The sequence below is a fragment of the Gemella haemolysans genome, assembly GCF_012273215.1.
In the GTDB taxonomy this organism is placed as follows: Bacteria; Bacillota; Bacilli; order Staphylococcales; family Gemellaceae; genus Gemella; species Gemella haemolysans_A.
Genome location: NZ_CP050965.1, coordinates 227,577 through 342,919 on the forward strand (window position 1 = coordinate 227,577; position 115,343 = coordinate 342,919).

Sequence of the window (115,343 nt, forward strand, 5' to 3'; positions counted from 1 at the left end):
TTTGCAGTAATAAGTCCAGTAGCAAGGTTACTAACACCAGGTCCTGAAGTAACTAAAGCGACACCAGGTTTTCCCGTCAGACGTCCAACAGCTTGAGCCATAAATGCCGCATTTTGTTCGTGACGTACAACTACAAGTTCAGGTCCACGATCGACAAGTGCGTCGAACACAGCATCTATTTTTGCACCAGGTATAGCAAAAACGTGTTTAACTCCTTCATTTATTAATGTATCTACAACTAACTCCGCACCTCGGCGAGATTGTTGCTCTAAATGTTCACTCATTATTATTCCTCCTAAATCATGAGACTAAAAAATATATAATAATATTCTAACTCTATATTTTAATTTTTTCAAGAATAGAATACTAATATGTTTGCTATTGAAATTTTATTTTTAGTAAGAATTATTTACAAATATACCAAAGAATACTATTAGTTTTTCTAAAAAACTAGCATATTACTTATTATAAGGTAGTTAATAATTATTGTTAAAATACTCTTCACGCAATATTCCGTATTTTACAGAATCATAATAAACACCGTTGAAATATCTAACTTTTCTAATTCTAGCTTCACATATAAGACCAAGTTTTTCAGCTAATCTCATCATTCTTGTATTTCCACTCCAAGTAGTAAGTCCAATGTGTTGAATATCAGGAAATTTATTAAAACAGATTTTAATCCATTCATTTAGTGCTGTACAACCTATTCCTTTTGACCATGTATGCTGTTCATATATTACTATTCCAATTTCTAACCAGCGCGTTGCAAAGCATTCCCAATAGTAAGTAACAATTCCTATAGGTTTATCGTTTAAAAATATTCCTAGTACACGATCACTTAAATAATATTCATGATGATTTTTAAGTAGGAAGGTATCTAAATCAATTAACTTAAAATCATTAAAGTAGGGGGCGTTATATTTACTCCATTCTGGAGTTTCTGATGAGTAAATGACGTTATATAAGTCATTTAAATGTTTTTCTTTTATCTTTTTTAGTGTAATCATAAAAATCTCCTTTTTAATATTATAACATAAGAAAAATTGAAAAATATATAAATGAATTAACTTAAGCAGTCTTATTCCTATATTAAAGAGGATTATGATATAATATGTCATGTAGAAAATTAGAGAGGTGGAAAATGGAAAAATTTAGTAAGATTATATCTGATATTTTTCTTTGGATTATGAATATCGGATTGTTGATTATAGGGGTACTATTATCATTTGGTTTAATAATGGAAGCTAAGGAAATATTTTTTGAAGGTACGAAATTTTTATCAGATCAAGGTAATTATCAACGTTTTGTAGAAGGAATATTAGTATTTTTCTTATATTTTGAGTTTGTTGCTTTAATAGTTAAATACTTTAAAAATAATTATCATTTCCCACTTAGATATTTTATCTATATTGGAATCACCGCAATTATAAGATTGATTATTGTTCAACATGATGACCCTAAAAGTGTTTTAATCTGGGCTGCTGCGATATTACTGTTAGTAATTAGTTTAGCTATTGCTGAAAAATTTATAAAAAAAGATTAAGAAAAGACTTCGAACAGATTTTGTTCGAAGTCTTAGTTTTATTTCACAGTGTATTTTCCTGTTTTGTAGTCTATAGTTACTCCTTTTTGGAAGTTTGGTAAAAATACATTATATTTTACACTCTTACCGTTATCTTCAACAGACATTGCTTCCATTATTACCCCTTGTGCTACAAGATCATCACCTTTGAATACTGGAGTTACACGGTAACGAACATGTTTTTTGGACTTTTTAACGTAGTCAGCAACTTCATTTTCAAAAGGAATCATATTAAGATTCATAAATCTTGTACCAGTCATTAAGTTTTTATCATTATCATTTTCTCCAGCAAGTTGGAAAGCGATAAGATGTGATCTATCGTAAACGTGAGTTCCACGGTTACTTTGCCATCCGCTAGGACGAACGTGAGCAATCTCTTCACGTTTATCTGTCGGCATTAAATCAATACCGATAATTCCGTTTGCTTGGCCAACACGACCAAGTTTATCAAGTGGACTGTAATTTTCAAAAGATGTTGTAGAAAGATCTTCTTTAGCAAAATACGGATTATTGTTGTTTAATACCTTATATTTATTATTATCAGTTGCTTCACTTTCCTTTGGAGCAGATAAAGAGTTTAATACATCATCAGGTATTTTTGAAACACTTGTAAATGTTGTAGTATTTGAATTTTTATTTGATGATTTATTAGTATAGTAAGTTATAGCTAATGCAGCTAGAACAACTATAGCGATAGAAATAATTGAAAATAATGAAAATTGTTGTTTTTTTCTCTTTGCCATATGGCCTCCTTATTTTTATAGTATGTTAAATAACTAAGAGGGAGTGACTCAAAAATCGTGATTTCGTAGAAATCGATTTTGTCGAGTCACCCCCGCACAGTTTATTAGATATCTAAAAAGCTTTTATAAAGCGACTTTAGATATCAATAAACCACTGCGTCTATGAGTTCTCATAGACACTTTGTTAAATTTTATGATTTTTGGGTCAGCCCCAAAAATTAATTTTATTATTTGAAATAATTAATACCCATTGCATCTTTTACTTCATCTAAAGTAGCAGCTGCAACTCTTTCAGCCTTTTCACTTCCAGCTTTAAGCATTCTATAAACTTCTGCTTTGTCTTTTGCAAATTCTTCACGACGTTCTCTGATAGGACGTAGGTAATCTTGCATTACATCATTTAAACGACGTTTAAGTTTCATATCACCAAGTCCACCACGAGAGTAGTGTTCTTTAAGCTCTACAACTTCATCAGTACGAGAATCAAAAATATCAAGGTATGTAAATACTACATTTCCTTCTACTTGACCTGGATCTTCAATCTTGATGTGATTTGGATCAGTGTACATCTTCATGATTTTAGCTTTAATGTTTTCTTCACTGTCACCTAAGTAAATACCATTATTTAAACTTTTACTCATCTTACCTTGTCCATCGATACCAACAAGTCGAGCATGATTTTTTGGTGGTAAAACAATTTCTGGTAATACAAGAACTTCTTTGTTGTAAGTTCTATTAAAATCACGTACAATTTCACGAGTTTGTTCAAGCATTGGTTTTTGATCTTCTCCTACAGGTACGTGAGTTGCTTTGAACGCTGTAATATCAGCAGCTTGACTTACAGGATATGTGAAGAATCCGGCAGGGATACTTTCACCAAATTTCTTATCATTAATTTCTTGTTTAACAGTAGGGTTACGGTGTAATCTTGAAACTGAAACTAGATTCATATAATACATGTATAATTCAGCAAGTTGAGGAATTTGTGATTGAATGAAAATAGTTGTCTTACTAGGATCAATTCCTACAGCAAGGTAATCAAGTGCAACTTCTGTTATATTTTCAATAACTTTCCCAGGATTATCAGCATTGTCAGTAAGTGCTTGTTGATCGGCGATCATTATAAATACTTCAGTATCATCTTCATTTTGTAAAGCTATACGATTTTTTAAAGAGCCAACATAGTGCCCTAAGTGAAGTTTACCAGTAGGTCTATCTCCAGTTAAAATAATTTTTGTCATAAAATGGTAACTCCTTTAAAATAATTTTAATAGTTGTTTATAATTATACCATAATCTAGAGAAAGTTTGTTTGAATTAGTATAAAAAATATTATTTTGAATAAAAATTTAGTGTTTTAGTTAGGAAAAGATGATATAATAAAAGATAAAGAAATAGTTAATTATTAAGGAGATTAATATGATATATATAGAATCAAAAAGTAATGATCCACGATACAATACAGCATTAGAGTTATATGCTTTTAATGAACTTGCAGAAAAAGATGATGTATTTATGTTATGGATTAATTCACCATGTATCGTTGTAGGTAAAAACCAAAACACAACTGAAGAAGTAAACCAAAAATTCTGTGATGATAATGGAATTAAAATTGTTCGTCGTGTAAGTGGTGGTGGTGCAGTTTATCACGATTTAAATAACTTAAACTATACAATTATCTCTAATGGAAGAAGCGGAGAAGAATTCGACTTCAAATCATTCTCACAACCTGTACTTGATGCGTTAGATTCATTAGGAGTTAAAGCAGAATTTACTGGACGTAATGACCTAGAAATCGATGGACAAAAATTCTGTGGTAACGCACAATATGTACGCAATGGTCGTATTATGCACCATGGTTGCTTAATGTTTGATGTTAATACTTCAGTTTTAGCAGATGCTTTAAAAGTTTCTAAAGATAAAATTGAATCAAAAGGTATTAAATCTGTACGTTCACGTGTTACAAACATTAAAGATCACCTTCCAAATCAAGATATGACAGTTCAAGATTTCGTTGCTGCACTTAAAAAATATATGAGTGAAAAATATGAAATGACTGATTTTGTTGCAACTGAAGAAGATGAAGCTGCAATCTTAGCTATCCAAGAAGAAAAAAATAACTCTTGGGACTGGGTATATGGTAAAAATCCTGACTTTAATATTAAACGTAATAGAAGACTTAAAACTGGTAAAATTGAAGCTAATATCATGGTAGAACAAGGGGTTATTACTAATATCAAATTCTACGGAGACTTCTTCGGAGTAATGGATGTTGAAGATATCGCTAAAAAATTAGTAGGTGTAAAATACCAAAAAGAAGATGTTCAAAAAGTTTTAGAACAAATTGATATTAATTCATACTTCTTAGGAGCTACATTAGAAGAAGTAGTAGATATCTTAGTAGACTAATAAATAATATAGGAGTGAAGTATTATGATAATTGCAACGACAAACTATATTCCAGGAATGGAAGTAGTAGAATATAAAGGTTTAACTACAGGTGAAGTAGTAGCTGGAATTAATGTTATCAAAGATATAGGAGCAGGAATTCGAAACCTTTTTGGTGGAAGAGTTAAAGGGTATGAAGATGAAATTATTCAAGCGAGAGCTGAAGCTTTAAAAGAGTTAGAAGCTCGTGCAGCTGCCATGGGAGCCAACGCTGTTATTGGAGTTAGAATTGATTTTGATGCCCTAGGAGGCGACGGTAATAATATGCTTTTAGTTACTGCTACAGGAACAGCAGTTGTAGTAAGATAAAATATATAAATATTAAAAATAAAATTAATAGCAATACTTTATAAGATATTGTATAATATTAAACAGTTATTAAAATTTCAATAGAGAGGAAAAATATAATGAAAAAAATATTTAATTTTAAAAAGATTTTCTCTATTTTACTTTTAACAATCGCTCTAGTAGCATCAGCTGTATTTGTAGCTGGATGTAGTAGTGATAAAAGTTCAAGTTCGAGTTCTAGTTCATCAGATTCGACTTATAAAGTAAGTAAAGAAGATAAAGATTATTTATCAAAACGTTTTGCAGATTTAACTAAAACAAATAATGAAACTGTAGCATATGTTTATGCACCAGGAACAGATTTAGATGAACCTGTAGTACAAACTAATGACAATGAAACATACTTAAATAAAACATTCGAAGGTGGGAATGTACCTTACCTTGGTACTGTATTTATGGATATGGACAACAAAAAAGATTTCCACGATAGATTAACTTGGTTATTCGGACACGCTCGTGGAAGTAAAGTTGGGGATCACCGTATGTTCAACGATGTTAACTACTATGATAAACAAGAATATATGGATAAACACAAATACGTAGTAATTGAAACTCCAGAGAGAAAATACTACTATGAAGCAGCATTCTTAACAATCGTACCAGAAACAACTTCATTCTATCGTTTAGATTTTGAAAGTGATGAAGATTTCTTAAATCAATTAACTAACGTTAAAAAAGATGCAACAACTAAGAATGATAGTGTTCAACTTAAAGCTACAGACAAATACTTAGTATTATCTACTTGCCGTGAGGAAGATGAAACAATCAGATCTAATCTGTACTTACGTCAAATTCCAGATAATGAGATGAGTGATTTTGAAGCTAAACATAAAGATGAATTAAAATATGTAGCTAAAAGATAATAAATAATAAAAAGCAATCCAGTGATTTTAATCACTAGATTGCTTTCTTCTATTTAGTAACATTATGTTTAGGCATCATTTTAAATTCTCTAATCAAAAAGAATAGTGAAACTGAAATTGCACAAAGGTCAGTTACTGGAGTAGCATAGATTACTCCCTCAATCCCAAAGAAATGTGAAAGAATAAATAACATTGGTATTAGCACTATAAGTTGCTTAGTTAAGGCAATAGTAACTCCAATTTTTGGTTTTCCTATTGCAGAGAAGAAAGTAGAGCTTGAAATATGAATACCATTGATAAATGTAAATAACAAGAAGAATCTCATATACTTAACTGCAAACTCAAAGTAAAGTTCATTACCATTACCAAATAGACTAATAATTTGTTTAGGAAAAATCTCGAAGATTAAGAAGAATGTAATTGAGATAATCATTGCATATTTCATGGTATATCTCATTGTAGTACGAACTCTTTCGTACTTTTTAGCTCCGTAATTATATCCAAAAATTGGTTGAGCTCCTTGAATTAATCCAATAATAATAGCTATAAATATTATATAAATTTTAGCTACGATTCCAGCTACAGCTATAGGAATATCATTCCCGTACACAGAATTAGTACCGTGAATATTTAATAAATTGTTTGTTACTATTTGAGCTATCATATTAGAACCTTGGAAAACAAATGAAGGCATTCCAAATCCTGCAGCGACTTTTAATAAAGGTATCTTAGGTATGAAGTCTTGCTTAGTAAATTTAACACTTTTGAATTTTGGAAAATATAAAACAAGAATCAAAGCAGATAAGAATTGACTTATAACTGTAGCCCAAGCTGATCCAGCAATTCCCCAACCAAATCCAAAGATAAAGATTGGATTAAGAATAGTATTAAGTACTGCACCAAAAATAATGGCAAACATTGAATATTTTGGACTATTATCCGAACGAACAATAGGATTAGTACTAATAGAAATTAGTAAGAATGGAATCCCTAAAGAAGTAATTCCAGCGAATGTCATTGCATATTCTAAAATTTCGTCTGTAGATCCAAATGCATACATAAGAGGTTTTAAAAATATATGTACTAGAATTGTGATAATAATACCTATAATAAATAATGAAGATACTGCAGTACCAACTACGGACTTAGCTTTTTCAGGATTTCCTCTTCCTAATTCAAGATTAAAATTAGATGCTGCACCAATTCCTATCATTAATCCTATAGCTAAGCAAATAGTAGTAAGAGGGAAAGCGACATTTGTTGCTGCGTTACCTAAGTAACCAACACCTTGCCCTATAAAAATCTGGTCAATTACACTATACATCGCATTAATAATATTCGCTGTAATAGCAGGCCATGCAAATGATATAAGTAATTTTTTAAGTGGTTTTGTTCCTAGTGGATTTTCTATATAATTTTGTGCTTTTTCCATATAATTTCCTCCTTAAGTTATTTTATTCAATAAAGAGAAGAAAATAGTAATTTCTTCTTCAGTTAAGTTTTTAAGAACTTCTTTTTCAGCTGTGTTTAACAGATGAGAGTACGTTGATAAAACTTCTTTTCCTACTTGTGTTAAATGTAAAGTATAAGAACGTCTATCTTTTACTCCACGTTTTCTAATAACAAAGTTCTGTTTTTCCAGTGCATCGATATTACGCCCAACAATATTTCTGTCTTTTCTATGTATTTCAGCAAGTTGAGCTTGAGTAACACCTTCATTTTCTGAAACGTAAATAAGAGTAATGAAATGTCCATGTGTAATACCAATCTCAGATAAAGGTTGTTTTGTATAATTTCTCATATTTTCTAAGAGTGTAATAAGTTTATAACCTAACGCATCTTTTAACATAAATTCACCACCTAAAATAATATAGCTAATATATTATATACCTAGTATACTATTTTGTCAATGTAAAAAAGAAAGGGAGTGACTCAAAAATCATGATTTCAAACAAGATTTTGTAGAGTCACCCCCGCACAGTTTATTAGATGTCTGAAAAGCTTTTTTAAAGCGAATTCAGATATTAATAAACCACTGCACCTATGAGGTTTCCTATAAATTTTGTTAAATTTTAGGACTTTTTGGTCATCACCTTTCTTTTCAGTGTTTTCTTATTATTGTTGAAAATTAGATTCTGTTTGAACTACTATAAATACATAGGGATAATTAATGCTCTAACCCCCCCGTTATTTTTGTATCTTCTTTATCAAAGTAATTTACAGAAGTTTTTATAATAATTTTTAAAGCTTGGATTATGTCTTCCTTTTTCATAAAAGGCATGTTGGGTTTATCTATAACCTGTTCTTTAATATATGGTATATGAATAAATCCAGCTTTAATATTTGGATATTTTTTTTTAGATAGGTATAAAGCCTCATACATAATATGATTACATACAAAAGTACCAGCAGTATTAGAAATTGCAGAAGGGATATTGTTTTTATTCAATTCATCAACAATTGCTTTTATTGGTAGTGTAGAAAAATATGCATTTTCTCCATCTTTTCGTATAGCTTCATCAATAGGACTATTTCCAATATTATCTGGAATTCTAGCATCATCAATATTAATAGCGATACGTTCAGGTGTAATTTTACTTCTTCCGCCAGCTTGACCAACACAGATAACTATATTAGGAGAAAATGAGTCTATATTTTCTTCTAAAATACGTGAGCTATCTTTGAAGACTGTAGGTAGGGTAATTTTTTTTATTTCTATATTATCTATTACATCTGGTAAGCTATTAACACATAAACTAGAAGGATTAATACTCTCGCCACCAAATTTATCAAAACCAGTTATTAATACTCTCATAAGGCACCTCGTAATATTTATAAAAAATATATTGTAATAATTAACTTAATAATATTCTAAGGTAAGTATTACATCTCAATTAATTAAATTTTTAAATTATACTAATTATAAAACAGTTTAGATAATTTGAAAATAGTATTTTTGTAATTTTAGGGGATAAATTGTAAATCGCAGTAAAATAAATCATCAATTCCTTAGATCCGATTTTTCAGATTTTTGAGGATTGAATTTACATTATTCTGAAAAAATGATATAATCTATTTATTATCTAAGATGTATTTTGTAAAAAGATAAGTTTTACTTTATTGTTAGCTAGTAAAACAAGGATATGTGAAGTAATGTGTAGCAAGTGGGGAGGAGAAGTTTATGTATCGTACAAAAAAATACTATGATAATAAGTTGTATATCGTTCAACTTATTACTATAATTTCTATATTACTAAGAACTATAGTAAATTTAACATCAATTTTTATTATTCAAGTTATCTTAGATAGTTTGATATCTAAAGATTTTGAGAGAGTTTATCATTTTGTTAAATACTTGATAGTAGTATTAGTATTTTATTTTTTATTGTTATTTCTTTCTCAATATTTTTTAAGAAAACTTTTCTTTCTTGGAAATTTTTCTGTTTTAGAGTATTTTTATGATAAGTTTTTAAAAAGTGAATATAATGATTTTAAAGAAGCAAAAAGTGGTGAAATATTATCTAAGTTAACGTCAGATAGTATAAAGATATCAGATTGGTATTCTCAAGGTAAAGTTATTTTAGTAACGCAGTCTTTTATTTTGTTTTCTATATTGATGTTTATGTGTAGGTATAATGTTTCGATAACACTTATATTATTCTCTGTAATATTGGTATGTTTTTTTATTATAAAACAAATAAGTAAGAAGCTTTCGAATTGTATGAAGAGTGAACAGAAATTATTAGGTGAAACTAATCAATATATACTTCAGTCAATATTAGGTTATTTTGATTTAAAACAATTAAACAAAGAACAGTACTTTATAGATTACCTTAAAGAGAACATTATAAATAAAAGAATAAAGGTCAATACTGATTTAGCAAAGTATTTTTCGCTATATGTAGGTATATCTGCTACTGTTGCATTTATACTACCTATTGTCTCTCTATTACTTTCAGTGTATTTTATAATATATAAAGATTTTTCCGTAGGTTCGGCTATTGCAATATTTTCTACAGTTAGAATGTTAGATGAACCTATTAATTCTATATCAGATAAAATAACTGTTAGGCAGACTGCTCATAAGATAGAAAGTGAGTTGTCTAAGACTTTCAATAATAAAAGCAATGAAGAGAAAGAGCTATTAAAATTAAGTGAATTTAACAGTGTAAATGTTAATATATCTAATTTTTATTTTAAAGATAATCTGATTTTATCTGATTTTAGATTAGAAATTAATAAGGGTGATTTTCTAGTTTTAAAAGGAAGAAGTGGTGTAGGAAAAACGACGGTATCTAATCTTATATTAAGAAACTTGCAAGAGGGTGCATATAAACTAGAGGGAGAAGTCTTAATTAATGAAAAAGATATATATAAGAATAATATACAAATTCTAGGAGAATTTTTAAAAGTAAATCAAGAACCATACATATATGAGGCTACAATAAGAGATAATATTCTCTTAGGTGATCCATATGAGGATAGACTTGATGAGATAGTTAGATTATTACATCTTCAAGAATTGATTGATAAACTAGGGTATAATTATTTATTGAAAGAAAATGGAAAAAACTTAAGTGGTGGAGAAAAGCAAAGATTAGAGTTGGCTAGAATATTAATAAGGAGACCTGAGTTCATTATTTTGGATGAACCAACAAGTGCTATGAATACGAATTTGAGTGAAGTAATAGTAGAAAATATTTTTACCTACTTAAAAGAACATAATATTACAAGTTTGATAATAACTCATAGTAAGGAATTTGATAAATTTGCTACAGACATTATAGAAATTAAATAGAATTAAGAATAATATTATAAAAAATTACCGCTGATAAGTAGTACTTATACATGAAGTTAGATACTAGTGACTTAGGATTTTGATTTTATAAAAATTAATTTTCCTAAGTCTTTCTTTGTTTTTTTATAAGATATATTTTGAAGATGCTGAATCAAAAGTTTAAAATTTTAGAAAGTTTATATGAGAATTTTAGATATAGTACTTTATTGATATCTAATTTCGATTTAAAAAAACTTTTTAGAAATTTAACAAACTTTGTTGTGGTTACTTGATAAAATCGATTTTTCAAAAATTAAGTTTTTCTAGTTACTTCTTTTAATAAGATAAATTGTAATTGATTGTTAAAAGTGATATTATTAAAACATAAGGGGTGAGGATTTTGTCTAGAGAAGAAAAATTAAGAACAATTATTAGTACGATAGATAATTCAGAATATAGAGCTACTAATAAAAATGTTACTAATAAGTGTATGATGAGAACATTTAAAGAGGCTGATGACACTTGGGTAGCTGAAGCATATTCTAAGAAAAAATATGCTGATTATAAACCATTTCAATTCGTTGATGGTGAGGGAGTAAGATGCTCTATATATTTAAGTGGTTGTCTATTCGCTTGCAAAGAGTGTTTTAATGAAAGTATCCAAAACTTTAATGCTGGACAATTATATACAAAAGAAATAGAAGATCAAATCATACAAGATCTAAGCAATTCATATGTACAAGGATTAACAATTTTGGGAGGAGAACCGTTTCTTAATACTCAAGTAGCTAAATCTTTAGCAAAAAGAGTTAGGGATGAATTTGGTTCAACAAAAGATATCTGGGTATATAGTGGTTACACATATGAACAACTTTTAAATGGTAGCGAGGACAAAAAAGAATTATTAAGTTTATGTGATGTCTTGGTAGATGGACCATTTATGATTTTTTTAAAAGACCTAAGCTTAAGATTTAGAGGAAGTAGTAACCAAAGAATTATAGATTTAAAAAATTCGAGTAAGGATAATGTAGTGTTATATTTAGAATAGTAATACTAGGAATGAAATTACTTTTAATAGAAAGTTTTTCGTGATATAATATTTAAGTTAATAATTAGGGATATATATAATATCTCTAATTATTTTTGTTAATTAATTTATAGAGAGGAGATTAAAAGTTGAAAAATATTATAGAGATTTTTCGAAAGGATATAAAAGAAGTATTTAGAAAAACTAATACGTGGATAATTATAGTGGGTTTAATATTTTTACCATCAATGTATGCATGGCCAAACATTTTATCTTCATGGGATCCATATGGTCATACAAATAATATTAAAGTTGCTGTTACATCTGAAGATGATGGGGCTACTGTCGATGGTAAAGAGCTAAACTTAGGTAATAGTTTAGTTGAGGGATTGAAAAACAATAAAAATCTTGATTGGCAGTTTGTATCTAATAAACAAGAAGCTGAGGACGGAGTAAGAATAGGTGACTATTATGCTAGTATAGTCGTTCCAAAAAATTTTAGTAAAGATATGACTTCTGTTAGTAGAACAGAACCTCAAAGGGCGACAATTGAGTACACGGTAAATGAGAAGATTAATGCTATTAGTCCAAAAATAACTAATAGTGGAGCTTCAGCAATTGCTAATAATATTAGCAAGAGTTTCGTTGAGACGGCAAATGGAGTAATTTTTGAAAAACTACATGAAGTCGGTATTAAATACGAAGAAAATTTACCATCAATAGAAAAAGCTAAACAAGAAATTTTAAAATTGAATGAAAACTTTTCTACATATGAATCTAGTTTAAATGAATTAATAGGAAAAGTAGAGCATGGTTATAATATATTAAATACAGTTCAAAACACACTACCTGAAATAGATAGAGCAGCAACTAATAGTATTATGCTAGCTGATAAAGCAGGTGTAACAATTAATAATATTCAAGGATTTAATGATAGAATGTTACCTATTATTAGCAATCACTTGACTGTAGTTGAAGAAGTATCAAAAGAAGCAAATATTATAGCAAAAGAAATTCAACAAAAACCAGATAGAACAGAAGAAATTAAAGCTAGACAAAAAGCTTTAGATAGTAGACTCCAAGCTAGTGGAGAAAGACTACAACTTGTAAAGAATATTTTCGAATATTTTAATAACCTATCTAATGAAAGATTATTTAATAATCAACTAGCCAAAGTGACAAATCTAGAAAATGATATTAATAAAGTGAAAGAGATAAATATAAATATTCATAATAAGATGGATCACTACGATGAAATTACAGATACTTTGAAAGAAGAGTTTGTAAATAAATCAGCTAGAATAAATGAACTTTCAACAGATATGAATACTAAGTTAAATGATGAAGTTTCTCCATTAATATCACAGGTTCTTAGTAGGGCAGATGTTAATATTGATAAAGTGAGTGGAATAATAGCACAGGCTCAAGGAGAACTTCCAGCTGTAGAAAGAAAATTATCAGAAACTGAAGCGAAAATAAGTAATGCACATGGTAAATTATTAACGTTACAAGCGCATATGCCAACAGCAAAAAGTAAGATACAAAAACTAACGGACGAAATAAAAAAAGCTGATGGAGAAGTAGATAAAAACCAATTGTTTAATTTATTGAAAGTCGATTATAAACAACAAGCAGAATTTTTCGCAAATCCAGTAAAACTTCAAGAGAATAAACTTTATCATATAGAAAATTACGGATCAGCAATGACTCCATTTTATACGGTTTTATCTATTTGGGTTGGATCATTATTAATGTCATCATTATTAACTACTAAGGTAGAAGATGAAGAAAATAAATATAAACCATATCAAAAATATTTTGGTAGAGGATTATTGTTTGTAATAATTTCTTTATTCCAGACATTAATTATAACTTTAGGTGATATGTATGTTCTAGGTACACAGGCGACATCACCATTTAGATTTGTTATATTTGCATTATTAATATCTTTACTATTCTCATCAATTATTTATACAATAGTATGTATATTAGGAAATGTAGGGAAAGCAGTTTGTATTGTATTATTAGTACTGCAATTAGGAAGTTCAGGAGGAACATTCCCAATTCAAATGACCTCAGAATTCTTCCAAACATTATATCCGAAAGTACCGTTCACATATTCAATAGGATTACTTCGTGAAGCGGTGGGTGGTGTATATGCTCCAGCTGTGCACCGTGACATAAAAATATTATTTATCTATCTAATTATCGTTCTTGTAGGTGGAGCGATTCTAGTTAGTCTAAAAGCACGTTCAGCTAAGTTAAGTAGAGAAAGAGAACGTTCTAAGTTATTCTTATAGAAAATAATTTACAGTAGAGATTAAGTAGTTACAATATAATGTAGTTTTGTAATATTACTTAATCTCTACTTTTTTCATAGGAAATGAAAAATAGTGTTTTTTGTGATATAATTAAAGGATAAAACCTTAAAATATAGAGGATAGATTATGGTTAGAACATTAGATAGAACAAAAGATATCTTTTTAGATACAATGCTTTTGGGAAATGAAATTTTAATAAAAAAAATAAAAACAACAAATAAAACGAAAATTACTGTAGTCTTAGCCGCTTATAGAAGTGTAAAAAGATTACAGGAAATAATTAATGATTTATTTAATCAAAGCTTCCAAGATTTTGAAGTGATAGTAGTCGATGATCTTTCTAGTTCAGAAATAGAAGAAGCGGCTGCTGTAGTCGACAGTAGTAAAATAAATTATATAAAAAAACAACTAGGCTCTAATTCATCAGCGAAAAACTGTGCATTAGATTATGCTAAAGGAGAATATGTAGTTTTTGTAGAAGAAAACTCTAAATTAAAACAAAATTACTTAGAGACTTTATATAATGAGATTTCTATAAATAATCTTGATATTGCTATGTTAACTAGAAATGGATATCCTAGTATATTAGATGAAAAAATTTCATCTGGTCAAGAATATTTAGTAGAAGAAATAAAAAGATTAAAAAGTGATTTAAACTATAATATTACTGCTTGCATGTTTAAAAGAAAGTTTTTAGATATCTATAATTTAAGATTTCAAGAAGACATGTTAGCTTTAGAGAACTTATATTTCAAACTAAAAACTTTTGACATAGCAGGAAAGGTTAGTCAAATTAGAAAAGTTGGATATAAGGACTTATTAGAAAAAAAATCAGTGAGAAACAATGCAATGATAGACGCTTCTACTAGAAGAATAATGATTGCAGTAAATAAAATAGAAGAGTTTAAACAAAACAAAAAATATGAAGAAAGTTTAAATCTTCTATGCGGATACTTACTTTTTGATGTGTTAAGAATGCATGAAAATATGTCCGAGGAAATAGAAATTTTAGAATTGATAAAATCAAGAAAAAATTATTTTGAAAGTGATACATTTGTTAACAAAACAATGATAGCAATGTCTCCGATTATGTTTGCTAATCATCTTAATAGAAAGGATAGGAGATAAATATGAGGCGAATACTTCATAATGTATTTTCATATGCGTTTATAGCGCTTTTCACAGTTGCTTTAACTTGGGCTTATGTAGCACCGTTTGTATATGAACGAATATTGAATCCACTTGCGCTACTCTTAGGAGTTCCTGTTGTATTCATATTATTTATTTATGCAGTAAAAAAAATTCTAGCAACTGATGAAGTAGGATTAAAAAAATATAATAGAATTATAATATTAGTATACTTAGTATTTCAGGCAATAATATTATCGATGGATACCTTAAATTTTTCAGACGGTGCAGAGATAGAAAATGAAGCACACTATATGTTAAACTATGGAAAGTTTTCTGGAGAAAGATACTTCTTAGTTTATCCTAATAATATTACACCTACTATTATTCTTTATTGGATATATCGTATAGCAGCATTTCTACATATTTCTGAAGTTTGGATGTTGCATATATTCTGTTTCTTAGTAACAACAGCTACTATATTCTTAACATATAAAACAGCTGGAAAATTATTAACAAAACAAAAACAAACAATAATTCTTGGCTTAATGATTTTATACATACCATTTCAAATGTACAGTTTATTCTACTATTCTGATACTTTGATGGTAATTATGGTAGCTTTAATAATATATGTTCTTATTCCATCAGATGGGAGTTTTATCTTTAGAACCAAGCATATTGTCGCTGTAGCGATATTGGTAGCATTTGCTTGGAATCTTAGATCTAACATTATTATTATCTTACCAGCATTAATTGTGTACTTACTATTTTTCAAATGGTACAAAAATTTAGTATTATTACTAGTAACCTTTGGAATTGCATTTGTTTTCTTTGGAAAAGGATTCGATATGCTTTGGGCACACTATGGATTCTGGAAAGATGATGGTTATAGATTTCCTATGTTACACTGGGTAATGATGGGAATGAGTATTCAAGGTGGAAGTTATAACTGGCAGGATTTCCAATTTACATATCTTAGTCAAAATAAAATGACAGATGATTTAGGTTTATTCTTTAATAGGCTAACTCATAGACCGATTTTCCTTAATCTTCTTATGGTAGTATTAAAAATAAGAGGTAATTGGAGTGATGGTACGATAAATTATACGAATGGTACACGTGCATTACGAGATGGTGATGGATTCTTATGGCAACTCTTCTATGGAAGTGACAATAGCTTCTTTATCTATATTTCTCAAATGATGTATGTAGTAATCTTATTCGGAATGGTTTATTACATTTATAAACGTAGAAAAGAGTATATAACATCTTGTTTCTTATTCCAAATTATTATTTTTGGAGTATTCATGTTCCATTTAATTTGGGAAGCAAAACCTAGATATGTATATGCATGGATGCCAATAATCTTTATTTTAGGAGCCAAAGGTTTAATTTTATTTGCTGAAAGATATGAGACTATAATATTTGATAAATACAAGAAAAAACTTTATATTGCTTTTGGAATAGTTTTTGCACTTCAAGTAGGTAGTGATAGTTTCTTAAGACCATCATATTCAATGAACTTAGACTATGACTCACGTGTAATTAATGGTATTAGTATATATGCAACAGATAATTATCTGCGTGATGGAATAGTTAGAGTTAATAAAGATACTGAAGTAGAACAAACGTTTAAAGCGAATCGAAGTTTTAATTATGTTCGTGGTTATATTTCATCATACGATGAGAAAAATAATTCAAAATATAAAGTAGAAATTATCGATAAAAAAGATAATAAAGTTGTAAGAGAACATGAATTTGTATATCGTGAATTGTATTGGGAAATTCCTTTACAAACTTACACTTTACGTTGGTATTTTGATGATCTTCCTGCAGGAGATTACAGTGTGAAATTCTCACAAATAGAAAGTGATAATAATGGTAGCATAGTAATTTCAAGTGTACCGAATGAGATGGTAGATATGTATGAAGCAGGGAAATTATATATTAATGGAGCAGATCAAAATAAAAAAGATCTATCACTACAAATAGGTCATAGATACCAAAAACTTTGGTGGTATTAATAATAATAGAGAACTCTTAAATTAATAATGGGGCTTATCTTCGGATAGGTCCTTTTTATTTTGTGTATTTTAATTCAAGTTTAGTTATAGTATAAGGTTAACATAAAGTATCTAATATATAATATAATTATAACAAATCTAAATTATAGGGGTTTGTTAAGAATAAAAGGACTGATCTAAAAGTCCTAAGCGGGGGTGCAAAATCGATTTCTCTGGAATCATGATTTTTAAGTCGCTCCTTATAACTCCATATAATATAGAAACCTTAATAAGTGTAAACGATTTATTGTCAAAGAAGGTAAAACTATGTTATAATAAAATTACAACATAAAAGGAGCAAATAACTATGGTAAATATTTATGATAAAGCAAATGAATTTGAAAGAGCATTAAGAGAATCTGATGAATACAAAGCATCATTAGCGGCATCTGAAGGATTATATTCTGATGAAGAAGCTAATGAACTTTACACACAATTCGTATTAAAACAAAAAGATTTAATGGAAGCAGCTCAATCAGGAAATGAGCCTTCAGAAGAAGATTTAACAGCATTAGAAGAAATCCAACAAAAATTAATGGAAAATGCTAAATTTTTAGATTTTGTACAAGCTCAACAAAAACTTCAATTTTTAATCGAAGATTTAAATAAAGTAATGTACAAACCATTAGATGAACTTTTTGAAAAATATGGAAACAAATAAAATAGAAGAAAAATAGTAAATCACGGTGTTAGAATGATTCTAACACCGTGATTTTTATATACACATTTAATTTTTATTTATCTTTATTTTCCTCAACATAATCTATTAATTCTAATGTTAGATCATATCTTAAAAATGGTGTGATTAAGTAAATTCCCTTGAAGTGTTTTAAAGCAACATCAAGTAGTTTTTTACTTTCTTCTAAAGCAACTTTTTGGCAAAGTTCTTTATCATCTTTTACTTCTTCTAACTTAGCTAAGAATTCTTCTGATAATTTAATTCCAGGTACCTCATTGTGTAGGAAGACAGCGTTGTTGTAGCTAGTAATTGGCATAATACCAACGAAGAATGGTGTATCTGGATAATCAGCGGCAAGTTCTGCTAATTGTTCAATTTTTTCAGCTTCAAAGACAGGTTGCGTAATAAAGTAGTCAGTACCTGCTTTTATTTTTTTCTCAACTAAACGTTTTGTTTTACTTAGGTCACGAACATTTGGATTATAAGCAGCGGCTACTGTAAAGTTTGTAGTCTTTTTCAGTGAAGCTCCGTTATATCCAAGTCCTTCATTAAGTTGTTTAATAAAAGGAATTAATTTAAGACTAGTCATATCATAGACACTAGTAGCCCCTGGGAAATCACCAAGTTTACTTGGATCTCCAGTAAGAGCAAGGACGTTATTAATTCCAAGAAGATCAAATCCCATTAAACGAGATTGTAGTCCGATAAGATTATGATCACGACATGTTAAATGAAGTAGTGTAGGGGTAGTAATATGTTCTTTAAGTAAAGTTGCAGCAGACAAGTTACAAATACGAGTACTAGCAAGAGAATTATCTGCTAGTGTAATAGCTTCAATGTTTTTCTTGTCTATTGCTTTAGCCCCTTCAATAAATTTATCAACATTTAAATGTTTTGGTGGATCTAATTCGGCAATTATAGTTACTTGTTTTTTGACTTTATCAACAATTGTTGGTTTATTATTTGCTACTCTGACTAGTTCTTCTTCTGCAGGTAGCGGTGTTATTACTTTTCTTTTAACTGGTTTAAGACCTTTTATTCCTTTTTTAATAGCACGAATATGTTCTGGAGTAGTACCACAGCATCCACCGATTAATCTTACACCTTCTTCAACAAGAAGTTTAGCACTCTGTTCAAAGTAAGATGAATTTTTTCTGAAACGATATTCATTACCATTAATTGTTTGTGTCAGTTGTAATAAACTGGCATTAGGATAAGCAGATAGGTAACTTTGTGCAAATAAAGGTACTTGCTTTAAACTTTTAATCATATGATAAGGACCTAGATGACAGTTTAAACCAACGATATCAGCACCTAGATTAACAAGTGCACTTAAAGCATCAGTTACTTTTTCTCCGTTTTGAGTAATACCTGCTTCTAATAATGAAATATTAGTGATAATAGGTAAGTCAGTTATTTTTCTTGCTTCAGTTAATACAGCGCGAATTTCTTCTTGATCATAATAAGTTTCAAATAGCAACGCATCTATTTTATTTGTTGATAGTAGAACTTTTACTTGATCAATTGTTTCTTTTACAATAGTTTCTAATGAAAGTTCACATTCACGAAGACCTCGAATAGCTCCGATTGTTCCGAAAACAATAGTATCTTCTCCAGCAGCCTTGCGTGCTATTTCAGCAGCACGAATGTTAATTTCTTCGAATTTATCGTCATAGCCATACGTCTTAAGTTGGCATTTTTTTGCCGCATAAGTGTTTGTTTGAATTATATCCGCTCCAGCTTCGATATAAGCTTTATGAATTTTCTCCACAGAATCTGGATTAGAGATATTATTATATTCATGACAACTTTCCAATCCATTACTATAGAGAGCTGTACCCATAGCTCCATCAGCTACGAGTACATTTTGTTCTAATCTCTCTAATAAATTTCTCATATGAACCTCCTATTTAGCGGCAAGTTCATTTCTGATTTCTTTAGTAACTTCAACTAAAACTTCTAAAGCTTCGATAGTTTCTTTTTCAGCACGTGTTTTTAATCCACAGTCAGGGTTAATCCAGAATTGTTCTGTAGATAGTTTTTGTAGTGGACGTAAGATGTTAGTACGTACTTCTTCTTTTGTTGGTACACGAGGAGAGTGGATATCGTAAACTCCAAGACCGATACCTAATGGGTAGATTGCAGTCTCGAAAGCAGAGATTAATTCTCCGTGACTTCTACTAGTTTCGATAGAAATAACGTCAGCATCTAATGCACGGATAGAATCGATAATTTCATCGAAGTTAGAATAACACATGTGTGTGTGGATTTGTGTATCATCTTGAACTGATGAAGTAGCTAAACGGAATGAGAATACTGCTTCTTCAAGATATTTTTCTTTTTTACTGTCTCTTAGAGGTAATCCTTCACGGATAGCTGGTTCATCAACTTGGATAATTGTAATTCCAGCTTTTTCTAAAAGTTCAATTTCATTTTTAAGTGCGATAGCGATTTGGTTGAAAATTTCTGCTTTAGAAATATCAGTTCTTTCGAATGACCAGTTTAGAATTGTAACTGGTCCAGTTAACATACCTTTAACAGGACGATTAGTTAAGCTTTGTGCATAAGCAGTTTCTTTAACTGTTACAGCTTCAACGTGTTTTACATCTCCGTAGATGATTGGTGGTTTAACCCCACGAGAACCGTATGATTGAACCCAACCGAATTTAGTTGATGCGAATCCAGCGAAACGTTGACCGAAGAATTCAACCATGTCTGTACGTTCAAATTCACCGTGAACTAATACATCGATATCAAGGTCTTCTTGAATTTTAATCCAACGAGCGATTTCCTCTTCGATGAATTTTTCATAAGCTTCATTAGATAATTCACCTTTTTTCCATAGTGCACGTTGTAAACGTACTTGTTTAGATTGAGGGAATGATCCGATTGTAGTAGTTGGTAATAATGGTAAATTATATTTTTTGTTTTGAATTTCACGACGAACTTTGTAGTCAGATGGACGAGTTGAACGAACATTTTCACTTGATTCTAATTCAAGATTTCTGAAGTCAGCATTTTGTAATTTGTTGAAGTCTTCTACGTGTTTTTGGTACGCAGCTTCTTCTTTGCCATCTAGTTTGTTAGCTAGTAAGTTAAGTTCTTCTAATTTTTGATCAGCGAATGCTAAACCATTAAGTAAAGTTTCTTCTAATTCAGTTTCATTTTTAGTTGTTACTGGTACGTGTAGTAATGAACAAGATGGTTGGATTACTAATTCAGCAACATTAGCTTTGATTTCCTCTAATAATGCAGAACTATCTTCGAAATCGTTGCTCCATACGTTACGTCCATCGACAACACCTGCGAATACTTCTTTATCTTTGAATAGACCAGCTTTTACATTAGCTAAGTTTTCTTCTCTACCGTGAACGAAGTCTAATCCGAATGCTACAGGTAAATCAGCAAGTTTTTCAGCTTCTACTAAAGCTTCGAAGTAAGTTTGGAAGATGAATTTAGCATCTACTTCGTTGTTGAAGTGGTTGTACACTTTGTGAGCTAATTCTACATAGTTTTTACCTTCATCAGTAACGAAAATTGGCTCATCTACTTGGATGTAAGAAGCACCAGCTTCAGCTAATTCTTTGAATACCTGAGTGTATAATGGTAATAATTTATCTACAGCTTTTTCAAATTCACCTTCAGCAAGACCGCTCGATAAAGCTACGTATGTGATTGGACCTGTGATAACTGGTTTAGCTTTATCTCCTACGATTTCTTTAGCTTCTTTGTATAAGTCTAATAGACGAGTGTTGTTTAATTTAGGGTTAACATTTTCCCATTCCGGTACGATGTAGTGGTAGTTAGTGTTAAACCATTTTTTAAGTGCAGATGCAACGTTATCTTTGTTACCACGAGCGATATCGAAGAATAAGTCTACATCAACTTCTCTTCCTTCAAAACGTTGTGGAATAACGTTGAATTGTACAGATAAATCTAAAATGTGGTCATATAGTGAGAAATCACCAACTGGGATGAAATCTAAACCAGCATTGAATTGTTTTTCGATATAAAGACGACGAAGTTTTCCTGCTTCTTCAAGTAATTCGTTTTGACGAACTGTACGAGCCCAATATCCTTCAATTAATTTTTTCCATTCTCTTTTTTCCCCTAAACGTGGGTATCCTAAACTTGAAATTTTTGTCATTATTTCTTTCCTCCTGAAATTTTCTCTTTTTTGTATATTGAATTATAAAAATAAAAACGCCCTTAAACAATATTAAAAATATTGTCTAAGGACGTGCGTTTCATACGTGGTACCACCTTATTTTATGGAAAATCTAAAATTGTGAATTGAATTTTTTAGTTTTCCACCTCATTAAAATTTTAACGCTATTTTATGCGTAATTATCTAACTACTGCTCGATAATTAAAACTCAAAGACCATCTTCAAAAAAATTCATTAATCTCTTTTCAGCTACCGAGATTCTCTGGTTTAACTCCTTTTTTCTACTCATCTTATCAATGTTATACTATATTAATTTATAAAAATAATTTTTACTCAGTCTTAAATACGACAAAAGGGTAGTAACACAAGGGACGAAATGACCGTGTTACCACCCAATTTTATAATCTTAAAATAAATTTAATCTTACCTCAATGATTATTAACGGTAATCAACCGGAACTAACTCATTAATAGTCATTAGTTCAGCTCTGTGACCATTTACAATACACCCAAATCCTTTTTTTCACCAACCAAAAGGTCTCTAATAAATAAGTAATATCGCTCTTCACTTCTTCGCTTTTAAAACTGTTAAAGAAATATTAACATAAGATTTTTTCTTTGTCAACACTTTTTATTAAAAAAATTAAAAACTTTTTTCGAAATTGTCAGAAATCTAAGATAGACCATATATATTAATATATTTTAAAGATAATATTTTAATAATAACTATTTAAGAAATATTTTAACTTTTACTAATAGTTAGTTAATATCTATAAGGTATACTGTATTCATCAAACAAAAAGTTTTGATAATAAAGTATTAAGGCAAGAGGAGAGAAATACAAATGAAAAACAACTTTATTAAATCAGAAAATTTTACGAAATGGGCAATAAGAAAAGTTAGTGTTGGAGTAGTATCAGCAGCAATTGCAAGTGGTATTTTTGTAATTGTAGGAGGTGGAGAAGCTCACGCAAGTGATTTACAAGATAAAGCTCCTGTAGTTCAAAATGATAATAAACAAACTGATACAGCTGTTGAATCTAAAGCAATTGAAAACAAAGAAAATACTGTAGAAAAAGAAACAAAACCAGTTGAAGCAAAAGATGTTGTAAGTGCTGAAAAGCAATCTGAAGTAAAAGCAGAAAAAGAAGTGAGTGTTGACTCTAAAGAAGCTGATGTGAATAATTTAATAAAACAGGCAAAAGATGTAGCAGAACCACAAACAACTCCAGTTGAAGTTAAAAAAGCAGTAATGGATAATACAAAAGATACAGTCGATGTACCAGCTAAATATTTAGATAAAGCAAACTTCCCAGGGCCATTCACAGCGGGAGTTAACCAAGTAATTCCTTACGAATTCTTCGGTGGAGATGGAATGTTAACAAGATTAATCTTGAAATCATCAGACAAAGCACCATGGTCAGACAACGGATCAGCGAAAAATCCAGCGTTATTACCATTAGAAAAACTAGGAAAAGGATTATACTTCTATGAAGTAGACCTAGAAGGAACAAAAGGAAAATCAGATAAAGAATTATTAGACTTATTAAAAGCAAATGGAACACAAAGTTACAAAGCAACAATCAAAGTATACGGTGAAAAAGACGGGAAAGCAGATTTAACAAACGTAGTAGCAACAAAAGATGTAAATGTAAATCTAAATGGATTAACAACTGTCAACGAAGTTAAAAAAGCAGTAATGGACAATACAAAAGATACAGTAGATGTACCAGCTAAATATTTAGATAAAGCGAACTTCCCAGGGCCATTCACAGCGGGAGTTAACCAAGTAATTCCTTACGAATTCTTCGGTGGAGATGGAATGTTAACAAGATTAATCTTGAAATCATCAGACAAAGCACCATGGTCAGACAACGGATCAGCGAAAAATCCAGCATTATTACCATTAGAAAAATTAGGAAAAGGATTATACTTCTATGAAGTAGACCTAGAAGGAACAAAAGGAAAATCAGATAAAGAATTATTAGACTTATTAAAAGCAAATGGAACACAAAGTTACAAAGCAACAATCAAAGTGTACGGTGAAAAAGACGGAAAAGCGGATTTAACAAACGTAGTAGCAACAAAAGAAGTGACTGTAAATCTACATAAAGAAACTATGCAAATGGATATGAAACCAGGTGAAGATATGATGCAAAATAATACAGCTACTGGTTCAATGGATTCAAATGTAAGTGGAAAAATAATGAATATGAGTAAATCTGACAATATGTCTATGAAATCTAGTATGAATAAAGATATGATGCAAGATAATATGACTATGGATTCTCATATGAATAAAGATATGATGCAAGATAATATGACTATGAATACTCATATGAGTAATGGCATGATGAAAAAAGGTATGCTACCAAAAACAAGTGCGGCACCTGAAGGAACAATGAGTTCAACAAATTCATCAAATACTGGAATACTAGCATTAGTCATCGCAAGCTTCTTAGGTCTATTAGGATTCAGAAGAAAAAATAATTAATAAATAAAATAAACTTGTAGATTTTATCGAAATAGTGCTATACTTTTATTGTATAGTACTATTTTGATAAGAGGAGTTAAATATGGTTAATAAAATTTTATTAGTAGATGATGAAATAGAAATAACGGAGATAAATAAACGATATTTAGAGCAAGGTGGATATGATGTTGATATCGCTAATGATGGTAAAGAAGCTTTAGAGAAATACAAGAAAAATAAATATTCTTTAATAATTACTGATATAATGATGCCAAATATGGATGGTTATGATTTAATTAGCGAAGTACAGTATTTAGATTCTGAGTAACCATTTTTATTTATAACAGCGAAAACAACAGAACCAGATAAAATTTACGCTTTAAGTTTGGGGGCGGATGACTATATAGTAAAACCATTTAGTCCAAGAGAATTAGTTTTAAGAGTTAGAAATATACTACGTAGAATTGAAAAAAATAGTAGTGAAAATATTTCAACTTTAGGTGATTTAAAAATTAACTATAATAGTAGAATTGCTATGGTAAATGATAGACAATTAGAACTGACCGTGAAATCTTTTGAATTATTATGGTTACTAGCTAATAATCCAGAGCATGTTTTTTCTAAGACAGAATTGTATGAAAAAATTTGGCAAGATGAATATGTAGAAGATGCAAACACGCTAAATGTGCATATACACTCATTAAGAAGAATCTTAACAAAATATTCAACAGAAAAAACACCGAGTATAAAAACGGTATGGGGTCTAGGATACAAAATGGAAAAACAAGTTTAAAAATGGAAAGGAAATATAGTATGAAATTAAGAGATTATATTATTGTTGGATATATTTTATCATTTTTAATAACTATTATGGCTGTTTTTTGGGCTTCAAATTTAATGTTAATTGAAAAAAAAGATACATATTTTATAGTTGTGATTACAATAATTGCAGGACTAATTGGAGCTACAATTAGTATTATATTACTAAAAGGTGTATTTAAGTCATTACGTGTACTAAAAAGACAAACGATTAGTATAAGTGAGAAAAATTTTGATATTAGCAATACTGTAGAAGGTCCTACTGAGTTTAGAGAATTATCGTTATCATTCAATGAAATGGCAAAACATTTAAAAGAAAGTTTTGAGTCATTAGAAGAAAGTGAAAAAGAAAAATCTCTTATGATAGCCCAGTTATCTCATGATATAAAAACTCCTATAACTTCAATTCAATCAACTGCAGAAGGAATGTTAGACGGAATAATAAAAGAAGAAGAATTTAAATATTATCTAGAAACGATTTGCCGACAAACAACAAGATTGAATAAACTTGTTGAAGAATTAAATTATTTAACATTAAGTGTAAAAGATACTAGTGAAGATGATAAAAATGAAACCATATTTTTAGATAAATTATTGATTGACTGTATGTCAGAGTTTAAGTTGCGAGCAGAAAAAGAAAAAAGAGATATCTATATTAAAGTTATTCCTGAGAATGCCAAAATAGTAAGTAATTACAATAAAATGCAAAGAATTATCGTGAATTTAATAGGTAATGCATTTAAATATTCACCAAGTGGGACAAAAATAGAAATAGTAACTGAAATAAAAAATCAAGAATTATCTATTTCTATAATTGATGAAGGTTGCGGTATAAAAGAAGAAGATATTGATAATATTTTCAAAAGATTATATCGTGTTGAAGCATCAAGAAATTTGAAAACTGGTGGTTATGGCTTAGGTTTGGCAATAGCGAAGCAATTAGCCTTACAAATTAATGGAGACATATTAGTAGAAAGTGAGTATGGAAAGGGTAGTAAATTTACCTTGAAAATTAATTGCTAATACACTGAGTATATAAGGAAATCTTAGAATCAGATTTATTATTTTGAAAGAATAATTGGAATTAGATTTTTAGGAATTTTCAATATAAAAACATACAAATTTTTTAAATTTTGACAAAATAAATTTTTCACGGTATAATGAAAAAAAATCTACTGAGGAAAATAAATATGGCAAAATCGAAGTATATTACGCGCCTTAAACGTTCTGAAGGACAACTTAGAGGGATTCAAAAAATGATAGAAGACGAGAGAGATTGCATTGATATAATAACTCAATTAAGTGCGGTTCGTTCAAGTGTTGATCGTGTTATTGAGTTACTAATAACAGAAAATCTTATGGAATGCATTAATAATCCTTTAGAAAATCCTGTAGAGCAGAAAGAAAAAATAGAGAAAGCTATAAAATATATAGTAAAAAATAAGTAGTTTAAAGAAATAATAAAAAGTCTTGTTCCTAAATAATCTTAGGTACAAGGCTTTTTTGATAATGTATTAATTTTATACTAATGAGAATTTAGTATAGAAAAAATTGGTTGTTTTTATTGTTTAATACTTAATTTTTTTCTCCAGGCCAACTATTCATACCACCTTCGATATTTGTTACATTGAATCCTTGAGCTTCTAAAAAATCATATGCTTTAGCTGAACGTCCACCCGCTTGACAAATCACATAGTATTTTTGACTTTTATCTAATTTTGTGAATTCTATACCTAGACTACTCAGAGGAAAATTTTGAGAAGAAGGGATATGTCCTGCTTCGTACTCGTGGCTTTCTCTTACATCGAGAATCGTAAGTTCCTCATTATTATACTTTTTATAAAAATCTTGCATTGAAATATTATTTTTCATATCTTGTTCCTTTCAATATTAGTAATTTTAGACTATTTTGCCTTTCCATGCATGCATACCGCCTCTAATATTTACAACATCGTAGCCTTTCTTTTTTAGTTTTTTTGCTGCAAGTTTGCTTCTAACTCCAGAGTGACAAATAACATATACTTTTTTATCTGTTATTGGTGTAAATTGACCAATTCCATTAAGTGGAACATTTTTTGCATTTTTTATATGTCCTCTTCGAAATTCTCCAGGTGTTCTTACATCTATTAATTGAATATTTTCTTTAAGTTTTTGTTCTAGCTCGATAGTAGAAATACTATCTACTTTTGTGAATAAGAAAAACATTATTATACCTCCTAATATACCCTTATGGGGTATATTAAACCATGAAATAAAGGATTTGTCAAAAAAATTGATTTGAATATATATATTAAGATTGATAAGTTACTAATAAAATACAAATTAAATTAAAATGAAAGTAATTTATTATAAATTAAAAATTTTATAATGATGATAAGATGAAAAGAAAAAGTTATTTCTGAAAATAAATTTTCAAATATTTGGGTGATATATACTTGACAAATAAGAAAAATAGGAGAATAATGGAAGAGGAAGTGACCTTCATTTTTATAAAAAACAACCAACAATTTAGGAGGAAATTAAATGAAAAAAATATCAAAGGTAGCTACTGCCAGTGTACTATTATTTACATTAGCGAATCCACTAGCTGTATTTGCTGAGAATAAAGTAGGTAATATTTCAGAAACAAGTAGTAATAAAACAACACAAGACCTTACTATTACTTCAGAAGAAGTCAACGGTGATATAGTATTTCATGTGACTGCACAGAGAGATACTTATGAAGCTATTGTATATGCAAAAATTAACGGAAAAAATTATACTTATAATTTGGGTAACTTAAAAAAAGGTCAAGTATCTAAGATAGTTCAACCAGATGTAAGTATAAATAACAATAATGCTTCTATTTCAAAAGAAAGTAATAAAGGAAGAGTACTACCAAATACAAGTGCTGTAAGAGAATTAGTACAAAAAACAGTTTTATACAATAATGAAATAAATGGAAATGTGATTGAAGCAAAAGTTGTATACAAAGTATATGAGCTAGTAGAAAAGAATTCAACTCAAAAAAACGAGAAACCAGAGGCTTCAGAACCAAAAGCACCAAAAGCGGAAGAGCCAGCTGTAGCACCGAAAGCAGAGGAGCCAGCAGCGTCATCACCAAAAGCCGAGAAACCAGTGGTTTCAGCACCAAAAGCAGAGGAAGCAGTGACACCAGCACCTAAGGTAGAGAAACCTGTGTTATCAACACCAAAAGCAGAGGAACCTGTGGTACCAGCACCAAAAGCGGAGGAACCAACGCCATCAGTGACAAAAGCAGAGAAACCAGCGACACCATCACCGAAAGCCGAGAAACCAGTGGTACCAGCACCAAAAGCGGAAGAGCCAGCAACGTCAGCACCGAAAGCAGAGAAACCAGCGTCTCCGGCGCCAAAAGCAGAGGAACCAGTAGCTCCAGCACCGAAAGCCGAGAAACCAGTGGTTCCAGCACCAAAAGCAGAAGAGCCAGCGACACCAGCGCCAAAAGCAGAGAAACCTGTGGTTTCATCACCAAAAGCAGAGGGACCAGCAGCTCCAGCACCAAAAGCGGAAAAACCAGTGGTACCAGCACCAAAAGCAGAGAAACCAGTGGTACCAGCACCAAAAGCAGAAGAGCCAACGACACCAGCACCAAAAGCGGAAGAGCCAGCAACGTCAGCACCGAAAGCAGAGAAACCAGCGTCTCCGGCGCCAAAAGCAGAGGAACCAGTAGCTCCAGCACCTAAGGTAGAGAAACCTGTGGTTTCAACACCAAAAGCGGAAGAGCCATCAGCTCCAGCACCAAAAGCAGAGGCACCAGCGGCACCAGCACCAAAAGCAGAAGAGCCAACGACACCAGCACCAAAAGCGGAAGAACCAACAGCTCCAGCACCAAAAGCAGAAGAACCAACGACTCCGACACCAAAAGCAGAGGCACCAGCGTCTTCAGCACCAAAAGTGGAAGAGCCAGCTGCAACACCAAAAGATGATACTCCGTCTGAAGAAGTAGCACCTAAAGATGAAAAACTTGAGGAAGCCAAAAAAGATGGAAAAGAAATTATTGAAAAAATTGCAGCTTCAAAACATAGTGAAATAGAAAAAGTTAAAGATGAAGCAGAAAAAGCTAAGTTAGAAGCTAAATTAAAAGAATTAAAAGAAGCAGGATTAGAAGCGATAAATAATGCTAAAAATCATGATGCAGCTGTAGATGCTACGGATGAATATCAAACTAAAATTGATGAAATTAATGTTCCAGGTGAAGAATTACCAGCACCAAACTATAATAAAGAAAATTTAACAAATGGCCGTAATGAAGGTACTACTATTGACAATGGAAGTACAGCAATAGGTCATGGGTCAGGTGAAGCTACATCAACAACTCCGACACAGCCTGCCACTGAAGAAAGACCAACTTCACCAGCAACTTCAACACAACCTGCTTCAACTTCAGAGGGAACTTCTAGTTTCAGAAATGCTCCTCAAGTTCAAGTTAGAGCAAGAAGAGTAGCACGTGCGGCAAATCAACCAGAAGGTACGGTAAACATAAGTTATAATTATGATGGAATGCCAGATATTAATGGATTTTTATCTGATCCAGGAGAAAATAATACAGTAGCTATTTCAAATTCAGCAACTGAAGATGAAGTGAAAGAATTAGTTAAAGCAAAAATTCAAGCTAAGGCTCAAGAATTAGCTAAACATGGATATAAAGTAAAAGAAGAAATAGTATTTGAGCAAGATACTAATGTGAAGAACTTTAATTATGTAGTTACTTTCACTAAAGAGAAAACAGGAACTACAGGCTTCAGAATCGCTCCAGAAGTTCAAGTTAGAACTAAAAAAGTTGTAAAAAGAGATTTATCTAATAAAACTAAAAAAATAAACATCTATTATAATCTAACAGCTCTTAAAGATATTGCGGGGGCATTAGGAGAATTAGGTGGAGAGAATATGCTTACTTTCCCTGGCAATACACCTAAAGAAGAATTAAAACGAGCTATTGAAGAAAAAACAAAAGCCCAAATTGAAAAATTGAAAAAACAAGGTTTTAAAGTTGTTTCAACTACTGACTTAGATCAAATCGTTGAAGGTGGAGATAGCTATGATTATGTTGTAGAATTCACAAAAGAATCTAAATCTGCATCAGCTAATAATTCAGGTTTTAGAAAAGCACCTGCAACACAAAGAAGGGCAAAAAGATCAACAGAAGCACAAGAAAATGTAAATATTAATATTTACTTTAACTTAAAAACTTTACCAGGAATAGCTGGAGCATTAGATGTAGATGGAGATACTACTATACAACTTTCAAAAGATGCTAGTAAAGAACAAGTAAAAGAAGCTATAAAAGAAAAAATTGCTAAAGTAGAAAAACGCGGTTATAAAGTTAGTGATTTCTACTTCGGAGCAAAAACAGAACAGGGTTATGATTTCGTTGTAGAATTTAAAAAATAACCTAAAATAATACTGACCTCATTTTAGATAATAAATCTAACTTGAGGTCAGCTTTTTTATATTTTATTCTTCTTCAGTTTCACGAGGGAAAATCATAGATTCGCTGAAGTTTAAGTCGCGAAGAGCGGTGTAAGAATCTTCTAGAGAAATATAATTCAATTTCCTCATCGTTAATATTCTGTATTTTAAAAGTCGAACTGCTTCCATTTGAAGTTCTTTAAGTTCTTCTTCAAAATCGATATCTTCTAAAAATACTTCAAACAAGGTGAATGAGTAGTATCTATATACATCTTTAACGAATTCTGCAGTATCTTCATCTGAACACTTTTCATCAATAACCTTATAAGCTATATCAAGAAGTGCGTTTCTTACTGTAGGAGAACAATCTATGATAGCTTGAATTTGACTAGAAGAAGCTTCAGCTCTTTGTTTAATTTCATCTAATTTATTGACGAAGTTTACTTTTCTTCTTTTTGGAACTTTTTCTTTAAGTTTCTCATAAAATTCTGGAGTTAAATCTTTAGCTACGAAATGACGAGTTAAACGACGTTTTAGACTAGATTCTTTTATATATATTCTCAAATTAAGAAGTAAACTTTTTGGTATTGAATAAGTAAATAGGAAAGATTTTCTAAGTTGCATAATTTTAGAAATTTCCAATATTTGCTCAATGTTAGGGTTGCCTTTAAGTATTTCAGGGAGAGCTTTATCTTGTGCTTTCATAATTTTTTTGTGTAATGACAATGCTTCATTTGTATTCTTGAACTTTCCAGTTTGCATGTTTCTGAAGTATGCTTTCATTTCGTGTAAACTTTTTATTTCAAAAGCATAAGCAACTTTTTCTTCGATAGAATTCTTAGAAATATCACGTTCTTTTAGTTCTTCAAGTGTTCCTTCTAGGATTTTTTCACGAAGAGAGTACTGAGTATATTCTTTTTCTTCATCTTCTCCTTTAACAACAAGTGGAAGAGCGAGTGTACCGATAACAATACTTAGTAACACGACATTACTCGCAATGAATAAGATGGTATTTCTAAGTGGGAAGCTTTCTCCAGTTGCTGTTATAACTGGAATCATAAGCGCAGTAGCAAGTGTTACTGTCCCATGAATACCACATAAACTAGCAATTAAAGAGTAACTAAATCTAGAGTAGTTATCTTTGTCGAATTTTCTATTTAATATTATTTTTGCTGTTTTTCTAGCAGTCGTAAAATGGTGAGGTTGGAATGATATGTAGTTGAAATATACAAAGACCAATCTGACTATCATTAGACCTAAAACAATAACTAATGAAATAATGAATCCATATACAATATCAATCTCCCTGTTGTTAAACATTGTATGATATATCTCTGGAAGCAAATATCCTAAAAATGTAAATACGAAGCCATTTAGTACATAACTTGCTATTTGTTGAGTACTATCTATAGTTACTGCAGCATCACTACTTACAACAGTAAGTAAGTGAAGTTTTCTTTGGTAGTTATAAACTAAAGCAGTAATAACAACAGCAACGATACCAGATACGCCGATATGTTCAGCAAAATAAAAGACAATTATTGGTGTTATTAATTGAAAAATAACTAAAATATTAGATTCATCAGCAAATTTTGTTGAGAATATAAACTTAATATAAGAGAATGCTATCCCAATAATAAGTCCAAAGACTGCTCCACCTCCTGCAACTACTAAAAATTTATAACTAGCATTTGTGACAGAAAATGTATTAGTAAGAACGGCTGCCAGAGCTATATTAAATGATACAAGACCAGAAGCATCATTCAGAAGCGACTCACCTTCTAATATAGCCATAAGGCCTTTAGGTAACTTCATTCCTTTAGTTATTGATTTAACAGCAACAGCATCTGTAGGTGATAGGATAGCGGCTAAAACAAAACATGCTGCCCATGGAATCATTGGAAGTAATAAATGAATTATGCTACCGACAATAATTACCGTCACAAGAACTAAAAATATTGCCATATATATAATTGGACGTTTGTATAGCCAGATATTCTTTAAGGACGAGTTGAAACCGTCAGTAAATAATAGGGGAGCGATAACTAACATCATAAACATTTCTGATTCAAACTCAAAATGAAGTGGGAGGTTAGGAATAAATGTTACCGCAGCACCAAGTATTATTTGGAATAAAGCTGCTGGAATACGTGGAAAAAGATTATTTAAAAATGAACCAAGTATTACAATTATGACAAATATACCTAGGGTAGTTAGTATTTCCATAGAAAACTCCTTTGTAATTATTTTATTATTTATTTGTACAAATATATTTTACAATTATTTAATATTAAAATCAACGATTATACAATCTGAAAGAAATTAATAATGAATATTGTAAAACAATAATTTTAATAGTTTTAGAAGATGTGTTATTTGTTATTTTTTAGAGTTTAAGTAAGGGCTTCAGTACACGTAAATAGACGTCAAAATATTGATTTTAAATGATTTTTGATTTTTTGAAACTCATTACATCGCGCTATAAATCAATAAAAATTCTACCTTTTTTAGATAAATATATCAGTTGAATATTGAAGTTAAGCCCTGCTATCATTTCGATGGCAGGACTTTTTAATATTTGGTACACTAACTCTTATCTATATTTTGGTGAAGTTGAAGTTGACATCTACAAAGTTTAATGTTAGAATATATTCAAAAATATATTTGAATGAGGTGTTTTATGATTCAAAATGTTGTTACTTCAATAATCCTGTATTCTGGGACAGCCGTAGACTTACTTATTATCCTAATGTTATTTTTTGCCAAAAGAAAAAGCAGAAAAGACATCATTAACATCTATTTAGGACAATTTCTAGGCTCTGTTAGTCTAATATTGCTAAGTTTGCTTTTTGCATCTGTCTTACATTATATTCCTAGTAAAGAGATTTTAGGTTTGCTCGGTTTGATTCCAATTTTCTTAGGTCTCAAAGTTTTGCTTTTAGGAGATTCTGATGGAGAAGCTATTGCCAAAGAAGGGTTGCGCAAAGATAATAAAAACCTGATTTTTCTAGTCGCGATGATTACTTTTGCAAGTTGCGGTGCCAACAATATTGGTATCTTTGTCCCATATTTTACTACATTAAATTTAGCGGATTTGATAGTGGCTTTACTTACATTTCTAGTCATGATTTATCTCTTGGTTTTTTCTGCCCAAAAGTTGGCACAACTCCCATCTGTTGGAGAAACTTTGGAAAAATATAGCAGATGGTTTATTGCCGTTGTTTATTTAGGATTGGGGATATATATCCTGATTGAAAATAACAGTTTTAACATGCTATGGACTATGTTAGGATAGGAGAAAATATTATGAAAAAAGATAGTATCTGCCAAGTGAATATTATAAATCAACAAAATGTTACAACTGCAATGAACTACCTTGAAAAGGAAAAAGTCCAAAAATCACTTCGTATTTTAACAAAGTTTACCGATAATAAACAGATAAATATCATCTTTTATCTTCTTGCTGTTGAAGAACTCTGTGTCTGTGATATAGCCTGTCTACTAGATCTAAGTATGGCATCTGCATCCCACCATCTTCGTAAACTAGCCAATGAAAACATCTTGGACACTAGAAGAGAGGGGAAAATTATATATTATTTTATAAAAGATGAGGAAATCAGAGATTTTTTTAATCAACTAGGATAACAACTATTTTTACTACTTTACCATGATTATATATAGGACTTATCTATGAAATTTTTTGATGAAATTTACTCACAAGAAATACCTACTCGTATCATGTTGATACTGTCAATAAGTATGTGTAAACACTCAAGTAGAGTTACGGAGTATTAATCAAATAAGCTTTCTAGTGTGTCATAATATTGGCCAAATCCTTTATGGATTCGTTGACTTTGCTTGAAATTATAATCTTCAAACAAAGTAACTAAGTAACGTTCTAGAGACTTCTCGTTAGGAAAAAAAACTTCTTTTTCGTTTGACGTTTGATAAGAGACTCAATTAGGTTTGTCGAATAAATGCTGTGCCAAATCTGGTAGTGAAACTGATAATATGCACTATTATAACCTATTTGTACATTTTTATTTTATCATTTTCAATTAGTAAGTCTAGGATCACCAGATTATGGTTTCCATTTGTTCCGACACACTCATGATTCAATGTTGCTTAATGCAGGCACAAATTGGAAAGAACTCCAAGTTAGAATGAGGCATAAGTCAATGTCAACTACTATGGATACTTACGCAGAGTTAGCACCTCAAAGAAAGCTAGAAACAGTCAGCATTTATTTAGATAAGATTGCTAAATTAACTTATTAACTACTCTAGTTTTCGCTCTACCTTTTGAAAGCTAAATTCTCATAAACGTTGATATAACAGTATTTAAAGGTTTCTGAAATAACATTAACAACCTTTACAGATATAAAATTATCGCTATATCAAAATATTAATATTCTGATATAGCGATTAATTTCAAATTTTTCATATTATTAACTTTATTAATTACCAACTAATTACTTTTCCATCTTCTATTTTAATATCAGCATCATAAAGTTTGTTTAGAAGCTCTTCATCAAAGAAGTTCTCAGCTTTATCATTCTTTATAACTTTTCCATCAAGAAGAGCAATAATATTATCACTGTATGCTAGTGCTTGATTTATATCATGTAGCACCATGATAATAGTAATTCCTAGAGATTTATTAAGATCTCTAACGAGTTGCATTATAGATTTTTGGTATTTTATATCAAGGAAAGTAGTAGGCTCGTCTAGTATAATAATATCCGTACTTTGTGCTAATGCCATTGCGATGTAAACACGTTGAAGTTGACCACCTGATAACTCATCTACACGTTTATCTCTATAGGCTTTTAGATTAGTTTTTTCAAGAGCAAATTCAATTTTTTCAACATCACTAGCGTTAGGTTTATAAAAGAAAATATTTTGATAAGGAAGTCGAGCGAAACTAACCATATCATAAACAGTAATTTCTCTTGGAGTTTCATTTTTTTGATAAACAATTGCAAGAATACTCGCAAGTTCTTTTAATGAATATGAATTCAGTTCCTTACCTTCAATTTTTATACTTCCAGAATTATAGTTTAAATTTTTTGCTAATATTTTTATAAGTGTACTTTTACCACAACCATTTTTACCAAGTAGGGTAGTAATTTTACCTTTTTCAATATCTACATTAAGATTTTCGAAAAGAGCATTTTTATTATTGTACTTAAACGTAAGGTTATTAATCTCTATAATATTTTCCATTAACTTACTCCTTTCTTAACCAAAATAATAAATGCAGGTCCACCGATAATCATCATTATTAAATCAGCAGGTATTTCAATTGGTGCGAAAATAACACGACCGATTGTATCGAATAATAGTAGAATAAATGCTCCAAGTAAAGCACTAAATGGAATAGTATAAATATGATTTCTTCCAATTATTATCTTAGCGATATGAGGTGTAATAAGAGCTAAGAAGACCATAACACCAGCTACCGCTGTAGAAACAGAAGCAAGAGCTACCGCAACAAATGAAATTAATAAACGAATCACATTAATATTAATTCCTAGTGAACTAATAATATTATCATCTAAGGCGAAGATATTACATAGTTTTGCTAAGAAGAAACTGATAATTAGTAATACAGGAATCCAACTTAGTAATAACGAAACATCATCCCAGTTTTTAGTTCCCAAACCAACAGTTTTGAATGTAGATGACGTAGTAGAGTTAGCTGCATTCAAGTACTGTATAGAACTCAGTATTCCTGTGAAGAAATAACTTATCGCAATACCGATTAAAATAATTTTAACATTGTTTTTTGTTCTACCAGCTAAGTAATAAATGATTAAGAAACCAAGGACACCACCGATGATAGAAAATACAGACTTAAATATCATAAATTGTGGAAATATTCCTAATCCTAAGTATAAAAATAGGTTGGCTCCACTAGAAACACCAATAATACTAGGATCGACAAGCGGGTTCTTTAATACTGTTTGTAATAATAAACCACTAACTCCAAGAGCAGCACCAACCAAAATAGTGATGATAATTCTTGGGAAACGAACGTCGATAATGGCATTAACATTAGCATATTCACCGGTAAAAATACCAACAGCTAATTGCCCGACACTAGCTTTTATACTACCACTGTTCGCTGCAAAAAATATTGTACTTAATAAGAGTAAAATAAGAACAGAAAAAGTGATTGCTTTTTTGTTTTTAAACATTAAGAACCTCCTTATATAGTTTATATGTTTAGTATATCATATGTTGTTTTTAATTTGAATTATATAAAAAGGGAGTGACTCAAAAATCGTGATTTCGTAGAAATCGATTTTGTCGAGTCACCCCCGCACAGTTTATTAGATATCTAAAAAGCTTTCATAAAGCGAATTTAGATATCAATAAACCACTGCGTCTATGAGTCCTCATATGAACCATGTTAAATTTTAGGACTTTTAAGTATTAGTTACTATAGAAAATACTGTATAGACTTTCTAATCCTTTTTGGTAATCGTATGTAGCTGTCATACCAAACATTGAGCTATCTAAATCGACAACTTTATTATTTTTTACCGCATCAAAGTGAGACCAACTCTTATTGTTTTCAAATTCTTTTTTAAACATTTCATTTACATTATCAGGCATAGCATGAGCAGTACGTAAAATAAAGTCTGGTTTATCATTTAAAGCAGTTTCTATGTTTAGATTTTTAAACTCTTCAGTACCTTTAATGATATTTTCACCACCGGCTAATTTTACAAGGTTACCAACATAAGATTTCTCTGTAGCAGCTAAGTAACTTCCCGGTAAGCCCATAAGAACAAGAACTTTTGGTTTCTTCTTATTAGCAATTTTTTCATTGAATTTAGCGAAGAACTCATCATGTTCTTTTTTTAATTCTTTGAATTTTTCTGTTTTACCAAATTCTTTTGCAAGATTTTCTGTTACTGTATATAATCCGTTAACACTACGAACATCTACAAATTTATAAGGTATTTTATTTTTTTCGAATCCTTCTTTTATCCAGTCTTGTAAACTATCTGGAGCATATACGATAGAAGGATTAATAGATTTGATAACTTCCATATTTGGATTCATAGGAAGCCCAATTTGAACAGTATTATCATATCTTTTAGGCATACGACCTAATTTTGTAGTAGGGACACCTGCTAATTTGATATCAAGAACATTAGCAATTTGAGCTAGAGCTACAGAGTCCATTACTACACGTTTTCCATTTTCTTCTTCAGATTTTTTGTCTTTATTTACACCAGTTAGGTCTATCGTTTCATTAAATGCTTTATCAGCTAAATTAGGATCAGTTCCAGTTGTGTTACCAGCTTTATTTTGTGATGAACAAGCAGTAAGTACTAAGATACTAGCCAGAAGTAGTGTAAATAGTAGGGATAGTTTTCTTTTCATGAATTATCTCCTAATTATTTTTTCTTTTTTTAAGAGCAAAGAAAGCTCCGGCAACTATTACAAGAACTCCGATACCTCCGCCAACATAGTAAGGTACGTAGTTTGTTTCTTTAATAGCTTCCATATCTAAACCATCATTTCCGTTTTTAATAGTATCAGTATTAACTTCTACGAAATAACGAACAGGACGATTCATAGGTTCTACATACATTTGTACCATAGCTAAGAAGTTTTCATTTGGTACTTCGAATCTATAGTCAACATAGCTATCTTTATATTGTTCAATGTTAACTTTTGTTTCAGTAGCAGCAACTTGTTTGAATTCTCCATCTTTTTGAAGAACTTTAATGAAAGGACCTTGTTCTTTACTACGTTGAACCCAATTCATTAGGTGAACACGCACAGTTGCGTATAATTTACCATCTTTTGTACGTTGAAGCATAGCTTTAGACCAACGTTTTTCACCATTAGATTTTTGATTTTTAAGAGCCTCATTAAGGTCTCCACCTGCGTTAATAGGTGAGATAACTCCTTGTACCATACCTTCACCGATAGCTGTATTTTTAGTACCACCATCAGCTGTAACTCCAGTAAGAGGGTTTAGATATGAACCTGTGATATCAAGGTTATAAAGACCAGGATTTTTTGTTTTTTGATCATCTTTGAAGTAATCTTCTAATTTTTTAGCAACAAATCCTTCTGGTGCTTTATTTTCATCTTTTTTATCTTTGTTTTCTTCTTCTTTTTTCTTATCTTCAGCTTTTTTCTCTTTGTCTTTAGAAGAATCTTCAGAACCAGATACTAGGTTAGCTGTTGACCAGTTAAATTTAATAATAGCATTTTGTGATGCATCTCCACCCATAATTTGGTTCATGGCATCAACGGCAACTCTAACACCGACTTTGTCAGGTTTAGCTTCACCAAAATTAAAGCTTAGAGTTCCTGGATATGTACTAGTACCACCATCTAAGTTAGTATCGTTATAAGTACTTGTTACTGAAGCTGCAGTTAGACTACCAGAAAAAATTGGAGATGAGTAGATGCTAAGTGATAATAAGTGACCGTGCATATTACTGAAATCCATCGGAGTGAATTGTATAGAAATAGTAGAGGTGTTATTATCATGAACATTTACAGTAGCATGTGTAGCTAGAGCATTATTTCCCATAGAAAGACGACCACTGTTTTCAGAGTGCCACAGCTCTACAGGAACGCTATATACTCTATCAGCCGCGTGTACAGTTTTAACGAAAGGTACATTACTAGATGTAATGATAAATGTTAATGTAGCAATAACTATCGTTAACAGTTTTAAAACTCGTTTCATTATAAAAACTCACTTTCTTTTATATTATTTAGTTTTTAATAAGAGGGAGTGACTCAAAAATCGTGATTTCGGAGAAATCGATTTTGTCGAGTCACCCCCGCACAGTTTATTAGATATCTAAAAAGCTTTTATAAAGTGAATTTAGATATCAATAAACCACTGCGTCTATGAGGTATCATATACACTTTTTTAAAATTTAGGACTTTTGGGTAAATTTTTACGGAATCGATAATAGTAAGCTAATTTAGCGGATATTATCTTATTACTTTTGTTTTCTTCTACCAACAAGAACTGCACTTATTAAAGTAAGAGCTCCTGCAAGGATTGATGAAGATGTTTCTAAACCAGTGTTAGAAAGTCTACCGTTGTTTAGACGTCCACCTTTTGGAGTTAGAGCAGGATTACCGTTAGCACTTGATCCTGGTTGACCACCATCAATAACTGCAGTACCTTGTCTTTCTGTGGCATTAGACCAGTTTAGGTTAAGAATAGCATCTTTCTTACCAGCACCCGGCATAATGCTTTCCATTGTTGGAACGAATACAGAAACAGGAATGTTAGTTAATTTTTCGTGTGATGTAAAGTGGACTTCCACTTGGTTCATAGCGCCACCTGTGCTATAAACAGGGTATTCAGTTCCATTAACCCAGAAACGAGTAATACCGTCTGTAAGAGTTCCTACTTTAATATTGTGGAAACGAACTTTGTAGTGATATGTATCACCATGTTTGAATACAGTGATTCCATCTAATGCTGCATTCCCCATAGATGCACGACCTGATTCATAAGCGTTTAATAGAGATGCAGTAACGTTATCGAAGTATGTAACTTGTGCTTCAGAACCTTGACCTTGAGGTGCAGCAGGAAGTGGTGTAGTTGGTGTAGAGATTGGTGAAGTAGGTTGATTTCCTGGTTTTCCACCTGGATTAGATGGCTTAGGAGTGTAGCCACTGTTACCTGGTTTTCCACCAGTTATTGGTTGTCCTTGTTGTTCAGTTACACTAGACCAGTCAAATGATAAAGTAGCATTTTGTGTACCACCACCTTGCATGATTTCTTCCATAGCTTGAACAAATACAGAAACAGGAACTGATGATAGTTTTTCAGTTGATGTGAAGTGAACTTCTACTTGATTGTTTGATCCTCCAGTTGGATTAACAGGATATTCAGTACCGTTAACCCAGAACTTAGAAATTCCACCAGTGAAACCTTGAGTTGAAAGGTCGTGGAATCTTACGATGTAGTGATATGTATTTCCTTCTTTATATACAGTTACATTACTATGTTCTAAAGCTGCATCTCCCATAGATTTCTGACCAGGACGATAAGCATTTAGCAGTGAAGCTTTTACTCCTTTATAGTAAGTTGCAGTAGCTGCAGGAGTAGGTTTTGGAGTAGGTGTAGTTACTACAGGTTTAGCTGGTTTAACTGGCTCTGTAGGTTTAGGAGTTTCTACAGGTTTAGCAGTTTCAGTTGGTTTTGTAGTTCCTGAATCCGCAGGTTTACTTGTTGTAGTTTCCGCTGGTTTATTCGAAGGCTGAGTATCTTTTGGTGTTTCAGGTTTTACTGGAGATTCTGTCACAGCAGGTTTAGCTGGTGTAGGTTGAGTATTAGCTACCACTTTTAGTGCATTACTTAAATCAAATTTTAGAATCATTTTTTGAGTTCCAAATGTTTCACCAAAAGAAGCCATAACCGGAACATAAACTTGAGTATAAGTCTCTAATTTATTGTTTGAATCGATCTTATTTTTATCTACACTATAAGAAAGTGTTTTTGGATATGCAGTTCGTTCAGGGAATTTCTTTTTATATGTTTCTATGAAATTATCAGTTTCACTAGTACTGTAGTATTCAACTATAGTAGCAGGATTGAATTCACTATCCTGAATACTATTACGATTTGCATGAGTTTTAGGACCATTATAGTATTTTAAATCTCCTAAGTAACCGTTTAAACCACCAAATGTAATCGGTTGAAACGATACATTTACAAAATATTGACCATTTTGAACAATTAATTTAATTTTAGAGTTATCTAAACCAGCGGCAGCCATAGATGGTTCACCATCTGCTCCGTAGAATTTAAGAGCTTCAACAGTAATATCATATTCTCCGTCAGGAAGATTTTTTATATCTTTTGCTCCAACGGCATTATTTTCTATAGCAAATGTAGCGTTGTTTTGTGTAGAGTTCTCGACCACAGCAAGTGTTGAGATGATGGTTGCTGCAGATAGAACTTTTAATAATTTATTTGCTTTCATCTTATTTTGCTTTCTCCTTATATTTCTTTATACATGACTTTATACAAAGGGATAATTTATCCCTTTGTATAAGAGTTTTTTTATTTTATTTGTTATTTTTTCTGCGTAGAACTAGAGCAGATAATAATACTAGTGCACCTAAACCAACAGTTGTTGTTGAACTTACTCCAGTATTAGCTAATGCTTTAAGTCCTTTAGCTACAGTTTGTGAAGTTTTTTGAACAGCAGTTTTTTCAGCCTCAGCTTTTTTATCTTCTTTGTTTTCATTTTGGCCAAAGATATCTTGTGTTGATGGTTGTGCTTGTTCTTTTGCTTTTTGCTCTTTGTTTAAATTATTGATATTGAATTCTGGTAATTCAGGTTGAACAAGAGCATCACCTTTTTCTGCTTTTGTTTTTTCGCTTAATGCTGGAGCTTCAGGTTGAACTGGAGTTTCTTCACTAATTGGTTTAGTTGGAGTACTTGGTTTATCTGATGGTTTATTTTCAGAAGGTACAGGTGTTACAGGAACAGGTGTATTTTGATCAGAAGCCACAGTTTTTGATTTTACAATTGTGTATAAACTGAAGTGGTTAGTGAAGAATGTAAGTTTTCCATCTTTATAAACACTTGGTACTTTTTCTAATTTATTACCATTTACATAATAAACTTCTAGTTTTTCATCCTCATTAGCTACAACAGCTACTGTAACTGCACGAGTTTCTCCTTGTTTATTGATTGTAGTTCCTTTAGAATCTGTGAAGTGCAAGTCTATTGTTTTAACAACACTTAGATTTTCATCTGCTTTTTTAACAAGTTCTTCAACTTTTGCAACAGTTTCTTTATCAGCTTTTTTAACTGAGAAGTTAGATGCTTTTACAGTAGAGTTATCAAATGAAACTTTGATTTCTTCTGATGAACCATTTTCTACAACTTTAGCAACTAATGTATCTTTAAGAGATGCAGAATTAACTATTTCTTTAAGTTTTGATGCTTCTTCTTTGTTTACATCTTTGTCAGTAGCGATATTAGCTAAGGCTACTTTTTTAAGCTCTTCTAATTTTGCTTTTTCTATTTCAGCTTTAGCAGCAGCTTCTTTTTCTAATCTTTCTTTTTCAAGCCGATCGGCTTCAGCTTTTTGAACTTTTTCTTTTTCAAGTTTTTCTTTTTCAGCTTTAGCAGCAGCTTCTTTTTCTAATCTTTCTTTTTCAAGACGATCAGCTTCAGCTTTTTGAGCTTTTTCTTTTTCAAGTTTTTCTTTTTCAGCTTTAGCAGCAGCTTCTTTTTCTAATCTTTCTTTTTCAAGACGATCAGCTTCAGCTTTTTGAGCTTTTTCTTTTTCAAGTCTTTCTTTTTCAGCTTGAGCTTTAGCAGCAGCTTCTTTCTCTAATCTTTCTTTTTCAAGACGATCAGCTTCAGCTTTTTGAGCTTTTTCTTTTTCAAGTTTTTCTTTTTCAGCTTGAGCTTTAGCAGCAGCTTCTTTTTCTAATCTTTCTTTTTCAAGGCGATCAGCTTCAGCTTTTTGAGCTTTTTCTTTTTCAAGTTTTTCTTTTTCAGCTTGAACTCTAGCAGCAGCTTCTTTTTCTAATCTTTCTTTTTCAGCTTGAGCTTTTGTATTTTCATCTTTGTGTAATGATGTTACTTGATCAGCTGTTAGTGGAGTAGCACCATCCCAATTGAATTTAAGTGTTGCTGCAACATTTGAATGACCTTTTAATGGTTTTCCGTTTACTGATACTGAGAATGTAATAGTTTTTTCAGTTAATTTTTCAGGACTTGTGAAGTGGAATACTTTTTCATGACCTTCACCACCAAGATCAGTTCTTTCAGCTGCAGTACCATCAATAGTTAAAGTATCTACAGTTCCTACTAGAGTATTGATATCTAAGTCTTTAAATGTTAAATAGTAGTTGTACGTATTATCTACTTTTTCAACACGAGTTTTTTCATGTACTAATGCACCATCTGCCATTGAAGTTCTATTAGATTCATGAGCATTATTAATTATAGCTGGAACTAAGTTATTTGCAGCTTCTTCTTTAACTTTTTCTACAGCAGGGAAGTCTAAAGAAATAGTATTTTCAGCATTTCTTTCTTCATATCTAGGTTTAGCTCCACCTCTAGTTTGAACACTGATTACAGTATCTACTTGAATTTTATCTAGAAGAGAATCAGTTAAGATTTTACCTTCTTTTAGTTTAGTTGCTGCGTCAACTTCAGTAAAGTTAACTTCAGTTCCTTTATAAGTAAGTTTAGAAACAGTAAATGGTTTGTTACGTAATAAGTAAGTAGAAGATTTACCTTCTTTTACTTGGATAGTGTATTGATATTTATCTCCAACTTTTTCAACTTTTACATCTTTAACAAATGCATCTTCGTAGATTGAACTTGAATCAGTTGTTCGTCCATTTAATTCGCCTTTAACAGTAGCTGGGAATGTAGTAGGAACTTTATCAGCAGCTACTTCATGATCAGGTACTGAAGGTTTAGCAGGTGTAACTTCTTTAGGTTTTTCTACTTTAGGGAAGTCTAGTGCTATTGTACTTTCAGCAGCTCTATCTTCGAATCTAGGTTTAGCTCCACCTTTTGTTTGAACATTTAATACAGCATCAACTTGGATCTTGTCCAGAAGAGAATCAGTTAAGATTTTCCCTTCTTTTAACTTAGTAGCTGCATCAACTTCAGTAAAGTTAATTTCAGTTCCTTTATAAGTAAGTTTAGAAACTGTGAATGGCTTATTACGTAATAAGAAGTTAGTAGATTTCCCTTCTTTTACTTGGATAGTATATTGATATTTATCCCCAACTTTTTCTACTTTTACATCTTTAACAAATGCATTTTCATAGATTGAAGCAGTACCAGTTGTTCTACCATTTAATTCAGCTTTTACTGTAGTAGGGAAAGTGTTAGGAACTTTATCAGCATCAACATTGTGGTCAGCAGCTGTTGGTGTAGCTGGTTTTGGTTCTTCTTTTGGTGTAGTTGGTGCAGGCTTAACTGGTTTAGGTTTAGCAGGTGCAACTACATCTTCTAATTTTACAGGTCTTTCCTTATAGTCAGTAGCTGTTTCATAGTATAGTTTTAATGTAACAAAGTGTGACATTAAAGCACCGTTAGGATATGGAGCAGTACCGTCTAATTGAATTTTTTCTAATAGTTTATCAGTAATGATAGATCCTTCTTTTACTGAAGAATTACCGTTCGTTGCTAAAGTAGTTAATGGAACATCTTTACCTTGGTATGCTACTTTATGTAATTCGAATGGATAGAATTCTCCACCTACATCAGCAAGACCTTTTTTGAATCTTAGAGTATATTTGTACTTATCTCCAACTTTTTCAACTTTAACATAGCTATCTAATGCAGAACCGTATAATGATTCTTCATCATTGTTGTTAGCATTTCTTAAATGTCCTTGAACGTGGATAGGGAAGTCTTTTTTAATAGTTCCTTTGTATTCAACGTCTTTATTAGGATTTTCGTAAGTTGCCGCTTCATAGTTGTTAGCAGTTACTTTTTTTCTAGCTAAAGATGATAAGTCAAATTTTAAAATCATTTTTTGAGTTCCAAAAGCTTGGTTAATTGAAGCCATAACAGGAACAAATACTTCAGTATATGTTTCTAGTTTATTGTTTGAATCGATTTTATTTTTATCTACATGGTAATTAACAGTTTTTGGATAAACAGTACGATTAGGGAATTTTTCTTTGTATGCATTTATGAAGTTATCAGTCTCATTAGTACTATAATTTTCAACTATTGTTGAGTCTTTATACTCAGGATCTTTAATTTCTTTACGATTTGCATGAGTCTTATCTCCATCATAGTATTTTAAATCTCCTAAGTACCCAGTAAGACCACCAAATGTGATAGGTTTAAATGAAACATTTACAGAGTATTCTCCATTTTTTACAATTAATTTTGTTTTTTCATTGTCGATTGCAGCTGCAGCCATAGAAGGGCTACCTTCTTCATGGAATTTTAGGGCTTCAGTGGTAATCTTATATTCTCCATCTTTTAAAGCTTTAACATCTTGAGCTACAGTAGCTGGTTCTTCAGCTTTAGGTGTTACAGGTGTTGCTGTAGCTGATGTTGTAGCAGGTGCTGTAGTAGAGCTTGCAGCTGGAGTAGCTGTTGTTGCAGTAGGTTTTGCAGTGTTCGATGAATTCGTAGTAGAAGTTGTTGTATTTGCTACAACTGGTGTTTCTTCTGCTGCGAATGCGAAACTATCTTGATCGTATGCTTCAATTGCTGCAACAGCAGAAAAAATTGCAGTTGCTGACAAAACTTTTAATAATGTTGTATTTTTCATAGTCGGTAAAGATCTCCTTTATATATAAGTTGTTGATTATTATTTAAATCTTTAACACTATTATATTACAAAAGATATGAAAAATAAAGATTAAAATGATAATTAATCTCATGTATAGTCTGAAATAGACAAAATTTCCTACAAAGTTTCATAGTAAATTCACAATTTCGACATATTTTATATATTTATCAACTTTATAAAATATAAAAATATTATTATTAAAAGTTTTTTGTGTTAATAGAATATAGTATTTTTTAAAGGGTTGTAAGCCCTTAAACCAATTTATTGACATTTGTAATTTTATGTGTTACGATTTAAAAAGTTAATGAAATATAATCACTGGGGGAGCCGTTTGGCTGAGATAACAAAGTTAGACCCTTTGACCTGATCTAGATAATACTAGCGGAGGAAATGTGAAATGATATAAAATAGAATTGTCCTATTAATATAGAATAATACACTATTACTTATATAAATTCCATGAATCTCCTACGTTAGTAGGGGATTTTTTCTTTTCCTAAAGTGGTAATATTTTATACTATATTTAATTACATTAAGGGGGACCACCTATGAAACTTATTACTGAAATTATGGAAGAGAAGGCATTGCCAATTGTTGACAAGATATATAATGATGGCTTTATTCAAGGTTTAATTCGTGCTGATTTATCTAAGGAGGCAGTGGAACACTATTTAAAAGCTGATGCTTTATACTTAGAAAATTTCAGCGATATTTATGCAATGCTTTTAGCTAAAAGTAATGATAAAGCTGAGAAAAACTTTTTCTTAGATCAAATTAATTTTGTATTGAACGAAGAAATTGCTGCTCATAAAAATTTAGCTGATTATGTAGGAAGAGACTATCAAGAAATAATAAAAGGTGGAGAGTGGTATCCATCTGCAGACCACTATATTAAACATATGTATTATAATGCATTTGCATTTGGAATGGCAGAAACACTTAGTGCTATGGCACCATGTCCATGGATTTATCAAATGGTTGCGAGAAAAATTTTAGCTAATCATGATTTAGCTGAAGATCATCCATTAAAATTCTGGGTAGAGTTTTATGCGGATGGTTTAGTTGACGAAGTACTTTCTGAGTATCATAAAATAATTAATCGTGAAGCAGAATTTATGAGTGAAGAAGGAAAACAACGACTAATTAAAAACTTTTTAGAAAGTTGTGAACATGAACGACGTTTCTTTAATATGGCTTATACACAAGAACATTGGGGACTTGAGGTGTAGGATATGAGTAAACTTAATATTGCTTTAACTATTGCAGGAACAGATCCAACTGGTGGAGCTGGAATTATGGCCGATTTAAAAAGTTTCCAAGCTCGTGAAGTGTACGGAATGGCAGTAGTTACTAGTGTTGTTGCACAAAACACTCTAGGTGTTCAAATGATTAGAAACTTAGACTTAGATATACTAGAAGCGCAATTAAAAAGTGTCTTTGATGATATAACACCTAATAGTATAAAAACTGGAATGATAGCAAATGCTGATATGATGAAGCTGATTAAAAAATATTTACCAAAAGATATCCCATATGTTGTTGATCCAGTAATGGTTGCAACAAGTGGGGATAAATTGATAGATGATGTTGCTAGAAAACATCTAAAAGAAGAGATATTACCACTTGCTACTATAATTACACCAAATGTTCCAGAAGCAGAAGAAATAGTCGATTTTAAAATAGTAACTGAAGATGATGTGAATCGTGCAGGAAAATTCATTATTGATGAAGTTGGATGTAAGTCTGTAGTTATAAAAGGTGGACATCTAACAGGAGAAGCGAAAGATTATTTATTCTTAAATGATGGGACTAAGAAAGTGTGGACTAGTGAGAGATTTAAAACTAATCATACACATGGAACAGGATGTACTTTCTCAGCAGTTATTACCGCTGAATTAGCAAAAGGCAAAAGTATAGTTGAAGCTGTAGATATTGGAAAAAAATTTATTACCGCAGCGATTAAACATACACCAGAGATAGGTCATGGAAATGGTCCTGTAAATCATATAGCATTTAAAGGAGATTTATAAATATGACAAGTTTAAAATTATTAAAAAAGAAAGCACCATTAGTGATCTGCATTACTAATGATGTAGTAAAAAATTTCACAGCAAATGGATTAGTAGCACTAGGAGCGTCACCAGCGATGAGTGAATATCCAAAAGATCTAGAAGATTTATTAAAATATGCTGGAGGATTATTAATAAATATAGGTACATTAACTGATGAAACTTGGAAATTATACCAAGAAGCATTGAAAATTGCTGAGAAGTATAATGTTCCTGCAGTATTAGACCCTGTAGCATGTGGAGCTGGAGCATATAGAAAAAAAGTATCAGATGATTTAATAAACAATTATAAACTAGCAGCGATTAGAGGAAATGCTGGAGAAATTGCATCTTTAGTTGGAATAAATGTAGCATCTAAGGGAGTAGACAGTGCAGGGGTAGATAATATTGATGAAATTGCCTTAGCAGCAAATGAGAAGTTTAATATTCCTATAGTAGTAACTGGAGAAGTTGATGCTATTGCTGTTAACGGTAAGGTAGTGACTATCCATAACGGAAGTGCAATGATGCCGAAAGTTATTGGAACAGGATGTTTATTAGGAGCAGTTCTAGCAAGTTTTATAGGACTAGAAAAAGGACAAGAATTAAAATCTTTAGAAACAGCAATGTTAGCATATAATATTGCCGGGGAAATGGCAGAAAAACGTCCTAATGGACATCTACCAGGAACGTTTAAAGTTGAATTTATTAATGCGTTATATGAAGTTACTGATAAAGATATAAAAACATTTAAAAAGGTGAAATAAGATGTTTAATAAAGAACTATTAAAATTATATTTTATTTGTGGAACGACTACTTGTTTAGGGAAAGATTTATATACAGTAGTTGAAGATGCCTTAGTAGGTGGAATAACTTTATTTCAATTCCGTGAAAAAGGTAAAGGTGCTTTAGAAGGTAAAGAAAAACTGGAATTAGCAATAAAACTTCAAAATCTTTGTAAAAAATACAATGTACCGTTTATCGTAAATGATGATATAGAATTGGCATTAGAAATAGATGCTGATGGAGTCCACGTAGGACAAGACGACCTAGGTGTTGATGAAATTAGAAAATTGATGCCAAATAAAATAATCGGTCTTTCTATAGGAAATGAAGAAGAATTTAAACAATCCAAAGTTGAATATGTAGATTATGTTGGTGTAGGACCTGTATATGTCACTCAGTCAAAAGATGATGCAGGTGGTGCAATAGGATATGAAGGACTAGAATTAATGAGAAAATTATTACCGGAAATGCCACTAGTCGCAATCGGTGGAATACAGACACAACATATTAAAGATATAATGAAGACAAATGTCGATGGTGTATCTATTATTTCAGCAATTTCATATTCAGATAATATTGAAAAAACAGTTCGTGAAATGAACGAACAATTCTAAAATTAGCCTCCAAAGGAAAATCATTTCTTGATAACTTTCAAGGAATGAGTCAAAGAGTAGAATGGAAAATTTATACCGGTTTTTTATTCTGCTCTTTTTATCTTATCAATTGATAAAAAAATTGATAAGTTATATAATTAGTGTGAAAAAAAGAATACTAAAATATTGGTAGGAGGAAAATTTTATGACGAATATAGTATTGATTCATGGTACATGGTGTGATGGGACTGTGTGGGGAGAATTCGCAGATGATCTGCAAAAATTAGGTTTAAATGTATATACTCCAACATTGAGATATCATGATTTACCTTATGAAGAAGTCGAAAAAAAGGTAGCAGATGTTAGTTTAGATGAATTTGCTGATGATATTGTAGATCTAATAGAAACGCTAGATGAAGCTCCGATTGTATTGGGGCACTCGTTAGGAGGACTCCTTGCTCAGAAAGTTGCTATGAAGACAATGACTAAGGGGCTTATTTTAATGGGGACTGCACCAGCAGCAGGAATTTTCGCATTTTATCCAAGCATGGTAATTTGTTTCTATAAACATTTTCTACGTTGGGGATTTTGGAAAAAATCTATGCCCCCTTATAAACATGCATTTTATGATTATTGTATGAATAATCAAGATGAAGCGGATAAGGAGAGAGAATTTTCTAAATTAGTTCCAGAATCTGGATTTACATACTTCCAAATGGCACTACCTTTTTTAGATAAGCAAAAAGGTGCATATATTGATTTTAAAATTGTAACTGAACCTGTATTAGTAATAACTGGAAGTGAAGATAAAATGGTGCATCCAAATATAGCAAAAGCAACAGCGAAAAGATACAAAAACGCTACATTAACAATATTACAAGGTTCAGATCATATGTATGAAGCTCCGAAATATAGAGACAAAACTGTAGAAGCAATAGAGAAATGGCTAAAAAATAACAATCTTAACTAGTGATTTTTTGAAAGAAATAGTATTTTATGTAAATGAAAAAGTAAATAATCATGAGTTTTCAAAAAACTTTTTAAAAAAAATTCAAAAAAAAGTGTTGACATTTTTAATTCTGAATGATAACATAGAGTCAAGTTAAAAATTACCAATATTCAAATAAGTACTTTATAGGAACTTTTACAGAGAGTGTGGATGGGTGAAAGCACACAATGCAGATGATAAAGGAAAATGGTTTGAATGGTAAAAAAAGTGAGTTTTAAAACACAAGCTTTTTTCGTAGGCGTTACGTTACAAACGCACACTATCTCGGATATATTCTAGATGCATAGCCGATGTAGTGGTAAAGTTCGTATTTTACGAAAAAGTAAGGTGGTACCGTGAAATTAGTTTTCGCCCTTATTCTCTTAGGAGAGTAGGGGTGATTTTTTTTACATAAAATTCACAAAACCTAAATATTAATAATAAAAAAATCAAAAGGAGAAAATTATATAATGAAGAAATTATTATTTTTAGTAACAAGTTTTATACTTGGAATCGTATTAATTGGATGCTCTAGCGCATCAAAAACTGAGAAAAAAGGTATCGATGTTGATAAACTAGATCCTAGTAAACCTGTAACAGTAAAAGTTGGAGCTACTAACGTACCTCACGCTGTATTATTAGAGCACGTTGCTCCTCAACTTGAAAAAGAAGGAATCAAATTAGACATCGTTACATACCAAGACTACTACGTACCAAACAAAACGTTAAACGATAAAGATATCGACATTAACTACTTCCAACACGTACCATTCTTAAAAAATGCTATTAAAGAAAATGGATACAAAATTGAAGATGCTGGTGCAATTCACTTAGAGCCAATCGGATTATACTCTAAAAAAGTTAAAAACGTTAAAGACCTTAAAGAAGGTGCCAAAGTATTAGTAAGTAACAACAAATCTGAATGGGGACGCGTAATTAAATTACTAGCTTCTGAAGGATTAGTAAAAGTTAAAGATGGTGTAGATCCAGTAACAGCTACTTTTGATGATATCGCTGAAAACCCTAAAAAATTACAATTTAGCTACGAAAATGATCCAGCATTAATGGTTAAATTCTACCAAAATGGTGAAGGTGACCTAGTTTCAATCAACGCTAACTTTGCTGTTGACGCAGGATTAAATGCAGCAACTGAACCAGTTTTAGTAGAAAAAGCTACAGATGATAACCCATATGCTAACATCGTCGTTGTTCGTGAAGGTGATAAAGACAAACTTGTTGTTAAAAAACTTGTTGCAGCTTTAAAATCTGAAGATACTCAAAAATTCATTAAAGAAAAATGGAATGGAGCAGTATTACCTGTTAAATAATTTCATTAAATAAATAAAAAAGCAGCTCATAAGAGCTGTTTTTTTGTTTATTTAAAGTAAAGAAAGTGTGAATTTAATTTATATACTGGAAAATAAAAAATTGGACTGACAAAAATCAGTCCAATTAGTTTATATGAATGTTGATATTATTAACCAGAAATTTAAGATTATTAATATTACTGTACAGATCCATGCAAGAATCTTCATCCATGGTTTAATAACAAATTCTCCCATAAGTTTTTTATTTGATGTATAAAGTGTTAGTGGGATAATTGATATTGGAAGAGCAATACTTAAGAATACTTGTGTATAAATTAGTAAGCTCTCTATTGCTTGTTCGCTATCTCCGAAAACTATTAAACAGATAACAACAGGTAATACTGCAATTACACGTGTTAACATTCTTCTAAGCCACATAGGAAGCCTTAAATGAATGAAACCTTCCATAACTATTTGCCCTGATAATGTACCAGTAATAGTAGAATTTTGTCCAGATGCTAAAAGAGCAACTGCGAATAATATACTAAGAAGTGGCGAAGCAATAGATCCAACAATATTACTATCTTGTAAAGCATTGTATAAATCTGTAAAACGTCCAAGGCTGTCACCATGACCATGGAATAATGCTGCCCCAAGAACTAATAGTAGACAGTTTACTACGAATGCAATAGTAAGTTGAATATTAGAATCTATTGTAGAAAATCGAATTGCTTCTCTTTTAACTTTATTATCTTTTCTATCGTATCGTCTTGCTTGAACAATAGAAGAATGTAGGTATAAATTATGTGGCATAACTGTTGCACCTACGATACCAAGGGCGATAAATAATGCACCTTTATTACTAATTACTTCTTTGTTTGGAATAAATCCTTTAATTAATTCTCCGGTATTAGGATTAGATAATAAAACTTCATAGAAGAATATTATAAGAATTGTAAAAATAAGTGCAGCCACAATTGCCTCAATTTTTCTAAATCCAAAATGCGCTAATAATAATAGTAAAAATACATCGAAGATAGTTATTATAACTCCTAATAGTAATGGAATACCGAATAACAATTTTAAAGCTACGGCACTTCCGATAATTTCTGCAATATCAGTAGCCATAATAGCTAGTTCGGTAATAATCCAAAGGACAACACCTAGTTTCTTACCAGTATGTTTTCTAGTTGCTTGAGCTAGGTCCATACCAGTTACAATACCTAATCTTACAGACATTGATTGAAGCAACATCGCGATAAGATTCGATATAAGTATAACGAATAGTAAGCTATACGCATATTGAGCACCACCAGCGATAGAGGTAATCCAGTTACCAGGATCCATATAACCGACTGCTACTAATGCTCCCGGTCCACTATAAGCCAGGACTTTCTTTAAAAAGCTTCCTTCTTTTGGAACATCAACTGTATTGTTAATTTCTTGAAGAGAAAGCTGATTCGCAGCTTCTAACTCTTCTTGACTTTTTCTCAAAAATTTTTTAAAAATCATTTAATCACCTTCTCTAAAAATAATAGTGTAGAATAAGAATATAAAACTACTTTCCTTAAGGCAGAAATCTTGCCTTCGGAAAACTATAAACAATATTATACTACAAAAATGAAAAAATGTAAATTCTTTTGAAAATAGATATCATCATGATATTAGTTTATTATTAGTATAAGATGAAAAAAGTTTAAAATATATTGAAAATAATTTGAATAGAAATAAAATCCTATTGTAATATAAGTTAATTCTTTGTATAGGAAAAATGAGAAAATATTATTAGGTGATTATATATACAACAATGATAAATGTAGTTCTGTATATATAATTGTGATAGAATATAATTGAAGGGTTATACAGTAGGGGGAGATACTTATGGAAAGTTATATTTTTATTATCATATTAAGTCTAATTTTTGCTAGTGCCATTAAGTGTTTAGTAGATAGTGAGAATAAGAGAGAGTTCCTATTTAGACGAAGTTGTTGTTCTAGTTGTCAGAAAGAATTAAGGGGTATGGACTTAATTCCCATTTTTAGCTATTTATATAAAAAAGGACGATGTAGTTACTGTAATCAAAAAATTCCATTAGATGTATTTTTATACGAAATTTTTACTTTTATTACTATAGTATTATTTATTATTTTCCAAAATCATTTTGTTTTTATTAGTTATCTTGAAGTTAGTATATTTATTATTCTCATTTTTTTAGGAATAGAAGATATAAAATCATTTGAAGTTAATGATGAGTTGTTTTATCTTCTAATTATATTAAATTTTTCTTCTATATATATACACTATTATTTATTCAATTTTTTAGATTTTATTTATCTTATTATTATCTTTCATATACTATATATTTTTACAAGAGGTGGTTTAGGTTATGGCGATATAAAAGTTTTTTGTGTATTAGCTTTAAATTTAAACTTATTTGAAGGAGTGTATTTGTTAATTTTCACATTTTTATATGCAGGATTCTTCGCCATTTGGTTAATTATTTTGAAAAAAGTTAAAAGAAAAACGAAACTACCACTAGTACCATTCATAGCGCTTAGTTATTTAACAATAATATTAATAAGGGAGGGATTATTATGGTAGCATATACTATTAAAGAGTTTAATGAGGAAGATCGTCCGAGGGAGAAATTCAAAAAATTAGGTGCTCTAGCTCTCAGCGATAAAGAGATTCTAGCAATATTACTAAGAACAGGGACAAAAAATCAAAATGTAATTGAGCTTTCCGACATGATTCTGAAAGATATGGGTGGCATTACAAAGTTAAGAGATACAACTTTAACAGAACTTATGAAACATAAGGGGATAGGTCAGGAAAAGGCGATACACATTCTGGCGAATATAGAGTTTGCAAGAAGAATATATGCAACGAATGTCCTAGATGTGAAGTGTGATAGCCCGCAGTCAATAGCCAATTATCTAAAATCATCTTTAGAGAATTTAACACAAGAAGTCTTCATAGTATTAGATATTGATACGAAAGGTAAAATAATCGAAAAAAGAGAAGTATTCAAAGGTAGTTTATCTATGTCGGTGGTGCATCCAAGGGAAGTATTTAAACTAGCGATAAAAAATAGTGCTTCAAGCATTGTCTGTGTGCATAATCACCCAAGTGGAGATGCAACACCTTCTATAGAAGATATTAAAACGACGATAAATCTAATGGAAGTTGGTGAAGTAGTTGGTATAGAAATGCTAGATCATATTGTAGTGGCTAAAAAAGGATATGTTAGTATTAGAAAAGTATTGAATTATCTAGCAGTTGAAAATATAGATTATAAATATGAAGATGTTACAGGTGAACAATTAAAATATATACTGAGAAAATATAAGGTTGTAGGAGAGTATTAAATAAGTAAAAGGTCTAAAACGAAATATAAAAAATTGATTTTCTAGTAGAAATATAGTAGTATAAAGGAAGGTGATTCACTACCTATATTTCAAATGTGAACGTTAAGCTAGGAATTTTTCCTAGCTTTTTTGTATGGAATATTTTTAATGGGTGAAAAATTCTAGAATAAGGGTATTTGATATGCAAACAATTTGAAAAATTATAGAAAGATCAATATTTCAAAATTTTTGCTTTTCTACTTCATCTATGTTAAAATATAGTCATAAAAGAGAGAGCCGTTTTAAAGACGGTGGCTCTAGTTTAGGTATTTTATAACCATCTAGCCTGCCAAAGCATAAAGATGGTTATTTTTTATTGTCTTTTTTTAATGCTACAATACATGCACTAACTACTGAAACAATCAATAGATTTATTCCAATAATCGTCTGTACAATTTCGTAAGCTGACAACTTGCTACTCCTTTCGTCAAGATTTTAGTGTATGCGAGCATAGCACCATCCCCTTTCATATTGAAGTAGCCACCATCTTTATCGGAAGTGTTACACTCCCTAACTTCTCTCTCCAATTTTGATTATATCAAATTAAATGGTCATTATCAATAATTTATAAATATACGTAATATAATAAATTTAAAGGATAAATATAGTGTTACAGTGAATGTTAAAAAAATTCATTTACTATAGTTTTACTGAAGTTATTATATCAAAAAAGTGGTTTTGATGAGGAAATAATTTTGTAAATGTATATAGGTATAGAAAAGAGAAGACATGTATTTTTTAGTTCCAGTTAAAAGATTAGTTTCAAGTTAATTTTTAGTTTTATATTTGAATTGGAATTTAATTTAAGAATTAATAAATTCTAAAAACAACCTTGAATTTTCAGAAATAACATTGACTAGCAATTTTTTATTTGATATAATTTCTATAATTTAACAAACGTTAATTGGGTTTTATGTTGAGTGGAAAGTTAATCTATAGATTGAATTATTTTAGAATATCAAATATTAAGAAAGAAATTGATTAGCTTCTATGAGCAATTGATTTCTTTTTATTGTATTTAGATTTTAAAAGGCTATTTATAAAATAAAAACTGGACTTTTAAATAGAAGGACTCAAATTAGGAGTGGGAAATATGAGAAAATTTTTATTTGCGGTAGTTTTATTTCTTATTACAGTAGTCTCGGGGATTAATATTTATTTTTCATATCAAATTAAATATGTTGTCGATGCCCTTACTACTAAAAATGAGCAATTATTCTACAATCAAATTATATATTTATCTGTAATTATAATACTAATGCTTATATGTGAATATTTACGTCAGATTTTAGATACTATTTATCTGAATAAAGTTGGGTTTAATATTCATAGAACCCTTGTGGGTAGTTTACTTAAGAATAAACTAGATACAAAGAGTAAAAATTTATTATCTACTGTAAATAATGATATTGGAATGGTAAAAGATCAATATTATAATACGATTTTTTCTCTGTATCAGGGGATAGTTTATTTTATTTTTGCTACAATAGCGTTGTTCAAATTGGATGTAACAACAGCGTTTTGGGTTATAGGATTGTCATTATTTCCGATTGTAATTCCTAACCTATTCAAATCATATTTGAAAAATGTTCAAAACAGTATTTCTATACAAAAGGCTAGTTATAACGATAAACTTGAAGATTTTTTAGAAGGGTTATTAGTTATTAAAAATAGCGATTCTGCTAATATATTTTATGAAAAATTACTTAATGAATATAAAAAAATAAATAAACTTGTTAATAGGAAGAATGTTTTAGCATCACTTGTAAATGTCTTAACAGGATTAGTATTCTATGCTACTATTATTGCTATTTTATATATAGGAGGTCGTCAAGCTCTGTTAGGAAATACTAGTGTAGGGGATATAGTATCTATTTTTACTATTTCTGCAGAGTTAGTAATGCCTGTCAATTTGATAACAGCTTCTATAGCTAATATAACATCCGTAAAAGATATAAAAAGGGAATTAGATTCTAAAGAGAAGTTTGAATATATAGATAGTCATAAAATTATCGATTTTGAAAACATAGAAATTCGAAATGAAAGCTATAAATTTAATAATAGAGAAATTTTTAGTGATTTTTCGGCTATTTTTGAAAAAGGTAAAAAGTATTTAATTCAAGGAGATAGTGGTAGTGGAAAATCGACGTTAGCATTACTATTAACAAAAAACCTTGAAGGATGTAACATATTTTTAAATGGAAAAAATATTAACAGTTATGAATACAACACAATTCAAAAAATAATAACTTATGTACCTCAAGATAGCTTTATATTTGTAGGTACGATTATCGATAATCTTACTTTTTATAAAAACATAGAAGCGGATAAAATAATGACTTTAATAAAAGAAACTAGATTAGATGACAAAATTAAAGAAGTTTCCAATTTGGTTAATACTACGTACGATAAGAGAAAATCAAATTTATCTGGTGGACAAAAACAAAGGTTAGCATTAATTAGGGCAATATTACAGGAAAAACAAGTTATAGTTTTAGATGAAACATTATCAGGATTGGATAAAAATACATACATCTTAATTGAAAAATTACTATTAAGTATGAAAGATAAGACTTTAATTCATATTTCACACAGATCTTATCCAGAAACTTTGAGAATGTATGATGAGGTATATGTAATGGGGAAAATAGAAAATGCCAAGTAATGTTTATTGCTTGGCATTTTTGTGTTATTTAATTCATTTAATATTTGATATTACTGTACTTTTAATTCTACACATTCTGTTAGTTGTTTTTTGATTTCTTCTTGTATATGGTGAGAAATCATTATTAAGGTTAACTTATCGTCAGCTAAGATATTGTTTTCTATCTGTACTGCTGTTTTTTCATCTAATGCTGAGGTTGCTTCATCGAGAATTAAAATTGGATAATTTCTAATTAAAACTCTCGCAAGAACTAACCTTTGTTTTTCTCCTCCTGATAGGATTTCTCCCATATTAGATAGGTTGTGATCTAAGCTGTCAGGTAAAGCTCTAACTCTATCAGCTAAACAAACTTTTTCCAATATGCTCCATATTTCTTCATCTGAATAACTATCATCTAAAGTGATGTTATATCGAATTGAACCGCTGAAAATAGATGTTTGTTGACTCACATATCCAATCTCTTTGGAGAAGTTAATATCATCCTGTATTTCAAGAGGATTTCCATCGATTAAAACTTTATCGTGGTTGGATTGTAATTTTCCTAGTAGCAACTTGATTATAGTAGATTTTCCTGAACCACTTTTACCGATTACGGCATATTTTCCACCTTTATTTATATTAAAGTTGAAGTTTCTAATAACATGGTTATCTCCGAAACTATAATTAAAGTTTTTAAATTCAATATTTTCTTCAACGTGTGGATAAAGTGTTTCTTTAGCAGTCGCTTTAGTTATAACGCTATTTAATATTTCTTTTGTACCGATTACCTTAATATACAGATCAACCAATTGATTGATAGAAGTAAGGTATATACCTAGTATAGTAGATACCGAAGCTATTGTTCCGATAGTCAATTCATTTTTTAAAACCAAATAAATCGCAAAGATAAAAATTAATAATTCAAGTAATTTCTCGATACTTTGTAAAGTTAATTCACCAAATGCCATTAATTTAGAAATACTATACTGTTGATCTTCTTTTTGGATCTGACTAGTCTTAACATTTTTTGAGAATAAATTTATCTTACCGATATTTTTTAAATCTTCATAGCCTGTTAAATATTCCTTTAAAACTCCAGAGAATTTCCCTGATAAAATTGATAAATTTGTATATCCTACACTAATTTTTTTACCAAACTTACCGCTTATTAAAAACATAGCGACTGATGATAATAGGGCGAATACAACAAATTTCCAATTAATAAGCCATAAAAATACTACTGATGAGATAAATAATACAATAGCACTAAGTAAACCAGTTAATGGTGAGAATAAATATGCAGATAATAATTCAAGTTGATAAGTATATTTAGTCATATGTTCACCAGAGTCAACCTTATTAAATTCTGACTGAGACATAGTTTCTATGTTTTTACTAATTCTATCACCTAGATATATTTTCCATTGTTTAACTAATTGTGCAATTATAATTTTTAACCACGCTCTAAGCAATTCTACTATTATTAAAACACAAATAATAAAGCCAACTTTTGTCCATAGAGATCCTGTTTTGTATATTACAGAATCAACAATATCAACACGAGCGTATACAACATAAACAGTCCCTATTGATACTATTAGTGTCAAAATAAACATAATGCATAACTTTAATTTGTTCAATGTTATAACTTCTAAAATATTTTTAATCAAATTGCTCTCCTTTGAATAGATTACATAAATGTTGTTTGTATTTAAGTTACAAGCTTTATGTAACTTTAATTATACTGACTTTTTTTTTCGTGTCAAGATAATTAGAGTAAGTTTTCTGAAAATTATAAGTTTATATTGTTATCATCTATTTTTCATACTATAATAAAAGTATAAATATAAGTTGGTGTTTTATATAGTTCTCAAAATCTCCTTTAGTAGTTTGTTATTATTTAAGTGGAATTAAAAGTAGGAGGTATTTATGAAAAGATATATTTTAAAATTTAAATATAGGTTCTTATTAATTTGTTTTCTTATATTGTTAAGACAGTTATTTCTTATGAAGAGTAACTTTTTAAATGCAGATGCTATAACTGTGCTTACTAACAAAAATCTACATAGTTTCTTTGAAATTATCTTATTCTTATCAGTTACGTGGTTTGTTATTATAGTAATTGATAGAGTGGTAAAGGTAAGAGAGGAGATTTTTATTCAAGATATTGGAATAGATGTTAAAGATAATCTGTCTAGTAGCCTTATAGAATTAGATATTGAAAAGTATAAAGATAATTCATCTGGTGTTTATCAATCTTGGTTTAACAATGATATTCAAATGATTCAAGAAAAAGGTTTGAGAAATATATTTGCTATAATATACAGCCTTTCTGGTGTGGTATTTTCTCTTTATGCTCTATTGAAATATCACTGGATTATTTCTTTAATTACTATTATAGGAACAGGAATATTAATTTATCTTCCAAAAATTTTTAATAAAAAACTTCATAATATGGGAACAGAAGTTACTAAAGAAAATGAGAATTATGTTGCTTCGTTAGAGGAGACGATTCTAGACTATGATACGTATTTCTCTCTTAATAAATTACAAATAATTTCTAAAAGAATAGCTAATATAAGTAGAATTTTGAAAAATGTATTTGTTAAACAAAGTAAATTGGAAAGTAATTATTATATGCTTAACTTCGGCTTAAATGTCTTTTTCCAAGTGTTATTAGTTTTTGTTACAGGGTATTTAGTTGTTAAAGATAATTTGGAAATCGGTGCAGTTGCAGCCGTAGGAATGTTTGCTAATCTTGTATTTGATGGTATGAGCCAAGTAGGTTATAGAATAGCATTTATTAAAGGCGCAAAACCTATTTTCTCTAAGCATGATGAATTCATGTTAAATAATAAGGATACCTACTCACCTATTGAATATTCTTTAAGAGAAACATTATTTAAAATTAAAAACTTATATTTCAGTTATGGTGATAAAGAAATTCTAAATAATGTGAATCTTGATATAAAAGAGGGGAATAAATATTTAATAAGTGGAGATAGTGGCGTTGGTAAATCAACATTATTTAAAATAATTACAGGGCAATTAAGAAATTATGAAGGTAGTGTAGAGTATTGTAGTGTTGATTTGAAAAAATTATCTACTAAGCAAATACTAGAAAAACTAACTATAATTCAACAAGAAAATTTTGTATTTTCAGGCACTGTCAAAGATAACATAACTATGGGAGAAGTAGCTGAGGATAGTGAAGTAGCTAAATATTTAGAAAAAGTGGGCTTAACACAGAAAGACTTCTTATATTCAGAAGTAGAGGTTCATGGAAAAAATCTTTCAGGAGGACAACGCCAAAGATTGGCTATAGCTAGAGCGTTATTTAATGGTAAAAAAATACTTTTAATTGATGAAGGAACATCAGCTTTAGACAAAGAATCGGCGAAAAGTTTAGTAGAAATGCTGTTAGGAAATAAAGAATTAACGATAATAATGATTAGCCATGATATAAGTGATGAACTAAGAGGAAAATTTGATAATATTATAAAATTGTGATACAAGTGAAAGTTAGTAAAAAATGATATAGATTGAATAGAAAAATGAAAATAGGAGAGTGGCTAAAAAATCAATTTCTCCAAGAATAAGATTTTGAGTCACTCCCATTTGATAAGGAGGAAAAGCATGAGTTATAAGTTTATGAGTGATGCTTTAGATAATAATTTAATGCCAATAGGTAAAAGTGATTTTTTAAATTTATTTAAAGATTTAGAAATAGGAGAAGGCGATATCCTGATTGCGCACGTATCTCTTAGTAATTTTGGTTATATAATCGGCGGTGCAAGATGTATTTATGAAGCACTTATGGAAAGATTAGGAGAAAGTGGAACGCTCGTTGTTCCAACACAATCTTTAGAAAATATGTCTCCAGAGTATTGGGAATATCCTAAAGTTCCTAAGGAGTGGATAGAAAAAATTAAACAAGAAAGTTTATCTTATGATGTTAATCTATCTAGTACACGAGGTATGGGGAAATTTAGTGAGTTTGTTATGAATTTAACACACTCAGTTAGAAGTTCTCATCCACTATATTCTTTTTCAGCAGTAGGAGAAAAAGCACAGGAAATAATAAAAGAGCATCCATTAGATGATGGCTTAGGATATAATTCACCATTAGGGAGATTGTATGATCAAAATGCAAAAATTTTATTATTAGGAACTGATTTTGAATCCAATACAGCATTGCATCTTGCAGAATATTCACTAAATAGAAAAACAATAAAAGAAAGTGCAAATGTAGATGGAGAGTGGTTAGAATTTTCTAATATCGAATTAGATATATATGATGATTTCTTAACAGTTCAGAAAGAATTCATGAAAAATTATAAGGGAAGTTATCAAATAAAAGATATACAGAAAACATCAGTTCTTTGTATAGATTTAAAAAGTTGCGTAGATTTTGCGAAAGAATATTATAGAAGAAAAGAAGAAATAAATTCATAAAGTTAATACTGAATAATGTACACTTAGTTGATTTTAGAAATAGCTAGGTGTATATTGTTTTATTTTATTTAAGAAGTAATACAATGGCAATTCACAAAAAGTCTAAAATTAAAAAAAGTGTATATTGTAACTCATAGACAGAGGGGATATTTACTATAAAAACAAGGAATAATTTTTGGAAACCGTTTTTTATTTTATTGCTTTTATACAATGTTTATATTACAATAAAACTGTAAAAGTATACAAAAACATAAGGGAGGGAGTTAAATGGTAAATTTATTAACAGTGAAAAATTTAGCATACAAATATAAAAATTCTAGTAATTATGCGATTAAAAATATTTCTTTTTCTGCGGAAAAAGGAGATATGATTGCACTTATAGGTAAAAGTGGTTCAGGGAAAACTACGATAATTAATTCTACATTAGGATTGTTTTCTAATATCGAAGGAGAGGTATCTTTTGGTGAGGGTGTGTCTGTTCGAGATATAGATTACTGTATGCAAAATCAATCAGTAGATTGGTACTTAAATGTATATGACAATATTTATATGGGGGTATTATACTCTAAAAATACTATTAGCAAGAAAAGTGTAGATGAGATTATTGAGGTTCTAGGTTTAAAAGGTAAGGAGAAATCAGACTTAACAGAATTATCTGGAGGACAACTGCAGAGGGTACAAATAGCAAGAAGTTTGATATCAGATTCAAAAATTTTATTCTTAGATGAACCTACTACAGGATTGGATGTAGTATTATCAAAAAATATATTAGAATACATAAAAAATAATAATAAAGAACATGCTGTTTTTATATCTTCTCATGATTTAGATCTTATAGAAAAGTATTGTAATAAAATAATTTATATAAACGACGGAGAATGTTTATACTTTGGAGAAATGAGCACCTTCTTAAAAGAATATAATAAAGAAATAGTATACAATATTTCTTACAGTGGTGAAATAAGTAAAGATGTGGTAGAAAAACATAAAGATACTATTACAATCGTTGATGATAAAAATTTAAAAATTTTCTTGGAAAAAGAAGAGGAAATTTCAAATGTCTTAAAACTACTATTGGCAGAAAATATTACAATAGGAAGCCTGCAGAAAGAAGAAATTACCTTGAAGAGAATATTGGAATTGGAGGAGTAATTATATGAAAAATGTTATGAAGAATTTTTGGGCGACATCGTATATAGAATACAAGGCGATTGAAAATAATAAGCAGATTATATATACTCAGCTAATGGTTCCAATATTGTACTTTGTATTTTTTGGATTTGGAATAGGGAACTCTTTTTCAAGTTTAGCTTTTAAAGGAGAAAATGTTAGCTATATTGAATATATTTTCATTGGAATTATAGGAGTAATACTAAATTCTCAGATGAATCAGTCAGTTTATAGGGTGAATTTAGATAAAAAATGGGGACTCTTAGCGTATAAAAGAATAAAAGGAACATCAGCAATTTCATATTTTCTAGGAAAATTAGTATTTCCGTTAGGAATCACAATAGTGCAAGTATTATTAATCTACTTTTTATCGTTTTTCTTAGGGATAAAAATACAGATAGGTCCTTTTCTAAAAGTATTAATTATTGTAATTATTAGTCTAGTATTTTGGTTTTCTCTTGGGGTTATTATCTCATTAGGAACTGTATCGTATAGAACTAGAGACCTTATCTTAGGAACATTATTACTACCGATAATTTTTGCCGCACCGACTTTTTATAGTTTAGATAATTCTAAGGTGCTATACTATATATCAAAACTTAATCCATTAACTTACCAATTAACGAGCATGAGAACTGTAATTTTTGATATGGATCTTGATATAAATACATATATTACAATATTTTTAAGTCTAATAATGTTTGTTTTAGCAATAAGCGTGATAATAAGATCAGAATTATTAGGTGATGAGAGATAAAAAATGTACACTTAGTTGTTTTAGAGATGACTAAGTGTACATTTGTATTTATATGAAATGTATTACTGAGATTTTCGTATTGATACCATTATATTTTCATATTACAATAAAGGTGTAAAGTTTAACAGCACTATAAACATATATAAAATATGAAACTTCTAATGTAAGAGGAGGTTATTGGTAATGGACAGTATAATAGGATCTATCGTTGCAACTATAACTATTGCTTTTCTATATTTTATGTTTAGAAGAAAATCTCTCCCCATTTTCAAAAAGAATAAGCAACAATTGCTAATAGGATTGATACCAATTGTTATATTTTGTATTTTCTTTCCAAAAGTGATTAAAATAGCTATAATTTTTTTAGTAGTTGAGATTATTTTATATATAATAGATTATCTCAATGAGAAGAAAAATTCTACGAAATAAGAGTATATATTCCTTCAAAAAATAGTATAGTGATTTTTGGAGAATTCTACAATGGAAGAATTAAAATTAGAGAGTTTTTATTTAAACGAAAATGAATTTAAAATGGTGTATAATAAAAGTATATTTAATATATGAGTGTTGTGAATTGATAACTTGTTAGATTGAAGAAAATAAAAAATGAATAAATAACTTGATTAAGAAAATTCTTAAAACTATTTTTTATCATAACATAGTTAATTGAAATTATTGAAAGGGATGTAATTGTTACATTCATAATAGTGTTTTTAAAGTTTATAAATTAAATAAATTGATGGATTTGTTATTTGGTTATTAACTTATAAATTTAGATGATTTTGTAATTGTACTTGTTAAAATAAAGAAAAAGTTTATTTTGAATTTTGTTAATATATAAGAGAAAGAGAGTGAATAAAAATGAATAAACAATATTATCTTTGTACTGAAATTTTAAGTGAAGGAAGTTCAGTTGCACTAGCTTTTGACGTTAATTGGGACTTAGACATTAGTGATCTAGTTAGAGTAAAACTTATACTAAATCCTAGTGAAGTTTTTGATAGTTTTATGTTAGATGTTTATGATAATTTAGATGGTTTAAATCAAGAAGATATAAATGATTTTTTTAATTCGGAAACATCGGAATCATTGCTTTTGGGATTAATTCAATTAATAAAAGAGAAATTATTTTTTAATCCTCTGGATATAAAGGGTGCGTTATTGACATCTTCTGAAGATATGATAATGATAGATTTATTAATTAAAGTTGATCCTTCAGATTATAGTATAAGTTCTACTGATTTTTATTTAGTGTTTGGCTTGGCTTTTTCTGAATTAACTTTTAGTTCGATAATAGGAAGTTTTCTATTAAAAAAAGGACATGAGCTACATCATCTTTATTACGAGGAGTAAACTTAGATTACTTCTCTATATTTATTGGAATACCTCAAAATATGGAAATCATATCAGATTGATATGATTTTCCCTTTTTCACTATGAGAGAGCAGTGTAATCTGATATAATGTATAGAACTGAAACATATAAATTGATAAGATTATAGATTAATTAAAATCTACTAAAGGAACTTTTGTATGATAAAATTAGTTGTTACAGAAATAACAACGTAAAGTAGAATACAAATAAACGTTATTGAAGTCTTTCTATTAAGAGATTGGAATGTAATTAGTTGTTGAAAAGTACAGGTCGGAATATTTTAGGAAATGGAGAAAGTGATGGATAATATAATAGATGTAAAAGGTCTAAAAAGAAGTTTTAAGACTCTGAAAAACGGTGAATTTGAAGCTATAAAAGGAATAGAATTTTCAGTGAAAGAAGGAGAAATTTTTGGTTTGTTAGGACCTAATGGTGCAGGTAAAACAACAACAATAAAAATTTTAACTACGATGCTTGCACCAAGTGAGGGGAGTGTAAAAGTTTTAGGTTTTGATACTTTTCATGAAGCCAAAAAGGTTAGAGAGCATATAAATTTTGTTTTTGGTGGAGAGCGTAGCCTATACTGGCGACTAAGCGCAAGAGATAACCTAGCATATTTTGCTGATCTTTATAAAATTCCACGTAAAGCGCAAAATGAACTTATTGAAAATTTAATAAAACGTGTTGGTCTTAGTGAATTTATTGATAAAAAAGTAGAAACCTTCTCGAAAGGTATGAAACAAAGATTACAGATTGCACGTTCATTACTCAATAATCCGAAAATAATATTTTTAGATGAGCCTAGTATAGGTCTAGACCCAATAGGAGCAAAAGAACTTCGTGAACTTATTAAAGAATTAGCCAAAGATGGTGTAACTATATTATTAACAACTCATTATATGCCTGAAGCAGAAGAACTTTGCAATAGAATTGCAATAATAAAAAAAGGTGAACTGCTTGCCTTAGATGATGTGGTAGGATTACAAAATCTTGTTTCTTACGAACGAAAAGAAGAAATAAAAGCGAAAAAAATTCGTGAGCAAGAGGAGAAAAATAAACAAAACCTAGAAATAACTTTGGAAGATATTTATATAGAATTATTGGGGGAGAAATAATATGAGGGCTATTTTAATGAGTGCAAGGGTTCAGATGAAGCAATCGATAGCACGACCGATGTTTAGATTTTGTATTTTTATTGGTCCTATACTGAGTGGTATTTTGTTAGGTATGATATATCAAAATCGTAGTATCGAAGATTTTATGCTTTACGCCTTTATCGGAGCTGGGATATCTACATTTTGGGGAAGTATTTGTTTCTCATCAGCGAGTGACATGGATAGAGAAAAATGGATGGGAACAATGCCGATGATCTTCACTTCACCGATAGGTTTCGAAAATATTATTTTTGGGAAAATATTAGGTAATACATTTTGGGGAATGTTTAGTTTTTGTCTTAATATGTTAACTGTAAAAATTTTATTTAATATAAATATAGTATTTTCTAATTTTCTATATTTTATTTTAATTACACTGTTAATGATAATTTCTATGATAGCTGTCGGTTTTATGATGGCAGGTTTATTTACTCTATCAAGAAAAATAAGTGTACTTATGAATGTAATTGATTATCCAATAATAATGTTAACTGGAATGGTCTTTCCAATATCGATTTTTCCAAAATTTATTCAGTATTTTTCATATTTATTAAGTCCAACATGGGCTATGGAAGGATATAAATTAGCTGTTCAAGGTGGAAGTAATGAAGAATTGTTAAGAGTAGCATTGATTTTAGTTTCTATTACTACTATTTATTTTATAATTAGTATATTTTCATTTAAAAAAATAAAAAAACTTTGTGTAGTAAATGGAACATTGGAGGTGTTTTAATATGGAAAATATATCTAGATTTTTTAGAAGAATTAGATTTTCATATAAAATGGCTTCTGTACTTAGTGATTGGCGTACATTCTTTACTATTGATTTATTAATCCCATTAATGCAAATGATGTGTTATTCTTTGGTTGGATATTATGTTTATGGAGCAGAAAATATTGAAAAATGGGTTATAAGTAACGCGATAGTAACAAGTGCCTTTTCGGCAATTTATAGAGTAGGATTACAACTTGCAAGAGAGCGCGCTAGTGGAACGTTATCGTTAATGCTTGCAACAAAGACTAGTATTTCAGAAGTTTTATTATCGAGTGCGATTTCTACGATGCTTTTAAGTTTCATTTCAGTAGTTTTTGGGGTTAGTATTCTTAGTGTAACATTAGGATTAGTATGGACTGTTCAAAAAATTTTAGAATTTATTTTGGTTTTAATACTTGCGATTTTCACAGCAACTTGTTTTGGTTTTTTCTTCTCGTGTTTTATTCTGTTAACGACTGAAATTCATTTAGTTACTAACACAATAGATAAAGTACTTCTAATATTTACAGGAGCAAACTTTCCAGTTAGTAGCTTTCCACATCTAGTAGAGCAGTTTTGTTATATGTTGCCACTAACACGTTCTATATTATTAGCACAAAGATTACTAAGTGGTGAAAGTGTGATAAATAACTTATATCTAGTTAGAGGAGAGGTAATTTTAGCTTCTATATTTTTAATACTAGGAATAATAATGTTAAAAAATATGGAACGTGCAGCAATAAAAGGCGGAACGTTAGATATGCTGTAATTTCAATAAAGGAGATTTAGAGTTGGTATTCTAAATCTCTTTAACTATATAAATATTGTAAAATTCTTTTAGTATTATAATTTTGTATAAAGTATAATTTTCAAAATAAGGAATAAATATGAGTCTTGAAAATTATTTAAAGAATAAATTTTTAAAAAAGGTAAACAGCTGTATATTAAACAAAAAGAGAGAACTAAATATACAAATGAAAAACGGAGAAGTCATATCAATTTAGGACTTTTTTATATATTAAATTGGGAAAATTATTGTTGAATGAAATATGTAGATAATTGTTCATTTTATCAATGAAAAACATACTCATATTTTATTAATTAATAAATAGAATTTAAATGTTTTTATTTGTTAATAACATTTAAAACTGTTATAATAAAGGCGAAGAATTAGAAGGTGTTATTGTGAGTAGTTATATAACAGAATTCATTGTGAAGAATAAAAGAAGTCTATTCTTTATAATAATATTTTTTAATAAAAATTGTTTAGATTTAATAAATTAAGGTGAGAGAAATGACAAGAAAGAAATATATATATTTAGCAATAGTGATAGGGATTTCTATATTTATATCTTATTTTTTTATAAGTGATATACGTGAATGGGCTGTAATAACTAATGTATTTTTAGCTAGTTTTCTTATATATACATCGTATCTTTTATTTTATAAAAAGAGTTATAATTTATTAGCTGGTATGACGGAAGAAGAATTGAAAAAATCTGAAAGTGATATAGAAATAAGACTTAAGTATGAAAAAGGTGCGAAAATTATGGGGGTAATTTCTTTTATTGGAGGACTTTTTGTACTGTATATATTATACTCGTCTTTGAAATTATAATAATTTTTAAGTTGTTTATAGAATTACTAACGAAACAAGAACACATGGTCACAGCGTTTGATGAGAAACTGTTCAATATATTAGTTAAAAAAATGGTTATATATACGAAAGATAAAATAGAAGTCCACTTCAAAAATGGTCAGGTCATAGAAATATGATTTAGCTGTTTTTATGAATGGAATGAAACATTCATTTTATGATATAATATAAAAGATTGACAGAGATGAGAAATAATGAGGCTTGCCTAAATCGTTAAAAAGTGAGGCACGAAGTAGCGATAAACGAAAGATATCACTACGGAGTTAGTAAGGGAACTAGCTTGCTCACCAAATAGTGGTGAGTGTATGAGATTGAGATGATTTATCATCCAATCGAATTGTTCCGTTGCACCCCCTAAGAGGGTTTTACACCCTAGCAGTGACAACTAGCAATTAGCTTCATCACTAAGTGATTTGCTAATTCCAGTTGTTGTTGCATACATTGTACCTAAGTGTTTTACGACTGCTTCGCTTCATAAAACACAAACGTACAACGCATAGTGATAAAAAAAGGAGCTTTTGTATGATAAAATTAGTTGTTACAGATATTGATGATACGCTATTAAATAGTGATCGTGAGATTTCTAAAAAAAATAGAGAAGTAATTGAAGAGTGTAAGAAACAAGATATTAAAGTTATTTTAGCGTCAGGTAGACCTGATTTTGGAATGATGAGTATAGTAGAGGATTTACAACTTGATAGTTATGATAACTACTTACTTTCATTTAATGGAGCTAGAATCGCTAATCTTAAAACAAATGAAGTGATTTATGAGAAGTTCTTATCGCCTGAGAGAATTAAGTTCTTAATAGATGTTGCTTTGGAGAATGATTGTGATATTCTTACTTACCAAGGTGGGAAAGTTCTTACGAATCGTGACAATGAATACGCACGAATTGAGTCTGGTTTAGTAAGTGCAGAATTAGTAATTAGTGAGAACATGAAAGATGATATTAAAGAAGGTGCTGCTAAGGTAATAATTCTTAAACATCCTGATGAAGCTGTTGAGGTGAAAGATAAACTTGCACTTGAATTAGGTGATGACTATGAAGTAGCTATGTCTAAACCGTTCTTTATCGAGATTAATGATAAAGGTATTTCTAAAGGAGTATCTTTAGATTCATTATGTAAAAAACTTGGTTTAACAAATGAGAATGTAATGGCATTAGGTGATGGGCTTAATGATTTAAGCATGATTGAGTTCGCTGGTATGGGAGTTGCGGTTGATAATGCTAATACTACTTTAAAAGAAGCGGCGAATTTTATTTCTAAGTCGAATGATGAAGATGGTTTCGCTTATGCTATTGAAAAATTTGTTCTTGGTAAAGATGTGTAGATAGAAAGAGGTTCTGATGAAAGTAACTTTGATTTGTGTAGGTAAAGTTAAGGAGAAATTTTATAGGGATGCTATAAAAGAATATGAAAAACGTCTTGGAGCATATATTAAGTTATATACTATTGAAATTTCAGATGAAAAAGTAAAGGTAGAAAATGATTCAGAAATAGCTCTTGCGATGGAAAAAGAAGGGAATAACATATTATCAAAAATTAAAGATAATCAATATGTTATTACTTTAGAAATCTTAGGTAAGAATTTATCAAGTGAAGAATTTGCATCGAAAATTGATAATTTAATGCTTACAGGTAAGAGTGATGTTGCATTAGTAATTGGTGGAAGTTATGGTCTTTCTGATAGTGTGAAAAAACGTAGTAATTTTGCATTATCGTTTAGTAAAATGACGTTTCCACACCAGATGATGCGTGTTGTTTTACTTGAACAAGTGTATAGAGCTTATCGTATAATAACAGGAGCAAGTTATCATAAATAATATAATAGGTGCTGAACTGGAAATTTTATTTTTTACAAAGTTTATATAAAATATCATAGACGCAGTGGCCTATTGATATCTAAATTCGCTTTATAAAAGTTTTTTAGATATCTAATAAATAGCCTGTGCGGGGGTGACTCGACAAAATCGATTTTGATGTGTACCCAAAATTCTGGACACATATATATTTAGTTTAGACAAGTGGATGTTATCCTGTATTGTACAGGAGGCATCCATTTTGTTTTTGATTGAATTCTCTTGTTGTTGTAATAATTTATATATTCAGATACAGCTTTACTAAACTCTTCAAATGACATATAAACCTTTTCATAACCATAATATATCTCCGTCTTCATTCTTCCAAAAAGTGATTCCATGATACTATTATCATAACAATTTCCCTTTCTAGACATCGATTGAATGATTCCATGTTTTTTTAACTCACTTCTATAGTGTGAATGTTGATACTGCCACCCTTGATCAGAATGCATAATTAATCCTTCTGTATTTGGAAATTTATTAAATGCTTGTTCTAACATCCTTTTTATCTGATCTAAATTTGGATGTAAAGATAAATCATATGATATTATTTCATTTGTATGCATATCTAGAATCGCTGAAAAATAGCACTTTCCCCATAAAAAATTGAATTGTGATACATCTGTAGTCCATTTCTGTAAAGGAGCAGTCGTACTAAAATCTCGATTTATTATATTATTAGCGACTTTTCCTACTGTTCCCTTATATGAATGGTATCTTTCTTTAGGAGTTTTCCCTTTCAATCCTTCTTTATGCATAAGACTTTGTACTCGTTTATGATTTACTTTAAAACCTCTATTAATTAGTTCATTGTGAACTCTACGGACACCATATAGTCCTTTATTTTCGGTAAAAATAATTTTAATTTCTTTTAACACTGGTTCATTACGAATAGCCTCAACACCTACTTCTTCCTTATTTACTAAATAATAATACGTTGATTTTGCCATTCCTATTTCTTGTAAAAGGCATTTTAATTGATATCCTTTTTTTCTAAGTTCTTTGATGATTGCTGCTTTTTCGCCTTGAGTTGCGCAGCCCATTTTTCTCGCCTCAAGGCTATTAATTTTTTTATTATTTCTTTTTCCGCTTTAATATTTTCGATTTCCGCTTTTATAAATTTATTTTCTGCACGTAATCTAATTAATTCTTCTCTTTCTGACTCTTTTAATGGTTTAGGACTACTATTTTCTTTCATGATAGGTACCTTTCTTGGTCTTCCTTTCTTCTCATCTACAAGTCCATTATAACCTTTTTCTTTATATTTTTGAACCCATTTATACAGTGTCCTATAGTTAATTCCATTGTCTAGTGCAACGGAATTATATGAATAACCAGCTAAAATTTTAGAAACTAATACTAGTTTTTCTTCTGAATTCCACTTCTTATTTTTTGTTTTATGTCGCAAGACACCTACTCCTAACGAATCAACCATTCTTTTCCATTTTCTAATAGTATCTTTAAATTTTCTAGTAGTTATTCCATTCGGTGTTTCTGGATATTCCCCTCTTTCATACATCTCAACACATTTTACTTTAAATTCAAAACTATAACGCATAAAAATACCCCTTTCACTGGTTTGTCCAGTAAAAGGGGTACATATCATTTCTCCGAAATCACGATTTTTGAGTCACTCCCTTTTTTACTATTAATTCATAAAGATTTTTAGTATAATAAAGGGTAGAAAAGGAGAAAAGTTATGTTTGGATTTAATAATCATATGTTAGAAGCATTATTTGATATCTTCGGAGGGATAGCTACTCTATATGCTAGTATTGGATATATTGTTTCAGTTATCTTTTCAAAAATTATGTTTGATATACTTGGGGTTAAACCGATTTTAGCACTTATACCATTTTATAATACATATAGGATTTATAAAGAGTATAAAGGTCGTGTTTGGAAGAGAAACTGGGGAGTCGCGTATATACTAACTTTTATTTTTCCCGCTGGTATTATCACAGGTGTAGTATTAAATTTGACGAGTTATAAGGTGAATAATGAAGTTGTGTTTAATTTCATGCTTCTTTTTCTTGTTAGTATAATAATAGTTTTTATATGTTTTCTAATAATAAATGTATTTGGTGTAATTATGTTATTTATTATGTATTTACCTATTTTTGATACAAAAGTAAGAAAAGTAGTATTGAATATTCAAGCGGTACTAACATTGTTAGTTGTACTTGGAAATAGTATTATGCTTAAAGTAGATCTTCATTTTGATTCTCTATTGTTAGTGATGATACAAATGATTTTTTCTGTTGTATTTACGATTGTTTATCTTTTAGCGGCAAGAGAAGTTAGAGCTAGAATTAGAAGTGGAGAATATTTTCTTCAGGAAAAATTAGATTATGGGACTATGGATAGTTTTGAAGTAAATGAAACCCTAAAAGCTCGTAAGAGAAGGTTAGTAGTGCCTATAATTTCTAATGAATTTAATTATAATGTATTAGAAAATAATGATGTGAAATAAAGGAGGAATTTTTATGTTTGAAATAGATGAACATCTGATGAGTCAGATATTGGCTATAGGTTTAATTGTGTTGCTCATCGTAGTTTTTTTTGGATATATTATTACAGCGATATTTTCAAAAATTATGTTTGATATACTTGGGGTTAGGCCAGGACTTGCGTTTATACCATTTTATAATACTTATAGAATTTATAAAGAATATAAAGGGCGTGTTTGGAAGAGGAATTGGGGAGTTGCATATATAATAACTTTTGTGTTGCCTATGGCAGTCATAGGAGGATTCGTATTTGCATTAATTAACTTACCGATAATTACAGGTGATAGATTTCATGAAGAATTAGCAACGACTCTGATTTTAGGGTTTGCCGTATTGATAATTGGTGGAATAGTAATCTCAGTATTTAATTTTATTCTGTTATTTATTACGTATTTACCAATTTTCGATACAAAAGGCAGAAGAATAGTATTATATATCCAAGCTGGATTAACGATTTTATCTTTATTTAGTGGATATATTTTTCAAGGAGATCCTGTATTAAGAAATATTTTCTCAGTATCTCAATTTATATTCTCTATTGTCTTTATGGTTGTCTACTTTGTTGCTGCCACAGATATTAGAGCTAGAGTTAGAAGCGGTAAATATGTTCTTCAGGAAAAATTAGACTATAATACTTTAAATGGTTATGAAATAAGTTCTATCTTAAAAGCGCGTGATAGAAAATTGGTTGTTCCAGTTATGTATAATAATTCGATGAATGATTATCAAGTGAACAACAATGAAGAAGTAAATAGAATTGAATATGTTTAAAGAAAGAAACTAGAGGAATCGAACATGATGTTAGATTCCTCTAGTTTTTTATGTAAGATTTTAAGTGTTTTCTATAGTTATTTAGTAAATATTGAAACTAATATTAATTTAAAATAGTGTTATGTTAGATTTTCTAACGTATATTTACAGATGTAGTGTTTTTTACAGTATAATAGGTAGCGTAATAAAACAAATAAAACGAGGAGTTGACTCTTAATGGATAGATTTTTAGAATTATTGACTAACATTAATGACTTTATGTGGACTTATTTCCTTATAGGATTGGTAATGGTAACTGGTATTTATTTTACATTTAGTACTAAGTTTATTCAATTTACTTACATTAAAGAAATGTTCAGACTTATTACAGAAAAACCTAAAGTAGGTGAGGACGGAGAACAAAAAGGTGTTTCTGCTTTCCAAGCATTCACAATATCAGCTGCATCACGAGTAGGTACTGGGACAATTGCAGGTGTTGCGATTGCGATTGCAATGGGTGGTCCTGGTTCAGTATTTTGGATGTGGATAATGGCACTTTTTGGAGGAGCTTCATCTTTTGCCGAATCAACATTAGCCCAAGTATATAAAGTTCGTGATAGAAAAGGTGTTTATCGTGGGGGACCTGCTTACTATATGGAAAAAGGTCTTGGACAAAAATGGATGGGTGTGCTATTCGCGATTGTTATTTCAATAACTTATGGTGTAGCTTTTAACTCAGTTCAAACTAACACTATTGCTCAAGCATTACAAGTATATGACATTAATTCAAATATTGCAGGGATTGCTTTATTAATTCTTACTATTTTCGTAATTTTTGGTGGAGTAACAAAAGTTGTTAAAATTACTCAATGGTTAGTACCTGTTATGGCAGTAGCGTACTTATTTATCGTATTAGTTATTATGGTTATTAACATTGACAAATTACCTGGTGTTCTTGCTCAAATCGTGAAATCAGCATTCGGTCTTGAACAAGTAGGTGGTGGAGTAATCGGTATGGGAACATCAATTCTTTTAGGTATTAAACGTGGTATGTTCACTAACGAAGCTGGTTTAGGATCTACTCCTAACGCAGCAGCAACAGCTGATAGTACTCACCCAGCTAAACAAGGATTTATCCAAACTCTAGGAGTTTACTTCGATACATGTTTAGTATGTACAGCAACAGCATTCTTAATTTTACTATATCCTGGTGTTGAATATGGTGCTGATAAGTTACAAGGTATCCAACTTACTCAAGCTGCTTTAACTTCACAAGTAGGAAGTATTGGAACAATCTTCTTAATCGTAGCTATTTTCTTATTCGGATATAGTTCTGTAATTGGTAACTACTATTACGGAGAAACAAACATTCAATACTTACTTCCTAAAAAATGGGCTGTAAATGTTTATCGTGTTATCGTATGTATCTTTGTATATGTAGGAAGTGTATTAGATTTAAACTTAGTTTGGGGAATTGCCGATGTAACAATGGGTATTATGAGTTTACTTAACTTAATTGCAATTATCGGTCTTTCTGGTGTAGTTTATGTAGTATTAAAAGACTACGTGAAACAACATAAACAAGGAAAAGATCCAGAGTTCTACCTAGATAACTTACCAATCAAGTTGGATAATGCAACTGCATGGAAAAATAAAAAAGAAGATTAATATTTAAAAAAAGTACTTCAATGATAGAATTAGATTTCTAATCGTTGAAGTACTTTTTGCGTTTGTTCAGGAAATAATATTTTCTTTTACTTGCATTATAAAAAAAAGTATGTTATTATATTAAACATATTTTAATTATAAAATATATGCGATGAGCCGATAAGTAGAAGTTCTTGCGTACCGTAGGATACAGAAAAGAAATCAGTGGTTGAGAGATTTCTCCTAGGCAGGACTTTGAAGTAGCCGGTGAGCATTTAGAGTGAAAGTAAGTAGCTTTAAACGTGGTTAGAGCGTTAATCTTATTAAGTGCTAATGTTATAATTAGAATAAAGGTGGTACCACGGAAACTTTCGTCCTTATGTAAGGATGGAGGTTATTTTTTTTATCCAAAAAATATCACCGACACAATTAGTAAAAGTGAAATAATTAATAATAAAATAAAAATTTAGGAGGAACAGTCATGACTGAAATGTCTACAAAATATAATCCGACCGAAGTAGAAAATAATCGCTACAACTGGTGGTTGGAAAAAGAAGTTTTTAAAGCTGATAATAAAAGTAAAAAGAATCCATATACAATTGTAATTCCACCACCAAACGTAACTGGTAAATTACATATTGGACATGCTTGGGATACAACTTTACAAGATATGTTAACACGTTACAAACGTCTTAAAGGTTTTGATGTACTTTATCTTCCAGGAATGGACCACGCTGGTATTTCTACACAAGCTAAAGTAGAAGCTAAAATGCGTGAAGAAGGATTAAGTCGTTATGACTTAGGTCGTGAAAAATTCTTAGAGCGTGCATGGGAATGGAAAGAGGAATATGCTGGATATATTCGTGCACAATGGGCTAAGCTTGGATTAGGTTTAGACTATTCAAGAGAAAGATTTACATTAGATGAAGGATTAAACAAAGCAGTTACAAAAATTTTCGTAGATCACTACAATAATGGTACAATCTACCGTGGTGAGAAAATTATCAACTGGGACCCAGTTCAAAGAACTGCATTATCTAATATCGAAGTAATTCACAAAGACGTAGAAGGTGCATTCTATCACCTTAAATATTTCTTAGCTGATGGAAGTGGAGACTATCTAGAAGTAGCAACTACTCGTCCTGAAACTTTATTCGGAGATACTGCGGTTGCTGTTCACCCTGAAGATGAAAGATATCAAAAATATATTGGTAAAACAGTTCTTTTACCAGTAACAAACAAAGAAATTCCTGTTATTGCAGATGAATATGTAGAAAAAGATTTCGGAAGTGGAGTAGTTAAAATAACACCTGCTCACGATCCAAATGACTTTGAAGTAGGAGAACGTCATAACCTAGAACGTATCATCATTATGGATGAAGGTGCTGTTATGAATGAGCATGCTGATAAGTATAATGGTATGGATCGTTTCGAATGTCGTAAAGCTCTTATCGCTGATTTACAAGAAAGCGGAGTATGCTTCAAGATTGAAAAACACCTTCACTCAGTAGGTCACTCTGAGCGTAGTGGTGCGGTTGTTGAACCATATCTTTCTAAACAATGGTTTGTTGACATGAAACCTCTTGCTGATAAAGTATTAGAAAATCAAAAAGATGCAGATAGAAAAGTTAACTTCTATCCACCACGTTTTGAAAATACGTTAAATACTTGGATGGAAAATATCCAAGACTGGTGTATTTCACGTCAATTATGGTGGGGACACCGTATTCCAGCATGGTATCACAAAGAAACTGGTGAAGTTTATGTTGATGTAAACCCACCAAAAGATATTGAAAACTATGTTCAAGATGAAGATGTTCTTGATACTTGGTACTCTTCAGCATTATTCCCATTCTCTACACTAGGATGGCCAGATTTAGAAAGTGAAGATTTCAAACGTTATTATCCAAACAGCTGTCTAGTAACTGGATATGACATTATCTTCTTCTGGGTTGCTCGTATGGTATTCCAAGGATTAGAATTTACAGGAACACGTCCATTTGAAGATTGCTTAATCCACGGTTTAGTTCGTGATGAACAAGGTCGTAAGATGAGTAAATCACTTGGTAATGGTGTAGATCCAATGGAAGTAATCGAACAATATGGAGCTGATAGCTTACGTTACTTCTTAGCTACTAACTCAACACCGGGTCAAGACTTACGTTATTCAACTGAGAAAATCGAAGCTAGTTGGAACTATATCAATAAAATTTGGAACGCTTCTCGTTTCGTAATTATGAACCTTGAAGGTTTCGAATACAGTGATATTGATTTAACTGGAGAAAAAACATTAGCTGATAAATATATCTTAACAAAACTTGCTAAAACTATTGAAGATTTCGAAAGATTATTTGAAAAATATGAATTTGGTGAAGCAAGCCGTATTCTATACAACTTCGTATGGGAAGAATTCTGTTCATGGTATATTGAAATTGCTAAAATTTCATTAAATGGTGAAGATGAAGCTGCTAAGAAAACAACTAAATCTATTTTAGTATATGTACTTGATGCTTCTCTAAAAATGTTACATCCGTTTATGCCATTCGTAACTGAAGAAATCTGGCAACACATTCCTCACACAGGAAATAGTATTGTAACTAGTGAATTTGCTAAAGTTGATGAAAGTCTAGTATTCGAAAAAGAAACTGAAGATATGCAATTCATCCAAGATGTAATCACAGCAGTACGTAACATCCGTAGTGAAGTGAATGCCCCTATGTCTCGTGAGATTCCTATTAAAATTAAATACTCACAAGATAGCGTAAAAGAAGTGCTATTAAGTGGTAGTGCGTACTTAGAAAAATTTGCTCGTCCTAGCGAACTTATTATCGAACGCGAAGTAGAAGCAAGTGAAACTGACATTAGTCGTATCTTACCAGGTGCTGAAATCTACGTTTCACTAAGTGATTTAATCGATGTAGACAAAGAAAAAGAACGTCTAGGAAAAGAATTAGAAAAATTACAACAAGAATTAGATAGAGTAAACAAAAAACTATCTAATGAAAAATTTGTTGGTTCTGCTCCAGAAGCGGTTGTAGCTAAAGAAAAAGAAAAACAAGCAACATATCAAGAACAATATGATAGCGTAAAAGAAAGAATAGCTGCATTAGATAATTTAAAATAGTATAGAATGAAAGAGAGTGATTCGAAAATCGTTTAGATTTTATCGAATCACTCTCTTATTCATTATGTAGTAAATAGATGTATAGATTAATTGTAATAAAAAAACTCTAGCTAGTTTTACCTAGCTTAGAGTTTTTTAATCATCTTTATTATTCTTTTTTCTCCAGATTAGGAAGAAAATTATTGAAATTATTATGATGATACCAATGTATGCACCATAATTTTTCACTGCTTCCCCTGTATTAGGAAGAGTACTTAGTGATAGTAGATTCATCTTAAAACCTCGTTATATTATTTTTTTTCTTTTTGTTCAGGAGTGTTGTTTAGAACTTCAGTTTCAACACGTTCTTTAACAGAGTCTAGAGTTTCAGTTGATTTGTTAGTGAAATCTTCAACTTTTTCTTGAACTTTTGCTTCATTAACGTCTTTTTTAATATTTGATACTTGATCTTTAATTTTTTCGAATGAAGAAAGTGCTTTTTCTTTATAAGCTTCTACTGAAGGTTTGAATTCTTCAACGATTTTTTTTGCATCTCCTAAGTTTTCTTTAACTTCTGAAGTATATTCTTTTACACTAGATACGTGTTCTTTAATATCTGTTACATTGCTAGATAGTTCTTTTCCGTAATCAACAGCATTATTGTATTTGTTTTCTAAAGCATTTTTAGCTTTTTTAAGATTCTTCACTAAGTCGTTGTATAGGTAGATTGCCGCTTCTTCAACACCATTTTTCTTAGTATAGCGAATCATACAACGTGTATAACCATAGTAATCTTTAGATTTTTTCTTAACGTATTCAGTGTGTTCTTCAACTTTGTTTGGATTTTTTGAGTAATAGTTAGCAACGGCTATACCTGTACCGATTACAAATAATTTTGATAATTTTGACATACAATTTTCTCCTCGATATATTATTAAATTAATTATATCATATAAACATTTAAATTTAAATAAAATAGACAATGAGTAACTCTATTTTAATATATTGGTAATAAAGTAGGATAGTAATGTAGCAGTAATATCATTTAAAATGAAATAATCATACATAATAGATTTTATTATTACACATTAATATAATGTAACTATTGAATTAGTGTGTAATATATTGTATAATAAAAAATATAATACAAGAAGGAGGAACAATGAAACTTACTGAGAGACATAAAGCTATAATTGAAATAGTAAAGAATTATGAGCCGATTACAAGTGATGAGATAGCAGAGAAGCTATCTTTGGGGAAATCTACTTTAAGAAATGATTTGGCAGTGTTAGGAATGCTAGAAATCTTAGAAGCAAAACCTAATGTAGGATACTATTACAATTATAACTTTTCACCAGGAGAACAACGTGAAGAAATAAAAAATAAATTAGTTAAAGATGTTATGGGGATAGCAATAACTGCTAAAAGTACAGCGAATTTCTCAGATGTATTATCAAAATTATTTATATATGATGTAGGAACAATCTTTATTGTCGATGAAAATAATCACCTCGCAGGTGTAACATCTAGAAAAGATATGTTGAAATTATCAAGAAATGCTGACGGTCAAAATCTTCCAATTGTACTAGCGATGACACGTGTACCGAATGTAATATACATATATGAAGATGAATTAGTTAGTGATGCCTTAAGGAAGTTAATTTTACATGAAATTGACTGCTTACCTGTCGTAAGAGATGAGGATGGCGGCAAGGTGATCGTCGGAAAAATTTCAAAAACTACATTAATTAAATTATTATTGGAAATACTGGAGGGATAATATGTTAACTGTACATATAATTTCAGATTCGATAGGGAATACTGCAAAAGATGTTGTAGATGCAGCGTTAGTGCAGTTCTCTTATGGGAAAGCTGATTATAAGGTATTGAAGAATTCCAATGTTTGTACGATAGAAAAAATAGATTGTATTATGTCGAATGTAAATGATGGGGATGTAATAGTTCAAACATTGGTAGATAGTACCTTAGCCGAATACGTAAAGAAAAAAGGGTTAGAAAAAAATATAAAAGTTATAGATTTGCTAAGTGAAATGCTAAACACTTTTGAAGATAAACTTGGAATAAAATCTGAAGGGAATCCAGGTTTAAACAGAAAAATGGGAACTGAGTACTTCAAAAGGGTTGATGCATTGGAATTTGCTGTGAAGTATGATGATGGAAAGGATATTAATGGTCTTAAAGAGGCAGATATTGTTATTTTGGGGGTATCAAGAACGTCTAAAACACCATTAAGTTTATATCTAGCAAATAGAAACATTAAAGTTATGAATGTTCCTATTGTTCAAGATTTAATACTACCAGAGCAATTATATGAAGTAAAAAGAAAGATTATTGGTTTAACAAATTCAGTAGAACAACTTAATAAGTTGAGGGAAGAAAGACTAAAAACTTTAGGAGTGGATGGAAATACTGATTACACAGATGAAATCCAAATATTTGAAGAATTAGAGTATGCGTTAGAAATTATGGGGAAAATTGGTTGTCCGATAATAGATGTTCAAAATAAAGCTATAGAGGAAACTGCAGAATTAATAATTGGGATAATGAGAGAACGTGGCTTAGAAGTTTAACATTTAAGAAATAATTATATACTGTAACAAAATGTGATGGGGGAATTTTAAAATGACAAAAAAATATGTTTATAATTTCAGTGAAGGGAATAAAGATATGCGATCTTTACTTGGGGGTAAAGGTGCGAATCTTGCAGAAATGAAGGGATTAGGGATTAATGTACCACCTGGTTTTACTATTACTACAGAAAGCTGTAATAGTTATTATGAAAATGGGGAACGAATTAAACCTGAGATTTTAAAACAAATTAATGAACAATTAGAAACATTAGAAAAAACTATAGGTAAAGAGTTGGGAAGTATAGAAAATCCGTTATTAGTATCTGTACGAAGTGGTGCTGTATTTTCAATGCCTGGTATGATGGATACAATTTTAAATCTAGGATTGAATGATGAAACAACTATTGCCTTAGCTAAGAAAAATAATAATTATCGTTTCGCTTATGATAGTTATAGAAGATTTATTCAAATGTTCTCTGATGTAGTAATGGATGTAGAGAAATATAAATTTGAAGAAGTTTTAACACGAGTGAAAAATGAAAATGGCTATGAACAAGATAGCGATATGAATGAAAAAGATTTATTTAAAGTTGTTGAGGAATTCAAAGAAATCTACAAAAAAGAAGTAGGTCGTGAATTCCCGATGAGTGTGAAAGAACAACTTATGCTAGCTATTGAAGCGGTATTTAAATCTTGGAATAATAATCGTGCTAAAGTATATAGAAGACTTCATAATATTAGTGATAAATTAGGAACTGCTGTAAATATTCAAGCCATGGTTTTCGGTAATATGGGAGATAATTGTGGTACTGGAGTATCGTTCAGTAGAAACCCTGTAACTGGTGAAGATGAATTATTCGGAGAATACCTAATTAATGCACAGGGAGAAGATGTAGTTGCAGGAATTAGAACACCGAAAAATATTAGTGTGCTTGCTGAAGATATGCCACATTTATATAAAGAGTTTGTGGAGATTTCTAAGAAGTTAGAAGGACACTACAAAGATATGCAAGATATTGAGTTTACTATTGAAGACGGTAAGCTATACATTCTTCAAACAAGAAATGCTAAGAGAACACCAAATGCTGTTGTTGAAGTTGCAGTTTCATTAGTAGAAGAAGGTGTTATTAGTAAGGAAGAGGCTATTTTAAGAGTAGGTACAGAAGAAATTAACAAACTTCTTCACTCTACATTTGAAGATAAATCATTGAAACAAGCGCAGCAATTAACTCAAGGGTTAGCGGCTTCGCCAGGTGCTGCTGTGGGAGCAATTTATTTTACTGCTCATGAAGCGGTTGAAGCGGCGAAAACAAAACCTGTTGTATTAGTAAGAGAAGAAACATCACCTGAAGATATTGAAGGTATGGTTAGCTCAGAAGCCATTGTAACTCTACGCGGAGGAATGACATCACATGCTGCGGTAGTAGCGCGCGGAATGGGTAAATGCTGTGTGTGTGGTTGCCAAAACATGATTATTAATTATGATGAAAAAACATTAAAAATTGCTGGTATTACACTAAAAGAAGGAGATGTAATCTCTGTTGATGGAAGTAGTGGTAAGGTTTATCTTGGCGAAGTTGATAAAATAGATGCTAGATTCAGCGATAGATTCAATAAACTTTTAGGATGGGCAGATGAAATTAGAAGTCTAAAAGTATTAGCAAATGCTGATAATGAAGTTGATGCAAAAGTTGCTTTCGAGTTTGGGGCTGAAGGAATTGGATTATGTAGAACAGAACATATGTTCTTTGAAGAAGATAGAATTAGCTTAGTTAGAAAAATGATACTAGCTTCAGATACTAATGAAAGAATAAGATTCTTAGATAGATTACAACCAATTCAAAGTGATGATTTCTATAAAATTTTTAAAGAAGCAAAAGGTAAATCTGTTAACATAAGATTATTAGATCCACCACTTCATGAATTTTTACCTAAGGATGAAAAAACTGTAAAAGTTATTGCCGAGGAAATAGGGGTAAGTGTTAGTCAATTAGAAGCTAAAATTGCTAGTATTGCTGAGTTTAATCCAATGATGGGGCACCGTGGTTGTCGTCTAGGAATAACTTATCCAGAGATATATCTAATGCAAGCTAAAGCGATTAGTTCAGCAGCAATTAGAGCTCGAAAAGAAAGAATTGAAGTTAATGTAGAAATTATGATTCCGTTAGTAGGTTTAGAAAAAGAACTTGCAGTTCTACGTGAACAAATAGTTGAACTAGTAGAAAAAGAAATACAGTTATACAATGCAGACTTTAATTATAAAGTAGGAACTATGATTGAAATTCCTCGAGCTTGTGTAGTAGCTGACAAGATTGCTGAACATGCAGATTTCTTCAGTTTCGGAACAAATGACTTAACACAATTAACATTTGGTTATTCAAGAGATGACGCTGAGAAATTTATCGATATTTATAAGAAAAAAAATATCTTAGAGTCAGATCCATTTGTTCATTTAGATGAGAGTGGAGTGCTAGAGTTAATGAAGATTGCTGTCAATAAAGCAAAAGTTGTAAAACCTAATATTAAACTAGGAATTTGTGGTGAACATGGAGGAGATGAAAAATCAATTCTACTTTGTTCAAAAATTGGTCTAGGTTATGTTTCTTGTTCACCATACCGAGTTATTATTGCGAGAATTGCGGCAGCAAAAGCAGCTATTAGTGATATAGAAGTAGCGTTAACTAAGTAAAAATAGTATAAATAAATAAAGTTAACTAAGTAATTTAATTAACTAGATTTTTATAATAATAAAATTAATAGGATATAAGGGTGATTCTCAATGAATTACCCTTTTTTGAATTATATTTAGTAATATTAATTAGTAAAAAATTTAAATTAAGTATTAATTAACTAAACTATAATTAGAAAATCTTTGTAAATGTTACAAAATTATTAAATAATAATTAATATTACACAAAGTAAATTGATTTTTTTTTCATTATACATTAAAATTAATGTAGTATATTGTACCTTTTTATATCGAAAAAAGGATTCAAATCAAAATGAAAGTTAAATGAAAGTTTAAATATTAAAAAAGAGAGGATATACTATGGCAGAAAATAATAATAGTCGGTTATCGAGAAGAGATAGACACTCTCAGGAAAGAAAGAGTGTTATGCCAGGTGGATATATATCTAGAGGAAATAATAATCGAACAAATAATGGACAACAAAGAAGACCATTAACAAATGAAGAAATAATGAGAAGGAATGCACAGAACGCAGGCTCTTCCAATCAACAACAAAGAGCAGGTAATGCTAATCAAACACAAGGTGTACCACCTGTAAGACCAAGAAATGCTCAACAATCAGCAAGAACTGGTAGACCAGGAGGACCAAGACGTCCGTTAAGTACAAATAGAATTAGTAATCCAAATTCTAAAAAATCCAATAAAACTTTATGGATGAAAATATTGAGATATGGGCTATATGCAGCAAGTGTTGCTATTATATCATTATTCTTACTGTGTGTATTTTGGATTTATCAAGCACCTGCATTTGACTCTAAGATACTAGATAATAACTCAAGAACAATCGTCTATGATGTGAATAATAATGAAGTAGCAAAATTAGGAAACCAAATTGGTGAAAATTTAAATACATCAGATATCCCAACAAAAATGCAAGACGCAATCTTAGCGACAGAGGATAATCGATTCTTCGAACATGGAGCAGTTGACTTCAGACGTTTAATTGGAGCTGTATTTTCAAACCTTACGAGTGGTTTTGGATCTCAAGGTGCATCTACAATTTCTCAACAATTAATCAAGAGAACATTCTTAGACGATAATAAGAGTATGAAGCGTAAAGTTCAAGAAGCATATCTTGCATATAAACTTGAACAAAACTACGATAAAGAATCTATATTTACTATGTATGTAAATAGAATCTATTACTCAGATGGTGTATATGGATTAAAAACTGCTTCTAAGTACTACTTTGGAAAAGAATTAAATCAATTAACACTTCCACAGATGGCGCTTTTAGCGGGGTTACCTCAACACCCTAATACATATAATCCATATGATAATCCAGAAGCGGCTAAGGCTCGTCGTGACACTGTATTATATTTAATGCAATATCATGGAAAAATCTCAGAAGCTGAATCAACAGCAGCTCAAAAAACTAATGTATTAGATGGATTAATAGAGCGTGATGAAAGTGAACGTGTACTATTATCAAGTGAATTTGATTCGAAATATACTTCATATATGAATCAGATTGTAAATGAATTAAAAAATAGTAAAGAATTTAAAGACTACGAAGGTGACGTATTAAACTTAGGTCTTAAAATTTATACTAACTTTGATTCAAAAATCCAAGATACTTTAACAGAAAGTGTAAATGCCAACTATGCAGGAATAAAACAAGCAAGTAATGTGGCTATGGTTGTACTGAATAACGAAAATAGTGGAATAGCTGCTCTTTATGGAGGTAAAAAACAAACATTCCATGGATTTAATATTGCAACACAAGCTAAATTACAACCTGGTTCATCAATTAAACCAATACTAGCTTACGGACCTGCTGTAGAATATTTAAATTGGGGTTCTGATCATATTGTTAACGACTCAAAACTTCAAGGTTCACAAATTCAAAACTGGGATAGACAATTTCACGGTAATATTACTATAAATAATGCCTTGGTTTGGTCGTACAATATTCCAGCTATTAAAACATATCAAGAAGTTGGATTTGATAGAGTAAAACAATATGCAAATAATGTTGGTATGGATATTAAGGATAACTCTATTACTACTCCAATTGGAGGAAGTGGAGATGGATTCTCGCCATTACAAATGGCAGGAGCATATGTTCCGTTTAGTAATGGCGGATATTATGCAACACCAAAAGCTATCAAAAAAGTTTATGATAGTGAAGGTTCTGAAGTGAAAAGTTTCAGTAAAGATGATAGAAAACGTGTTATTAAAGAATCTACTGCTTATATTATGACTTCAATGTTAAGAAATGTAGTAAATGGTACTGCGTCTAATTCTCGTATAAGTGGAGCGGATATGGCAGTGAAAACTGGAACAACAACTTTCGGAGAAGGTGAGGCACAAAAATTTGGTTTTGATATAAATGATTCTGCTAAAGATTCTTGGACTATTGGATATACAAGCAACTATACGATGGCTGTATGGCAAGGGTTTGATGCAATTGATGGCCCAACGAAGTATCTATCTCAAGATGACACGCAGAAAACTCAAGCATTGTATCGAATAAATATGCAGAATATAGTGCGTATTCACCCACCGAAAGGATTTAAAGTTCCAGAAAACGTCGGATCTATAAATGGTGGAGTTAAAGTTATTTCTGATAGTGAACGTCGAGAAATTGAAGAACAAAATAAACGTAACCAAGAAGAAAAAGAAAAAAATAGAAATAACAATAATAATAACGATAATAACGGTAACGATGATAATAATCGTAACGGAAATAATTCTGAAGATAACAATAGTAATTTATCAAATCAAAATGGTCAACAGAATGGCAACAACGGTAATTCCCAATCACGAGGAGGTAACTCTAATGGAGTACAACCAGGTGTAAGAAATTCAGGAACTAATAACAATAACAACGCTAATAGAGGCAATAGATAATTAGTAATAAATCTACTGTACGGGAAATCTGTATGGTAGATTTATTTTTTATAATTTTAAAATACTACACAAATATTTATAAATGGTGTACAATATAGGAATGGAGCAGTTTATTTATTCTTTGTTAAACTGAAAAAATCATTCCATAAAACTTATATTATTATAAAGACGGATGTGAAGCTATGAAGAAAAAATTAGTTATAATTACAGGAATAAGTGGAGCAGGAAAAAATACAGCGTTAGAGGTCTTTGAAAATCAGGGGTATTTTTGTACAGATAATTTACCGGGACTTGTTGTAGAAGATTTTCTAAGAATTATTGAAGAAAAAGAAATAGATAAAACAGCTATAAGCATAGATATTAGAAGCAAGCTTTTGTTTGTTGATTTAAAAGAAGTATTAAAAAAAATACAACAAAATGAATATTTTGATGTTCGTATTATATTTTTAGATAGTGAAGACCAAGTATTAGTAAATAGATATAAAGAAACTAGAAAAAATCATCCTTTATCTAGTGAATTTAGTCTCCTTGAGGGTATTACTCAAGAAAGAAGAGATATGGATGCTATTAAAGGTATAGCGAATTATATTTATGATACTACAAATACAACAGTTAAAGATCTTAAAAAGAAAATTTTAGAAGATTTTGGTATTGAGAAAAAAGATAGTTATCATATTACAATTTCTAGTTTTGGATATAAGTATGGTATACCTATAGATGCGGATAACATTGTAGATGCAAGATTTTTAAGGAATCCATTTTATATAAATGAACTTAGGGAAAAAACTGGCCAAGATAGCGAAGTATTTGATTATGTTTTTGATGACGAAGTCACTAAAGAATTTTATGATAAATATTTAGAATTAATGACTTATATGATAGATAAGTATCAATATGAAGGAAGGGACAAGGTCGCAATTGCTGTTGGATGCACTGGTGGTAAACATCGTTCGGTGAGTATAGCGAGAAAATTGTATGAGGATATTTCAAAACTTGGTTATAGAGTTTATATAGAGCATCGCGACATTAATAAGGGTAGGTAGAAGAATGAGAACTAAAATTAGAGTAGTTACTATAGGTGGAGGAACAGGGTTATCTGTTCTTTTAAGAGGGTTGAAAAAATATCCTCTTGATATAACAGCGGTAGTAACGGTAGCTGACGATGGCGGTAGTTCAGGGAAGATAAGAAGTGATATGAATATTCCATCACCAGGAGATATTAGAAATGTTATTGCTGCATTATCTGATGTAGAGCCGTATCTAGAAAAAATGTTCCAATATCGATTTGATAGTGGTGAAGTTAAAGGTCATCCGGTAGGTAATTTAATGATTGCTGCAATGACAGATATCCATGGGGATTTTTCAACTGCAGTAAAAGTTATGAGTAGAATTTTAAATGTTCGTGGAACGGTATTACCGACAACCAATGATATAGCGACCTTAAACGCTGTACTTTCTACAGGTGAAATTATACGAGGAGAATCTTCAATTACTGAAGCTGGTGGAGAAATAGATCATGTGTATATTACACCTTCCAGGGTAAAACCTAATGAAGATGTATTAAGAGCTATTCAAGAGGCGGATTATATTATTATGGGGCCAGGTAGTTTGTATACTTCGATTATTCCAAATTTAGTAATTTCTCAGGTTTCTGATAAAATCAGAGAAAGTAAAGCTAAGAAAATATATGTTTGTAATGTCATGACCCAGCATGGAGAGACTGATAATTACACAGTTTCTGAACACATTACAGCTATCAATAAACATGTTGGAGAGAACATTTTTGATTTGGTTATTGCTAATTCTCGTGAGTTTGATGATAGTATTTTATCGAAATATCACAAAGAAAAACAAGAACCGGTCAAAATCGATCATGAAAAAATAGAAGAACTTGGAATTAAATTGATAAAAAATAATGACGTCGGAATCGTTGATAATAACACGATTAGACATAATGCAGAAAAAGTTTCTGAATTAATTTACGATTATATTATAGACGACAAGCCAACAATGATTTATAATAAAAGGTGAAAATAAAAAAAGGAGAACAAAAATGCACTTAAAATTTGATTATTCGAAAGCACTAAACTTTTTTAACGAACAAGAAGTAAAAAATATGGAAGGTTATGTGAAAGTGGCACATGATCAATTACACAATAAAACTGGAATAGGAAATGATTTCCTAGGATGGTTAGAATTACCAACTAACTATGATAAAGAAGAGTTTGCTAGAATTAAAGAAGCTAGTAAAAAAATTCAAAGCAATTCAGATGTACTAGTTGTTATCGGTATTGGAGGTTCATATCTTGGAGCTCGTGCAGCGATTGAAATGCTAAATGATAGCTTCTATAACTTCTATGAAGAAGGAAGAAAAACTCCGAAAATCTTTTTCGTTGGTCACACAATTTCATCAACTTATACTCAAGAATTAGTTAATTACTTAAAAACTACAGGAAAAGATTTCTCTGTAAATGTAATTTCTAAATCTGGAACAACTACAGAGCCTGCTATTGCATTCCGTATTTTCAAAGAATTACTTGAAGAAAAATATGGTAAAGAAGGAGCAAAAGAAAGAATCTTTGCTACTACTGACAGAGCTCGTGGAGCATTAAAATCATTAGCTGATGATGAAGGATATGAAACATTTGTAGTACCTGATGATGTAGGTGGACGTTTCACAGTTCTTACTGCTGTAGGATTACTTCCAATTGCTGTAAGTGGAGTTGATATTGATAAAATGATGGCTGGTGCTAAATTAGCTCAAGATGAACTATCAACACCAGATCTAAGCAAAAATATTGCTTACCAATATGCTGTAATGCGTAATATCTTACAACAAAAAGGTAAATTAATTGAGATTCTTGTATCTTATGAACCATCAATGGTTTACTTCAATGAGTGGTGGAAACAACTTTATGGTGAATCTGAAGGTAAAGATGGAAAAGCTTTATACCCTTCAAGTGTTTGCTTCTCAACAGATCTTCACTCTATGGGACAATATGTTCAAGAAGGACGTCGTGTTCTACTTGAAACTATCTTAAAAGTTAAATCTCCAAACAAAGATATCGAGCTTAAAGAAGCTGATAACAATCTTGATGGATTAAACTACTTAGCAGGAAAAACTATGGATTTCGTAAACACTAAAGCATTTGAAGGAACACTTCTTGCTCACACTGATGGAGGAGTACCTAACTTTGTAGTAGAACTTCCTGATATGAGTGAGTTCACATTCGGATATTTAGTATACTTCTTCGAAAAAGCTGTAGGTATTTCTGGATACATGCAAGGATTAAACCCATTCGACCAACCAGGAGTAGAAGCATATAAGAAAAATATGTTTGCGCTTCTTGGAAAACCAGGATTTGAAGAATTAAAAGCAGAATTAGAAGAAAGATTAAAATAATCTTAAATAAATTAAAAACTGATAGAGGAATAACTTTCCTTTATCAGTTTTTTATATTCAAATGGAAACTGCAAGTAAATTCTTATATTTTTCTTTTTCCTGTTTTAAGTGTAGCTTGCGACACCTCCATATCTTTTGTTATCTCAAAAGGATATTCCGGTTAGAAAATAAGCCTATAGTCTTATTTTCTTGCAGTAAAACACAAGCGTGTTTTACTTCAGCTACTACAAAACAGTAAGAAAAATATAGAATATAATTATTAAATATAATGATTCAATCTTAATTATTATTATTATTATTAATTTTACTCAAATATTTTGTAATGGTGAAAATGGAACTTAACAAAGTTCCATCGGTGAAATTAGGACTACAGGCCTAATTTCAAGGTGTAATATCCACTTTAATTGTCTAAACGACAATTAAAGTTAGATGAAACCGTCCGCCACCATATTAAAAATATTTGAAAAGTAAAATTAATAGCAAATAAAAAAACGACTCTATAAATTTGATTGTTATAAAATCGTAATTTATGAGTCGTGTTTATCTTTTTGCCATTGTTACAAATGTGAATTTGTCGGGTCTGTAGCTAAGTATTCCATATTGTAGTATGTTTCCATTTGATAAATAAGTAATACTTTCGACGACTGCGACCATATCATATTCACCAAGATCCATATGTTGTCTTTCTTCGTCTGTAGCGTGTCTAAAAGAAATTTCTCTACGAGAGTGGGTGATATTTAAACCTAATTCTTCTTCTAAGTATTTATAAATAGATGATTCCGCAATTTCTTTGTTAATAAATGGAACAAGATTTCTATCGAAGTAAGATACTTCATACTCTAATTTTTCTCCGTTTATCGTTCTACTACGACTAACTCTATAAAAATCATTATTCTCATCTGCACCAAAAATATCCATTATTTTCTTTTCGCCTTGAACAATATATAGAGATTCAAGTGTAGTTTTAATTTCATATTTACCGTCGATGTTTAATTCAGAAGAAGTTTTAATATTTCCTAAATAGTTATTTTTTATTCTTCCGTGTCCAAGAATTAAAGAGTTTTTACCTTTAATCTTTTGGATATAACCATTAATTTCTAATAAAGACAAAGCTTTTCTAATAGTATCTTTTGAATAGCCGTATTCTTTTACTAACTCATTTTCACTTGGTAATTCTGTATTACGCTTATAAAAACGAGTATCTATTTTTTCTTTAAGATCATTATAGACCTGTTTGTATTTACTCATATATGATTTACCTTTACTAATCTCCTTTTAAAAATTACCTACTTAATTATAAATGTAGTTGATAAGAATTGCAAGGGTTAAGTACACCTTATACACAGATTATAACATTTACGTATATGTCATAGAAAAAAATAAAAAGAATTACATAAATGTTATTGACAAAATGAAAGTGTTTTATTATAATAATTATTGTTAAGTTATAAAAACTTATTTTGTAAATACAAGTTAAAAGTATGACGGAGGGAATTAGGATGACAAAACGTTCAAGTGGTGTATTGATGCATATCACATCATTACCAGGTGAGTTTGGTATAGGAACATTCGGTAAAAGTGCTTATGATTTTGTTGACTTCTTAGAAGAAACAAAACAAACATATTGGCAAATTTTACCACTTACGACAACTAGTTATGGAGATTCACCATATCAAAGCTTTTCAGCAGTAGCAGGAAACTTAAATCTAATTGATTTTTCTTTATTAAAAGAAGAAGGATTATTAGAAGAAAGTGATTACTCAAATGTTAACTTTGGAAAAAATCCTGAAAAAATAGATTATGCTTTATTATTTGAAGTTAGAAGACCAATTTTAGAAAAAGCCGTTGCTAACACTGCAAAATATAGCAATGTATTAGCTGAAATAGAAAAATTTGAAAAAGATAACTCAAGTTGGTTAGCTGATTATGCTGAATATATGGCAATTAAAGAAAGTTTTGGATATCAAAGTTTTATTCACTGGGATGAAGATATTAAAAAAGGTGAAAAAGCCGCACGCGAAAAATATCGTACGGAGCTTCAAGATAGTATAAGATACTACACAGTTACACAATATTTCTTCTTTAAACAATGGTTAGCATTAAAAGAATATGCTAATGGTAAAGGTGTTAAAATCATTGGTGATATGCCAATCTATGTAAGTGCTGATAGTGTTGAAATGTGGACAATGCCAGAACTATTTAAAGTTGATGAGAACAATGAACCACTTTATGTAGCTGGATGTCCTGCAGATGACTTCAGTCCAACTGGACAACTTTGGGGTAATCCAATTTATGATTGGGCAAAACACAAAGAACAAGGTTTCTCATGGTGGATTTATCGAGTGCAAGAAAGTTTTAAAATCTATGATGTACTTCGTATAGATCACTTCAAAGGATTCTCTGATTTCTGGCAAATTGACAAAGATGCTGAAAATGCAGTAAATGGTACTTGGGAAGCTGGTCCTGGAATTGAATTATTCCAAAAAATCAAGGAGCAATTAGGAGACTTACCAATCATCGCAGAAAATCTAGGATTTATCGATGCGAAAGCAGAAAAATTATTAGATGATTCTGGATATCCTGGTATGAAGATTCTTCAATTTACTTTTCCAGGTGATGATAATCTAGATCGTCCACATCACTACACTCAAAATAGTGTTGCTTACACAGGAACACATGATAATGATGTAGTTAATGGATGGTATGAGAAATTGAGTGAGTCAGAACAAGAACTAGTTTCTGAATACTTAAATCGTCGTGATGATGAAACAATTACTGAAGCGATGATTAGAGGAATATACTCTTCAGTAAGTGATTATGCAATCGTAACAATGCAAGATTTATTAGATAAAGATGCAACAAGCAGAATGAATGTTCCATCAACAGTTGGAGGAAACTGGGAGTGGAGAATGCTTGCAGAAGATTTAACAGAAGAGAGAAAAGAATTTTTAAAAAATATTACAATAAGATATTCGAGAGAGAGGGCATAAAATGACATTCACTAAATATGTATTGGATAAAACAAATAAAGAACTTAGTACATTAGATAACAAAGAAATTTATAAACAATTATTAAACTATGTCAAAGATGAAGCTGACAAAAAAGCTTTAAATAGTGATAAGAAAAAAGTTTACTACATTTCAGCAGAGTTTTTAATTGGTAAACTATTATCGAACAATCTAATTAACTTAGGTATTTATGAAGAAATCGAAAAAGAATTAAAAGCAGCTAATAAACGTCTTAGTGATGTAGAAGAAGCTGAACTAGAACCTTCATTAGGTAACGGTGGTCTTGGACGTTTAGCATCTTGTTTCATCGATTCAATATCATCACTAGGAATTAATGGTGATGGAGTTGGACTAAATTACCACTGTGGTTTATTCAGACAAGTATTTGTTAAAAATGAACAACATGCTGAGCCAAACTTCTGGATTGAAGATTCTTCATGGCTAAGAGATACTGACGTTAAATATACAGTACCTTTCAAAAACTTTAGCCTGACTTCAACACTAAAAAGAATTGACGTATTAGGATACAAAAAAGATACTAAAAACTATCTAAACCTATTTGATATTGATTCAATTGACAGTAGTATTATTGAAAAAGGAATTAGTTTCGACAAAACTGATATTGAGAAAAACTTAACATTATTCTTATATCCAGATGATAGTGATAAAAATGGTGAATTATTACGTATTTACCAACAATACTTTATGGTATCAAATGCTGCTCAATTAATTTTAGATGAAGCAATTGCTAAAGGAAGTAATGTTCACGACTTATACGAATATGCATATGTTCAAATTAACGATACTCACCCAAGTATGGTAATCCCTGAATTAATTCGTTTACTAACTGAAAAACACGGAATTGAATTTGAAGAAGCATACACAATTGTTCAAAAAATGACTGGTTACACAAACCACACTATCTTAGCTGAGGCGTTAGAAAAGTGGCCATTAGCATACTTAGAAGAAGTAGTGCCACACTTAGTAACGATCATCAAACAATTAGATGCTGTTATTAGAGAAAAATATGAAGGTGAAGATATTCAAATCATCGATAAAGATGATAGAGTACACATGGCAAACATGGATATTCACTTCTCTAACAGTGTAAACGGGGTTGCTTACCTACACACTGAAATTCTTAAAAACTCTGAGTTAAAACACTTCTATGAATTATACCCAGAGAAATTCAATAACAAAACTAATGGTATTACATTCAGACGTTGGTTAGAATTTTCTAACAGACCATTAGCAGCTTACTTAAAAGAACTAATTGGTGACGAGTACTTAACTGATGCAACTAAATTAGAAAAATTACTAGCATTTGTTGATAGTAAAGAAGTAGCAGCTAAATTAGAAGAAATCAAACATGAGAACAAACTTGTTCTTAAAGAATACCTAAAAGAAACTCAAGGTATCGAATTAGATGAAAACAGTATTATCGATACTCAAATCAAGAGATTCCACGAATATAAACGTCAACAAATGAACGCTTTATATGTAATCAAAAAATACTTAGATATCAAAAATGGTAAATTACCTGAAAGAAAAATTACAGTATTCTTCGGTGGTAAAGCAGCACCGGCATACATTATCGCTCAAGATATCATTCACTTAATTCTATGTCTATCAGAATTAATTAACAATGATCCAGAAGTAAACAAATACTTAAACGTATTCTTAGTTGAAAACTATAATGTAAGTGTTGCAGAAAAATTAATTCCAGCAACTGATATCTCTGAACAAATCTCATTAGCTTCTAAAGAAGCAAGTGGAACTGGTAACATGAAATTCATGTTAAACGGTGCTTTAACTCTAGGAACTCTAGATGGAGCTAACGTGGAAATCGATGAGTTAGTTGGACGTGAAAATATCTACATCTTCGGTAAAGAAAGTGATGAAATCATTAAACTTTACGAAACTGCAGGATATGTGTCTAAAGAATACTATGAAAAAGATGGTGTTAAAGAAGCTGTAGACTTCATCGTTTCTAAAGACTTAGTTAAACTAGGAAATAAAGAAAGATTAGAAAGACTATACAATGAACTACTTAACAAAGACTGGTTCATGACACTTATTGACTTTGAAGAATATTATGCTAAGAAAGAAGAAATGTTAGCAGATTACGAAAACCGTGAATTATGGCTGAAAAAAGTTATTGCGAATATCGCAAAAGCTGGATTCTTCTCATCTGACCGTACAATAGCTCAATATAACGAAGATATTTGGAACAAAAAATAATAAACAAAAAAGTGGGGAACATAGCATGAAACTATTAACAATTAATGTACATAGTTGGTTAGAAGAAAATCAACTTGAAAAATTAAATATTTTGGCAAAAACTATTGTGGAAAAAAAATACGATGTTGTTGCTATGCAAGAAGTAAATCAATTGATTAATAGTGCGGATGTTTACCAAGGAATTAAAGAAGATAACTTCGGAAAATTATTACTAGATAAAATTAGAGAATATGGAGAAGAAGGATACAGTTATTACTGGACTTATTCTCACATAGGATTTGATAAATTCGAAGAAGGTTTAGCAATACTTGCTAAAGGTGAAGTTGTTGCCGTAGAGGACTTTTACTGTACGGCACAACAAACCGTAACTTCTATCGAATCGAGAAAAATTTTAAAAGTCGATCTTAAAGTAAATGATGAGATCGTAGAATTTTACAGTTGTCATATGAATTTGCCAACTTGTAAAGGGGAAGACATAGATCAAAATCTTAGCAACCTAATTAATTATACAGATAACAAGAACCTTAAAGTTTTCATGGGAGATTTCAATACAGATTATTTCCATCAAGTAGATGATTACAAGAGAATACTTGATAAAGGATTATATGATACATATGAATTAGCCGAGAAAAAAGACGGGGGAGTTACGGTATATAAAAATATAAGTGGTTGGGAAGATTCTATGTGTCAGAAAAAATTGGATTATGTATTTATTAATAGAAAATTAGACGTAAAAGAAAGTTTTGTTATATTTAATGATGAAAATTATCCAATTATTTCTGATCATAATGGCTTAGAAGTAACATTAGCAGAAAAATAAAAAAAGGAGGAAAAATGTTATGTTACAAAAAATTCAGCGCTTTGGAGGCGCGATGTTAATGCCATCTATTTTATTCGCATTCTTCGGATTAGTAGTTGGATTAACTTCAATCTTAAAAAACCCTAACCTAGTAGGGAGCATCGCGGCAGAAGGTACTCTTTGGTACAACTTCTGGTTCGTAGTAGAGCAAGGAGGATGGACTATCTTTAACCAAATGCCAGTAGTATTCGCACTTGGTATTCCAATTGGTCTTGCTAAAAAAGCAAATGGTCGTGCAGCATTAGAAGCGTTCTTAATCTACATGGTTTATAACTACTTCATCAACGGATTCTTAACTCAATTCAAATTCTTTGGTGTAGATGTAACGCCTGCTCTTAAATTACCTACAGGTATTACAAGAATCGCTGGAGCAATTACTTTAGATACTTCAATCATCGGATCTATCGTTATTGCATCTATCTCAGTATGGATTCACAACAAATACTTCGACAAAAAACTTCCTGAATTATTAGGAATTTTCCAAGGGTCAACATTCGTAATCTTAGTAGGATTCTTAATCATGATTCCAGCTGCTTTCTTAACAGCTCTATTATGGCCAAAAGTTCAATTAGGAATTGCTGCTTTACAAGGATTCTTAAAAGTTTCTGGAGTTGCGGGAGTATTCACTTACACATTCCTAGAAAGAATTTTAATCCCAACAGGATTACACCACTTCATCTATGGACCATTCATGTTTGGACCAGCAGTAGTAGAAAATGGAATCACAGCTTACTGGGTACAACACATTCAAGAGTTCTCTCAAAGCTCAACTCCATTAAAAGAGTTATTCCCTCAAGGTGGATTCTCATTACACGGTAACTCAAAAGTATTTGGATTACCAGCAGCAGCTTTAGCTATGTATGTAACAGCTAAAGACAGCAAGAAAAAAGTTGTAGCAGGGTTATTAATCCCAGCAGCACTTACTGGTTTCTTAACAGGAATCACTGAACCAATCGAGTTCACATTCTTATTCGCAGCACCAATGTTATTTGCTACTCACGCAGTATTAGGTGCATTAATGTCAGCAACTATGTATCAATTTGGAGTTGTAGGTAACTTCGGAAGTGGATTAATCGACTTCTTAGCTCTTAACTGGTTACCAATGTTCAAAAACCACTCTTCACAAATGTTCGTTCAAATCGGAATTGGATTAGTATTCTCTGTAATCTACTTCTTAGTATTTAGATTCTTAATCCTTAAATTCCAATTAAGTACACCTGGACGTGAAGCTGAAGATGCTGAAACTAAACTTTACTCTAAACAAGAGTACCGTGAAAAAGGTAAAGAAGCAGCTAAACCAGAAGTTAAAGATGATGCAGCTACTCATGATGACCAAGCTCTTATCATTCTTGAAGGTTTAGGTGGTAAAGATAACATCGTAGACGTTACTAACTGTGTAACAAGATTACGTGTTAATGTTAAAGATGAAAGCCTAGTTAAAGATGATGCATTCTTAAAACGTTCTGGAGCTCTTGGAGTTTCTCGTAACGGTAAAGCTATTCAAGTAATCATCGGGTTCTCAGTAGGACAAGTTAGAGAAGCTTTCGAAAAAGAATTACACAAATAAGATAATTAATCAAAAGAAACTGATGTGAAGGTCAGTTTCTTTTTTTTGTTATAAAAGGATAGAATCGTAGATGGTAGTGTGTTATTAAATCTTACTTGGGTTCAAGAGAAGGATTATAGGTATTTGAGAGTATAATAAATGATAGATAGAACAGTATTGAAAAGGGGAATTATGTTAACTTATAGATATATAGTGAAATCAAAAAACACTTGGTAAACATTGTCTACCAAGTGTTTTTACTTTATATTAGAACGCTGGAGTAGCGTGTCCTTTTGGTTTAAGTTCTTTGTTGATATAATCTTTAATTTTTTCACTAGCTAATGCTTTTTTTACTGCTTGAACTTTAGCATCGTCTTTGTTATCTTCGCGAGCTACAAGTGAGATAGCGAATGTTAAGTCATCTGCTTTTTCAAGAGCAAGACCGTTTTTGTCAGGAGTTAATCCTAATTTAGAGATGTAAGTTGGGTAGTTAAATACTAAATCTTTTTCATTGTATGCTTCGTTAAGGTTTAGTAAGCTTACTTTAGTGAATTTAAGGTGTTTTGGATTATCTTTGATATCTGCTTCAGTTACTGTAAAGCTGTTTGGATCTTTAAGAGTAATAACTTTAGCGTGATCTAATAAACGTAAAGCGCGAGCTAGGTTAGTTGGATCTGAAGGAATAGCTACATCAGCACCGTCTTTAAGATCTTTAAGATCTTTAATAGTTTTTGAGTAGAATGCTACAGTAGCGTTGTAAATTGGTTGAACAGCTACAAGGTGAGCATTATTTTTTTGGTTAAATTGTTCCATAAATGGTTTGTGTTGGAAGAAGTTAGCATCAACTTCTTTATTGTTTAATGCAACGTTTGCTTGAACGTTATCAGAAACTTTAACGATTTCTAAGTTGTAACCGTCTTTTTTAAGATCTTCTTTGATCATTTCTAACATGTCTGTCATTGGAGAAGTGTGAGATGCTACTTTTACTGTAACAGGTTCTTTCTTCTCTTCTTTTTTAGTTTCAGTTTTGCTTGAACAAGCTGTTAAAACTAATAATAATGCTGTTAGACTAGCGATAAATGAAATTATTTTCTTCATTATATATCTCCTATTAAGTATATTTTTTTATTTAGAGGTAAGGTTGTTGATTGTATAATATAGATTTTGGATTAGTAATAATATATATTTATTAGAAAGCTGCAGTAGCTTTACCTTCATAATTTTTTTGTAAGAAGTCTTTAACTTTTTGACTAGTTAAAGCTTTTTTAACTGCTTGAATTTTAGCATCGTCTTTGTTATCTTCACGAGCAGCAAGTACACCAGCGTATGTAAAGTCAGCTTTGTCTTCCATTAGAAGTCCATCTTTCATTGGTGTAAGGTTTAATTTAGCAATGTAAGTTGGATAGTTGAAAACTAAATCTTTTTCCGCATATGCATCACTTAAGTTTAAAAGACCAACTTCTGTAAATTTAAGATGTTTTGGATTATCTTTAATGTCTTTTACAGTAACGTTATAGCTGTTAGGATCATTTAATGTAATTAATCCACCGTGAGCTAATAATCTTAATGCACGAGCCATGTTAGATGCATCAGATGGAATAGCTACATCAGCACCATCTTTAAGATCTTTAATGTTTTTGATAGTTTTTGAGTAGAATGCTGGGATAGAATTATAAACTTTCGCCACAGCAACTAAGTTAGTTTTATTTTTTTCGTTGTACTGTTTCATGAATGGTTCGTGTTGGAAGAAGTTAGCATCGATTTCTTTGTTTGCTAACGCAACGTTAGCTTGAACGTTATCAGATACTTTTACAATTTCAAGAGTGTATCCTTCTTTTTGTAAATCTTCTTTAACTAATTCTAACATGTCAGTAAATGGTGGGACATGAGCAGCAACTTTAATTGTTTTGTTTTCTTTTTTATCTTCTTTTTTATCGCTAGTTTTACTTGAACATGCTGTTAACACAAGCACAAGAGCTAAAAAACTAGCAACAATAGATAATACTTTCTTCATTAATCTATTTCTCCTTCTTGTTTGTAAAACGTTTAGCTAATCCATAACCTATAGATTGAATAATAAATACATATATAATAAATATTATTACTATTAAATACATTAGATCATAATTGTATTCTTGGTACCCATATCTAAAGGCAAATTCTCCAAGACCACCGGCTCCAATTACACCCATTACTGTTGTATAAGCTAATAAACTAATAGTAGTATAGGTGAATGATAAAATTAAGTTATCCATTGTGGCAGGTAATAAGAAATATCTAATAATTTGAATTTTTGTAGCTCCCATACTTATAGCTCTATCTACAATCTTTTTAGGAACGTTTATTAATGCTTGTTCAACAAATCGAGCATAAATACTTACACCGACAAGTGTAAGAGGCAAGATTGCTGCAATATTTCCAAATGATGTTTTAAATAGAAATCTATTTACAGGGATTAATATGAATACAAATATTAGAAATGGAACACTACGTAGGGCATTAAGAGAAATACTAAGTCCTTCATAAACTGCTCTATTTTTTAGTAAATAATCACGACTGAAAGCAAAAAGCATAATACCTAATGGCAGGGAAATGAAAAATACTGTTAACATTGAGTAAATCATCATATAGTTAGTTTCCCAAAATGCTTTCATAATACCATCATAATTGGCTTTAAATAAATCAATCATTTAATAAAAACTCCTTTACGTAGTTATAGTAATTACTATCGTAATCGTCTTTTGCATTTTTATTAGGTATGACAATATCTTTTATTGTAGAATCATCGATAACTACTACTCGATCACAAAAGTTCTTAAGTAATGATAAGCTGTGAGAAATCATAACTATTGAAATGTCAGTTGTTGTACGCAATTTATTTAATAGTGCAAATATTTCTTTTTCACTATTAGTGTCTAATGCTGAACTGATTTCATCGCAAAGTAGAACTTCTGGTTCTTGTAGCAGTGCCATAGCGATAGCAACTTTTTGTTGTTCTCCACCACTTAGGCTACCACAAAGACTATTTTTAAGTCTTGTAATATTCATGAATTCGAGAATATCATCTATTTTCTTTTTATCAACAGAAACCTTATTTAATTTGTACACTAAACTCAAATGATAATATACGCTTTTGTTATCAATAAGATTAGAGTGTTGGAATATGTAGGCTAGATTTTTTCTTGTATTTCTAAGGGTACTTGGATCCATATTTTTAATAGAAGAGTTTTTATAAAGAATATCTCCGCTATCATATGAAACAATACCGTTTATCATTTTAAGAATTGTACTTTTACCTGTACCATTTCTACCGATAATTCCAATAACTTCTTTTTTATTAATATCAAATGATATATTTTCTAGTTTGAAGTTAGCGTCTTTATATTGTTTTGATACGTTTTTTAATTGAACTATCATAATATACCTCCAAGGTAAACTATACCACTTTCGGAAAAGGATTTCAAGAGCTATGTTTAATTTTTTTGAAAAAAATGTTTATATTGTTCAGTGCTTGTTTGATAGTGTTTGTCCATCTGTTAACAAAAATCTTCAACTCTGTAATAATACAGTTTAATGTTGTAGATGTGATGGTAGAAACTAGGGGATTATTTTTATAATAGATAACCACTATCATAGCAATGTTTATAAGAAATACAGAGTTTTATTCTAGTGAAATTGTATTAGAATAATTTAATTATTGTATTTTTGAGTTCATTTTTTTATGTAGTAGTATTCAATAAAATAATAAAAATTAATAGAAGATATTTTCTAAAATTGTTCTTATATAATTCTTTATTTATTTACTCTAATCGTATATAATTAAAGTTGTGACTTAAGGAGGTAATCTATGAAGAAACTGACAATAGTAGATATAGCAAAAATGGCTGGAGTAGGTACTACTACTGTCTCTAGATATTTTAATGGTGGAAATTTAAAAAAAGAAACTCATGAGAGAATTAAAGAAATAGTTGATAAATACAATTATACGCCGAATACTTTTGCCAAGGCGTTAAAAAGTACGGATAGTAAAATTATTGGTGTGATAGTACCATGTTTACATTCTTTTGTAAGTGGAAATACTTTAAAATATCTAGATAAAGAATTAAAAGAAAATAATTATGAAACACTAATAATGAATGCTAATTTTGATGAAAACAAACAATTGGAATATATTAAGAAATTAGCGAGGATGAACGTTGATGGGATAATTTTATTACCAACAACGATGAGCAAAACGTATGAAGATACAATAAAATCTGTAGATGTTCCTGTTGTAATGCTAGGGCAAGAAGGGGAATATACTTATAGTGTTGAATATAATGATTTCAATGCTGCTAGAGATTTAACAAATTATGTTCTAGCTAGTGGACATAAGAAAATTGCTTACTTAGGGGTAAGTGAAGATGATATTGCTGTAGGTTACTATAGAAAATTAGGGGTAGTAAGAACTTTAGAAAAGTATGGTTTAAGTCCTAAAAATATACTTATCAGTAATTTTGGTATGGAAGAAGCATACGATGTTGTAAAAGAAAATATAGAACAGTTGAAGGCTGACAGTTGTTTGATTTGTGCTACTGACAATCTAGCTTATGGTGCTATGAAGGCTCTTGAAGAAGAAGGTTTAAGTGTTGGTGAAAATTATTCAGTTGCTGCGTTTGGGGATTACACTTCATCTGCTTTATTAAAATCCCCATTAACAACTATAAAATTTGATTTAAAAGATGCAGCGAAGCAAACAGTTAGCATGTTACTTAATGTTATAAAAAAAGAAGAGACAGCTATGAAACTATTAATTGGTTATGATTTGAAAACAAGAAATAGTGTAGTTGATTTAAATAAATATGGAGAATAAGAATGACGAATATAAAAGCGATTTTTTTTGATATTGATGGAACGATAAGAAGTTTTAAAACTAAAACTATTCCGGAAAACACTGCAAATACTTTAAGAAAGTTAAAAGAAAAAGGAATTAAAATTTTTATAGCAACAGGAAGAGCACCATTTCATACGACATTTTTAAATGATTTGTTAGATTTTAAATTTGATGGATATATTACAATAAATGGACAGTATTGTTATTTAGAATCTGGAGAAGTTTTAAATGATAAGATTTTATCAAAAGAGGATATAAAAAATGTCCTTCCTTATTTTAAGGAGAATAATATAGCTTGTGATTTTGCTTTATTAGATGGAGCTTTCATGAATCTGAAAAACTCAAGAGTTAAATGGTTGGAAGATGAATTGGGAGATCCAGAAAGATTTAAAGAAGATCCACTAGCTTACGATAAGGCTGTTAGTGAAAAAATATATCAACTTAATGTATTTGTCTCTGAAGAGGAAGAAGCGGGATTCTTAGCTTATATGCCTAATTCAAAAGCAGCACGTTGGACAACTCATTTTACAGATATAATTCCAAAAGATGGTGGAAAAAATACTGGAATTGATGCGATTATTTCTTATTTTGGTATTAAATTAGAAGAAACTATGGCTTTTGGTGATGGTGGAAATGATATAGATATGTTAAAACATGCAGGAATTGGTATCGCAATGGAAAATGCAGGTGATAATGTTAAAGAAATAGCTGATTACATTACAACTAGTGTAGATGATGATGGAATTACTCATGCTCTAAAGCATTTTAATGTATTATAAAATAAAATCTGGGAGTGATTCGACAAAATCGTAATTTCGAAGAAATTGATTTTGTCGAGTCACTCCCATAAAGTTTATTGGATATCGATAAATTACTGTGTATTTGAATTTTCATATACACTTTTTTTAATTTAGAGCTTTTGAGTAAGCTCATTTTTTTTAATCACTAAATTGCTTTAAAAATAAATCTACACATTCTTTTGGCATAATGACGGTAAGTTTGTCGTTTGCTTCTAAAATTGTACTTCCTTTTGGCACGATTTCACGACCAGAGCGCTCGATATGAGAAATAAGAGCACCTTTTGTCCAACCGATTTCACGAATTTCTTTTCCTATTAATGAACTATCGTTTGATATAGTAGTTAGAATTTCTACTTCCATTTCTAGTTCATCGTCTCCTAGTTTATTACTAGTTAAAATGCGGTCAAGTAAATATTCGTAAACAGGTTTCGTTCCAAGGATATTTGCTGTGATATATGCGAATAGACAACAAAGAGCGATGGGTAGGAAGTAATTTAGTTTTTGAGTCATTTCGAATAATAAAATTATTGAAGTAATTGGGCTTCGTACAATTGCAGTTAAGTAACCTGACATAGATAGTATTACAAATAATGCAGTGTATTTAGCGTCAAAAAAGTTACTGAATAATGTTCCAAGTACTGCACCTTGTATTAATATTGGTAAGAATATACCACCTGCGACTCCTGATGTAAATGAAACAAGTGAAAATAGAGTTTTTATGAAATATAAGGTTAATAAAAACATAAAGCTAAATTTATTTTCTATCAGAAATTCTACTAAACTATGACCACTACCAAGTACTATTGGATAAAAAATAAATAGTCCAAATGAGATTATAAATGCTACTTGAGGTCTAAATACTATATTAAGTTTGAAATATTCATAAATTTTGAAAAGTATTTTTATAGTAACATTATAAAATGTTCCAAATAAACCTAATAAGATTCCTAATAAAACAACCCAAGGATAAATGCTTACTTCAACATAGGGTATTTCAGGGAATTTAAAAATAGCGGTAAGTCCAAAAATATATTGCCCAACTATATTTGCAACTACAGCAGCACTGAAACAACAAATAACAATTTTTTTAGTTATTTGTTTGTGTACTTCTTCTATAGAAAATAAAACACCAGCAAGTGGAGCGCCAAAAGCAATGGATAGACCAGCACTAGCACCACAAGTAATAAGATACTTTTCTTTTACACTATCTTTTTTTAATATTCTAGATACTAGTTTACCACTCATTGCTCCTAGTTGAATAGAGGGACCTTCACGTCCAAGTGATAAACCACCGAGACTTGCCGTTAATCCACCAGTTATTTTATAAATTAGAACTCGTAATGGATTTGAATTTAATCTACCTGTAATTTCTGCAGAAACTTGAGGGATTCCACTTCCACTAGCCATCGGTTCACGTTTTAATAAAAAGCCAGAAAACAAGGCAAGTAAGATTAAAATTAGTAAAAGACCTATTTTATATATAAATCCAGTTTTAATAAAATCGGCTGTATAATGAACAAGTTTCTCACTATAACCGATAAGAAGTCTATAACTAGCACCGACAATACCTGCAGCTAAACCTACTAAAATTCCATCGATTAATAAAGATGATTCGATTTTTAAATTTTTATTCTCAATTTTACTAATTTTTGAAATTTTCATCCAGATCTCCTTTCGAAAATTTTGTCTATATCAACATTTTACTCCTAATTACAAAAAAAATCAAAAAAATATTTTATTAATACAATTTAATATTAAAAATACAAAATGTATGATAAAATATAATTATATGATGAAAGGAGTAAACATAATGAAAATATTCTTAATTATAGTAATTGTATTATTAATTATTGTATTTGGATTATATGCATTTTGGCTTAAATTGCTAAAAGGAAAACCAGGAAGAATTGCTGGAGCTGATGTTGAGAAGAAAACATTTGAAGAAGCTTTAGTAGTTGATGTTCGTTGGCGAAAAGAATATGCAAGAGGTCATGCTATAAATGCTGTGAATCTACCTATTAAACTTTTTAAAAATGGTAGTGATGTACTGGATGACTATAAGGATAAAGATATAATTTTATATTGTGTTGTTGATGTTACTTCGCGTGCTACTGAAAAATTGCTTAGAGAACGTGGTTTTACAAAACTTCACATTGGTGATGGTATAAAACAATATGATTATGGGAAAGCTATCTATAGTAATGCTTTATTATCAGAATTCAAATATCGTATCTCAGCAAGTAAAAATAAACAATTCTTAAATTTAGGTTCTGAAGTGTTAAGTGATGAAGAAATTAAAGTTTCACCTGATGAAGTAGATAGTGTATTAGATAGATTAGATAAATCTTCAGAGATTTTTGTTTATAGTGATAAACCTGAGTTAAGTAAAGCGGTATGTAAGAAACTTGGTTTAGATGGATATACAATTATCAATTTAGTTGAACCGTTTATTACTGCTAGTTATAGAAATGCGTTTTATAACAGAAATGATTATATCGAAAGTCAAGATGAAAAAGAAGCTGCGACTTGTAGCGCTTGAGGATAGAGATTTTAAAACGATAGGTTATCGTTTATAATATTTTCTGATCAAATTTGAGGGTAACTTGATAAAATAGATTTTTAATAAATCTTATTTTATGAGTTACTCTTTATTTTTTGTATTATTATATTTATTTAATACGTTTACTATAAAAAATATATAAATTAGGTTATAATAGAGATGATGGAAAATATGAAACAGAGGACAATAATTATGAGGATTTTACATGTGTTAGCTCAGCTTCCGATAAAAACAGGAAGTGGCGTATATTTTACTAATGTTATAAATGGATTAAAGGAATTTAACGTAGAACAAGCAGCCATCTATGCTACAACTCCAGAGTATAATTTTAACTTTATAGAAGAAAAATTTGAAGTTGAATTTCAAGGGGAAGATATTAGTTTTCCAATAGTTGGTATGAGTGATATTATGCCATATGATAATACACTGTACAAAAATATGACAGATGAAATGATGGCATCTTGGCAAGCTGCATTTCGTAAAAAGTTGATACAAGCTAGAGAAGAATTTAGACCAGATGTAGTAATTACACATCATTTATGGATTTTGAGTTCTATGGTTTGTGATGTTTTTAAAAATGAAAAAATTATAGGGGTATGTCACAATACGGATATAAGACAAGCTGAAAAAAATCCTGTAATGAAAGATAAATATGTAAAAAGTCTTGGGAAGCTAGATAAGATATTAGCATTAAGTAGTGGAGTTATAGATGGAATAGCTAATATTTATAACTATCCTGTAGAAAAAATTGTTAATATTGGTGCAGGGTATAATGAGAAGATTTTTTATCCTGCGGAAAAATATGATAAACATGATAATGTAAAAATTTTATATGCAGGAAAATTTGACGAATCAAAAGGTTTTTATGAATTAATTAAAGCTTTTAGATTGCTAGAGAAAAAAGATGATAATGTAGAATTAGAATTAATAGGGAATTTGAAAGATGAAGATAAGCTTAGAGTTGACTCTCTAGTGGGTGATTCTAAGAGAATAAGAATTTATAATGCTGTTGATCAAGTTCATCTGGGTGAAATTATGCGCCATAAAGATATATTTATACTACCTTCTTATTTTGAGGGACTGGGATTAATCGCAGTAGAAGCATTAGGAAGCGGTCTTAGAGTAGTCGCTACTGAGATAGAGGGGCTTATAGAATTTCTTGGAGAAAAAATAAATAATTCTGAGATAATTGAGTATGTAAAAATGCCAACTATTTATGATACAGATAAGGCTGTCGAAGAAGAAAAACCAGCTTTTGTAGAAAGACTAGTAGGGGCTTTAGAAGTTATGATAGAAAGAACAAGAAAAGAGCGAGAGATTCCAGCTTATTTACTAGAAGAAATTGAGCGACATTCTTGGAAGAAAAAGATAGAAACAATTTATAAATTGTTGTAAAATCAATATTTAGAAGATATATGTAGAAGTACAAAGAGAAATATATATAAAATAGTGATATATGAAGAATAGTATGGGGGCGACTCAAATATCGCTTTTTAAAAATGTGATTTTTGTTTCGTACCTCTTTATAATTTCTAGAATTAAAATTAGGAGAATTAAATGGATAAGATAATATTAATAGATGGAAATAGTTTAAGTTATCGTGCTTTTTATGCTATGCCAGCTTTAAAAAACAAAAAAGGGCTATATACTAATAGTGTTTATGGATTTACATTGATGTTAGAAAAAATATTGGCAGATACTAAACCAAAATATGCTTTAGTAGCTTTTGATAAAGGAAAACAAACTTTTAGACACCAAAGTTATGAAGCGTATAAAGGTACTAGAGACAAAACTCCTAGTGAATTAGTAGAGCAATTCGGTTATGTTAGAGAACTTCTGGATTCATATGGAATAAAGTATGAAGAACACTTTGATTATGAAGCGGATGATATTATCAGTAGTTACGCTAAAATTGCCGAAAAAGAAGGCTTGGAAGTTATAATAGTAACTGGAGATAAGGACTTAACTCAACTTGCTAGTGAGAATATAACTATTTATTATACTAAACGTGGTGTTACTGATATAGATTATTATACACCAGAATTTATTGCTGAAAAATACGGATTAACCCCAGAACAGATCGTTGACATGAAAGGCCTTATGGGAGATAAGAGCGATAATATCCCAGGGATTGCTGGAGTAGGTGAAAAAACTGCCATAAAATTATTAACCGAATATAAAACTGTAGAGAATGTATTAGAAAATATTGATAATATTAGTGGGAAAAAACTTAAAGAACGTCTAACAGAAGGTCGAGAAGATGCCCTGTTAAGTAAAAAATTAGCAACTATTTATACAGAAGTTCCAGTCGATAATAAGTTAGAAGATTTAACTTATAGTGAAAATATTGAACTTAAAAGAGAGTTGTTTGAAAAATTAGAGTTTGTTTCATTTTTAAGAAAATTATCACAAGAAACTTCTACTGAAGATGTAGATGTAGCTAATGAAGAAACAGTTACTCCTAAAAAAGAAATTAATATTATTTTAGCGGATAAAAATACGAAAATAGATTTTACCGATAGTGCTTTACACGTTGAGTGTTACACAGAGGACTATCATAATTCAGATGTAGTAGGAATAGTAGTATATAGAGAAGGAGATGCTTATATATTTAGTGAAGAACAATTTTTCACTAATGAATTTGTAGTAGAATATCTTCAAAGTGAATTTGTTAAAACAGTATATGACTTCAAAAAGATTTTATTTATAGCGAAGAGAAACGGTGTTAATATTAATGGAGAAGTTTTCGATGTAAAAATTGTATCTTATCTAATCGATGTGAATGCAAAAACTGAAATTGATAAAATCGTTTTTAACTATCTTGGGAAAATAATAAAGAGTGATGAAGAAATATATGGTAAGGGGGCAAAACGAACTTTACCATCACAAGATGTTATTAATCCTTATATAGCGGAAGTTGCAGAGAGTATTGCTTTGATGAAGCCATTGATGGAAGAAAAACTTGCTGAAGAGAATATGACGGATTTATATAAAGATATAGAGATTAAAGTTGCTAAAGTATTAGCTAATATGGAATTTGAAGGAATACATGTTAGTAAAAAAGCACTTGAAGAAATGAGTGCTGAGTTTGATGAAAGAATTAAAACTTTAGAATCTAGCATATATACTTTAGCAGGTTCTGAATTTAATATTGCCTCACCTAAACAGTTAGGTGTCGTGTTATTTGAGGATTTAGGACTACCACCGATTAAGAAAACAAAAACTGGATATTCTACAGCTGTAGAAGTGTTAGAACAACTTCAACATAGTCATGAAATTATTCCATTAATTATGGAGTACAGAACTATTACAAAATTAAACTCAACTTATGCAAAAGGGTTAGTTAAAGATATCACTCGTGAAGGGAAAATTCATACACGTTATGAGCAGACTCTAGCTCAAACAGGTCGTTTATCTTCAGTAAATCCTAATCTTCAAAATATTCCAACGAGAATTGAAGAAGGTAAAAAAATTAGAAAAGCATTTGTTCCAGCATCAGAAGATAGAGTAATATTATCTATTGACTATTCTCAGATAGAGCTTCGAGTATTAGCTCATATAGCGCAAGATAAAGGAATGATAGATGCATTTAAGCATGATGTAGATATTCATACTAAAACAGCTAGTGATGTTAATGGAGTGAGTCTTGATCAAGTAACATCTTCAATGAGACGAGAAGCTAAAGCAGTTAACTTCGGTATTGTTTATGGAATTTCTGACTTTGGTTTATCTAATAATTTAGGCATTACTAGAAAACGTGCAAAAGAATTTATCGATAAGTATTTAGAAACATTTAAAGGTGTTGATAAATATATGACTGATATCGTAGAGTTTGCGAAGGAACACGGTTATGTAGAAACTCTATTTAATAGAAGAAGAGCATTACCAGATATTAATGCTAAAAACAAGATTGTAGCTAATCTGAATGCGCGTATTGCCATGAATTCACCAATTCAAGGAACTGCTGCGGATATTATAAAAATAGCTATGGTTAATGTATTTGAATATTTAGAGAAAACAAAAGTAGATGCAAAATTATTATTACAAGTACATGATGAATTAATCTTCGATGTTAATAAAGATATAGAAGAAGATTTTACAAAAGAAATGATTAAAATTATGGAAGAAGCGGCTAATTTAGACGTTCAACTTAAAGCTGAAGCAAGTAGTGGAGCGTCATGGTATGATGCGAAATAGAGTGATAGACTATATTAATATACAGTAATCTTCTCCATATAGTTTTTTTGAAAAAAATTGTTATAAAAAGCTAGTGATAACGATAGACATATTGTTATCATTAGCTTTTTTTATGAGAAATTTACATTGGAAATTAAAAATATAAATAAGAAAAACGAAGAACAAAAACGTTTACAAAAGTATGTTGTATTTGATATAATTAACTAAGAAGATATTACATTAAAAGTGTAAAATAACAATTTAAGGAGATGTAGTAATTATGAATAACAATCCATTGGTTAACGCAAGAGAACAAATAAAAGGTGCTTGTGAAGTTTTAGGGTACAAAGAAGAAGTATATGAATCACTAAAAGATCCACAAAGATTTTTTGAAATATCTATTCCAGTTAGAATGGACAATGGTGAAGTAAAATACTTCAAAGGATTCCGTTCACAACATAATGATGCAATCGGACCTACAAAAGGTGGTTTAAGATTTCACCCACTTGTAACAGGTGATGAAGTTAAAGCATTGTCTATTTGGATGACGTTCAAATGTGCCGTTGCAAATCTGCCATATGGTGGAGGTAAAGGTGGTATTATCGTAGATCCAAAAGAATTGTCTAAAGGAGAACTGGAAAGACTTTCTAGAGGATATATTCGAGGAATTTACAAATATCTAGGTGAAAAACAAGATGTTCCAGCACCAGATGTAAATACAAATGGTCAAATAATGTCATGGATGATTGATGAATTTAATGTTTTAACTGGTGAGCAAGGAATTGGTACTTTAACAGGTAAACCATTAGAACTAGGTGGTTCATTAGGAAGAACGCAAGCAACTGGATATGGGGTGGCTCTTGCTGCGAAATTGGCATTAGAAAAATTAGGGAAATCTGCACAAGGAGCTAAGTTTGCTGTTCAAGGATTTGGTAATGTAGGTAGCTATACAGTAAAAACTGCTATAAACTTTGGAGCTAAAGTAGTTGCTGTAACTGAACGTGATGATGATGGAATTCAATATGCTGTATATCGTGAAGATGGTTTATCATATGCTGAACTTCAAGAATGTAAAGATAATAAAGTTAGATTCCATAAATTACCAAATACAAAACGTTTAACTTTAGATGAATTTTGGGCTTTAGATGTAGATGTTCTTTGTCCATGTGCTTTAGAAAATGCAATTGATGCTAAGGAAGCTGATTTAATTAAAGCGCCTATTATATCAGAAGGAGCTAATGGTCCTGCTACACTAGAAGGTGATAAAGTATTACGAGAAAAAGGTGTGGTTGTAATTCCTGATATTCTTGCAAATAGTGGTGGTGTTACTGTATCTTACTTTGAATGGGTACAAAACTTACAAGGTTACTACTGGACAGAAGAAGAAGTAGTAGAAAAACAAGCAAGAGTAATGACAAAAGCATTTAATGATATTTGGGAAGTGAAAGAAAGATTTGATATCCCAATGAGAAAAGCTGCTTATGTAAATTCTATTGAAAAAATTGTTAAAAACATGAAGTTAAAAGGTAGATTAAGCTAATCGTATTAAAAATAATGAATCGACGGAATTCTGTTTTCTGTCGATTCTTTTTTATTTATTTGAGAGTATTTCAAGTATATAATCATCAAATTGATGTTGGAATATTTTTTTATAATCTAAAAATTTATAATGCTGGATTTCAATATTTTTTAGTGATTCAATTAATTTTAATTGTGCAGAATGTGGAGTTTTAGGACTTAGATATGAAAGTCCATAGTGTACTTTTTGTGAGATGGGGCTACTAATATCAATTATATCAATTGAGTCTAGTGTTTTATATAGATAGTTTATTTTATCAGGAAAATCAATTTCAAAATTATATATTTTTCTAAAGATTGGATTTTTCTTATTTTGAATGTAAGTATTTTTTATATCACAGAGAGAACAATCAGAAATAAATAATTCCTTAATTGAATTGTAATAACTAGCACATACTAGGGAAATAGCGGCACCTTGTCCAACTCCAGTTGTATATATATCTTTATTCGGAAATAATAATTCAATTATTTGTAAAGTATCAAGAGCATCTTGAAACACCAGCTTATAATATGGAAACTCATAACTATTATCTAAAAATGGAAAATGAGAACAAGGAGTATTGTTTTCACTATTTCCAGCTTGGCCTCTAATATGTAAAGATACTAGAGTGTAGTCTAACATACTGTATTTAGTTAATGATAAGTAATCTTTATTTTTCACTTTAAATTCAGGAAAGTCGATAATTACTCCTTTGATATCGGTATTTGGAGTGACTATATCTAATTCAATATTAGAATTATCTATTCCTTTAAAATTAATTTTTTTATATTTAACAAATGGATGATTAACATGCAATAATTGTTCTATATAATTTAGTTTTCTATATTTCTCTAATTTCATTATATACTCCCATTATGTATTTAGTAAGAAGTTAACTACTTCATCATTGAAGCTTGGAATATTCTCGTGATAGTACTTTTTATAAACTATAACTTTTTTATTACTTTTTATATTATTAAAAATATTTTGTTGGGTTTCTTTAGGGCAATCAACGTCGAGATTAGAAATTCCGAATAATACATTACATTTCAAAAGTTTTGCAAAATTTATAGTATCGATGTAATAAAGATTGTTTAAAAAGTCTTTAGTATTGCTTCCTTTTGTGTTAAACCAGCGTGCATGATGAGTAAATTCTGTATAAGCATTATTTCTATTGTCGAGTTCATAAATAGCTTTGAAGTTTGAAAGGAAAGGATATAGACTTATACATTTTTTTACATTTTTATTTAAAGCAGCAAATATTATTGAAAATGCTCCACCTTGAGAAGCACCGTAGGTAACAATATTATTAGAATCAACTCCTTCGAAAGATGTAATAATTCTAGAAAGTAACAAAGTATCTAAAATGTTTTTGTAAAATATCATATTTTGAATACTCTCATCGATTCCTACTGTAAGGTGACCAAACACTGAAGGGGAGGAATTTCCATTATCTTTACTTAAACCGCCTTGATTTCTAAAATCTATAGCAACCACATCATACCCCAAAGAGGAGAAAGCAGATTTTTCTAACCAGTTTCTACTCGAAGCGGGATATCCGTGGAAATAAAATAGAATAGGGATGGGTCTATTTGGATATTTGGTTCTAAATTTAATGTTTTTTATGTATTTAGCGTAGATTTTTGAATTATCGTAGCTATTAAAAGTTAAGTTATAAAATTCTATATTTTTAAATTTCGAAAATTTGGTCTGCTCTATATTATAGTCGATGTGAATATTATTAATGTAGTTTATTTTTTTAGACCAAAAATTTTTAAAATTTATTTCGTTGCTCATAGTAATCTCCTATTTTAGCGTTTTCAATTACTTAATATAGTATCACTCGAAAGAGGAAATATCCACCAATAAGAATTATTAAAAAATTAGAAATAGAGATAGAACTTATAGGTAGTATAATAATTGAAAAAAAAGTTTATATGTAGTAAAATTATTTATTAATGATAAAAAATAAGGAAAGAGGATAAATTGAAACTATATGGATCTCAGTATCTTAATTAAAATATTAATAATTGTATTATTACTTGTTGCTTCGGCAATATTTGTAATGTTTGAATTTGCACTTGTTAAGCTTAGACCCACAAGGGTAAATGAATTAGTTGAATCTGGAAATAAAACAGCAAAAATTTTGGCGGTAATGGTTGAGCAATTGGATCATTATTTATCTGCTACGCAGCTAGGTATAACGATTGTTTCGTTAGGACTTGGTTGGATAGGGGAAGCAACATTCCACTCATTATTTAATCCTATATTCGAGTTATTACATCTAAATGAGGCGGTAACACATACGATATCGTTAGTAGTGTCATTTGGATTTATGACGTTATTACATGTGGTTTTAGGTGAATTGGTTCCTAAAACTATAGCAATTCAATCTGCAGAAACAACTTGTCTGAGAGTTGCTTGGCCGATGTATATGTTCGATAAAGTGATGCGTCCGTTAGTATGGCTACTCAATTCATTAGCGAATGTTATAGCAAAAATGTTTGGATATGAACCAGCATCTGAACACGATGATATTCACAGTGAACAAGAATTGAGGACAATAATGAAATCTTCAAGAGCACATGGTCAAATTAATGACGTAGAGTATCGTTATGTAGAGAGAGTATTCGAATTTGATAATAAAATTGCTAAGGAAATTATGACACCTAGAACAGAGGTTGAAGCAATAGATATGAGTGACTCTCTAGGAATTATCATGAGACAATTAAAACAAGAAGAATATACTAGATACCCGGTAATCGAAGATGGGGATAAAGATAAAATTCTTGGTATTTTAAATGTTAAAAAGCTATTATTTGCTGATAAACCGCTAGAGAACACTAAAGATTTAGAAGAGTATATTACACCAGCAATAAAAATATTCGAACATACACCGATTTCTCAAGTATTAGCAACAATTAAGCAAAACAGAGAGCATATGATTGTTATTACTGATGAATATGGTGGGACTAGTGGAG

The 115,343-nt window shown here is 30.4% G+C and carries 95 protein-coding genes, 1 pseudogene, 1 riboswitch and 3 other annotated features (2 of these 100 cut by a window edge); of the genes and pseudogenes, 62 read left to right on the forward strand and 34 right to left on the reverse strand.

Annotation, left to right across the window (positions count from 1 at the left end; translation table 11 throughout):
• Both alsS and FOC48_RS01145 read right to left on the reverse strand, forming a co-directional pair.
• On the reverse strand, positions 1–284 hold the start of the coding sequence (alsS, locus tag FOC48_RS01140; RefSeq protein WP_003146769.1) for an acetolactate synthase AlsS. The gene continues 1,393 nt to the left of window position 1, outside the view; 284 of the gene's 1,677 nt are visible here — the first part of the coding sequence; it begins with the start codon at positions 282–284; its stop codon lies off the left edge, out of view.
• A 192-nt stretch (positions 285–476) separates the two neighbouring features.
• Complete coding sequence (locus FOC48_RS01145) at positions 477–1,010, reverse strand: GNAT family N-acetyltransferase (protein ID WP_003146768.1); 534 nt, start codon at positions 1,008–1,010, stop codon at positions 477–479.
• A gap of 134 nt (positions 1,011–1,144) precedes the next feature.
• On the opposite strand from FOC48_RS01145, the gene psiE reads away from it, so the two are divergent.
• Entirely contained in the window at positions 1,145–1,546 is a 402-nt protein-coding gene (gene psiE, locus FOC48_RS01150) for a phosphate-starvation-inducible protein PsiE (RefSeq protein ID WP_003146767.1), read from the forward strand.
• Positions 1,547–1,584: 38 nt separating this feature from the next.
• Here the strand turns inward: psiE and FOC48_RS01155 are convergent, their stop codons facing one another.
• Together FOC48_RS01155 and trpS are read right to left on the reverse strand one after the other, a co-directional pair.
• Positions 1,585–2,328, reverse strand: a complete 744-nt coding sequence (locus tag FOC48_RS01155) for a DNA/RNA non-specific endonuclease (RefSeq protein ID WP_003146765.1) — start codon at positions 2,326–2,328, stop codon at positions 1,585–1,587.
• A 227-nt stretch (positions 2,329–2,555) separates the two neighbouring features.
• The gene (gene trpS / locus FOC48_RS01160) at positions 2,556–3,569 is read right to left on the reverse strand and encodes a tryptophan--tRNA ligase (RefSeq protein WP_003146764.1); all 1,014 of its coding nucleotides are present in this window, start codon (positions 3,567–3,569) and stop codon (positions 2,556–2,558) included.
• Positions 3,570–3,746: 177 nt separating this feature from the next.
• Here trpS and FOC48_RS01165 point away from each other — a divergent pair, with 177 nt between their 5' ends.
• The 3 genes from FOC48_RS01165 to srtB all read left to right on the forward strand — a co-directional run bounded on the left by FOC48_RS01165 (position 3,747) and on the right by srtB (position 5,986).
• The gene (locus FOC48_RS01165) at positions 3,747–4,736 is read left to right on the forward strand and encodes a lipoate--protein ligase (protein ID WP_003146763.1); all 990 of its coding nucleotides are present in this window, start codon (positions 3,747–3,749) and stop codon (positions 4,734–4,736) included.
• Positions 4,737–4,760: 24 nt separating this feature from the next.
• Positions 4,761–5,084, forward strand: coding sequence for a heavy metal-binding domain-containing protein (locus FOC48_RS01170; protein ID WP_003146762.1), 324 nt, complete (start codon positions 4,761–4,763; stop codon positions 5,082–5,084).
• A 98-nt stretch (positions 5,085–5,182) separates the two neighbouring features.
• Positions 5,183–5,986 carry a class B sortase, LPKTxAVK-specific gene (srtB, locus tag FOC48_RS01175; protein WP_003146761.1) on the forward strand — a complete coding sequence of 268 codons (804 nt, stop codon included), beginning with the start codon at positions 5,183–5,185 and terminating at the stop codon, positions 5,984–5,986.
• Between the two features lie 49 nt (positions 5,987–6,035).
• On the opposite strand, the gene FOC48_RS01180 is transcribed toward srtB, so the two are convergent.
• The 3 genes from FOC48_RS01180 to pcp all read right to left on the reverse strand — a co-directional run bounded on the left by FOC48_RS01180 (position 6,036) and on the right by pcp (position 8,801).
• A complete protein-coding gene (locus tag FOC48_RS01180; protein WP_003146760.1) occupies positions 6,036–7,418 on the reverse strand; it encodes an MATE family efflux transporter in 1,383 nt (460 codons plus the stop codon).
• A gap of 12 nt (positions 7,419–7,430) precedes the next feature.
• Complete coding sequence (locus tag FOC48_RS01185) at positions 7,431–7,835, reverse strand: MarR family winged helix-turn-helix transcriptional regulator (RefSeq protein WP_003146759.1); 405 nt, start codon at positions 7,833–7,835, stop codon at positions 7,431–7,433.
• Positions 7,836–8,153: 318 nt separating this feature from the next.
• A complete protein-coding gene (gene pcp / locus FOC48_RS01190; protein ID WP_003146758.1) occupies positions 8,154–8,801 on the reverse strand; it encodes a pyroglutamyl-peptidase I in 648 nt (215 codons plus the stop codon).
• A gap of 366 nt (positions 8,802–9,167) precedes the next feature.
• On the opposite strand from pcp, the gene FOC48_RS01195 reads away from it, so the two are divergent.
• The 6 genes from FOC48_RS01195 to FOC48_RS01220 all read left to right on the forward strand — a co-directional run bounded on the left by FOC48_RS01195 (position 9,168) and on the right by FOC48_RS01220 (position 17,966).
• Entirely contained in the window at positions 9,168–10,784 is a 1,617-nt protein-coding gene (locus tag FOC48_RS01195; RefSeq protein WP_003146757.1) for an ATP-binding cassette domain-containing protein, read from the forward strand.
• A gap of 379 nt (positions 10,785–11,163) precedes the next feature.
• Positions 11,164–11,811 carry an anaerobic ribonucleoside-triphosphate reductase activating protein gene (gene nrdG / locus FOC48_RS01200; RefSeq protein ID WP_003146756.1) on the forward strand — a complete coding sequence of 216 codons (648 nt, stop codon included), beginning with the start codon at positions 11,164–11,166 and terminating at the stop codon, positions 11,809–11,811.
• A 128-nt stretch (positions 11,812–11,939) separates the two neighbouring features.
• On the forward strand, positions 11,940–14,090 hold the full coding sequence (locus FOC48_RS01205) for a YhgE/Pip domain-containing protein (protein ID WP_003146755.1): 2,151 nt from the start codon (positions 11,940–11,942) through the stop codon (positions 14,088–14,090).
• A gap of 147 nt (positions 14,091–14,237) precedes the next feature.
• Positions 14,238–15,239 carry a glycosyltransferase family 2 protein gene (locus FOC48_RS01210; protein ID WP_003146753.1) on the forward strand — a complete coding sequence of 334 codons (1,002 nt, stop codon included), beginning with the start codon at positions 14,238–14,240 and terminating at the stop codon, positions 15,237–15,239.
• Between the two features lie 2 nt (positions 15,240–15,241).
• Positions 15,242–17,266, forward strand: coding sequence for a glycosyltransferase family protein (locus tag FOC48_RS01215; protein WP_003146752.1), 2,025 nt, complete (start codon positions 15,242–15,244; stop codon positions 17,264–17,266).
• 346 nt (positions 17,267–17,612) lie between these two features.
• Positions 17,613–17,966 carry a YlbF family regulator gene (locus tag FOC48_RS01220; RefSeq protein WP_003146751.1) on the forward strand — a complete coding sequence of 118 codons (354 nt, stop codon included), beginning with the start codon at positions 17,613–17,615 and terminating at the stop codon, positions 17,964–17,966.
• Positions 17,967–18,039: 73 nt separating this feature from the next.
• On the opposite strand, the gene FOC48_RS01225 is transcribed toward FOC48_RS01220, so the two are convergent.
• Both FOC48_RS01225 and metE read right to left on the reverse strand, forming a co-directional pair.
• Positions 18,040–19,881 (reverse strand): bifunctional homocysteine S-methyltransferase/methylenetetrahydrofolate reductase, encoded by a 1,842-nt coding sequence (locus FOC48_RS01225; RefSeq protein WP_003146750.1) that lies wholly within the window; start codon positions 19,879–19,881, stop codon positions 18,040–18,042.
• Positions 19,882–19,890: 9 nt separating this feature from the next.
• Complete coding sequence (gene metE / locus FOC48_RS01230) at positions 19,891–22,131, reverse strand: 5-methyltetrahydropteroyltriglutamate--homocysteine S-methyltransferase (RefSeq protein WP_003146749.1); 2,241 nt, start codon at positions 22,129–22,131, stop codon at positions 19,891–19,893.
• A gap of 84 nt (positions 22,132–22,215) precedes the next feature.
• Positions 22,216–22,458 (reverse strand) — a binding site (T-box leader).
• A gap of 58 nt (positions 22,459–22,516) precedes the next feature.
• Positions 22,517–22,734, reverse strand: a binding site (T-box leader).
• A gap of 261 nt (positions 22,735–22,995) precedes the next feature.
• Between metE and FOC48_RS01235 the strand changes: the two genes are divergently transcribed.
• From FOC48_RS01235 to FOC48_RS01250, 5 genes are all read left to right on the forward strand, one after another.
• Positions 22,996–24,645: an SSURE domain-containing protein gene (locus tag FOC48_RS01235; RefSeq protein WP_003146748.1), complete on the forward strand. Its 1,650-nt coding sequence runs from the start codon at positions 22,996–22,998 to the stop codon at positions 24,643–24,645.
• 82 nt (positions 24,646–24,727) lie between these two features.
• Positions 24,728–24,952, forward strand: coding sequence for a response regulator (locus FOC48_RS09895; RefSeq protein ID WP_003146747.1), 225 nt, complete (start codon positions 24,728–24,730; stop codon positions 24,950–24,952).
• A 57-nt stretch (positions 24,953–25,009) separates the two neighbouring features.
• On the forward strand, positions 25,010–25,417 hold the full coding sequence (locus FOC48_RS09900; protein ID WP_003146746.1) for a response regulator transcription factor: 408 nt from the start codon (positions 25,010–25,012) through the stop codon (positions 25,415–25,417).
• Positions 25,418–25,437: 20 nt separating this feature from the next.
• Positions 25,438–26,466: a HAMP domain-containing sensor histidine kinase gene (locus FOC48_RS01245; protein WP_003146745.1), complete on the forward strand. Its 1,029-nt coding sequence runs from the start codon at positions 25,438–25,440 to the stop codon at positions 26,464–26,466.
• 167 nt (positions 26,467–26,633) lie between these two features.
• Positions 26,634–26,891: a metal-sensitive transcriptional regulator gene (locus FOC48_RS01250; RefSeq protein ID WP_003146744.1), complete on the forward strand. Its 258-nt coding sequence runs from the start codon at positions 26,634–26,636 to the stop codon at positions 26,889–26,891.
• Positions 26,892–27,018: 127 nt separating this feature from the next.
• Here FOC48_RS01250 and FOC48_RS01255 read toward each other — a convergent pair whose 3' ends face one another.
• Positions 27,019–27,315, reverse strand: a complete 297-nt coding sequence (locus FOC48_RS01255) for a rhodanese-like domain-containing protein (protein ID WP_003146743.1) — start codon at positions 27,313–27,315, stop codon at positions 27,019–27,021.
• A gap of 27 nt (positions 27,316–27,342) precedes the next feature.
• Positions 27,343–27,648 (reverse strand): rhodanese-like domain-containing protein, encoded by a 306-nt coding sequence (locus tag FOC48_RS01260; protein WP_003146742.1) that lies wholly within the window; start codon positions 27,646–27,648, stop codon positions 27,343–27,345.
• A gap of 318 nt (positions 27,649–27,966) precedes the next feature.
• On the opposite strand from FOC48_RS01260, the gene FOC48_RS01265 reads away from it, so the two are divergent.
• Entirely contained in the window at positions 27,967–30,855 is a 2,889-nt protein-coding gene (locus FOC48_RS01265; RefSeq protein WP_172497798.1) for a DUF1542 domain-containing protein, read from the forward strand.
• 63 nt (positions 30,856–30,918) lie between these two features.
• On the opposite strand, the gene FOC48_RS01270 is transcribed toward FOC48_RS01265, so the two are convergent.
• Positions 30,919–33,099: a cation:proton antiporter domain-containing protein gene (locus FOC48_RS01270; protein WP_003146738.1), complete on the reverse strand. Its 2,181-nt coding sequence runs from the start codon at positions 33,097–33,099 to the stop codon at positions 30,919–30,921.
• A gap of 454 nt (positions 33,100–33,553) precedes the next feature.
• Between FOC48_RS01270 and FOC48_RS01275 the strand changes: the two genes are divergently transcribed.
• Together FOC48_RS01275 and cadX are read left to right on the forward strand one after the other, a co-directional pair.
• Positions 33,554–34,168, forward strand: a complete 615-nt coding sequence (locus FOC48_RS01275) for a CadD family cadmium resistance transporter (RefSeq protein ID WP_003146737.1) — start codon at positions 33,554–33,556, stop codon at positions 34,166–34,168.
• A gap of 11 nt (positions 34,169–34,179) precedes the next feature.
• Entirely contained in the window at positions 34,180–34,518 is a 339-nt protein-coding gene (gene cadX, locus FOC48_RS01280) for a Cd(II)/Zn(II)-sensing metalloregulatory transcriptional regulator CadX (protein WP_003146735.1), read from the forward strand.
• A 146-nt stretch (positions 34,519–34,664) separates the two neighbouring features.
• On the opposite strand, the pseudogene FOC48_RS01285 reads toward cadX, so the two are convergent.
• Positions 34,665–34,885 (reverse strand): annotated as a pseudogene (locus FOC48_RS01285) (transposase); the annotation flags it as partial.
• 16 nt (positions 34,886–34,901) lie between these two features.
• Between FOC48_RS01285 and FOC48_RS10085 the strand changes: the two are divergent.
• The gene (locus FOC48_RS10085; protein WP_081459777.1) at positions 34,902–35,150 is read left to right on the forward strand and encodes a tyrosine-type recombinase/integrase; all 249 of its coding nucleotides are present in this window, start codon (positions 34,902–34,904) and stop codon (positions 35,148–35,150) included.
• A gap of 183 nt (positions 35,151–35,333) precedes the next feature.
• Here the strand turns inward: FOC48_RS10085 and FOC48_RS01295 are convergent, their stop codons facing one another.
• The 6 genes from FOC48_RS01295 to FOC48_RS01320 form a co-directional block, all read right to left on the reverse strand.
• Positions 35,334–36,098, reverse strand: coding sequence for an ABC transporter ATP-binding protein (locus tag FOC48_RS01295; protein ID WP_003146732.1), 765 nt, complete (start codon positions 36,096–36,098; stop codon positions 35,334–35,336).
• Positions 36,098–37,072 carry a FecCD family ABC transporter permease gene (locus FOC48_RS01300; RefSeq protein WP_003146731.1) on the reverse strand — a complete coding sequence of 325 codons (975 nt, stop codon included), beginning with the start codon at positions 37,070–37,072 and terminating at the stop codon, positions 36,098–36,100. The genes FOC48_RS01295 and FOC48_RS01300 overlap by 1 nt, the downstream gene beginning before the upstream one ends.
• A 238-nt stretch (positions 37,073–37,310) precedes the next feature.
• Complete coding sequence (gene isdE / locus FOC48_RS01305; RefSeq protein ID WP_003146730.1) at positions 37,311–38,270, reverse strand: heme ABC transporter substrate-binding protein IsdE; 960 nt, start codon at positions 38,268–38,270, stop codon at positions 37,311–37,313.
• 10 nt (positions 38,271–38,280) lie between these two features.
• The gene (locus tag FOC48_RS01310; RefSeq protein ID WP_003146729.1) at positions 38,281–39,597 is read right to left on the reverse strand and encodes a heme-binding Shp domain-containing protein; all 1,317 of its coding nucleotides are present in this window, start codon (positions 39,595–39,597) and stop codon (positions 38,281–38,283) included.
• A gap of 262 nt (positions 39,598–39,859) precedes the next feature.
• Positions 39,860–41,860, reverse strand: coding sequence for an NEAT domain-containing protein (locus tag FOC48_RS10090; protein WP_003146727.1), 2,001 nt, complete (start codon positions 41,858–41,860; stop codon positions 39,860–39,862).
• Positions 41,861–41,945: 85 nt separating this feature from the next.
• Positions 41,946–46,151 (reverse strand): BamA/TamA family outer membrane protein, encoded by a 4,206-nt coding sequence (locus FOC48_RS01320; protein WP_172497800.1) that lies wholly within the window; start codon positions 46,149–46,151, stop codon positions 41,946–41,948.
• A gap of 331 nt (positions 46,152–46,482) precedes the next feature.
• Positions 46,483–46,580: riboswitch (TPP riboswitch) on the forward strand.
• Positions 46,581–46,720: 140 nt separating this feature from the next.
• On the opposite strand from FOC48_RS01320, the gene tenA reads away from it, so the two are divergent.
• From tenA to FOC48_RS01350, 6 genes are all read left to right on the forward strand, one after another.
• Positions 46,721–47,401, forward strand: coding sequence for a thiaminase II (tenA, locus tag FOC48_RS01325; RefSeq protein ID WP_003146724.1), 681 nt, complete (start codon positions 46,721–46,723; stop codon positions 47,399–47,401).
• 3 nt (positions 47,402–47,404) lie between these two features.
• On the forward strand, positions 47,405–48,202 hold the full coding sequence (gene thiD / locus FOC48_RS01330; RefSeq protein WP_003146723.1) for a bifunctional hydroxymethylpyrimidine kinase/phosphomethylpyrimidine kinase: 798 nt from the start codon (positions 47,405–47,407) through the stop codon (positions 48,200–48,202).
• A gap of 2 nt (positions 48,203–48,204) precedes the next feature.
• The gene (gene thiM / locus FOC48_RS01335) at positions 48,205–48,987 is read left to right on the forward strand and encodes a hydroxyethylthiazole kinase (protein WP_003146722.1); all 783 of its coding nucleotides are present in this window, start codon (positions 48,205–48,207) and stop codon (positions 48,985–48,987) included.
• A 1-nt stretch (position 48,988) separates the two neighbouring features.
• Entirely contained in the window at positions 48,989–49,621 is a 633-nt protein-coding gene (thiE, locus tag FOC48_RS01340; RefSeq protein ID WP_003146721.1) for a thiamine phosphate synthase, read from the forward strand.
• Between the two features lie 184 nt (positions 49,622–49,805).
• The gene (locus FOC48_RS01345; RefSeq protein ID WP_003146720.1) at positions 49,806–50,570 is read left to right on the forward strand and encodes an alpha/beta fold hydrolase; all 765 of its coding nucleotides are present in this window, start codon (positions 49,806–49,808) and stop codon (positions 50,568–50,570) included.
• A gap of 488 nt (positions 50,571–51,058) precedes the next feature.
• A complete protein-coding gene (locus tag FOC48_RS01350) occupies positions 51,059–51,916 on the forward strand; it encodes a MetQ/NlpA family ABC transporter substrate-binding protein (protein ID WP_003146719.1) in 858 nt (285 codons plus the stop codon).
• A gap of 129 nt (positions 51,917–52,045) precedes the next feature.
• Here FOC48_RS01350 and FOC48_RS01355 read toward each other — a convergent pair whose 3' ends face one another.
• Positions 52,046–53,407, reverse strand: coding sequence for an Nramp family divalent metal transporter (locus tag FOC48_RS01355; protein WP_003146718.1), 1,362 nt, complete (start codon positions 53,405–53,407; stop codon positions 52,046–52,048).
• Positions 53,408–53,776: 369 nt separating this feature from the next.
• Between FOC48_RS01355 and FOC48_RS01360 the strand changes: the two genes are divergently transcribed.
• Positions 53,777–54,496 (forward strand): prepilin peptidase, encoded by a 720-nt coding sequence (locus FOC48_RS01360; RefSeq protein ID WP_003146717.1) that lies wholly within the window; start codon positions 53,777–53,779, stop codon positions 54,494–54,496.
• Positions 54,490–55,263: a RadC family protein gene (radC, locus tag FOC48_RS01365; RefSeq protein ID WP_003146716.1), complete on the forward strand. Its 774-nt coding sequence runs from the start codon at positions 54,490–54,492 to the stop codon at positions 55,261–55,263. The genes FOC48_RS01360 and radC overlap by 7 nt, the downstream gene beginning before the upstream one ends.
• 345 nt (positions 55,264–55,608) lie before the next feature.
• Here radC and FOC48_RS09910 read toward each other — a convergent pair whose 3' ends face one another.
• Positions 55,609–55,713, reverse strand: coding sequence for a putative holin-like toxin (locus FOC48_RS09910; RefSeq protein WP_081450717.1), 105 nt, complete (start codon positions 55,711–55,713; stop codon positions 55,609–55,611).
• A gap of 682 nt (positions 55,714–56,395) precedes the next feature.
• Here FOC48_RS09910 and FOC48_RS01370 point away from each other — a divergent pair.
• Positions 56,396–57,967: an ATP-binding cassette domain-containing protein gene (locus FOC48_RS01370; protein WP_172497802.1), complete on the forward strand. Its 1,572-nt coding sequence runs from the start codon at positions 56,396–56,398 to the stop codon at positions 57,965–57,967.
• A gap of 50 nt (positions 57,968–58,017) precedes the next feature.
• Here the strand turns inward: FOC48_RS01370 and FOC48_RS01375 are convergent, their stop codons facing one another.
• Positions 58,018–59,562: an ABC transporter ATP-binding protein gene (locus FOC48_RS01375; RefSeq protein ID WP_254263187.1), complete on the reverse strand. Its 1,545-nt coding sequence runs from the start codon at positions 59,560–59,562 to the stop codon at positions 58,018–58,020.
• Positions 59,563–59,875: 313 nt separating this feature from the next.
• On the opposite strand from FOC48_RS01375, the gene FOC48_RS01380 reads away from it, so the two are divergent.
• From FOC48_RS01380 to rlmH, 12 genes are all read left to right on the forward strand, one after another.
• Entirely contained in the window at positions 59,876–61,456 is a 1,581-nt protein-coding gene (locus FOC48_RS01380) for an ATP-binding cassette domain-containing protein (RefSeq protein WP_003146711.1), read from the forward strand.
• A 126-nt stretch (positions 61,457–61,582) separates the two neighbouring features.
• Complete coding sequence (locus tag FOC48_RS01385) at positions 61,583–62,401, forward strand: AAC(3) family N-acetyltransferase (protein ID WP_003146709.1); 819 nt, start codon at positions 61,583–61,585, stop codon at positions 62,399–62,401.
• 267 nt (positions 62,402–62,668) lie between these two features.
• Positions 62,669–63,553, forward strand: a complete 885-nt coding sequence (locus tag FOC48_RS01390; RefSeq protein WP_003146707.1) for an ATP-binding cassette domain-containing protein — start codon at positions 62,669–62,671, stop codon at positions 63,551–63,553.
• 4 nt (positions 63,554–63,557) lie between these two features.
• Positions 63,558–64,328, forward strand: a complete 771-nt coding sequence (locus tag FOC48_RS01395; protein ID WP_003146704.1) for an ABC transporter permease — start codon at positions 63,558–63,560, stop codon at positions 64,326–64,328.
• A gap of 183 nt (positions 64,329–64,511) precedes the next feature.
• Positions 64,512–64,757 (forward strand): hypothetical protein, encoded by a 246-nt coding sequence (locus tag FOC48_RS01400; protein ID WP_003146703.1) that lies wholly within the window; start codon positions 64,512–64,514, stop codon positions 64,755–64,757.
• Positions 64,758–65,189: 432 nt separating this feature from the next.
• A complete protein-coding gene (locus FOC48_RS01405; RefSeq protein WP_003146702.1) occupies positions 65,190–65,681 on the forward strand; it encodes a hypothetical protein in 492 nt (163 codons plus the stop codon).
• A 320-nt stretch (positions 65,682–66,001) separates the two neighbouring features.
• The gene (locus tag FOC48_RS01410; protein WP_003146701.1) at positions 66,002–66,817 is read left to right on the forward strand and encodes an ABC transporter ATP-binding protein; all 816 of its coding nucleotides are present in this window, start codon (positions 66,002–66,004) and stop codon (positions 66,815–66,817) included.
• 1 nt (position 66,818) lies between these two features.
• Positions 66,819–67,589, forward strand: a complete 771-nt coding sequence (locus FOC48_RS01415) for an ABC transporter permease (RefSeq protein ID WP_003146699.1) — start codon at positions 66,819–66,821, stop codon at positions 67,587–67,589.
• 1 nt (position 67,590) lies between these two features.
• A complete protein-coding gene (locus FOC48_RS01420) occupies positions 67,591–68,379 on the forward strand; it encodes an ABC transporter permease (protein WP_003146697.1) in 789 nt (262 codons plus the stop codon).
• A 525-nt stretch (positions 68,380–68,904) separates the two neighbouring features.
• Entirely contained in the window at positions 68,905–69,228 is a 324-nt protein-coding gene (locus FOC48_RS01425; protein ID WP_003146696.1) for a hypothetical protein, read from the forward strand.
• Between the two features lie 561 nt (positions 69,229–69,789).
• The gene (locus tag FOC48_RS01430) at positions 69,790–70,602 is read left to right on the forward strand and encodes a Cof-type HAD-IIB family hydrolase (RefSeq protein ID WP_003146695.1); all 813 of its coding nucleotides are present in this window, start codon (positions 69,790–69,792) and stop codon (positions 70,600–70,602) included.
• A gap of 16 nt (positions 70,603–70,618) precedes the next feature.
• The gene (gene rlmH, locus FOC48_RS01435; protein ID WP_003146693.1) at positions 70,619–71,095 is read left to right on the forward strand and encodes a 23S rRNA (pseudouridine(1915)-N(3))-methyltransferase RlmH; all 477 of its coding nucleotides are present in this window, start codon (positions 70,619–70,621) and stop codon (positions 71,093–71,095) included.
• A 188-nt stretch (positions 71,096–71,283) separates the two neighbouring features.
• On the opposite strand, the gene FOC48_RS01440 is transcribed toward rlmH, so the two are convergent.
• A complete protein-coding gene (locus FOC48_RS01440; protein ID WP_172497804.1) occupies positions 71,284–72,177 on the reverse strand; it encodes an IS3 family transposase in 894 nt (297 codons plus the stop codon).
• Entirely contained in the window at positions 72,108–72,692 is a 585-nt protein-coding gene (locus tag FOC48_RS01445) for a helix-turn-helix domain-containing protein (RefSeq protein WP_172497806.1), read from the reverse strand. The genes FOC48_RS01440 and FOC48_RS01445 overlap by 70 nt, the downstream gene beginning before the upstream one ends.
• 141 nt (positions 72,693–72,833) lie before the next feature.
• Here FOC48_RS01445 and FOC48_RS01450 point away from each other — a divergent pair, with 141 nt between their 5' ends.
• The 4 genes from FOC48_RS01450 (at position 72,834) to FOC48_RS01465 (ending at position 79,165) form a co-directional block, all read left to right on the forward strand.
• Complete coding sequence (locus FOC48_RS01450; RefSeq protein WP_003146689.1) at positions 72,834–73,607, forward strand: hypothetical protein; 774 nt, start codon at positions 72,834–72,836, stop codon at positions 73,605–73,607.
• A 13-nt stretch (positions 73,608–73,620) separates the two neighbouring features.
• The gene (locus FOC48_RS01455; RefSeq protein ID WP_003146688.1) at positions 73,621–74,415 is read left to right on the forward strand and encodes a hypothetical protein; all 795 of its coding nucleotides are present in this window, start codon (positions 73,621–73,623) and stop codon (positions 74,413–74,415) included.
• Positions 74,416–74,631: 216 nt separating this feature from the next.
• Entirely contained in the window at positions 74,632–76,062 is a 1,431-nt protein-coding gene (locus FOC48_RS01460) for an alanine/glycine:cation symporter family protein (protein ID WP_003146687.1), read from the forward strand.
• A 142-nt stretch (positions 76,063–76,204) separates the two neighbouring features.
• Positions 76,205–76,423, forward strand: a binding site (T-box leader).
• A 99-nt stretch (positions 76,424–76,522) separates the two neighbouring features.
• Positions 76,523–79,165 carry a valine--tRNA ligase gene (locus tag FOC48_RS01465; protein WP_003146686.1) on the forward strand — a complete coding sequence of 881 codons (2,643 nt, stop codon included), beginning with the start codon at positions 76,523–76,525 and terminating at the stop codon, positions 79,163–79,165.
• Between the two features lie 135 nt (positions 79,166–79,300).
• On the opposite strand, the gene FOC48_RS01470 is transcribed toward FOC48_RS01465, so the two are convergent.
• Both FOC48_RS01470 and FOC48_RS01475 read right to left on the reverse strand, forming a co-directional pair.
• Entirely contained in the window at positions 79,301–79,438 is a 138-nt protein-coding gene (locus FOC48_RS01470) for an LPXTG cell wall anchor domain-containing protein (protein ID WP_003146685.1), read from the reverse strand.
• Positions 79,439–79,455: 17 nt separating this feature from the next.
• A complete protein-coding gene (locus tag FOC48_RS01475; protein WP_003146684.1) occupies positions 79,456–80,055 on the reverse strand; it encodes a hypothetical protein in 600 nt (199 codons plus the stop codon).
• A 251-nt stretch (positions 80,056–80,306) separates the two neighbouring features.
• Here FOC48_RS01475 and FOC48_RS01480 point away from each other — a divergent pair, with 251 nt between their 5' ends.
• The 7 genes from FOC48_RS01480 to FOC48_RS01510 all read left to right on the forward strand — a co-directional run bounded on the left by FOC48_RS01480 (position 80,307) and on the right by FOC48_RS01510 (position 90,740).
• Positions 80,307–80,924: a CBS domain-containing protein gene (locus FOC48_RS01480; protein ID WP_003146683.1), complete on the forward strand. Its 618-nt coding sequence runs from the start codon at positions 80,307–80,309 to the stop codon at positions 80,922–80,924.
• A gap of 1 nt (position 80,925) precedes the next feature.
• Positions 80,926–81,735 (forward strand): pyruvate, water dikinase regulatory protein, encoded by an 810-nt coding sequence (locus FOC48_RS01485; RefSeq protein WP_003146682.1) that lies wholly within the window; start codon positions 80,926–80,928, stop codon positions 81,733–81,735.
• 52 nt (positions 81,736–81,787) lie between these two features.
• Positions 81,788–84,424 (forward strand): pyruvate, phosphate dikinase, encoded by a 2,637-nt coding sequence (gene ppdK, locus FOC48_RS01490; RefSeq protein WP_003146681.1) that lies wholly within the window; start codon positions 81,788–81,790, stop codon positions 84,422–84,424.
• 360 nt (positions 84,425–84,784) lie between these two features.
• Positions 84,785–87,337 carry a transglycosylase domain-containing protein gene (locus FOC48_RS01495; RefSeq protein WP_003146680.1) on the forward strand — a complete coding sequence of 851 codons (2,553 nt, stop codon included), beginning with the start codon at positions 84,785–84,787 and terminating at the stop codon, positions 87,335–87,337.
• Positions 87,338–87,519: 182 nt separating this feature from the next.
• Positions 87,520–88,380: an RNase adapter RapZ gene (gene rapZ / locus FOC48_RS01500; RefSeq protein ID WP_003146678.1), complete on the forward strand. Its 861-nt coding sequence runs from the start codon at positions 87,520–87,522 to the stop codon at positions 88,378–88,380.
• A gap of 4 nt (positions 88,381–88,384) precedes the next feature.
• Positions 88,385–89,368, forward strand: coding sequence for a gluconeogenesis factor YvcK family protein (locus tag FOC48_RS01505; RefSeq protein ID WP_003146676.1), 984 nt, complete (start codon positions 88,385–88,387; stop codon positions 89,366–89,368).
• A gap of 22 nt (positions 89,369–89,390) precedes the next feature.
• On the forward strand, positions 89,391–90,740 hold the full coding sequence (locus tag FOC48_RS01510; protein WP_003146675.1) for a glucose-6-phosphate isomerase: 1,350 nt from the start codon (positions 89,391–89,393) through the stop codon (positions 90,738–90,740).
• Between the two features lie 540 nt (positions 90,741–91,280).
• Here the strand turns inward: FOC48_RS01510 and FOC48_RS01515 are convergent.
• On the reverse strand, positions 91,281–91,988 hold the full coding sequence (locus FOC48_RS01515) for a UTRA domain-containing protein (RefSeq protein ID WP_003146673.1): 708 nt from the start codon (positions 91,986–91,988) through the stop codon (positions 91,281–91,283).
• A 251-nt stretch (positions 91,989–92,239) separates the two neighbouring features.
• Between FOC48_RS01515 and malQ the strand changes: the two genes are divergently transcribed.
• From malQ to FOC48_RS01535, 4 genes are read left to right on the forward strand one after another with little or no spacing between them, the layout of a single operon-like run.
• On the forward strand, positions 92,240–93,730 hold the full coding sequence (gene malQ / locus FOC48_RS01520) for a 4-alpha-glucanotransferase (protein ID WP_003146672.1): 1,491 nt from the start codon (positions 92,240–92,242) through the stop codon (positions 93,728–93,730).
• A gap of 1 nt (position 93,731) precedes the next feature.
• Positions 93,732–95,990 carry a glycogen/starch/alpha-glucan family phosphorylase gene (gene glgP / locus FOC48_RS01525; RefSeq protein ID WP_003146670.1) on the forward strand — a complete coding sequence of 753 codons (2,259 nt, stop codon included), beginning with the start codon at positions 93,732–93,734 and terminating at the stop codon, positions 95,988–95,990.
• A 25-nt stretch (positions 95,991–96,015) separates the two neighbouring features.
• Entirely contained in the window at positions 96,016–96,810 is a 795-nt protein-coding gene (locus FOC48_RS01530) for an endonuclease/exonuclease/phosphatase family protein (RefSeq protein WP_003146669.1), read from the forward strand.
• Between the two features lie 19 nt (positions 96,811–96,829).
• A complete protein-coding gene (locus FOC48_RS01535; RefSeq protein ID WP_003146667.1) occupies positions 96,830–98,416 on the forward strand; it encodes an alpha-glucoside-specific PTS transporter subunit IIBC in 1,587 nt (528 codons plus the stop codon).
• A gap of 246 nt (positions 98,417–98,662) precedes the next feature.
• Here the strand turns inward: FOC48_RS01535 and FOC48_RS01540 are convergent, their stop codons facing one another.
• The 4 genes from FOC48_RS01540 to FOC48_RS01555 form a co-directional block, all read right to left on the reverse strand.
• Positions 98,663–99,493: a MetQ/NlpA family ABC transporter substrate-binding protein gene (locus tag FOC48_RS01540; protein WP_003146665.1), complete on the reverse strand. Its 831-nt coding sequence runs from the start codon at positions 99,491–99,493 to the stop codon at positions 98,663–98,665.
• 91 nt (positions 99,494–99,584) lie between these two features.
• On the reverse strand, positions 99,585–100,409 hold the full coding sequence (locus FOC48_RS01545; protein WP_003146664.1) for a MetQ/NlpA family ABC transporter substrate-binding protein: 825 nt from the start codon (positions 100,407–100,409) through the stop codon (positions 99,585–99,587).
• Between the two features lie 4 nt (positions 100,410–100,413).
• Positions 100,414–101,085 carry a methionine ABC transporter permease gene (locus FOC48_RS01550; protein WP_003146663.1) on the reverse strand — a complete coding sequence of 224 codons (672 nt, stop codon included), beginning with the start codon at positions 101,083–101,085 and terminating at the stop codon, positions 100,414–100,416.
• Positions 101,078–101,812, reverse strand: coding sequence for an ATP-binding cassette domain-containing protein (locus FOC48_RS01555; RefSeq protein WP_003146662.1), 735 nt, complete (start codon positions 101,810–101,812; stop codon positions 101,078–101,080). Before FOC48_RS01555 ends, FOC48_RS01550 begins: the two co-directional genes overlap by 8 nt.
• Before the next feature lie 430 nt (positions 101,813–102,242).
• Between FOC48_RS01555 and FOC48_RS01560 the strand changes: the two genes are divergently transcribed.
• Together FOC48_RS01560 and FOC48_RS01565 are read left to right on the forward strand one after the other, a co-directional pair.
• Entirely contained in the window at positions 102,243–103,247 is a 1,005-nt protein-coding gene (locus FOC48_RS01560; protein WP_003146661.1) for a LacI family DNA-binding transcriptional regulator, read from the forward strand.
• Between the two features lie 2 nt (positions 103,248–103,249).
• The gene (locus tag FOC48_RS01565; RefSeq protein ID WP_003146660.1) at positions 103,250–104,047 is read left to right on the forward strand and encodes a Cof-type HAD-IIB family hydrolase; all 798 of its coding nucleotides are present in this window, start codon (positions 103,250–103,252) and stop codon (positions 104,045–104,047) included.
• A 159-nt stretch (positions 104,048–104,206) separates the two neighbouring features.
• On the opposite strand, the gene FOC48_RS01570 is transcribed toward FOC48_RS01565, so the two are convergent.
• Positions 104,207–105,730, reverse strand: a complete 1,524-nt coding sequence (locus FOC48_RS01570) for a ClC family H(+)/Cl(-) exchange transporter (protein ID WP_003146659.1) — start codon at positions 105,728–105,730, stop codon at positions 104,207–104,209.
• A 148-nt stretch (positions 105,731–105,878) separates the two neighbouring features.
• Here FOC48_RS01570 and FOC48_RS01575 point away from each other — a divergent pair, with 148 nt between their 5' ends.
• The 4 genes from FOC48_RS01575 to FOC48_RS01590 all read left to right on the forward strand — a co-directional run bounded on the left by FOC48_RS01575 (position 105,879) and on the right by FOC48_RS01590 (position 112,344).
• Positions 105,879–106,607, forward strand: a complete 729-nt coding sequence (locus FOC48_RS01575; protein WP_003146658.1) for a rhodanese-like domain-containing protein — start codon at positions 105,879–105,881, stop codon at positions 106,605–106,607.
• A 213-nt stretch (positions 106,608–106,820) separates the two neighbouring features.
• A complete protein-coding gene (locus tag FOC48_RS01580; protein WP_003146657.1) occupies positions 106,821–108,023 on the forward strand; it encodes a glycosyltransferase in 1,203 nt (400 codons plus the stop codon).
• Between the two features lie 162 nt (positions 108,024–108,185).
• Complete coding sequence (gene polA, locus FOC48_RS01585) at positions 108,186–110,825, forward strand: DNA polymerase I (protein WP_003146656.1); 2,640 nt, start codon at positions 108,186–108,188, stop codon at positions 110,823–110,825.
• A 259-nt stretch (positions 110,826–111,084) separates the two neighbouring features.
• On the forward strand, positions 111,085–112,344 hold the full coding sequence (locus tag FOC48_RS01590) for a Glu/Leu/Phe/Val family dehydrogenase (RefSeq protein ID WP_003146655.1): 1,260 nt from the start codon (positions 111,085–111,087) through the stop codon (positions 112,342–112,344).
• A gap of 51 nt (positions 112,345–112,395) precedes the next feature.
• Here the strand turns inward: FOC48_RS01590 and FOC48_RS01595 are convergent, their stop codons facing one another.
• Both FOC48_RS01595 and FOC48_RS01600 read right to left on the reverse strand, forming a co-directional pair.
• Positions 112,396–113,223: an acetylxylan esterase gene (locus FOC48_RS01595; protein ID WP_003146654.1), complete on the reverse strand. Its 828-nt coding sequence runs from the start codon at positions 113,221–113,223 to the stop codon at positions 112,396–112,398.
• Between the two features lie 12 nt (positions 113,224–113,235).
• The gene (locus tag FOC48_RS01600; RefSeq protein ID WP_003146653.1) at positions 113,236–114,159 is read right to left on the reverse strand and encodes an alpha/beta fold hydrolase; all 924 of its coding nucleotides are present in this window, start codon (positions 114,157–114,159) and stop codon (positions 113,236–113,238) included.
• A 199-nt stretch (positions 114,160–114,358) separates the two neighbouring features.
• Between FOC48_RS01600 and FOC48_RS01605 the strand changes: the two genes are divergently transcribed.
• Positions 114,359–115,343, forward strand: the 5' portion of a protein-coding gene (locus tag FOC48_RS01605; RefSeq protein ID WP_003146652.1) for a hemolysin family protein. Its footprint extends 317 nt past the window's final position; only the first 985 of its 1,302 coding nucleotides appear in the window; the start codon lies at positions 114,359–114,361; the stop codon falls past the right edge of the window.

Bases quoted from the DNA above. Each gene is read 5' to 3' on its own strand.
- FOC48_RS01495 (WP_003146680.1), top strand. From the start codon at position 84,785: ATGGCAGAAAATAATAATAGTCGGTTATCGAGAAGAGATAGACACTCT.
- FOC48_RS01375 (WP_254263187.1), bottom strand. From the start codon at position 59,562: ATGTTTATTTTGACACTAATAGTATCAATAGGGACTGTTTATGTTGTA.
- FOC48_RS01235 (WP_003146748.1), top strand. From the start codon at position 22,996: ATGAAAAACAACTTTATTAAATCAGAAAATTTTACGAAATGGGCAATA.
- FOC48_RS01360 (WP_003146717.1), top strand. From the start codon at position 53,777: ATGGAAAGTTATATTTTTATTATCATATTAAGTCTAATTTTTGCTAGT.
- FOC48_RS01395 (WP_003146704.1), top strand. From the start codon at position 63,558: ATGAAAAATGTTATGAAGAATTTTTGGGCGACATCGTATATAGAATAC.
- tenA (WP_003146724.1), top strand. From the start codon at position 46,721: ATGAAACTTATTACTGAAATTATGGAAGAGAAGGCATTGCCAATTGTT.
- FOC48_RS01410 (WP_003146701.1), top strand. From the start codon at position 66,002: ATGGATAATATAATAGATGTAAAAGGTCTAAAAAGAAGTTTTAAGACT.
- FOC48_RS01220 (WP_003146751.1), top strand. From the start codon at position 17,613: ATGGTAAATATTTATGATAAAGCAAATGAATTTGAAAGAGCATTAAGA.
- FOC48_RS01425 (WP_003146696.1), top strand. From the start codon at position 68,905: ATGACAAGAAAGAAATATATATATTTAGCAATAGTGATAGGGATTTCT.
- FOC48_RS01215 (WP_003146752.1), top strand. From the start codon at position 15,242: ATGAGGCGAATACTTCATAATGTATTTTCATATGCGTTTATAGCGCTT.
- FOC48_RS01195 (WP_003146757.1), top strand. From the start codon at position 9,168: ATGTATCGTACAAAAAAATACTATGATAATAAGTTGTATATCGTTCAA.
- FOC48_RS01575 (WP_003146658.1), top strand. From the start codon at position 105,879: ATGAAAATATTCTTAATTATAGTAATTGTATTATTAATTATTGTATTT.
- FOC48_RS01510 (WP_003146675.1), top strand. From the start codon at position 89,391: ATGCACTTAAAATTTGATTATTCGAAAGCACTAAACTTTTTTAACGAA.
- FOC48_RS01565 (WP_003146660.1), top strand. From the start codon at position 103,250: ATGACGAATATAAAAGCGATTTTTTTTGATATTGATGGAACGATAAGA.
- FOC48_RS01465 (WP_003146686.1), top strand. From the start codon at position 76,523: ATGACTGAAATGTCTACAAAATATAATCCGACCGAAGTAGAAAATAAT.
- FOC48_RS01515 (WP_003146673.1), bottom strand. From the start codon at position 91,988: ATGAGTAAATACAAACAGGTCTATAATGATCTTAAAGAAAAAATAGAT.
- polA (WP_003146656.1), top strand. From the start codon at position 108,186: ATGGATAAGATAATATTAATAGATGGAAATAGTTTAAGTTATCGTGCT.
- FOC48_RS01350 (WP_003146719.1), top strand. From the start codon at position 51,059: ATGAAGAAATTATTATTTTTAGTAACAAGTTTTATACTTGGAATCGTA.
- FOC48_RS01445 (WP_172497806.1), bottom strand. From the start codon at position 72,692: ATGCGTTATAGTTTTGAATTTAAAGTAAAATGTGTTGAGATGTATGAA.
- FOC48_RS01570 (WP_003146659.1), bottom strand. From the start codon at position 105,730: ATGAAAATTTCAAAAATTAGTAAAATTGAGAATAAAAATTTAAAAATC.
- FOC48_RS01310 (WP_003146729.1), bottom strand. From the start codon at position 39,597: ATGAAACGAGTTTTAAAACTGTTAACGATAGTTATTGCTACATTAACA.
- glgP (WP_003146670.1), top strand. From the start codon at position 93,732: ATGACATTCACTAAATATGTATTGGATAAAACAAATAAAGAACTTAGT.
- trpS (WP_003146764.1), bottom strand. From the start codon at position 3,569: ATGACAAAAATTATTTTAACTGGAGATAGACCTACTGGTAAACTTCAC.
- FOC48_RS01260 (WP_003146742.1), bottom strand. From the start codon at position 27,648: ATGTTTTTCTTATTCACAAAAGTAGATAGTATTTCTACTATCGAGCTA.
- FOC48_RS01380 (WP_003146711.1), top strand. From the start codon at position 59,876: ATGAAAAGATATATTTTAAAATTTAAATATAGGTTCTTATTAATTTGT.
- cadX (WP_003146735.1), top strand. From the start codon at position 34,180: ATGAAAAAAGATAGTATCTGCCAAGTGAATATTATAAATCAACAAAAT.
- FOC48_RS01225 (WP_003146750.1), bottom strand. From the start codon at position 19,881: ATGAGAAATTTATTAGAGAGATTAGAACAAAATGTACTCGTAGCTGAT.
- FOC48_RS01250 (WP_003146744.1), top strand. From the start codon at position 26,634: ATGGCAAAATCGAAGTATATTACGCGCCTTAAACGTTCTGAAGGACAA.
- FOC48_RS01550 (WP_003146663.1), bottom strand. From the start codon at position 101,085: ATGATTGATTTATTTAAAGCCAATTATGATGGTATTATGAAAGCATTT.
- FOC48_RS01185 (WP_003146759.1), bottom strand. From the start codon at position 7,835: ATGTTAAAAGATGCGTTAGGTTATAAACTTATTACACTCTTAGAAAAT.
- pcp (WP_003146758.1), bottom strand. From the start codon at position 8,801: ATGAGAGTATTAATAACTGGTTTTGATAAATTTGGTGGCGAGAGTATT.
- FOC48_RS01155 (WP_003146765.1), bottom strand. From the start codon at position 2,328: ATGGCAAAGAGAAAAAAACAACAATTTTCATTATTTTCAATTATTTCT.
- psiE (WP_003146767.1), top strand. From the start codon at position 1,145: ATGGAAAAATTTAGTAAGATTATATCTGATATTTTTCTTTGGATTATG.
- FOC48_RS01210 (WP_003146753.1), top strand. From the start codon at position 14,238: ATGGTTAGAACATTAGATAGAACAAAAGATATCTTTTTAGATACAATG.
- thiE (WP_003146721.1), top strand. From the start codon at position 48,989: ATGTTTAATAAAGAACTATTAAAATTATATTTTATTTGTGGAACGACT.
- FOC48_RS01405 (WP_003146702.1), top strand. From the start codon at position 65,190: ATGAATAAACAATATTATCTTTGTACTGAAATTTTAAGTGAAGGAAGT.
- isdE (WP_003146730.1), bottom strand. From the start codon at position 38,270: ATGAAAAGAAAACTATCCCTACTATTTACACTACTTCTGGCTAGTATC.
- FOC48_RS01470 (WP_003146685.1), bottom strand. From the start codon at position 79,438: ATGAATCTACTATCACTAAGTACTCTTCCTAATACAGGGGAAGCAGTG.
- FOC48_RS01355 (WP_003146718.1), bottom strand. From the start codon at position 53,407: ATGATTTTTAAAAAATTTTTGAGAAAAAGTCAAGAAGAGTTAGAAGCT.
- malQ (WP_003146672.1), top strand. From the start codon at position 92,240: ATGACAAAACGTTCAAGTGGTGTATTGATGCATATCACATCATTACCA.
- FOC48_RS01590 (WP_003146655.1), top strand. From the start codon at position 111,085: ATGAATAACAATCCATTGGTTAACGCAAGAGAACAAATAAAAGGTGCT.
- FOC48_RS01480 (WP_003146683.1), top strand. From the start codon at position 80,307: ATGAAACTTACTGAGAGACATAAAGCTATAATTGAAATAGTAAAGAAT.
- FOC48_RS01385 (WP_003146709.1), top strand. From the start codon at position 61,583: ATGAGTTATAAGTTTATGAGTGATGCTTTAGATAATAATTTAATGCCA.
- FOC48_RS01390 (WP_003146707.1), top strand. From the start codon at position 62,669: ATGGTAAATTTATTAACAGTGAAAAATTTAGCATACAAATATAAAAAT.
- FOC48_RS01430 (WP_003146695.1), top strand. From the start codon at position 69,790: ATGATAAAATTAGTTGTTACAGATATTGATGATACGCTATTAAATAGT.
- radC (WP_003146716.1), top strand. From the start codon at position 54,490: ATGGTAGCATATACTATTAAAGAGTTTAATGAGGAAGATCGTCCGAGG.
- FOC48_RS01555 (WP_003146662.1), bottom strand. From the start codon at position 101,812: ATGATAGTTCAATTAAAAAACGTATCAAAACAATATAAAGACGCTAAC.
- thiM (WP_003146722.1), top strand. From the start codon at position 48,205: ATGACAAGTTTAAAATTATTAAAAAAGAAAGCACCATTAGTGATCTGC.
- FOC48_RS01540 (WP_003146665.1), bottom strand. From the start codon at position 99,493: ATGAAGAAAATAATTTCATTTATCGCTAGTCTAACAGCATTATTATTA.
- FOC48_RS01595 (WP_003146654.1), bottom strand. From the start codon at position 113,223: ATGAAATTAGAGAAATATAGAAAACTAAATTATATAGAACAATTATTG.
- FOC48_RS01295 (WP_003146732.1), bottom strand. From the start codon at position 36,098: ATGGAAAATATTATAGAGATTAATAACCTTACGTTTAAGTACAATAAT.
- FOC48_RS01265 (WP_172497798.1), top strand. From the start codon at position 27,967: ATGAAAAAAATATCAAAGGTAGCTACTGCCAGTGTACTATTATTTACA.
- FOC48_RS01560 (WP_003146661.1), top strand. From the start codon at position 102,243: ATGAAGAAACTGACAATAGTAGATATAGCAAAAATGGCTGGAGTAGGT.
- FOC48_RS01600 (WP_003146653.1), bottom strand. From the start codon at position 114,159: ATGAGCAACGAAATAAATTTTAAAAATTTTTGGTCTAAAAAAATAAAC.
- FOC48_RS01530 (WP_003146669.1), top strand. From the start codon at position 96,016: ATGAAACTATTAACAATTAATGTACATAGTTGGTTAGAAGAAAATCAA.
- FOC48_RS01245 (WP_003146745.1), top strand. From the start codon at position 25,438: ATGAAATTAAGAGATTATATTATTGTTGGATATATTTTATCATTTTTA.
- ppdK (WP_003146681.1), top strand. From the start codon at position 81,788: ATGACAAAAAAATATGTTTATAATTTCAGTGAAGGGAATAAAGATATG.
- FOC48_RS09895 (WP_003146747.1), top strand. From the start codon at position 24,728: ATGGTTAATAAAATTTTATTAGTAGATGATGAAATAGAAATAACGGAG.
- FOC48_RS01450 (WP_003146689.1), top strand. From the start codon at position 72,834: ATGTTTGGATTTAATAATCATATGTTAGAAGCATTATTTGATATCTTC.
- thiD (WP_003146723.1), top strand. From the start codon at position 47,405: ATGAGTAAACTTAATATTGCTTTAACTATTGCAGGAACAGATCCAACT.
- FOC48_RS01300 (WP_003146731.1), bottom strand. From the start codon at position 37,072: ATGTTTAAAAACAAAAAAGCAATCACTTTTTCTGTTCTTATTTTACTC.
- FOC48_RS01485 (WP_003146682.1), top strand. From the start codon at position 80,926: ATGTTAACTGTACATATAATTTCAGATTCGATAGGGAATACTGCAAAA.
- rapZ (WP_003146678.1), top strand. From the start codon at position 87,520: ATGAAGAAAAAATTAGTTATAATTACAGGAATAAGTGGAGCAGGAAAA.
- FOC48_RS01580 (WP_003146657.1), top strand. From the start codon at position 106,821: ATGAGGATTTTACATGTGTTAGCTCAGCTTCCGATAAAAACAGGAAGT.
- rlmH (WP_003146693.1), top strand. From the start codon at position 70,619: ATGAAAGTAACTTTGATTTGTGTAGGTAAAGTTAAGGAGAAATTTTAT.
- FOC48_RS01455 (WP_003146688.1), top strand. From the start codon at position 73,621: ATGTTTGAAATAGATGAACATCTGATGAGTCAGATATTGGCTATAGGT.
- FOC48_RS01180 (WP_003146760.1), bottom strand. From the start codon at position 7,418: ATGGAAAAAGCACAAAATTATATAGAAAATCCACTAGGAACAAAACCA.
- FOC48_RS01475 (WP_003146684.1), bottom strand. From the start codon at position 80,055: ATGTCAAAATTATCAAAATTATTTGTAATCGGTACAGGTATAGCCGTT.
- metE (WP_003146749.1), bottom strand. From the start codon at position 22,131: ATGACAAAAATTTCAAGTTTAGGATACCCACGTTTAGGGGAAAAAAGA.
- FOC48_RS01165 (WP_003146763.1), top strand. From the start codon at position 3,747: ATGATATATATAGAATCAAAAAGTAATGATCCACGATACAATACAGCA.
- FOC48_RS01440 (WP_172497804.1), bottom strand. From the start codon at position 72,177: ATGGGCTGCGCAACTCAAGGCGAAAAAGCAGCAATCATCAAAGAACTT.
- FOC48_RS01275 (WP_003146737.1), top strand. From the start codon at position 33,554: ATGATTCAAAATGTTGTTACTTCAATAATCCTGTATTCTGGGACAGCC.
- FOC48_RS01460 (WP_003146687.1), top strand. From the start codon at position 74,632: ATGGATAGATTTTTAGAATTATTGACTAACATTAATGACTTTATGTGG.
- FOC48_RS01145 (WP_003146768.1), bottom strand. From the start codon at position 1,010: ATGATTACACTAAAAAAGATAAAAGAAAAACATTTAAATGACTTATAT.
- FOC48_RS10090 (WP_003146727.1), bottom strand. From the start codon at position 41,860: ATGAAAGCAAATAAATTATTAAAAGTTCTATCTGCAGCAACCATCATC.
- FOC48_RS01545 (WP_003146664.1), bottom strand. From the start codon at position 100,409: ATGAAGAAAGTATTATCTATTGTTGCTAGTTTTTTAGCTCTTGTGCTT.
- FOC48_RS01320 (WP_172497800.1), bottom strand. From the start codon at position 46,151: ATGAAAAATACAACATTATTAAAAGTTTTGTCAGCAACTGCAATTTTT.
- FOC48_RS01535 (WP_003146667.1), top strand. From the start codon at position 96,830: ATGTTACAAAAAATTCAGCGCTTTGGAGGCGCGATGTTAATGCCATCT.
- FOC48_RS01170 (WP_003146762.1), top strand. From the start codon at position 4,761: ATGATAATTGCAACGACAAACTATATTCCAGGAATGGAAGTAGTAGAA.
- FOC48_RS01345 (WP_003146720.1), top strand. From the start codon at position 49,806: ATGACGAATATAGTATTGATTCATGGTACATGGTGTGATGGGACTGTG.
- FOC48_RS01505 (WP_003146676.1), top strand. From the start codon at position 88,385: ATGAGAACTAAAATTAGAGTAGTTACTATAGGTGGAGGAACAGGGTTA.
- FOC48_RS01370 (WP_172497802.1), top strand. From the start codon at position 56,396: ATGAGAAAATTTTTATTTGCGGTAGTTTTATTTCTTATTACAGTAGTC.
- FOC48_RS01420 (WP_003146697.1), top strand. From the start codon at position 67,591: ATGGAAAATATATCTAGATTTTTTAGAAGAATTAGATTTTCATATAAA.
- FOC48_RS01270 (WP_003146738.1), bottom strand. From the start codon at position 33,099: ATGGAAATACTAACTACCCTAGGTATATTTGTCATAATTGTAATACTT.
- srtB (WP_003146761.1), top strand. From the start codon at position 5,183: ATGAAAAAAATATTTAATTTTAAAAAGATTTTCTCTATTTTACTTTTA.
- FOC48_RS01415 (WP_003146699.1), top strand. From the start codon at position 66,819: ATGAGGGCTATTTTAATGAGTGCAAGGGTTCAGATGAAGCAATCGATA.
- FOC48_RS01255 (WP_003146743.1), bottom strand. From the start codon at position 27,315: ATGAAAAATAATATTTCAATGCAAGATTTTTATAAAAAGTATAATAAT.
- FOC48_RS01400 (WP_003146703.1), top strand. From the start codon at position 64,512: ATGGACAGTATAATAGGATCTATCGTTGCAACTATAACTATTGCTTTT.